Genomic DNA, 111,691 nt, shown 5'->3' with positions numbered 1-111,691 from the left:
CCTCGAATTTGTCGCGGGTGTAGAGATTATATTCCGGCTGCAGCACGTCGTAACGCGGCAGGCCGGCCTTGGCGGCGGCATCGAGCGAGGCCTGCAACTGGCCGGCGTCATAGTTCGAGCAGCCGATGGCGCGCACCTTGCCGGCCGTCTTCAGCGTCTCGAAAGCTTCGAGCGTCTCTTCGACCGGCACGTCCGGGTCGGGTTTGTGGGCGAGGTAGAGATCGACGTAATCCGTGCCGAGGCGGGTCAGCGAGGCATCGATTGCCTCTTCGATCCAGCTCCTCGAGAGGCCGGTCTTCTGCCCGCGATTGTCGAAACCGACCTTGGTGACGATCACTGCCTTGTCGCGCGAAACGGTGCCGCGTTTCAGCCAGCGGCCGATGACGTTTTCGCTTTCGCCGCCCGCATGCCCGTCCACCCAGGCGGAATAGACATCCGCCGTATCGATGCAGTTGAACCCGGCCTCGAAGAAACGGTCGAGCAGCGCAAACGAGGTCTTTTCGTCGGTCGTCCAGCCGAAGACATTGCCGCCGAAGACGACGGGGGCGATGGACAGGCCGGTGCGGCCAAGCGGGCGCAGATGCATGATGAAGACCTCGTGATGGGGCGGACAGGACAGAGGATATGGCGCGAACCTAACCCTGCGGAGCGCGATGCACCATTCAATTCGCGTGATGGGAGGATCAGGCGGATGAACGCATATGACCTGCGCGCAACAGGCTGGGCGGCTGGTCGTAATGCTGGCGCCAGATGCGGCGCAGGTGTCGCGCCGAGGCAAAGCCGGTGCGGGCCGCGACATTTTCGAGATCGAGCCTGGACTGGCTGATGAGTTCGCGTGCCAGTGTCACCCGCATCAGGTTGACGTAATCGATGATCGACAGGCCGGTATGCTCGCGAAACAGGCGCGACAGGTGCCGTTCGCTGAGATGGCCGAGGTGGGCGAGGCGCGCCACCGACCATTCGGCGGCGGGATCGGCCATGATCGCATCCTGAACGGCGTGGATCGCCGGATGCACATGGTTGCGACCGGAGAGCCAGGGCGAAATCTGCGGATCGCTGCCGCTGCGCCTCAGATAGATCACCATTTTGCGCGCAGCGGCGAGGGCGACCGGGGCAGAGGTCATCTCGGCAACGATGTGCAGCATGAGATCGATGCCGGTGGAAATGCCGGCGCTGGAAAACACCGGGCCGTCTTCGACATAAAGCCGGTTTTCCAAGACCGTCGCCGTGGGCGCGAGGCGGCGCAGATCCGCGATGCAATCGGCATGTGTCGTGCAGGTCCGGCCTTCCAGCAGTCCGGCCTCCGCCACCAGCAGCGCGCCGGAACAGATGCTGACGATGCGTGTATCGGGCCGCACCACCTGGCGCATCCAGCGGGCAAGCCGGGCGCGCTCCGCTGTGGTTTCCGCCGGGTCCGGCACCAGCGTCGTCGCGCCGGAGACGACGAGCAGCGCATTGTCCGGCAATTGTTCCGGCAGGGGGGCGAGGCCGGTCAGCGACAGGCCGATCGAGGTCGTCTGCTGCGGTTCAGCGGACACGTATCGGGTATCGAAGCGGAGCGCATCCTGGTGCTGATTGGCATAACGCAGGACCTCCATCGGCCCTGCAATATCGAGCAGCAGCGCATGCGGCGGCACCACCATCAGGACCGGGACGGTGGTGCCGGGCGTGCTCATGCGGCGAGCCTTGTCTCTCCCAACGCCTCTTCCACGGTGGCGATGCGGGCAAAACGGTTCTCTAGCACCATGGCCGTATGGCGGCGGATGTCCGCCGGCGAGTGGGTAATGCCGTCCGCATCGGTCATCGGAAAGGTCAGCGTCGCCTCGGCGACATAGGTGACCTTGAAACCGAGATCGGAGGCGTGGCGGGTGGTGGTTTCGCAGCACTGCTCGGTGCGGATGCCGGAGATGATCAGGTTGCGGATGCCGTTTGTCGTCAGCCAGACATCAAGGCCGGAGCCGACGAGGGCCGAATGGCGGCGCTTTTCGAAGATCCGGGTCGGCGCGATGCTGAGGCCCTCGAAGGTGCGCACATGGCCGCTCTCCTTGCTGAAGGGGCCGGCGTCTTCCACATGGAAGATCTGGAGGATCGGCAGATTCTGCGCGGCCGCGCCATCGATCAGCGCCTGCTGGCGTTCCAGATAACGGGCCAGATCCGCCTCGTCCCAATAAGGCCGGTGGCGGAAGGACTCTTGGACGTCGATGACGATGAGGGCAGTGTCGGACATTTTCGGCTCTCCGGTGCTTGATAGGATAACCGCAATCTAGGCTTTTATACCAGTCGCAAAAGCAGGGTTTCGGACGAAGAGCGGACGTTTCCGGCCATCGCTGTTATCCATGCGTGCTGACGCTCAGCGTCCGGCACCGGCCTGCGCCCGCTGGCTGATCCAGACGCTGGCGAGAACCACCACGACGCCGGTGATCTGGAGGGTGTCGAGTGACTGACCAAGCAGGCTCCAGCCGAGCAGGACGGCGACGAGCGGGCTCAGGAAACCGAGCGCAGACACCGCCGCCGGTTCCAGCCTGGAGAGGCCGCGGAACCAGAGGATATAGGTCAGCGCCGCGCCGATCAGGCCGAGATAGGCAAAACCGATGAGGTTTGGCAGTGTCGGCAGCGGCAAAGCGGGTTCGAGGGCCAGCGCGAAGGGTGCCAGAAGCACTCCGCCCGCCGTCAATTGCCAGGCGGTGAAGGTGAGCGGTGAGACGGGCGGTTTCCATTTGCGGCTCATCACCGTGCCGCAGGCCATGGAGACGGCGCCGCCGAGACCGGCAAGGATGCCGAGCGGATCGAGCGCTGCCTGCGGGGTGAGCACCAGCAGGGCGACGCCCGCCATACCGGCAAGGCCCCCGGCAATGGCGAGCATGCGGACCGGCGCGCCGAGCACCAGCCGGGCCAGCACAATGACGATCAGCGGCTGGATGGCACCGACGGTGGCCGCAACACCTCCGGGCAGCCGGTAGGCGGAGACGAAGAGGCAGGCCCAGAACAGCGAGAAGTTCAGGGGACCCAGCACGGCACTCTTCCACCACCAGGCGCCGAAGGGGAGGCGGCGGACGATCAGCAGCAGGAGGAGGCCAGCCGGCAGGGCGCGCAGGGCAGCAACCGTCAGCGGCAGGCCGGGCGGCAGCAATTGTGTCGTGACGATGTAGGTGGAGCCCCAGATGGCAGGGGCAAGCGCGGTCAGCGCCGTATCGGTCAGGCGGCTCATGGCAGAGTTCCATTTTATCTTGACGTCAAGATAGATCCGGAAATCTTGACGTCAAGATAAATATCCGGCATGGATCGGTCATGGATCATGTCGCCCGCATTCTGGAACAATGGCATCGGGAGCGCCCGGACCTCGACGTGGGTCCGATGGGCCTGCTCGGCCGCCTGGGGCGGTTGCATGCCCACCTGATCCGCGAGATCGAGGCGGTGCTGGCCAGCCATGACCTCAATCGCGCCAGTTTCGATGTGCTGGCGACCTTGCGCCGCGCCGGATCACCGTTCCGTCTGTCGCCGGGGGATCTTCTGGCGGCGACCATGGTGACCTCCGGCACGATGACGAACCGCATCGATCAGTTGGTGAAACAGGGCTTGGTGGCGCGCCTGCCGAACCCGGAGGACGGTCGCAGCGTGCTGATCGGCCTGACCGAGGCGGGCCTCGCGCTGGTCGACCGGGCCGTCACGGATCATGTCGCCAACCAGCATCGCCTGACGGCGATGCTGGAGCACGAGGAGTTCCGGCAGCTGGATGCGCTGCTTGCGACCTATCTGGAGCGGATCGAAGGATAGGCTCAGCAGGCCTCAAGGTGTTTTTCCGGCACCCAGCCTTCGCGGCCGGCCGCGTTGCGGGCCCAGAGCCACAAATGCCCCTCCCAGAGATCCGATTTGCCGGTCAACGTCAGCACGTCGCCCGCGCGAACGATGATCGGATCGGCATAACTCGCTTTCCAGGCTTGCAACACCCGGAAGGAGGGCATCAGAGCCGCTCCACCACGCGGCGCACGCGGACCAGATGCGACGAGAGTTTTTGCGCGGTCACGCGGTCCATGTCGTGCAGCGCCAGCATCCTGAAATCGAGATTTTTGGCGCAGAAGACCGCGATGCCGCGCTTCAGCAGGCGGCGGACGGGATCGCCCATGTAGAGTTTGACCACCCACCAGGGGGAGCCGGTGGTGGTGAAGGCGTAAAGATGCCGGATATTGCCGAGTGCCGGGCGGATGCGCCCGCCCGCCGGGTCGTGATGGAAGGCAACCCCCGGCGCAAAGATGCGATCGAAGAAGCCCTTGAGGATGGCCGGGAAGTTGAACCACCATTGCGGAAAGACGAGGATCAGCCCGTCGGCTGTCTTCAGCCGGGCAATGATCGGATCGACCGCGGCGGTATCGCAGGGCGTGTCGAAATAGGTCTGGCGCTCGCGGGCGGACAGCCTGGGGTCGAAATCCTCGCGGTAGAGGTCGAGGAGATCGACGTCATGGCCGTTCTGCCGCAGGGTTTCGACGACGGCATTGGCCACCGAAGCGGCAAAACTCTCCGGCAGCGGATGTGCGAGAACGACGAGGAACCGGAGGGCCATGGTTCAGAACAAGGTCCCCTGTTCCGGCTTTTTGTCGGAGGCGGCCGGCTTAGTCGCGCGTTTGCGGGGAGTGGCCAGTGCCGGTACGGTCGGGGCTGCCGGCGGTTCTAGGCCTTCGCCGGCTGTCGCCGCCACGCGTCCATCGGCGAACTCGATGGAAAGGGTCTGTCCGCTGGCGACCGCCGCGGCGCGCGTGAGCGGCATGTCATCCTCGCTGCGGATCACGGCAAAACCGCGTTTCAGCACGTTCTTGTAGGACAGCGACTGCAACACGCGATCCTGCGCCACAAGGGTCGCCCGGTGCCGCGCCATGGCGTGGCGGATCGCCGTTTCCGCCTGACGCGCCAGCGAGGCGGCATGCAGCCGCTCGCGGGCGATCTGGCCGGCGAGGCGCTGCGGCAGGCCGGACAGCTGCGCCTCGGCGCGCTGGATGCGGCTGCGGGCGCCGAGCAGCTGGCGCTCCAGGCAGCGATCCTGGCGCAGCACCTGTTCGCCGATATGACGGCGGCGCTCCGCAATCCGGTTGGAGAGAAGATCGAGCCTCAGGCCAGCCGTCGCCCGCTCGAACTGGCGACGTTTGGCGATCGCTGTGCGTTCCAGCCCGCGTCCGAGACCGGCGGCGGCCTCGTCGAAACGCCGGCGCGGAAGGGCGAGCAACTGATCGAGCGAGGGGAGCGCCCGCATCAGCGAACGCAGCGCCTGACGGCGATTGTCCATCTGGCGGCTGGAGGCGCCCCGCAGCCGGGCCGACAGATTGGCGAGTTGTGCCTCGAGCTCCGCCTTCACCGGCACGGCCATTTCGGCAGCACCGGTGGGCGTCGGCGCCCGCACGTCGGCGGCATGGTCGATCAACGTCCAGTCCGTCTCGTGGCCGACGGCGGAAATCAGCGGGATGGCGCTGTCGGCCGCCGCGCGCACCACGGCCTCGTCGTTGAAACTCCAGAGATCCTCAAGGCTGCCGCCGCCGCGCGCAACGATCAGCACGTCCGGCCGCCGCACGGGTCCCAGAGGATCGAGCGCGTTGAAACCGCGGATCGCATTCGCCACCTCATCGCCGGAACCTTCGCCCTGCACCTTGACCGGCCAGACGATGACATGCACCGGAAAACGATCGGAGATGCGGTGCAGGATGTCGCGGATGACGGCCCCGGTCGGCGAGGTGACGACGCCGATCACCGTCGGCAGGAAGGGCAAAGGCCGTTTGCGGGCCGGATCGAACAGACCTTCGGCGGCAAGTTTCTTCTTGCGCTCTTCGATCAGCGCCATCAGCGCACCGGCACCCGCCGGCTCCAGCGTCTCGATGACGATCTGGTATTTCGACGAGCCTGGGAATGTGGTGACCTTGCCGGTGGCAATCACCTCCATGCCCTCTTCCGGGCGGAATTTCAGCTTGGAGAACGAGCCTTTCCAGATCACCGCATCGATGCGCGCCTTGTCGTCCTTCAGCGCGAAATAGGCATGGCCGGAGGAATGCGGGCCGCGATAACCGGAAATTTCGCCGCGCACCCGCACATGGTCAAAGGCCGTCTCCACCGTCCGTTTGATCGAGCCGGAGAGTTCCGACACCGACAATTCGGCAAGGTTGGTCTGGGTCTCGCTGAAAAAGGGCCTGTTCATGGATCTGTTCTAGCCGATTCAGGAGCCCGTTTCACCCTCTGCGAACGGCAAAAACGGTGTGCAACCGAAGCCGTTTCCGTGTCGCTTCACCAGTCCTTAAGGCTGATCCGCGGTTTTGCGCTTCTCTAGGCTGGCGTGGAGTGTTTGTTCGGCTTTTGCGGCTAAGCCATAGGCACGAAATCCGGAAGAGGGGATCCCGTCGTGGTTTTCTTGACTGCCTGCCTGCTGGGAAGCGCCGCCTGTGCCCTGCGCTCGTTGTGGGCGCTGACCATTGTCGCCGTTATGATACCGGTTCTGTTTGCCGCAAGCGCGCTGGTGTCCGGGTCCGCATCGCTCTGGCTGCTGGTGGCGGCGATTGCCGGGCTGAATGCCGGGGTCATGTTGCCGCTCGGGCTGATGCTCGTGCTGCAGGGCCGGTCGCAGCGCCTTTTCTGAGCAAAGGGCGGAAACCTTGGCAGGCGCCGCTCCGCGAGGGCGGATCAGTGGTTCACCACGCGATAAAGGCGGAAGCCGTCCGGATCGGAAACCGGAAGCGGCTGCAGATAAGGCGGCACCTTTCCGTTGGACAGATCGGCGTAAAGCCCGTCCGGCTTCAGCCGCTTGAGGGCCTGGGTCTGCGGATCGGTGGCACAGAAGGCAAGCACGGTGACCTGGGCCCCCTTCAGGAAGGCTTCGGCCTCCTTGGCGCTCGCAAGACCAATATGCAGTTCCGTCAGCATGCCGCCCTGATTGCGGTGATAGGGGGCGGAGAGAACCCGGTGCGGTGTATAGCGCAGGATAGTCGTGCCGCTTTCCGACGGTGCGGCGATCACGCCCGGCGGAAGTGTTGCCAATGCCTTCATGTCGGCCCGGCTGGTGCAGGTTTCCGCCGCCCGTTTCGGGGCGCTGGCCTCGGTGAGCGCGCTGATGCTGATCGAATTGCCAATACCTTTCGTCGAGACGGCGCCCAAAAACACCCAGACGACGGGCACCGACATCAGCACCGTGATCACATAAACAAAACCGGCATTGATGTTTTCCGGCTCCGCATGCGACTGGCGGCGCAGATCGTCGATGATCAGCGACAGCGGCAGGATGGTGATGGCGTTCGCCAGGAAGGAGCCGCGCACCTGGATGAGCGAGATGATCCAGGCGGCGCCGATGATGGCGAGCAGGACGAGATGGATCTCCGTTTTTTCGCGGTCGAGCACCCGGAAGGCGCAGATGGCGATCGCAAACAGGCCCACCGCATAAAAACCGCCGACGGTCGAGGGTTCATGCCTGAGCTGCGACAGGAAGGGCTGGGCTTCGGTCACATTGTTGAGCCACAGGTCGCGCAGCATCGGGTCGAGACCGGCGAGCGGACTGCCGAGGCATTGCGGCGCAATGAGGACGGCGGCGGCGAGCATGGCGATGCCGAGACCACCGAGAGTTATAAAACGTTGTTTCTGGCTTGCGCCCTTCACCCCAAGTGCCAGCAGAAACAGGCCGGCGCCGCCAAGGGCTGTCAGCGAATAGAAACCGAGCGAGAGGTTGTCGCAGGTCACCAGACCATACTGTGCAGGAGGAACCGTTGCGACGAAAAGCCCGGTGATCGCAAGGCTCAGCGAAAGGCCAAAGGCGCGGGCGGGGGCTCCGAAGGCCTCGCCATGCCAGGCCCACTGAACGGCCACGCAGGCGCAGGCGACAGCCACGATCGGCACGGTTTCTGCGCCAATCGCAATGGCGATGGCAGCCGTGATGCCGGCCAGAACGTGGCTGATGCCACCGCGGCGCCGATCGATAAGGCAGGCGGCCAGAAACACCATCAGCACCTGCTGCAGGTTATGATGATCGATCGAGCCCGGATAAAAGCGGACCGAGGTGAAGACGAAGAGCGAGGCCAGGCCGAAGCCGATATGCATGGTGGAGACGCCGCCCATGCGCCGGCCGCCAAAACCGGCCGCGGCAATGAACAGGAGACCGAGCAGCAGCGGCCAGACGGTGAGCGCCAGCGCTTCCGCCTGTTCGGGCGAGGCGGCAAACAGCGAAAACAGCCGGATGAGCGCGCCGATCGGCAGATCGACCAGCCGCGACCAGTGCATCAGCGTGCCGCCCTCAAGGCCGAGCCGGTACTGCATCATGTCGAACCAGCTCTGGCCGGACAGCCAGTCGCGCACCTCGACAAGCCGCATCACGTCGTCATTGTCCTTGCCGACATAATCGCTGGCGCCCGGCACATGGAACACCAGAAGGGTGGTGATGACGACGACGCCATAAGCCAGCAGCGAAGGCAGGAAACGATCCCAGAGGCCCGTCGGGCGGCGGCGCTGGTCAAGGCCGGTTTCACGGTGTCGCAGGGAAGCTGTCATGTTCTGGTCCTCGGCGGCCGGGCCGGCAGGCCACATTCTCTTGGCGGAAACCTAGCCTTAACCTTCTCAAGAAATAGTAAAGCGCGCGCGGCCCGAAGACGTGGCCCGCGATGTGCCGAGTATCGGGTGGACGTCATGGACCAGGCCGCAGCAGGTGATCTTTCGATCGCCGTTCTTCTTCCCTGCTACAACGAGGCGGCCACCATCGCCTCCGTCGTGCGGGGCTTCCGGCTGGCTTTGCCGGGCGCCCGTATCTTCGTCTACGACAACAATTCGACCGATGGCACCGCGCTTGCCGCCATGCTGGCCGGCGCCGAGGTGCGTCGCGAACGCCGGCAGGGCAAGGGCCATGTGGTGCGCCGCATGTTTGCCGATATCGATGCCGACATCTACGTGATGGCCGATGGCGACGGCACCTATGCGCCAGACGATGCCGAGGAACTGATCCGCACGTTGCTGACGGAGCGGGTGGACATGGTGGTCGGCACACGGCGCGGCGTGCATGACGATGCGGGCCGCCAGGGCCATGCGGCCGGCAACCGGCTGTTCAACATTCTCTACCGGCAGATGTTCGGGCCGGATTTTTCCGACATCTTTTCCGGCTACCGCGCCTTTACCCGCCGTTACGTGAAAAGTTTCCCGGCCGTCTCGGGCGGCTTCGAGATCGAAACGGAAATGTCGGTGCACGCTTCGCGGCTGAAGCTGCCGGTGGCGGAACTGGAACTGAACTACGGCCGCCGGCCGGAGGGGTCTTTCTCGAAACTCTCCACCTTCCGCGACGGTTTTCGCATCCTGCGCATGTTTGCGATGCTGATGAAGGAAACCCGGCCGTTCATCTTCTTCGGCCTGATTGCCGCGGCCCTGTTTTTGAGCGGCAGCCTGCTCTCGATTCCGGTTCTCATCGAATATTTCGAGACGGGGCTCGTGCCGCGCATGCCGACCTGGATGCTGTCTTTGGCCTTGATCAGCCTGTCCTCGGTTGCGCTGACGGCCGGCGTGATCCTCGATTCGGTGGCGCGTGGTCGCAATGAGATGCTGAGGCTTGCTTATCTCAATCAGCCGGACCGCATGTCCGGACGCGAAAGCCTGGCAACCCCGATCGAGACGGTGAGCCCAGCAAGCGGGACACGGGCGGCGTGAAAAAGCTGATCTGGTTCGTGTTCGCCGGCGGCACCGGGTTCCTGATCGATGCCGGACTGACACAAGGCCTGATCCTGGCCGGTCTCAGCCCCTTTGCCGCCCGCATCCCGGCGATCCTCGCGGCCATGGCCTTCACCTGGTTCATCAACCGCACCTTCACCTTCGGCCGTTCGCAGCATTCGCTGGTCGCGGAAGGTTTTCGTTATTGGGCGGTGGGGGTCACCTCGGCGCTGCTGAATTACGCCTTGTATTCGCTGCTGATCCACCGGCTGCCGATGCTGCAGCCGGTGGTGGCGGTGGTCTTCGCCTCGCTGGGGGCGATGATCTATACCTATTTCGGTTATTCCCGTTTCGTCTTTCGCCACCGGCGCAAGGACAGCGAAAGCCGCTGAGGCTCAAACAGTCTCCCAGCCGTCCTTGTCGCTCGCGCGGTAAACCGCGTCGATGAAACGCTGGTTGAGGCGCGAGCTTTCCAGTGACAGCACCTCCGCATCGCCGCCCAGGGCCTTTTTCGCAAAGGCTTCCGCCTGGCGTTTGTACTGGCGGCTGTCCTGGAACCGGAAGACTTCCGAGCGGCCATGCGTCTGGTCGGTCAGTTCCACCTCTTCGGCGCCGTAGCGGTCGGCATTAAACGGCGATTTCACCTCGATGAAACCGTCCGTGCCGTGGAAGACCATCACCTGGCGATGCGCCATCTGGGTGGAGATGTAGAAGGAAAGGTCGAAATCGCCGAAATCGGCCTTCACGGACGAGTAGATGTCGGTACCGAATTCTTTGTCGCGTTCGGTCGTTGCCTGCACGCGGAGCGGCTCCTTGGCTGTGGAAAAACGTGTTGCCATCGTCGGGTAGACGCCGATATCCGGCAGGCCGCCGCCGCCGAGTTCCGGGATGTTGCGCATGTTCGAAGGATCGCGGTTGAAATAGGTGAAGGCGCCCTGCACATGGCGCAGGCGGCCGATCGCGCCCTTCGACAAGAGGTCGCGCACCTTCAGCCAGACCGGCGCATAGGTGATCATGAAGGCTTCGGCGATCAGCACCTTGTTACGGTCGCGGGCTGCGATCAGCTGGTCGATCTCAGCAGCCTTCAGCGCAATCGGCTTTTCGCAAAGCACATGTTTGCCGGCATCGGCGGCCTTGATGGTCCATTCGACATGCTGGCTGGTCGGCAGCGGAATATAGACGGCGTCGATCGTGTCGGAGGCCAGCATCTCTTCATAGGAGCCGAAGGCATGCGGCACGGAGAAACGGTCGGCCAGGGTGCGTGCGCGGGCAAGCTCGCGGCTGGCGATGGCCGTGACGACGGCGTTCTCCGCGTCCTGAATGGCCGGGATCACCGTCGTCTGGCCGATACGCGCGGTGGACAGAATTCCGAAACGCAACATGAGATCCTCCCAAGGGATGTGTAGAGCGACCATGGGCATAGTGAGCGAATGCAGGCCGCCGATTGGACGTGAAAAATGAAGGCCCTGCCGCTCCCCCGCGGCAGGGCAAAGTCAGCAGGCGCTTTCGCTCAGGCCCATTCGCCCTTGCGCATCACGGGCACTTTCGAGCCATCGGCGCGGATGCCGTCGATATCCACGAGGTTCGAGCCGATCATCCAGTCGATGTGGATCAGCGAGGAATTGCCGCCCTGCGCCTTGATCTGATCCGGCGTCAGCGAGGCGCCGTTGAGGAAGCATTTCGAATAGCACTGGCCAAGCGCGATGTGGCAGGAGGCGTTTTCATCGAACAGCGTGTTGTAGAAGAGAATGCCGGACGCCGAGATCGGCGAGGAATGCGGCACCAGCGCCACTTCGCCAAGACGACGGGCCCCCTCATCGGTATCGAGCACCTTGTTCAGCACCGATTCGCCCTTCGACGCCTTGGCCTCGACGATGCGTCCCGCCTCGAAACGCACCTGGATGTTGTCGATCAGCGTGCCCTGATGCGACAGCGGCTTCGTGGACGAGACGAACCCTTCCACCTTCAGCGCATGCGGCGTGGTGAAGACTTCTTCCGTCGGGATGTTCGGATTGCAGGTGATGCCGTTCTTGGCGGTCGAAGCGCCGCCATGCCATTCATGGCCGTCCGCCAGGCCGACGGTCAGGTCCGTGCCCGGCCCGGTGAAATGCAGGGCGGCAAACCGCTCGCCGTTCAGCCAGCTGGAGCGCTTCTTGAGGTTGGCATTATGCTCGGCCCAGGCGGCGATCGGATCGGGCGTGTTGATGCGCGAGGCGGAAAAGATCGCTTCGGCCAGCTTGTGGACGGCTTCCTCCTCCGGCAGATCCGGAAAAACCTGCCGTGCCCAGGACGGGTTCGGATAGGAGCAGATATGCCAGTTGATGTCGAAGTTGGAGATCTTTTCGAGAGCCGGCTTGTAGGCGATCGAATTCGCCTTGTTGGCGCGCGCCACCTTCTGCGGATCCTCGTTGGCCAGCATCATCGGATTATCGCCCGAGATGGCAAGGCGAGCAGCACCCCCTTCGTACGCCTTGGCCATGCCGTCATAAAGCCAGGATGCCGCCTTGTCGAAGCTCGCATCCGGCGCATGGCGATAACGTGCGAGCGTGGTTTCCTCGTCGGAATAGAAGGTGGAGACGAGACCGGCGCCGGCCATGTAGGCATGTTTGGTGATCTCGCGCACCAGCGGCAGGGCCGCGATCGGGGCGGTGATGACGAGGTCCTGGTTCGCCTTCAGCTGCAGGCCGACCTTGACGGCCACCTCTGCCAGCTTGTCGAGTTTCACCGGATCGATGGGCGTGTTGATGGTGGAGTGGATCGTCATGGGACCTCAAACCTGTCTTGTGGGACCTTCACTGTGTCACAGACATAGTCCGGCGATCAGGTCTCGGCAACAACCGAGGCGGTGATGGCCTTCAGCACATCCTTCGCATCCTGCGGCGACAGCCGTATCTGCAGGCCGCGCTGGCCACCGTTCATGTAGACGAAATCTTCGTTCATGGCGGCAAGCTCGATTACCGTCGGCACATTCTTCTTCTGGCCGAAGGGGCTGATGCCGCCGACCACGTAACCGGTCGCCTTTTCCGCGGCTGCCGGCTTCATCATGGCGGCCGACTTGCCGCCGAAGGCGGCGGCGAGTTTTTTCATCGAGACCTCGCGGTCGGATGGCACGACGGCGCAGACGGCCTTGCCATCCACCTCTGCCATCAGCGTCTTCAGCACGCGGTGCGGCGGTTCGCCAATCGCTTCGGCCGCTTGCAGGCCGATCCGTTCCGCATTCGGGTCGTAGTCATAGGTGTGCAGGCTGAAGGCGACGGAGGCTTTGCTGAGCACCTGCGTGGCGCGCGTGGTCTTGGACATGGAAAACGATCCGTGGAGGGGCCGCGTCAGCGGGAAAACAGCTTGGCATAGATCTCCGGCTTGAAACCGACGGTGATGGCGCCCTCGGCCTCCAGCACCGGACGCTTGATGAGCGAGGGCTGCGCCAGCATCAGATCGATGGCCTTGTCGCGCGAAAGGTCGGTCTTTTCTGCATCCGAGAGCTTGCGAAATGTGGTGCCGGCGCGGTTCAGCAGCGTTTCCCAACTGGTCTCGTCTGCCCAGCGTTCGAGATGGGTCCGGTCGATGCCCTCTGCCTTGTAGTCATGGAAACGATGGGTGATGCCGCGCTCTTCCAGCCAGTTGCGGGCTTTTTTCATCGTGTCACAGGTCTTGATTCCGTAGATCGTCGTCATGCTTCACCCTTTGGAAAGGGGAGACCTTAGCATCTCCCCGCGCCCGAGGAATTACCAAATGGTAAAGCTTGTGGCTACTCGCATGCGTTGGTTGCATGCCTCCTATCCGCTCTTGTGCATTGCGGAAAACAGCCGTTGATCCGATATTTAGGACAGACAAAAGGAGATGACAATGTCTACGAAAATCAACAGCATGCGCGGTGGCTTCCTGGGTCGTGCCTTCGCTGTTTTCGGTGCTGCCGCTCATGCTTCCGCCGCCGTCGAGGCAGGCCGCAAGCCGGCCAAGCGTGACCTGGTAACGCTGGGTATCGATCCCAACGCCTTCGAGCGGATGTAACCTCTTCCCGTTGCGGCTCCGGTCCTCCGGTACCGAGCCGCTTGCCGCTCTCAGACCCTGCCATTTGGGGGGTCTGAAACCTCTTGTTAACGCTAAACGTGCACGATCCTCCGAATTGGAGGAGATGTAAAATGCACGCATCGGTTTTGCAGACGTCCTTTCCCGCGGACGCAACCGATCGGAATGACGGTCTTCGCGAGGCCGTGACGCGCCTTGCTGCAGAAGCCTCGGCGCTTGGCATCCACCTGGTGGATATCGCCGGCGCGATCCAGGATACAGCGGCGCAATCCTCCGAGCAGGCCAAACTGCTGACCCGTATCACCGGCTCCGCCCAATCGATCGCAGACGCCAATCGCGAGATCGCCCGAGCACTCGGCGAGACCGACAAGCTTGCCACGAATGCACGCCAGGTCCTGACCCTTCAGGCACAACAGCTGAACGGCTCCGTTCACGCCATCGATCATATGGTCGAGGCGTCGCGTGGCATTGGCGTCGAGATCCGCTCCTTTTCATCGGCCCTTGCCGATGTGGGCAAGTTGGCCGAAGAGATTGGCACGATCGCCCGGCAGACCAATCTTCTGGCCCTGAATGCCGCGATCGAAGCGGCGCGCGCCGGGGATGCCGGCAAGGGGTTTGCCGTCGTCGCGGCCGAGGTGCGGGCGCTCTCCCTGCAGACATCGCAGACGACCTCCTCCATCCAGGAAACCCTGCTGCATCTTGGCCAGCGGATCGAAAAACTGATCGCGGCCGGCGAAGGGGCGCGCGTTTCGGCGGAAGGTGTGAAGACCACCGCGCAGGATGTGCAGGGTTCCTTCCACGAGGTGGAAGAGGTGATGTCGAAGATCCTCGACGGCGCATCGACGCTCGCCGGCACGACCGAAGCCGTGGACCGGCAGTGCACGGAGTTTGCCACCAGCATTGCGGCAACCGCGAGTGCCGTTCTGAAATCCAATGATCAATTGCAGCAGACCTCGGCCCGTGTCGCCGATATGGTGACGATTTCCGAACGGATGATCCAGGCCACGGCCAGTGCCGGTGTGCAAACCTCCGACACGCCCTATATCGAACAGGTGATGGCCGTCGCCGCGGATGTCAGCCAGTTGTTCGAAGAGGCCGTGCGGGCCGGCCGCATCGATATCAACTCACTGTTCGATCGTGATTATCGTGTCATTCCCGGCACCGATCCGCTGCAATACATGACCCGGTTCACCGAGTTCACCGATCGGGTGCTGCCGTCGATCCAGGAACAAGTGGCCGAAAGTGACGAGCGGATCGCCTTCTGCGCCGCCGTGGACAACAACGGTTACCTGCCGACACACAACAAGAAGTTCTCGATGCCGCAGCGTCCCGGCGACGTGACCTGGAACACCGCCAACTGTCGAAACCGCCGCATTTTCAACGATCGTGTCGGCCTTGCCGCCGGCCGTAGTACCGCACCTTTCCTGCTGCAGACCTATCGTCGCGACATGGGCGGCGGCCAATTCGTGCTGATGAAGGACATTTCCGCACCGGTGACCGTCAACGGACGGCATTGGGGTGGTGTACGTCTTGCGATCAAGGCCTGATCCGGCCCGTCATCGCGGCGCCATGGTCGACCAGACAGGTTCGCTGATGCTCTGCAGAAGGTCCGGCGCCACGCCATCAATGCGGGCAATCACCGCCTTGGCAAGTTCCCGCCCGGCCTGGCGCACGCTTTCATTCACCGTGTAGATTTCCGGACGAACCCAGTTGAGGAATTCCGCCGACTGTTTCGAGACCATGTCGACATCGGTGCCGAGCCTTCGACCGGCCGCTTCCAGGCCGGCGACAAGCGCGATGCTGGCGCTGCCGCTGATCGAGATGATGCCGTCTGGCGGATCGGCGGATTGCATCAGCATCTGCATCTGGCTGCGCACCTCATCCAGCGGCGCCTCGCTGGTGATGCGCCCCATCGCCACTTCGGTCGCACCGAAGGTGGCAAGCGCCCGTTCGAAACCGATGCGGGTGTGCAGGTAATAGGAGAGTTTTGCCGGCGGCGCGAGCAGCGTGATGCGTCTGCGACCGAGCGAGGCCAGCTTTTCGACCGCCTGGAAGGCGAAGGTCTCGTTGTCGAAATCGTGGAAGGGATGCACGATGTCCATATCGGTGCGGCCGTGCGTGGCAAAGGGAAAATTCCGTTCCGTCATCAGTGCCACCCGCGGATCATCCGGCGCGGTGCGGGAAATGATCATGCCGTCGGCGGAGCCGGTATCGAGGATGTAGCGGACCGGCGCCATCGGATCCTTCTGGTGCATGTGCGGCGTCAGCACGAGATGGTATTGGGTGCCGGCCAGAACCTCGGAAATCCCGAACATCATCTGGCTGGTGAAGCCCATCAGCTCCTCATCGATGCTCAGCACCAGCGCGATGACATTGGTCTTTCCGGTCCGCAGGCGCACACCCGCCCGGTTGGGCTGGTAACCGAGCTGGCTTGCCACCAGGCGCACACGCTCCTTCGTCTCCGCCCCGATATCCGGCGCATCCTTCAACGCGCGAGACACGGTGGTGATGCCGAGACCCGTCATGTAGGCAATCGTCTTCAGTGTCGGGCGCAGATTGCCGGACGCTGGCGATTGCCGCGTTTTTGTGATCGTGTTGTCGTCCATGCGTCGTCCACCCGAGTCAGGCAGGAGACTATAGATGATTTCTTTCTCGCCTGGAAACGGGATGCCTCCTCCCGATGGCAGCCTCATCCGCTTGAAAACTGAAACGTTGCAGTAAAAATGTCGAGCGTTTTTTGAGCGAGTTCTGAAGCATTGCAACTCCAGACGGTACAACGCAGACGCGGAATCATTTTTGCACCTGCGAGCGGACAGATTGGGGGAAATTCGCCAAAAATTCGGCAATTCAGGTCTTTACTAGGCCTTTGTCAGAGGTTGCCGTAAGTCCTGTTTGCGAGGGTATACGTATTCTGGGTTGTATATGGTTATTCGAAAATAAATTTTTGTCAGACCCGGTTGCGCCATACGTCTTCTTGTCATAGCTTTTTTACGGCAACGTTTCAGTGAGGGAGGAGACTCATGAATATGCGTGCAGTGAAAGCAATGGCCATGGCAAGCGTGATGCTGCCGGCTACCTACGCAGGCGCAACGGACCTTGAAGTAACCCATTGGTGGACATCCGGCGGTGAGGCCGCAGCCGTCAAGGAACTGGCAAAGGCCTTTGACGCCAGCGGCAATAAATGGGTCGACGGAGCCATTGCCGGTTCCGGCGGCACCGCCCGCCCCATCATGATCAGCCGTATCACGGGCGGCGATCCGATGGGAGCCACCCAGTTCAACCATGGTCGTCAGGCCCAGGAACTGGCGGAAGCCGGTCTCATGCGCGACCTCACCGCCGTTGCCGAAAAGGGCAAATGGCGCGAGATCATCAAGCCGGCCAGCCTGCTGGACAGCTGCACCATCGACGGCAAGATCTATTGCGCGCCGGTGAACATCCACTCCTGGCAGTGGCTGTGGTTGTCCAACGACGCCTTCAAGAAGGCGGGCGTGCCGGTGCCGAAGAACTGGAACGAGTTCGTGGCGGCCGGCCCCGCGCTGCAGAAGGCCGGCATCCAGCCGCTCGCGATGGGCGGCCAGCCCTGGCAGGCGACCGGCGCCTTCGACACGCTGATCATCTCCCTGGGTGGTCGCGACCTCTACATGAAGGTGTTCAAGGACAAGGATGCCAAGGCGGCAGGCGGTCCGGAAATGGCGGCGATCTTCAAGGCTGCCGATGAGGCCCGCAAGCTCGCCAAGGGCACCAATGTGCAGGACTGGAACCAGGCCACCAACATGGTCGTCACCGGCAAGGCCGGCGGCCAGATCATGGGCGACTGGGCCCAGGGCGAATTCCAGCTGGCCGGCAAGGTCGCCGGAACCGATTATACCTGCCTTCCGGGGCTGGGCCTCAACCAGTACCTGACGGCCGGCGGCGACGCCTTTTATTTCCCGCTCCTGAAGGATGAGGCAAAATCCAAGGCGCAGGAGAAGCTGGCCGAAGTGATCGTCGACCCGAAGACGCAGGTGGCGTTTAACCTGAAGAAGGGTTCGCTTCCGGTGCGTGGCGACGTGGATCTGTCGGCCGCCAATGACTGCATGAAGAAGGGTCTGGACGTTCTGGCCAAGGGCAACATCCTGTCCAGCACCGACCAGTTGCTGTCGCCCGATACCCAGAAACAGAAGGAAGACCTGTTCTCGCAGTTCTTCGCCAATGAATCGATGACGCCGGAGGCCGCGCAGAAACGGTTCGCCGACATCATTGCCGCCGCCGACTGACTCGCGTCCCGGTGACGGAAGCCGGCCGGTGCAAGCCCAGCACCGGCCGGTACTTTGGCAACCTCGGCCGAACCACGAGGCCTCGATGGCAGACCTGATGCGCCCCATGGGCGCAGGGTGCCCTCTGCGCTTTTATGGTCGCCGCGTTTGAGAAGGATTAGAAGATGGCGGGTCACGCGCATGCAGGCCGACCGAACCAGCTTTTCCGCAATCTGAATTCCAAGATCGCCCTCACACCGATGATCCTGATCGCGCTCGTGGTCTTCCTCGGCGGCACGATCTGGACGGTCGTTTATTCCTTTACCCGCTCCGGCCTTCTACCGCGCCTGTCCTTTGTCGGGCTGGACCAGTACGAGCGCCTGTGGGCGGCACCGCGCTGGATCATCTCGATCCAGAATCTGGCCATCTACGGCATCCTGACGCTGATTTTCAGCCTGGTCATCGGTTTTGTCCTGGCGGCGCTGATGGACCAGAAGATCCGTTTCGAAAATACCTTCCGGACGATCTTTCTTTATCCTTTCGCCCTGTCCTTCATCGTGACGGGCCTCGTCTGGCAGTGGATCCTCAATCCGGAATTCGGCATCCAGTCGATCGTCCGCTCTCTGGGCTGGACGACATTCGAGTTCGATCCGCTCTACAATGCCGACATCGTCATCTACGGCATCCTGATCGCCGGGCTCTGGCAGGGCACGGGCCTGGTGATGTGCCTGATGCTGGCCGGCCTGCGCGGCATCGACGAGGACATCTGGAAGGCGGCGCGTGTCGACGGCATCCCCATGTGGCGCACCTATATCTTCATCGTCATCCCCATGATGCGGCCGGTCTTCATCACCACGCTGGTGCTGATCGCGAGCGGCATCGTCAAGGTCTACGACCTCGTGGTGGCGCAGACGAGCGGCGGCCCGGGCATCGCGTCTGAAGTGCCGGCAAAATACGTTTACGACTACATGTTCCAGGCGCAGAACCTGGGGCAGGGTTTTGCCGCCTCCACCATGATGCTGATCACGGTTGCCATCATCATCGTCCCCTGGGCCTATCTCGAATTCGGAGGCAGGAAGCGTGGCTAATGTGACCGCTCTCAACACCACCGCGGCGAGTTTTGATGCCGTCGCACAGGACGTCTCCGGCCCCCGAGGTCGCCGGCCGCGCCGGGCGCTGTCCCGCCGCAACATCATTCTTTACGGCCTGCTGGGCCTTGCAGCACTCTATTATCTGCTGCCGCTCTACGTGATGATGGTGACCTCCATGAAGGGCATGCCGGAGATCCGGCTCGGCAACATCTTTTCTCCGCCGGTGGAGATCACCTTCGAACCCTGGGCCAAGGCCTGGGCGAGTGCCTGCACCGGGCTGAACTGCGACGGTCTTTCACGCGGTTTCTGGAATTCCGTGCGCATCCTGCTGCCATCGGTCGCCGTCTCCATCGCCGTTGCGTCGGTCAGCGGTTACGCTCTGGCCAACTGGCGGTTCAAGGGGGCCGACCTGTTCTTTTCGATCCTGGTCGTCGGCGCCTTCATTCCCTATCAGGTGATGATCTATCCGATCGTCATTTTGCTGCGGGAACTCGGCATCTATGGCACGCTGACCGGGCTTGTCATCGTGCACACCATCTTCGGTATGCCGATCCTGACGCTTCTGTTCCGCAACTATTTCACCTCGCTGCCGGAAGAGCTGTTCAAGGCGGCCCGCATCGACGGGGCGGGTTTCTGGCAGATCTATTTCCGCATCATGCTGCCGATGGCGCTGCCGATCTTCGTCGTGGCGATGATCCTGCAGGTGACCGGTATCTGGAACGACTTCCTGTTCGGGGGTCGTCTTCACCCGGCCGGACAGTTATCCGATGACCGTGCAGCTCAACAACATCGTCAATTCGGTGCAGGGCGTGAAGGAATACAATGTCAACATGGCCGCCACGCTGCTGACCGGCGCTGTTCCCCTCATCGTCTATTTCATCTCCGGCAGATTGTTTGTCCGCGGTATTGCCGCCGGCGCAGTAAAGGGCTGATTTTCATGGCCAACAGTGTTTCCATTCGTGACCTTTCGCTGTCCTTCGGTTCGGTCACGGTCCTGAAGGATCTCAACCTCGACATTCGCGATGGTGAGTTCATCGTGCTGCTCGGATCGTCCGGCTGTGGCAAATCCACGCTGTTGAACTGCATTGCCGGCCTGCTGGAGCCGACCGAGGGCCAGATCTTCATCAAGGATCGCAATGTCACCTGGGAGGAACCGAAGGATCGCGGCATCGGCATGGTGTTCCAGTCCTATGCGCTCTATCCGCAGATGACGGTGGAGAAGAACCTCTCCTTCGGCCTGCAGGTGGCCAAGGTGCCGAAGGCGGAGATCGACAAACGGGTGGCGCGCGCCGCCGAGATCTTGCAGATCGGCCCGCTCTTGAAGCGCAAACCGGCGGAACTTTCCGGCGGCCAGCGCCAGCGCGTCGCAATCGGCCGTGCCCTGGTGCGCGATGTCGATGTCTTCCTGTTCGACGAGCCGCTGTCGAACCTCGATGCCAAGTTGCGCTCCGAACTGCGCGTCGAAATCAAGCGACTGCACCAGAGCCTCAAGAACACGATGATCTACGTCACGCATGACCAGATCGAGGCGCTGACGCTGGCCGACCGTATCGCCATCATGAAAAGCGGCGTCATTCAGCAGCTGGACGATCCGATCGTCATCTATAACCGGCCGAAGAACCTGTTCGTCGCGGGTTTCATCGGTTCGCCCTCAATGAATTTCCTGCAGGGCGAAATCGCCGAGGTGGCGGGCCTCCCGGTCTTCCGCACGCATGGCGTCGATTTTTCGCTTGCAGGTTACGAAGCCGGCGAGCCGCTTCGCGCCGGCCGTAAGGTGGTGCTCGGCGTGCGTCCCGAACACATCGCCGTGGATGGCGATGTCGTGAATGGTGAGGTGCATGAGGCGATCGTCGACATCGAGGAGCCGATGGGGGCGGACAATCTTCTCTGGCTGAACCATGCCGGACACCTGATGTCGGTGCGAATCGGAGGCGCCCGCCGTTATGCGCCCGGCGCCCGCGTCCGCATGGCCTTCGACATGAGCATGGCCTCGCTGTTCGATGCCGAGACGGAAGACCGGATCTGATGACTGCATTGCGCAGACATACCCCCTCTGGCCTGCCGGCCATCTCCCCCACAAGGGGGGAGACTGCAAGCCGCTATCGTTTCGCCCCCTCTGCCGAGGTCGTGATGGTGAGACTTTCATCCGCGCTGCGCTTGTCGGTGCCTGATTGCTTTCCTTTGTCGTCTCTCCCCCCTTGTGGGGGAGATGGCGGCAGCCAGAGGGGGCTTTCGCCAAAAAGCGCCGGCCCACAGGAGTGACGTCATGACCAGCCTCGATCTTGCCGGTAACTGGCGGCTTTCATCGTTGGATGAACAGACCGTGGCACTGATGCCGGTGCCGGGTGATGTGCATACGGCGCTGAAGAATGCCGGCTTCATTCCGGACCCTTATGTCGGCCGCAACGAACTCGACCTGCGCTGGGTTGCCGAGCAGGACTGGCAGATCGAGCAGGATTTCGAGCTGAGCGAGGTGGACGGCGACTGGTATCTCGACGTGACCGACCTCGATACGGTGGCAACGATTGAGATCAACGGCGAGATCGTGCTTCAGGCCGACAACTGCTTTCGGCGCTATCGGCCCGATGTCAGCGGTGTCTTGCGGTTGGGCGACAATCGAATCCGCATCCTCTTTCATTCCAGCATTCGCGAAGGCGAAAGGCGCCAGGCGCGGCAGCCGTTCTACGTGCCTTACCATGAGGGCAACTCGCCGATTGCCAACGGCAATATGCTGCGCAAGCCGCAATGCCATTTCGGCTGGGACTGGAACATCGCCCTGGCACCCTTGGGCCTTTATGGCACGATCGCGCTGAGGAGGCTCGAGGCGGCGCGGATCGAACATGTCACGACCCAGCAGCATCATGGCGAGGGTGGTGTGGATGTGACGGTCACCGTTACTCTTCATGCCGCTGCGATGGGGGCGACGCCACTCATCCTGTCGCTCGGCGAGGAGGAGGTGCGTCTCGATGTCGGCGTTCGGCCCGGCGAGACGACCGTAAGCCATGTCTTCCACATCGATGCACCGCGCCTCTGGTGGCCAGCCGGCAGCGGCGAGCAGGCGCTTTACGCTCTGTCGGTCGAGACGGCATCGGAAACCGTCACCCGCAACATCGGCCTGCGCACGGTCGAGCTTCTGACCGATCCGGACGAGGCGGGCAGCCGTTTTGCGTTTCGTATCAACGGGCGAGAAATATTCTGCCGTGGTGCGAACTGGATTCCGGCGGACGCGCTGTTTTCGCTGACGAGCCCGGAGAAGACACGCGACCTTCTGCAGTCCGCGGTCGACGCCCACATGAACATGATCCGCGTCTGGGGCGGTGGATTCTACGAGGCCGACTGGTTCTACGATCTCTGCGACGAGATGGGCCTGATGGTCTGGCAGGATTTCCAGTTCTCCTGCAATCTCTATCCCTCCACGCCGGATTTCCTGGAGAATGTCACGGCCGAAGTCGATTACCAGGTGCGCCGGCTGATCTCGCATCCTTCGATCGTGCTGTGGTGCGGCGACAACGAACTGGTCGGCGCGCTGACCTGGTTCAAGCAATCGATCGAGAACCGCGACCGTTACCTCGTCTCCTATGACCGGCTGAACCGCACCATCGAACAGGCGCTGCTGAAAGCAGCACCGGATGCCGTCTGGTGGCCCTCAAGCCCCGCTTCCGGTTACCTCGATTATGGTGATGCCTGGCATGCGGATGGTTCCGGTGACATGCATTACTGGTCGGTCTGGCACGAGAACAAACCCTTCGAGGATTACCGCAAGGTGCGGCCGCGCTTCTGCTCTGAATTCGGCTTCCAGTCCTATACCTCGCTGCCGGTGATCCGCACCTATGCCGGCGAAGACGACATGAACATCGCCTCTCCGGTGATGGAACTGCACCAGAAGAATGTCGGCGGCAACGAACGTATCGCGGCCACCATGTTCCGTTATTTCCGGTTTCCGGAAGGTTTTGCCAATTTCGTCTATCTCAGCCAGGTACAGCAGGGTCTCGCCATCCGCACGGCGGTCGATTACTGGCGGTCCTTGAAACCGCATTGCATGGGCACGCTCTACTGGCAGCTGAACGACACCTGGCCGGTGGCCTCCTGGTCGAGCCTGGATTACGGTGGCAATTGGAAAGTGCTGCATTACATGGCGCGGCGGTTCTTCCAGCCCGTCAACGTGGCAGCCATTCCCTCCGACAACGGAACATCAATCCAGATGTCGGTTGTGAATGACACGGCTCGCGACGTGACGGTGACGCTGACCCTGTCGCTGCTGACATTGTCCGGCGAACGGCGCGACCTTCAGAGCCTCGATATTCTCTGCTCGCCGGATGCGGCGGTGGTGGCCACGACGCTGGACCTGGCCGAAATCCCGGCCGACTGCCTGCTCGCCTGGCGCTTTACCGCGAGCAACGGCATGGGCGGTGAAGGCCATCATGTCATTGGAACCTACAAGGCTCTCGACCTTCAGCCGGCGGGGCTTGGCCTTGATGTGCAGCCGGCACCGACCGGCGGTTATGACGTGACGGTGCAGGCGGCGGGGCTTGGCCTCTACATCCTGATCGAAAGCGATCGGCCGGGCCGTTTTTCCGACAACGCCTTCGATCTCGCGGCGGGCGAAAGCCGCCGGGTGACGTTTACCCCGTCTTCCGACAGCGAAGGCGAACCCACATTCACCATCTACGACCTTCACGCCTGCAGCAGGGCAGGGTGATTTCCTTGGCAATGGAGGGCCTTGTGGCCCGGGAGGATGCAATGACCGAACTCAGCTTCCAGCTTTACAGCGCCCGCAATTTTCCGCCGCTGTCGGAGGTGCTGAACAAGCTCTCGCAGGCGGGATATTCCCAGGTGGAAGGGTATGGCGGCATCTATGCCAACATGGATGAGGCGGGGCTGAACGCATTGAAGGCGGATCTCGAGCTTGCCGGGCTGACCATGCCGACCGGCCATTTCGGTCTCGACATGCTGGAGCGTGAACCGGCACGCGCCCTGCAGATTGCCAAGATCCTGGGCATGGAGGCGATCTATTGCCCCTATCTGATGCCGGACCAGCGCCCGAGCGATGCCAGCGGCTGGTTCGCCTTCGGTCAGCGGCTTGCCGAAGCCGGCAAGCGATACCAGGATGCGGGCTACGTGTTCGGCTGGCACAACCATGATTTCGAGTTCCAGACATTGGCCGACGGCTCGACACCGCAGGAACAGATCTTTGCCGGCGGGCCGGATCTTGCCTGGGAGGCAGACATTGCCTGGGTGGTGCGCGGCAAGGCCGATCCCTTTGCCTGGATCGAAAGTTACGGCAAGCGCATCCGCGCCGTGCATGTGAAGGACATTGCGCCGGCCGGCGAAAATACCGACGAGGACGGCTGGGCAGATGTCGGCCACGGAACGGTTGCCTGGAAGGATCTGATGGAGGCGCTGCGCAAGACGCCGGCGAAACATTATGTCGTCGAGCACGACAATCCGAAGGATCTCGACCGGCTGATCAGCCGCTCGTTCGCCGCCTTCGAAACCTATTGAAACAAAACTTCTCCGGAGCGCCCCATGGCCAAGGAACTTGGTGTCGGCATCATTGGATGCGGCAATATCTCCACGACCTATCTTTCCCTCGCGCCCCTGTTCAAGGGGCTGAAAATGCTCGCCTGCGCCGACCTGAATCCGAATGCGGCCCAGCTGAGGGCCGAAGAATACGGGGTAAAGGCGCAGAGCGTTGAGGACCTTCTGAAGAACGACGAACTGGACGTGATCGTCAACCTCACCATTCCCGCCACACACTTCTCCGTCTCGAAAGCGATTCTCGAAGCGGGCAAACACGTCTATTCGGAAAAACCGCTCGTGCTGTCGCTTGCGGAGGGCGAGGAACTGCGCGCACTGGCCAAGGCGAAGAACCTTTCCATCGGCTGCGCGCCGGACACCTTCCTGGGCGGCGCCCATCAGCTGGCCCGCAAGTATATCGATGAGGGCGGCATCGGCCGCGTCACTTCGGGAACGTGCCATGTGATGAGCCCCGGCATGGAGATGTGGCATCCGAATCCCGGCTTCTTTTTCCTCGCCGGCGGCGGACCGATCCTCGATCTCGGGCCTTATTACATCGCCAACCTGATCAACCTGATCGGGCCGGTGAAGCGGGTGGCGGCACTCACCTCCATGGCAAGCCCGACCCGCACCATCACCAGCCAGCCCTTGGCGGGAACGGTGATCCCCGTGGAGACACCGACCAACATTCATGCGCTTCTGGAATTCGTCAGCGGTGCAACCATAACGCTGTCTGCGAGTTGGGATGTTTGGTCACATCGCCATAACAATATGGAACTATACGGCACGGAAGGATCTATTTTCGTTCCAGATCCAAATTTCTTTGGTGGAAAGGTTGAAGCTTCAGGCAAAAACAAGGATATTCAACCGCCGGAGGAATGGGGGCATCCGTTCAGCAAGCCTAACCAGGAAAGTCCGCAAGGACCACGTGCGAATTATCGCACCGCAGGCCTGGCGGATATGGCCATGGCATTGCTTTCGGGTCGCGATCCACGTTGCTCCCTCGATCGGACGTTGCACGGCATCGATGTGATGACGAGCATCCTGAAATCCGGTCAGGACGGGTGCTTTGTGGACCTCGCCACGACCTGCACCCAACCGGCGGCGCTGGGTGTCGATGAGGCGCTGGCGCTGTTGCGTTGAGAGTGGGGAGCCGGTCGCGTCCTTCGGGAGAGGCGCGGCCGGCTTTTTTTATGCGAGCCGGAGGAGCATCCAATGATCCGAAACCCCATCCTGCCGGGGTTCAACCCCGATCCGTCCATCTGCCGTGTCGGCGAGGATTATTACATCGCCACATCCACCTTCGAATGGTATCCGGGCGTGCAGATCCACCATTCGCGCGATCTGGTGAACTGGACGCTGGTGCGCCGTCCGCTGGAGCGCAAAAGCCAGCTCGACATGCGCGGCAATCCCGACAGCTGCGGCATCTGGGCGCCCTGCCTCTCCTACGCGGACGGCCAGTTCTGGCTGGTCTACACGGACGTCAAGCGCTTCGACGGCAACTTCAAGGATGCGCACAACTACATCGTGACGGCACCGAGCATCGAGGCGGACTGGTCCGAACCGATCTACGTCAATTCCTCCGGTTTCGACCCCTCGCTCTTTCATGATGATGACGGGCGAAAATGGTTTCTCAACATGCAGTGGAACCATCGCACGGAGAGTTTTGGCGGAACGCCGAAACATCCGGCCTTCGACGGCATCCTGCTGCAGGAATGGGACGCGAAGACCCGGCAGTTGAAGGGGGAGATCCGCAACATCTTTCCCGGAAGCCCGCTCGGGCTGGTGGAAGGGCCGCATGTCTTCAAGCGCAACGGCTGGTATTACCTGACGACGGCCGAAGGCGGCACGGGGTATGACCATGCGGTGACCATGGCGCGGTCGAGACACATAGAAGGCCCTTACGAAGTGCACCCCGACACACATTTGATCACGTCCAAGGACGCGCCGGATGCCGTTCTGCAGCGTGCCGGGCACGGGCAATATGTCGAAACGCCAGAGGGCGAGCCCTATCACACGCATCTGTGCGGCCGGCCGCTTGCGCCCAAGCGTCGTTGCACGTTGGGTCGCGAGACGGCGCTCCAGAAATGCGAGTGGCGGGACGACGGCTGGCTTTATTTGGCCGGCGGCGGCGTGGTGCCGTCGGTCGAGGTGGCCGCGCCGACCGATGCCATGCCGGAGGAAAAACCGGCACGCGTGGTCTACACCTTCGACGGCGGAGACCTTCCGCAGGACTTCCAGTGGCTGCGTACGCCGGAACCGGAGCGGATCTTTTCGCTTTCCGATCGGCCCGGTCATCTTCGGCTGTACGGGCGAGAGAGCATCGGCTCCTGGTTCGAACAGGCGCTGGTGGCGCGCCGGCAGGAAGATCACAGCTTTCGCGCCGAGACGGTGGTTGAGTTCGAACCGGAAACCTATCAGCAGGTGGCCGGGCTGACGCATTATTACAACCGCCACAAGTTCCATGCGCTGGTGGTGACACTGCATGAAAAACTCGGCCGCGTGGTGACGATCTTCTCCTGCCCCGGCGATTTTCCGCATGGCCGCATGGAGTTTCCGGTCGAAGGCGGTGTGTCTATCCCCGATGGCCCGGTGCATCTGTCCGCCGAGGTGCGGGAGAACGACCTGCAGTTCTTCTGGCGCACCGAGCATGGCCAGGCGTGGCAACCGATCGGCCCGGTGCTCGATGCCGGGGTGATTTCCGACGAGGGCGGGCGCGGCGAACACGGCTCCTTCACCGGCGCCTTCATCGGCATGGTCGCCTTCGACATCACCGGCCGGGCAAAGCCGGCGGATTTCGGCCGCTTCACCTACGAGGCGCTGTAAACGCGCGTGTATCGGCTGACCAAACGCAAACGGCCGCCCGAAGGCGGCCGCGACAAAGAGGTGCCTTGCGGCGCCGTTACTCCCACTCGATGGTCAACCGAAGCAGTAAGTATTTGAAATTTATATGAATGTAATGGCAAGAAATCGACGATTACCGTCAGATATACCGTCAGATTCATACGCAATTGATTTTCCACAATAAATGTGGCGCGGTGCGCGGCGTCAATCTCTTCGTTCGTATTATATACGAAGTGCGGGAGAAATGGCCAGATCCAATCTCAAAAGTCCGCGATTGACTACAAAACATCACGCGACGACGTCTGAGCGCGACGGGTGCCCAATTCAGGCATCAGAAGGCCGCGCCGTCCGGGTCGACGATGTCCTTTTGTCCGCCCCTCTCCTCAGGGGCGCGCGCAATCTGCTTGCGCAACTTCGCGGCATACGTCCTTCCGCGTCGCGGCAACTGTTCGGAGGCCAGCGCCAGACCCAAATCATCCTTGCGGATATCGATGAGGTCCGCCAAGCGCTCGACGAGCCCCAAAACGACGAGAATGCCGGCGAGTACGCCGATGCCAACGCCAGGATCGCCTTTTTCGAGGCGAGCGATCGTGCTGGGCGAGGTGCCGGCGCGGACCGCCAGGTCGGCCACGGCGATACCTCGGCGCAGGCGCGCACCACGAACGTCGTTTCCAAGGCTTTCGAGGGCCATCCTCGCTTTTGGGGAACTCACACAATCCTCCATATATGAATGGTATAACCTTTTATTCGTCCATATATGACAAGTTATGGTGCACGTGAAGCGTGGGGGGATTTGTACGCCAGCTTAAGCCGGACTGCATCATTCACGAAGCGGATGGCGTCGTGATTATTGCTCCCAAGCTGAGCGTCAACCGTCCTGACCGGCGCTTATCGCCCGCCAACCTTCGCCGGGCTTCCAACGCTCGTTACCGTCAGCAGGCTCGATCAGGGGGAGCAGAAATTTGGTAAGGTCAGAGATGACGACAGCCAGCTCCGTCGGCGCCGCGGCCATTCGCTCTCGCCCCAAAAAGGCCTGCCACTGTCGCCCCCAGGTTTCGGCATAAGCTTCGCTGAGGCCTGTGGGCTTCGTCGCTGGAAGTGTGGTTCTGCGCCGAGCAAAGGTCTGGCGGACGGCCTCTGCAAGCGATGCCTGGTCGAATTCGAACGTCTGCGCGATCAGCCAGAGGTCATAGAAGTCCTTCAACCGGCTGTTCGCTATGCCTAGCACGACGAGTGCCTGGAATTTCTCGGCAACCACCGTCGTCACCGGATAGGCACGCAGGCGGGGCGCAGGCGCGTCGAGTAGCGACGGATATTCAATCTCGACAGGCCCAGGCGTGACGGCATCACCAAAGCCGATGTCCACTTGGATAGGAACGCGGGCGCCTGCGATCGTCGCAGAGGTGCGCACGCGGATGCCGCCGTATTCAACATCCTCCCGGATCGGAACAGCGGTGATAGCGCCGATGTCGAATACGACGCCGTCGTCATCGACCGGCTGCCCGCAGATCGCTCGAAAGGCCTCTCCGATCGCCTCCGGGCTGTTCTCGCCATAGCCGAGGAAATCGAGATCGCGTGTAGGCCGGAAAGGATCTGCCACCCAGGTCACGAACAGCATCGCACCCTTCAGGATGAAGCGGTCGCGATGAGGTGACAGGCTCAGTCGATACAGAAGCCGTTCCAGCGCATAGCGCGTCAGCAGAATCTGAAAGTCCGTGCGTTCGACACGAGACCGGTCGAGCAGGCGAGCCCGGACCGAAGCACCGACGTTTTTCCTTGGTTCATGTGCCATCGGCTACCGTCGCTTCCACATAGGGCCTCATGGTCGACCAGACCTTTCCCTTTGTCCCATAGGTCCAGAGCTGGTCGCTCGTGACTTTCCGCCGTCGAAGTCCCTCACGCAGGCCTTCCAGAGCGACATCCAGTCCGACCTTCGCCCGATAGCGAAAGCAATCGACGATCGTCCGCGCTGGATTTGTGATCGACACCTCGATGCCATCGATGGAATGCTGCTCGACACCGTCCGCCAGAGATGGGCCTGTAAATCGCACGAAGCGGATGGGCGGATAATCGATTTTGGGACGCCAGGCGGTGCGATCGATGGCCATCCAAACGGCGGATGGCATTTGCAGCGTCAGCTCATGGAATTGCAGCGCTGAGGTCAGGCAGATGACGCCTTTGGGAACGAGCACCGAAGCTTCCGCCAGAATGCGAGCCGCATCGCCCGAACTATCCGCAAGCTGATAGAGACCGCGCGCGGGGCGAACAACCGCCCCGTCCCGGACGAGACGCGCCAGCGTTTCCGGGCCGATGCCGTGGGCGGCAAAGTCCTTCAGCCGCATCATGGGGCACGTCTTCAGCAGCTTGAGTGCTTGCGTGCGTTGAGAGTCCAGGGCCGTTGCGATGTGATGTTTCCTCGGCAGATCCAAAATATAGCAGAGGTTTTATCACATTCTCAGGAAACGGCAATCCGATGCGATTGCCCCTCAAAGCGGCCGCCTGCGCGCCGGCACCGCCAAAGCGCAGGCTCTGACTTCCTGGTGCCGGCGTATGTTCGCCGCTCTCCAGGTGGCAAGGCAATTGACGGGCGGCAGCCCTCGCGAAGGAGAGCGGCTTACGTGTGATCCATCAGGTCGTCGACCGTTCTGGCCTTGATGTATCGAGCTGGGTTCGGTCCGGAGGCGAGTGCGCTGAAGTGCGCCTCCCCGCACGCGATTTTGCCGGCTTCGATGTCGCGCAAATCATCCACGAAGAGGCTGCCTTTGGTCTCTACGACGAAATAGAGACGCTCTTCGCCACTGACTTCGACCAGAACCGCCCAATCGGGATTGTAGGTGCCGAGCGGAGTCGGCACTTTGAACCACCCAGGCAGCTTGGCGTAGATCTTCACGGACTCGTTTTTTTCGAGCTGCTCTGCGAATGTCCGTTCAACACCTCCGGAATCATAGACGACGTGCTCGAAGACCGACTTCTGCGCGTCCTTGAGCATGTTGCGCAAATAGCCGGTCAGTTCCTCCTGCGCGAAAAGCTCCTGCGCGTAATAGTGCTCGTCGCCGATCCGCTGATATTTGATGCCGTCGACAATGGCCAAACGCTTGGTCCGGTTGATGACCTCGCCGGCGATCTCGATGAATGCTTGCGGATTGCGCTTGAAGTCGGTCAAGCGGCCGCACTCGGTCAGAATGCGGACGAGGCTCTTGCGGGTGAGCTGGGTCCGGTCCTGAAGATCGGTCAGCACGTCGGGCAGGACAATGTCGCCTTCCTCGATCGTGATGATCGTCCCGCTGTTCTTGTCGTGCTCCTTGGCCTCGACACCACCTTGACCGATGGAAAGGTCGGCCTTCCTGACCCGCACACGAGCCTTTGAGACCGGCGGGCCGTTGGCGATGGCCTTGGCACAATCGGCGATCAGCTTTTCATTGTCGAAGTGAACGCGATAGGTCGTCTTGTGCTTGATGCGATCCCAGAGCGCCTGGAATTCGGCGCTTTCCAGTATGGCTTGCCGTGTCTTGACGGTGACGCGCTCGTCGGCGTTCTTGATGTCGAGCTTCCCGGCGACCTTCTTCAGTACGTCGCGAACTGCGCCAAGGTGGGCGGCCAGAGCCGCTGGCAGCGCTAGCGTTCCGTCCTTCAGGGCGGTGCGGAGTGTATCCTGCACCTTGCCCTTCGTGTCGACGAAGCCTTCGGCCTTCAAGTGATCGAAGATGGCGGCAGATTCCTCGAAACCCAGCATTCCGGTCGAGCCGTCCGGATTGACCACGGGGATGGTCGCGAACTGGTGCTTTTCGACGATGCCGAACTTGATGCCGGTGTCCTTCTCGATCTCCTTCTGCAGGTTCTCGGCGAAGTCCTCATAGCTCTCGGTGGCGATGACGGTCAGCGTGTTGATGTCGAAGCCGCGCAGGCGTTCGCCATTCTGGTTCACGCACAGTCTAAGACCACGGCCGATGGTCTGCCGCCGCTCGCGCTCGGTGCCGATCTCGCGGAGCGCACAGATCTGGAAGACGTTGGGATTGTCCCAGCCCTCCTTCAGGGCCGAGTGCGAAAAGATGAACTTCAGCTTCGTCTCGAAGCTGAGCAGCTTCTCCTTGTCCTTCATGATCAGGTTGTAGGCACGCTCGGCATTGTCGCGGCCTGCCTGATTGTTGTCGGCCGTATCGGTCCAGCGCCGCGCCTTGTCGATCGAGAAATAGCCGTCGTGCACCTCCTCGGCTTCCGACGTTACGTCGACCTCCTTGAACAGGCTGACGAAATCCGGAAGCTTCGCCGCGCGGCGATACTCTTCCTCGAAGATGCGGGCATATTTGCCCTTCACGGGATTTCCATCGGCGTCGTAGGAGCGGTAGTGCTCCACCGCATCGATGAAGAACAGGCTCAGCACCTTGATGCCGAGCGGCGCCAAGCGCTTCTCCTTTACCAAATGCTCGTGGATCGTACGGCGGATCATCAGGCGCTTCAGCGCGTCGGCATCAACATCGCCGACGGCTTGGCCGGGCTGGAGAAACTCTTCACTCCCCGGCAGCTTCACCTCCAGGAACTGATTGTCGCGTCCGGCGCGGATCTCGCCGATCCGGCAATCGGCGTAAATCGCGCGCTTGGTCAGTTCCTCCAGATCGTCGCCATCCTGAACCGTCACCTCCTGGCGACGCACTTGTTTGCCATCGAGCACGTCGATCTCAACGCGCGCGGTGATGGTTCCCTTGGCGTTGCTTGCGGAGACGAAACGGACATAGGCCTTGTTGTGCCCGCCCTCCACTTCGAGCGAGGCGACTTCGATCTGCTTGACCAGCTTGCGCTCGTAGGCATCGACCGCGTCCAGGCGGAACACCATGTGATGTTTGTCGACGTGGGTCGCCGAATAGCGCAGCGTGCAAAGCGGATTCATCTCGCCGAGGGCATTCTTGCCAGCGCCAGAAAGGCCGCCGTCGACGCTCTGCGGTTCGTCCACGATCAGGATCGGTCGAGTCGCGCGGATGAGGTCGATCGGCCGCTCGCCGCCCGTCTTCTCGCTGTCCTTGTAGAGGTTGTTCACATCCTTCTTGTTGATGGCGCCGACCGTCACCACCATGATCTGGATGTTGGGACTGGTCGCGAAATTGCGCACCTGGCCGAGCTTGGTGGAGTCGTAGAGGAAATAGTCGAAAGGCTGTCCCGAATAGAGGCCCTTGAAATGCTCCTCGGTGATCTGGAGCGTCTTGTAGACGCCCTCCTTGATCGCGACCGACGGCACGACGATGACGAATTTGGTGAAGCCAAAGAGCTTGTTCAGCTCGAAAATGGTGCGGAGATAGACATAGGTCTTGCCCGTGCCTGTCTCCATTTCCACCGTGAAGTCGCCAGAGGTCAGCGCGGAGGATGGCGCCAAGCCGTTGCGGAGCTGAATATCCTTCAGATTGGCGATGATCTCGTCATCCAGCAGCGTGAGCCGATTGCCGATGCCGAGTTCGCTTTCGACCAGGCCGAGTTCGCCCTGAAGTCCGCCCGCCTCCCGCCGGGTGACGGTGAATTCGGTGCGGTTGATTTCCTGTCCACGGAACAGGTCCGCGACGGCTTCGATCGCGCGCTTCTGGTAGTCGAGATCGGGTTCGAAATGCAGCTTCATGCGCGCGCCTCGCCGATCAGCGCCATGTTCTTGTCGTGGCGAACACGGTCTGTGTCTTCGTCGGCGGCCACAGATTCGAGACCAGAAATATAGGACATCGGTAGGTCATGTTGTTTCGCCCCGGCAATTACCAAGTCGCGATACCAAGTGTAGGGACGAAGCGTGGGATCGGTGATCGACGCTTGATAGCTCTGTGCCGGCAAAGGCGAACCGCCAAAGAAGACGTTTGGCTCGATGGCATTGTAGCCTTTGTTCAGCCCTTCCTCGCGGTCGAGCGCGGCCCTTTCGTCATTCGAGATTTCATAGAGCACGCCGAAAGTCACAGCGCCGGAAACGTCGCTGGCAACAATATCGCACTTGCCTGAATGGTCCTTCGTGCTGCGCTTGTGCCAGCGCAACTCGTAACCGCGCAGTTCCGCAACGCCACGTGCGCGCGCCGAGGGGCAACGCTCCGGCGCCTGGAGGCGTGCTGCGAGCATGTTCGAACCATAGGCGAAATAAAGAAAGGTGTTGGCGCTCATCACAAGCTCCGCACGTCGGCGATGCCGGCTTGGTTCAGGATCGCGGCCATGTTGGTCTTGGCGATATCGTCGGCGAAGCCGGTATCCTTGAACACGACGCGCGTATCGACGGCCGGCGCCAGCGCCTTCCGCCATTCGACGATGCCTTTCGCGAGTTCCTCCACCACGTCCTTGGTCAGGCCGTCAGCGAGACAGACGATCAGCGTGCCACCGCCAATGGAATGAACCGTCTTGCCGGCCACCGTCTTGGTTTCGATCGGAACGCAGAGGTCAAGGCCGAGCTTGAGCAAGAGCTCATAGAGCACGTCTTGCTCCCTGCGGCCCTGAATGAGGTGCTCGGCATTCTTCAAAAGGCTGTCTTCAAGATCGGTGGCGTCGGGTTCCCATGCGCGGATGTTTGATGACGCGAGCCTAAAGACGCGAAAGCCGATATCTCCAACAAATAGCGGATTATCTGCTTTCACCTTTGCACCAGCACGTCGGAGGCGCTCCTTTGTAAGTTCGGCGATCGTCATAGGCTTTTGGATTGAACTGCAGAACTTCGCCGCGATCTTTTGCTCTTTCTTCGTAGGATCAAGCGGTTCTGGCAGTTGCACCATTATCCACCGTCTTTGACCGCCATCGCGCGCGTTAAGTCTCCAGACTGCCTCCCCAGACGTTCCGCTACCTGCGAAGAAATCTAGAAACAACGCATCGCGGTCAGAAGATGTACAATAGTCAAATAGCCGTGCTAACTCCTCGCAGTCTTTGGGATTGTTGAAGACCTTCTCCCCCATCAGAGCACGCATTTCCTTCACAGATACCTGTGATTGCTTGTAGAAGTAGGTAGACCTGACTTGGTTGGCGAACTCCTCGCTTCCCTCGCCGGAACTTTCGTCCGCATCCTCTTCAGAATCAGTTTCCAGTTCATCCGGAATAGGCCGGATATGCGCCTTTCTGAATGGAGGCTCAGTATGATCCTCGCGAAATTCGACAAGCCCGAGCTTGATTTGGCGCTGCATCTCTTCAGGTTGAGCATAGATGGGCTAATCGGCTTCGTGCCCCAGCTCATCCGCCCGGAAGAAGGAGCTGCACCGCACTGCCGATGATACAAGTGGCCGGTCGGAAACCAGGCACAACCATCTTGCAGGGAGCGCAACCATGAAACACTATGTCGGCCTCGATGTCTCGGTCAAAGAGACGAGCGTCTGTATCGTCGATGAAAACGGAAAGCTATGCCGGGAACGGAAGGTGGTCTCCCACCCTGATGACCTCGTTAGCATCCTGAGCGATCCGGCATTCAGCTTGGAGAGGGTGGGCGTTGAGGCTGGCCCTTTGTCCCAATGGCTGTTTGAAGGGTTGGCAAAAGCTGGCCTCCCGGTATTCTGCATCGAGACGCGCCATACCAAGGCATTCCTGGACGCCCTGCAGCAGAACAAAAGCGACAGGAACGATGCACGCGGCATCGCCCACATGATGCGGGTCGGCTTGTTCAAGGACGTGCATGTGAAGACGCTCACCAGCCAGAAGCGCCGCGCCTTGCTAACGGCCCGATCGTTGCTGCAGGAAAAGGCGATCGATTTGGAGAACGAGATGCGCGGGCTCCTGCGCAACTTCGGACTGAAGGTCGGTCAGGCCTCGGGCGGCATGTTCGAGAGAAGGATTCTCGAACTTGTCGAACACGACACTGAGCTGGCGGAAATCATGGAGCCACTGCTCGCCGGGCGGCGCAAGTTGCGCGAAGGTCTTGCCAAACTTGAAAAGAGGGTCCTAGCCGAAGCGAAGCAGGATGAGGTTTGCAGGCGATTGATGACGGTGCCTGGCGTTGGACCGATCGTCTCGCTCGCCTATGTCTCGACGATCGATATTCCCAGCAGGTTTCGTCATTCCCGATCGGTCGGAGCGATATTGGGCCTCACCCCTGTCCTGAAACAATCCGGCGAAGTGAGCCGTGTCGGCCACATCTCTCTACGCGGGGATGCCATGATGCGGCGACTGCTCTATGAGGCCGCCCAATCGATGATGACGCGCGTGGTGAAATGGTGCTGGCTGAAGGCATGGGCCATGAACATTGCCAAGCGGCATGGCAGCAAGAAGGCCAAGGTCGCACTGGCCCGCCGTCTCGCGGTCGTCATGCATCGCATGTGGGTGGATGGCTCGGAATTCCGCTGGACAAGGGAGGACACCGTCTCAACGGTCGCGGCATGACAGTCAGCCACAGAGGCAATCGAAAGGTTCGAATTCAAGGTTCCGCGTAGCAGCGTAGCGGCGGAAGACGTCCTTCGCGGACGATGGTGATGTGAGCTCGTGGCGGCGTTTATTCCGATGATCAGTCATCAGGATGCAGCATAGATTGGGCCACATCATCTACTGGACCCCATCATGGGAGGGCCGAGTGCCGATCCCGGAGAGAAGCGCGGGCCGCGAAAAGACGTTGAATGCCGAGAACCAGTTCGACACGGGTTGACCCTCCGCAGCCTCTGGGGCATGTATGCAGACTATGAGCAATTTGACAGCACCATCAATGAAGAAAGGCCGCATCCTGCGGAATATCTTCGTGTGCGTGTTCGGCGGACGAGGTCTTCGCGTCCAGTCGTGATGCCGCGCGTTTATGCGCGAACGACTGGACGTAAAACTTCACCTCATCCTTCAGTGGCTACCAGGAGAGTAAGCCATGCTCAGCATTCTCAACGTAAATTCGCTCGTGCATTGGGAGGAACGCGAAATCCTTCGGCGCGAGGAGTTCATCCGCCATTTCTCGGAAGAGGTCAGGGCCTTCCTTCGTTCCATCAATCCCGCCTGGGACATGCGCCGGGTCGAGGCACCAACGCTCATCCCACGCCATATGATCTCCGACGCCTATGAAAACGCGGACATATGGGTTCAGGAAAAGATCACCCTGACAGAGACCGAGCTTGTCCTCCGACCGGAGACAACGCCATCAACCTACGCATACATGAACCACCTTCTTGACGGCCACTCAGGGACGAAGCTGCCACTTTGCGTCTGGCAGGCCGGCCGCTCCTATCGTCGAGAGCAGGAGCAGACCACTGCCCACATGCGCCTGAAGGAATTCTGGCAGATGGAGTTCCAGGCAGCGTTCACCGCGGACACGGGCATGGACTATCACGCGGCATGCTTGGAACCCGTCCGAAAGATGATTGCATCGATAATCAACCTTCCAACCCGGATCGTTGAATCCGATCGGCTGCCGAGCTATTCCCAGGTCACGATGGACGTTGAGATCGACAACGGCTTCAAGTGGATGGAGGTCTGCTCGATCTCACGTAGGACAGACTTCCCCCGCAAGTTCGTCTCCCGTTCAAAAGGCGGCGTAACACGAGAGCACGATGTCCTCGTTCTTGAGATTGCTATCGGTCTCGATCGGTGCCTCCACAATTGGGCGATTGCAGCAGATCGCGCATAGGGGGACTATAGCTCAGGTCGTCTCGGCCAAGAGCTGAGGCGACCGCCGAAATATGAGATAGACGCTTGACCTAACCCCGCCGATTAGAGAAGCGCCATCCAGCTTCCGGTATCGCGCACGGTAGTTTTGTTATGGGATGAATAATCTCATACTTTGGCCCGCCACCGCCCGGCCACGAAATATCGCGATCTCTCCACGGACCGTTTCGATCAACTCGCTTATAGCGGCTCCATTTCTTGGATGGATGGCCCTTCGGAAGGTCGGAGTACCATTGCTGAAGGTCGCGTTCGATAGCGCGTTCATCAGTTTGGTGCTGCATCCTAAGCTCAAGATATTTTTCCCAAATTTCGCGAGCGCCAGGCTTTTCCTCGCGCCAAATAACGCCTGCATCGCGAAGAGACGACAACGACTTGGCAAAAATCACGAGGTACTCGTGGCCTGCCGAAAATAACTTCGCATCGTTTTTTCGACCTTTCTCCCAAGTAATATTTGCAACAAAATTCTCGATACCAAAAACCTCAGAAAGAACACTCCGAAGGTTTGCGATTTCGGCGTCATCTATGCTGACCGCAATTATCCCATCCTCGCGCAAGAGCGAACGCGCCAGCCTCAGACGGGGTAGCATCATATTGAGCCAATCGGTATGGAAACGACCGGAAGCCTCCGTGTTTGAACTGATCTTGCGGTCGCTCTCTACTTGAGCTGTTAGTTCAAGGTAATTCTTTATATTGTTCCGAAAATCATCCGGATAAACAAAGTCTTTTCCAGTGTTATAGGGCGGATCAATGTAGATCAGCTTCAATTTTCCAGCATAACTCTTCTGCAAGAGCTTCAGTACTTCTAGGTTGTCGCCCTCGATCATCAGGTTGTGCGTCGTATCCCAGTCGACGCTCTCCGTCGGGCAAGGCAGCAGCGTGCCGGTCGATGGCGTCAAAGCGATCTGCCGGGCCCGGCGTTTGCCATGCCAATTCAGACCGTACTTCTCCTCCCGACCATCGACGGCACCGCCGAGCAGAACCTTCAGCACCTCGAAGTCGATCTTCCCTTCCGTAATGGCGTCGGGGAACAGGGACTTCAGCACCTCGACGTTGCCGGAGATGATATCGGCGCTCTTGGTCTCGGGGCTCTCGGCATCAAGTTTCTTCATTTTATCCAACTCAATCAGGTGCAAACGGGGCACGGCAGCGGTCAGGCCGCTTCCAGGTGCAGAATTTCGGTTTCGACATAGGTACGGAAATCGGCCGAGGACGTGAAGCAGCGGAATCCCGCCTTGCTCGCCAGGGCGAGGATCTCCGGGCCTTCATTGAGCAGCACGGCGATCGGAGCGCTCAAGCCAGGCTGCAGACCGTCCGGCCACGCCAGATCGAACAGCGCCTTTTGCGCACCCGTGACCGGATCGGCGTAGTCGAAGCCGAGTAGGCCACGCGGCAAGCCTTGGCCGTCGACCCAATCGTTGAGGGCTTCGAGTTCGGCTTCCTCGACCTCGCTCGTAATGCCGCCCGCAGTCTGTGTCTCGGCCTCCGTCACCGGCGCTGCCGTGCCGAGCCAGTGCGTATCGCCATGGAGCAAATCTTCGAAGCGCCGGTTCGCCTCCGCGGCCAGCAACGCCTTCCGAGCTTCGAGAAAATCGAGGTAGCGCTCGATTTTCCAAAGTGCGGGATCGGTCGGTATCCACTGGGACGCCAGCGCGCCGGGGTGCCGCGCCTCGATTTCCGGGAAGTACTCCTCCGGTAGGCGATCGCTGATGTTGAGGTTCGTGTCCTTGGTCAGGAAGCAGAAATTGCCGAGCGCGTTCACGTCGGCCCTGCGGTGCTTCAGCTTGTAGAGCTGCGCCTTGGGGAAGATATGATGCACCTCCAGGCGGCTCATTTTCCCGAGCAGGCTGGCGCGCAGAGGCAACCCCGTCCCCCAATCCTGCGCCTCACCCATGCGGGTCAGCATGTAGAGCACTGGATAGAACCGCGCACCGAGGCTCCAGCCGGTGAAGTGGCCCGCCTCGACCCGCAGGCCGCCATGCCAGAGCCGGAGCTGTTCCAATAGCGTGTCCAGGCCGCCGTTCAGCCCTTCGAGGGCGGCCAGATCCTGATCGATGAAGGTTTCCGTCGACCCCGAAAAGCGCCCCCACATGCCGGCCTGTGCGAACCAGAATAGGAGTTTGTCGCGCTCCTTGGCGTCCAGCGGGGCCTTCGCCTTGTCCATGTAGCGCACCATGACGGGCACGCCGAAACGCCCGAAGAAGACTTGGTCATGATCCAGGCCCAAGCGTCCGGCGATGAAGTTCAAGCTCGCATCGATATGCTTGCCGGCGCGCTTCAAGCCGTCCTGAATGTCGAGCGCGCCCTTGTCGTGGAGATAGCTGAACTTGGCCTCGCCGGTCAGAACCGTGTTGACGGAGCGAAGCAGCCAATCGAGGTTGAACTGGTAGCCCGCGGCGGTCCACTCCTTCAGCTTGGCCTTCATGGAGTCGCGGGCTTCCGGCCATTCGGCGCAGATTTTCGCCAGCGCCAAGTCGCCCTTCGACAGCTTGGTGCCGCCGCTGTTCACCCGGTTGAAGATATCGACGACGACATCGAGGGTCTTGTCCTGACCGGTGACCTCCTCGACGTGCAGATCGATCTCGGTGACACCAAGCAGAGCGCCAAGCCGGCCGACATAAACGCCGACATTCGCCACATGTGCAGGATCGGCGGAAAGCTGAGCGATCAACGCCCCAAGCCCGGCGTTCCCCGCCTTCATCAAGGCGGTGACATCAATCCATAGCGGATCGTCCTGCATCTTGACCGGCTGGTAGAAGGCGAAGGTCTCTGTTCCGAGATGGAAACGCAAGCCGCTGAAGGCCTGGGTGTTGCCATCGAAGAATTTCGGCGGATGCCCGCGCACCACACCGTAGAGCGATGTCATGCGTTGCTGACCGTCGAGCAGGAGCTTGACGATGCCCGCCGCGATCGGACCGTCACCGCGATGTGCGGCCGTTTTGGCCTCCGTCGCCCATACAAGCAGGCCGCCGACCGGATGCCTCCGGTAGAGCGAGTCGAACAGGCCCCGGACCTGATCGCGGTTCCAGACATAACCGCGCTGAAACTCGGGCAGCGCCATGTGCCCGCTGTCGATATGGTCCAGGATCGTGGAAATCTTCATTCAACATCCCCCAGCATCAACCGCTTGGCGCGATCGATCGCGGCTTCGACCGCCTTGATCTTCTGGTTCAAATCAACCCGTTGACTAATCTGTTTGGCGCGACCCGCCTGCGCCCGCAACTGTGCGATCTCGCGCAAAAGTCGAGCGTGCTCTTCCAGCGCCGAGCGACGGCGGTCGATCCGATCGGCCTCATTGGTGAGTATGAAAAGGCCCGAGACGCGCGCCGCGTTCAGCGCCTCGATCCGAACCAGCCAACCGTCGTACACCGTCGATAGATCGCGTGCGGGTTGCTGTGCGAGTGCCAAGCTTTCCAGGAATGACCGCTCGATCGCCGACGGGGCGCCAGGATCTATCTCGTCCGCGAGCACGATGCGTTCGACCACGATCTTGTTGCCCTCGTTCTGAGCCGCCCGCTTGGGTGCGACCGACACGGCCGCGTGCGAGCCCGACAGAGTGATCAGCAGAACCGGATAGGGAATGGCACGATGAATGAGCTCCGTGAGGCGGGGCGAGCGTGCCTCCGGCCGAAGCGTCGCGGATAGGACCGCAATCTCCGAATAGTTCCGGCCTTCGTGCACGAATGCCGGTATGGCGACGGTGTTGGGCTTGAGAGCTGCGATCCACTGCATCTCTTCGATGCCGTCTTGAATGGCCCGCTTGTCGGTCGCCGTCGGCGCGCCCTGCTCAAGCAGGGCCTTCTTCGGCACGCGCATGTCAAGGCGCGCGCCCGGCGGCAAATCCAGAGCCGTTATGATCGGGTCAGTTGCCGCCACCTCCGTCATGGCGCCACGTCCGTCGTCGGAGCCAGAGCCACCAAAAACGCGACAACCTCGAAATCATTGATGCCGGCAAACTCCCCCTTCACCGCGTGGGTGCCACCCATTTGGAACAGGCTGGCAACCGCTCGCTCTTCACGTTTGCCGACAATCGTACCGACGGCGCGGGCGAGCAGCTTGCGGTAGGGCTCCATGTCGCGACCGGCGCGCGTCGTCTTGTCGAATCGCCCATAAGCCGCCTGGTCCGGCTGGTCACGGCCGAGACTGAGCTTCTTCAGGCGATCGAGCACCTGCTTCGCCTGCGTGTAGGGAAGCAGGACCTCCCCATCCTCTCCGACATGAACAACGTAATGCGGCGCCAGCGGATAGCCCGGCTCGGCGACGGAGGAAGCTGCCTCGCCAACGGCCCTCAAACAGAAGATGACACCCGGCGGAACTGGGTTCTCGCCGTCGTCGGGAGCCTCCGTGACGGCATAGGTACCGAGCGGCAACGCATCGAGCCGCTCCCGATTGGCACCCAGATAGCCCGCCAGATCGATCCGGAAATCGTTGAGTGTGAGATCCGCGATGGAAACGCCACTGGACAAGTCCTCGAGATCGATCACGGCATCCTGCAGCTTCTGAAGCTGCGCGCGACGGTATTCCAGATCGTTCATCTCGTTGCCCGCCTGGAACTCGATGACGTTCTCCTCGCCGGTAGCCGACACATCAAGGAGCATCATGCGCCCGCTGACGCGGGATTCGAGGTCGAGGTACTCGTCCAACTCCATATTTGGCCAGAAATTGACCAACTGAATCCTAGAGTTTCGGGAGCCGATCCGGTCGATGCGGCCAAATCGTTGGATGATCCGGACAGGGTTCCAATGGATATCGTAATTGACGAGGTAATCGCAGTCCTGAAGGTTCTGACCTTCCGAAATGCAGTCCGTGGCAATCAGAAGATCGATGTCTCCCTCGGCGGCAAGCTCTGCCGGCCGTTCTTTGGACCTTGGAGAGAAAGCGCTCAGAATGCTGCTCATGTCCCCGCGAACGCCCGGCAATGTGGTCTTATTCGCCCCAGCGCCGGTAACGACCGCGCTATGTAGGCCGAGCGCCGATCGCGCCCAATCGGCCAACTCGCGATAGAGATAGTCCGCCGTATCGGCGAACGCCGTAAACAGCAAAATCTTCCGGTTGTCCGGGTTTATGGGATTACGAACCTTCTCAACGACAAGCCGTTTGAGCGCAGCCAACTTGGCATCCCGCTTGGGGATAACAAGACGCGCGGCCGATAGAAGCGCCGCCAAACGTTCATGGTCCTCGACAAGATCCTGTCGCCAGCGAATACGGTCAACGTCCTGGAGAAGCACCTTGACCTTTCGGCCGACGAGCAGCGGCTCGAATGCGGGATCGTCCACATCCACGTCGTCAATCGGGATTTCCTCGATCGCGTCGTCATGGGAGTCGATTTTGGCGAGCAGAGCATCAACGTCCGCAAGTTGGCGTTCGATGGTCAGGGAGAACGACGCAACGGAACTCTCCATGCGCTTCAGGATATTCACACGCAGGAGGTGGGTGAGGCTTTCCTCGCGATCGAGCTGCCGGAAGAACTGATCGCCACCTCGAATCTTTGTACTGTACTTCTCGTCATACGCAGCCTGCTTGTGTGGCAGCACGTATCGCAGTGGCGCGTAGGCACCGAGAGTAAGGCGACGAATTTCGTTGTTGACCTCGCGAATAGGCCGAAACTCACCCGTGAGATCAACGTCCGCCTTGATGTTCACCGGCGGCAGTCGGTCAGGAAACTGCCCCGTTTCCTCGATCCCATAATAGCGTTGCACATGCTTTCGTGACCTCGCGATCGTCAACATGTCGAGCAGCTTGAAATAGTCAAAGCCGAGCATGTCCATAAGCTTAGCGGGCCGCCGTTCGCTTTCCGGAAGATCGAGCCAACGATTGAATTGGCCTTGCGCTTTCCGGATCGTCGCTTCGATGCTTGGAATGCCATTGGCCGCAAGAGCCACGTCATTCCCTTCTGTTACGAAGGCGATTTGGTTCTTGAGGTCGGCAAGACGGTTGTTGACCGGCGTTGCAGACAGCATCAGCACCTTGGTCTTCACCCCCGACAGAATGATCCGTTTCATGAGGTGGTCGTAGCGGCTGTCGCGGTCCTTATGGGTCGGCTTGTTCCTGAAGTTGTGCGACTCGTCGATGACCACGAGGTCGTAATTGCCCCAGTTTACGTGAGCAAGATCAATGTCCCCGGATACACCACCATCGCGCGACAGATCCGTGTGGTTCAAGACATCATAATTGAACCGATCTGAAGCCAGAATGTTTCGGCGGTCATTTGCCTTATAAAGGGTCCAGTTATCACGAAGGCGCTTCGGGCAAAGCACGAGAACGCGATCATTGCGAAGCTCATAGTACTTCACAACTGCGAGCGCTTCGAATGTCTTTCCGAGACCAACACTGTCAGCAATAATACAGCCGCCGATCCTCTCCAATTTGTCGATCGCACCCACCACCCCATCGCGTTGGAAGCGAAACAGCTTCTTCCACACGACGGTGTTTCGAATGCCCGTCGCCGACTTGATGATCCGCTCCTCGTCAAGCTCATCACCCAGGTCCTTGAAGACCTGATAGAGGATCTGGAAGTAGACGAGAGATGGCGCGCGCTGCGAGGCGATTTCCTCCAGTGCGTTCAGAAAGTGGGCCTTCGCCGATGGGCTCGCCTCGATGTCCTCCCAGTTCGAGCGAAACCATTCCGAAAAATCCGCGGTCTCGGCATCCGACTCGGTTGCCTGAACCAACCCCAATCGACCGCTCGGGGTGACACCCAGACCATCGGACGTGAATGAGCATGTCCCAACCATGGCCCGGCGGAAGTCGGGCTTGCCGTTGACGAGTACTAGCGACTGAGGCGGTGTCCGACGAGCGTGCCGAATCTCAACCCGCTTCCGCGCCCATTCGGCGACGAGACGGGCGAGCCAACGCCCTTGAAGTTGCCCCCGGAAGACGATGTCAGCTTCACCGCCGAGAAGGCTGGGAAGAACGGAACTGGCGTCTCCCAGCAACAGCCGGCATCGCTCAATCCGATCGAGAGCGCCTCGAAGCTCCGCAAATGCAAGCAGTGAAAAGGACGGGGAAACGATGTCTATGAGAGCGCCTTGATCCAGCCATTCGCGCAATCTGTCGATGGCACGGTCCGTCCCGCTGTTCCTAATAAGCCTCATGCCTCACCACCCTTCCGAGGGGGGTTAGACATAGACGATGGGCCACGGGCTTCGGATGAGCTTTCGATGAATTGTCGGATCGCCTGGCGGATGACCCACGAAACCGAAGCGTCCCTCGATAGCGCGATCTGGCACAGAGTCTGATAATCTTGTTCTTCCAGACTCACGGTCAGTCGCGTTGCCTTGCGCGGACGCTCGTTCATTTCCATCCTCACGGTTCCTCGTATCAACCTACCGGCTCGCGCATCAGACTTCAACAAAGTGATGCACTTTTCACCAGAAGGGTGCCCGAAGCCGTGCTGCATGGGCTGAACAAGATGGCCCGAAGCGCGAATAGAAGTGTTCGGCACTCGTATGGGGAATGCTGCAACCGGACGCGCTTTGCCTGTAAGGCACTTTATCTAAAGCTCTTTTCCGAAGCGGATGCTCCGAAATGTCGAGAATGCGTGCAAGCCGAAAGCGAGGACTGCGATGGTTCGGCGGCCCACATTATATTCTTAACGGGGGTCAGGCCTGCCCCGCCGCGCCCTCGCAAATCCTCGGTCCGTTGCCATGAACCGCTCCAGCATGGGCACGATCAGGCGAACGGGATCAGCGGCGGACTGCCCTCCTTCGCGGCCGAGGATCTCGGCATAGGCAGTGAGGTCGCGATGAAGGCTGGCGGGCAGTTCCAGCGTGACCTTTACCGGCTTGTCGTCGGCGATCGGGCCGAGTTTCAGCTTTGCCATCTCAGCCTCCGTAGGGCTCAAGCACGAGATCGCGCGTGACGATCACACGGACCGGGAAGCCCGGCCGGATGGTCAATGTCGGTGCGATGTTGAGCTGGCGCTGCACAATCTGCTGGCCGGTTTGGTTGATGCTGTCGGATGCGCCGTTGCGCAAAGCGCGGATGATGTCGCTCTCCTGACCGGATGATCCCGCCTCGGCGCCGACGCTGAGCAGCGTTGACAGCGCCGCGGCCTTGAACAGCTCGCCCCAGTGGTAATCGACGCCATCTTCGAGCCCGGCATAGCCCTCGGCGTCTGCACCTGGCTGGCGCTCCAACACGATCGAGCGGCCATTGGGGAAGATCAGCCGGTTCCAGACCAGCAGCACGCGGCGCTGACCGAAGCCGACGCCGTTGTCGTACTGACCGATGATCCGCGTGCCCTGCGGCACGAGCAGGATGTGCCCAGTCGGGCTATCATAGACGTTCTCCGTCACCTGAGCAGTGATCTGGCCGGGAAGATCTGAGCGGATTCCGGTGATGAGTGCCGCCGCGATCACCGCCCCCGCCTGAAGCACATTGGCCGACGCAGGCGCGGCGACACGATCCGGCGAGACCGTGCGCTTGTCGGGCGTCTGATTGAGGAACGCGAGCTGACGATCCTGCGCGGAAGGCGTCGCGGGCGGTGGCGCGAGCCCAAGGCTGGCAAGGTCCGTCTGCGGCGTGACCGCCGCTTGCGGCTGCGGGACAGCGGTATTGGCTGGCCGCGTCTCGGTCGAAGCAAAAAGACGGGCCGTCCGCGCTGCCTCCAGCTCCTGAATGCGGCGCTGCTCTTCCTGACTGATCCCCGGATTGGGCGTCGCGATCCCCGGTGTCGGCACGGGCTGGCCGGCATTCTGAGCGCTGAGGATCGGGCGGCCAAGATCGCCCGGCAGCGGCGGACCGAGCTTCGGGACACCGGCATAGTCCTTCGGCAAGGCCGAAAGGCCGTCGGGCGTCGTCCGGTTGTCGGTCGAATAGAGCTCCTCGTTCGTCTTGCCGCCGTGCCGGGTTTGAAGCGCGTAGATCAGGGTGCCGCCGATGCCGGTGCCGGCGAGCAGGCCAAGGGCGATCAGCACCTTTCGCGACAGACGCGTCACGCGCGGCGGTTCGGGTCGCAGCCGCATCGGGGCGACAGGCTCTCCGGTCAGCGGCCGGGCATCGGCATCCGCCTCCGGCTTCTGACGATCGGGTTCGATCTCACTCACGACGCCGGCCTCCCGTCGGTGCGGGAGATGCGAACGCGCTTCTGATCCTTCGCCGCGCCGAAGCGTAGCTCGGCGGCGGCAAACAGCCGGTCGACGATCATGTAGTTGTCGCGGACGCGATAGTTCACCAGTTCCGAGGTGTCGCCCTCCGGTCCAACGACGAAGAGCGGCGGCATTTCGCCCTGGCCGATGCCGCGCGGGAACTCGATGAAGACCTGGCGGCCGTCGTCGAAGGCGCGGAGCGGCCGCCACGGCGCGCGGTCGCCGGTCACCTCGTAGCGGAAATTGACACGCGAGAGATCGATGCCGGTCGCCACCGGCTGGACGGCTTGCGCTTCCGCGTTCTGCCGCCGTAGCGCGATAAGCTGATCCTGCGGATACTGCCAGGACACCGAGGCCATGTAGGTCTTCTCGGTCGAGCGCAGCTCCATGTGGTAGGTGCGCGCGTTGGTGTTGATGACGAGATTGGTCATCAGCTCGGGCCGGGTCGGCTTGACGAGGATATGAACCTGCTTGGTGGTGCCGGCGCCGCTCTCGGTGTCGCCGATGATCCAGCGCACCGTGTCGCCGGCGGCGACGGGACCGGAGCCGACCAGCGTTTCGCCGGGCTGCAAGGCGATGTCGGTGATCTGGCCGGGCGCGGTGTAGACTTGATAGAGCGCGCCATCGACGAAGGGGTAGACCTGGATGGCGTTGATGAAGCCGTTCCTGACCGGCTGCATCCGCGCTGCGGCATTTGCCTCATTCACACGCGCGGCAGGGTCCGGCAGCTCCGGCGTCGGCTTGCCGTCTTTGCCGACGGGCTTCAACTGGCCGGGCAACGGCAAAGGCTTCGGCAATTCCACCACCCGAACCGGCACCGGCGGATCGGCGGCCTGAACCGCAGGCATGGCATCGTCATAGGAGATTTCAGGCGGCTTCTGCGCCGTGGCGCAGCCGGCGAGCACGGATGTGAAAGCCAAGAGAAGCGGCAAGGCGGATTTACGGAAAGCCGGACTTCCCGCTTGTCCGGGGGCGGCTTTGCGGAACGTCGGCGTCATTGGGTCAGCTCCTTCGACCAGTTGATGGCGGTGACGTAGATTCCGAGCGGGTTGGCCCGGAGCTTTTCGGCGTCGCGCGGTACCTGCACGACGACGGTCAAGATGGCGGTCCAGCGCTCGGTGGAGGCGAGCGAGCCGTCCTGATAGGTCCGCTGGACCCAGGCGACGCGGAAGCTGTCGGGCGATGCGCGGATGACGCTCGAGACATCGACGGCGATCTGCGTCTTGCCGACCTTGGTGAAGGGGTCGTTGGCGCGGGCGTAGTCGTTGAGCGCCAATGCGCCGGCCTGCGTCGTGAAGTCGTAGGCCCGGAGCCAGTTCTGGCGGACGATGATCGCGTCGGCTGGGATCGAGCGGACCTCTTCGATGAAGCGCGCGAGATGGAAAGCGATCTGCGGATCGGTCGGCCGATAGTCGGCGGTTGCCGGAGCTACGGCCTGCGCTTGGCCGAGCTTGTCGACCTGCACCACCCACGGCACGACCGAGCCGCTCAACGATTGCCACACCAACGCGGCAGAGAGACCAGCCGACAAGGCCAGTGACCCGAAGGCCATCAAGCGCCAGTTCTTCGCCTGCACACGGGCTGAGCCGATGCGATCGTCCCAGACCTGGGCAGCTCGCTGATAGGGCGTCTCGGGTTCCGGCGATTTGCCGTAGTGGGTGGAGGGTCGTTTGAACATCAGCGGTCGCTTTCAGAAAGATGGACGGACGAGCCGCCGCCATGGCTGTCACCGGACCTGACCGCATGGGCGGCGGCCTGGACGCCGTGCGACATCGCTTGCGAGCGCTTCATGCGCTTGGCCCAAGCGGGCGGACCTTCGTTGGTTGCAGAGGAGGAAGCGGCGGCATCCGATGAGCGCCCTTCGTCGGTGACCGACTGGCCACCAGATCCGAAGCTCTCCTTCATCGACGCGGCGGCGCGCCTGAACGGGCTGGCGATCGCCGAGCCGAGTTTGGAGACGCCGGTGCTGGCGACATTGCCGAGGCCAGAGGCGACGCCAGAAACGCCGGTCTGTCCGGCGGCGCCAAGGCTGTAGGCGGTGGACGCGCGCCCCACGAGAGCAGCCCCACCACGCGCCGCTGCGGCAGCACCTCCCGCCAATGCGGCGCCACCGGAGGCGACGGCGCCGACCGTCGCAGCACCCGCCACCGCCATGCCGCCAGCGGCAAGGCCCGTTCCGATCGCCGCGCCCGCACCGAGCTGCGGGCCGCCGGAGACGAGGCCGTTGGCGATGCCGGGACCGAAGATGCCGAGGCCGAGCAGCGACAACGCCGCCAGCACGATCGCCATGGCGTCGTCGATGGTCGGCGTCGCGCCGTTGAAGCCAGCGGTGAACTCGGAAAACAGCGTGGAGCCGATGCCGATGATGACCGCGAGCACCATCACCTTGATCCCGGACGAGATGACGTTGCCGAGCACCCGCTCGGCCATGAAAGCGGATTTGCCAAAGAGGCCGAAGGGGATCAGCACGAAGCCGGCGAGCGTCGTCAGCTTGAACTCGATCAGGGTGACGAAGAGCTGGACCGCGAGGATGAAGAAGGCGAGCAGGATCAGCGCCCAAGCGAACAGCAGGCAGGCGATCTGGATGAAGTTCTCGAAGAACGACACCCAGCCCATCAGGTCGGAAATGGAATCGAGCAGCGGCCGACCCGCATCGAGCCCCGTCTGCGCCACCTTGCCGGGGCGCAGGAGGTCGGCGGTCGAGAACCCCGTGCCGGACGCCTTCAGGCCGAGCCCCGCGAAACTCTCGAAGACGATGCGCGCGAGGTTGTTCCAATTGCCGATGATATAGGCGAAGACGCCGACGAACAGGGTCTTCTTGATCAGCCGCGCGATGATGTCGTTGTCGGCGCCCCACGACCAGAACAGTGCGGCCAGCGTCACGTCGATGACGATCAACGTCGTGGCGATGAAGGCCACCTCGCCCTGCAACAGGCCGAAGCCGCTGTCGATGTAGCGGGTGAAGACCTCCAGAAAATGGTCGATGACGCCGGAGCCGCCCATGGTCAATGCGCCTCCGGTGAAGTAGCGCCGAGGAACCGGTCCCGGTTCTCCGCCCATGCCTTGAGGCAGGCCGCGTCACGGCTGGCGGCCTCGCCCAGGTCCCGGCAATGCCGTAGCGTGGCTCGCAGCGATCCGGGATCACTGACGTGAGGACGGCTGAGGGTACGGATCTCCGTCGCTTCGTCCTTGCGAGTCAGCTCGATCACCGAGGCGGTGATCGCCACCGCGACGAAGGCGACGGCGCCGAAGCGTGCGAGGGTCTTGCCGTCCATCGCCGTACCCTCAGTTGCTGCCGTAGAACATCTTGGCCGAACCGGGCTGGTAGCCCGTGCCCGGCGTCAGGAAGCGCCGGCGCTGTTCGCGACCCTGCTCGGCCGCGGCCGCCCGCTCGGCGTCGCTGAGCGCCTGCGCCCGGCCGTTGGCGGCGACCACCGCCGTGAGGTCGGCGAGTTGCTGCGCCTGGAGCGCGAGAAGCTGATTGCCGGCCTGTGTCGCCTGAAGCGCACCGTTCGCCGACTGGCTGGCGCCGACCAGCGCCGACATCTGCGCGCGGTTGGTGTCGATGTTGCCGACGACGCCGGCCTGCACGCGCATGGCGTCCTGCAAGCCGCCGACCGTGTTCTGCCAGCGCGAGCGGGCGTCGGCGACGAGTTGCTGGTCCGACGCCGACATCGAGGCGGCCGAATATTTCTGCTGGAAGGCCCGATCGATCTGCTGAGCGTCATAGGCGATGTTCTGCGCCTGCCCCAGAAGCTGCTGCGTGCGTTGCACGGATTGTTGAAGCTGCTGGAGCGAGGAATACGGCAGGCTCGCCAGATTGCGGGCCTGGTTGATGAGCATCTGCGCTTCGTTCTGCAGCGAGGTGATCTGGTTGGTGATCTGCTGGAGCGCGCGGGCGGCCTGAAGGACGTTCTGCGCATAGTTCGTCGGATCGAAGACGATGATGGCTTGCGCCGGCATCGGCAGCATCGGCGCGATGGCGGCGGAGGCTGAAAGCAAGGCGGCGGCGAAGCGCGCCGCGCGCGAACGGCACAGTGTCATGGGCGTGTCTCCAGATTGGTGAGGTCGGGAATGAGGTCGGCGGCCCAGCCGGAGCCGCGATGGCGCAGCCAGGCGTCGAGGAAACCATCGCGGCCGTACTCGGCGACGATCTTCGCGATCCCCGCCTGATCCGTCTTCGAGGACGCGGCGCAGAGCGCCAATGCCACCTCCGACAGGCCCAGCTCGAACAGCCGGTTGCCGCGCCGAGACTGGCAGTAATAGTCGCGCTTGGGCATGGCCCGCGCGATGATCTCGATCTGGCGGTCGTTGAGACCGAAACGGCGATAGATGGCGGTGATCTGCGGCTCGATCGCGCGCTCGTTCGGCAGCAGCAACCGGGTCTGGCAACTCTCGATGATCGCGGGCGCGATCGCCGATCCGTCAATGTCTGACAGGCTTTGTGTTGCGAAGATCACGCTGGCGTTCTTCTTGCGCAGCGTCTTCAGCCATTCGCGAAGCTGGCCGGCGAAGCCTTCGTCGTCGAGCGCCAGCCAGCCCTCATCGACGATGATGAGCGTCGGCGATCCGTCGAGCCGATCCTCGATGCGGTGGAAGAGATAGGCGAGAACGGCGGGCGCGGCTTCCGTGCCGATCAGCCCTTCGGTCTCGAACGCCTGCACGGTGGCTGTGCCGAGATGTTCGCTCTCAGCATCGAGCAACCGGCCCCAGGCCCCGCCGATACAATATGGACGCAACGCCTGCTTCAGGTCGTTCGACTGCAACAGGACGCAGAGGCCGGTGATCGTGCGTTCCTCGATCGGTGCCGAGGCGAGCGAGGTCAGCGCCGTCCAGATGTGCTCCTTGACCTCCGGTGTGATGGCGACGCCTTCGCGGATGAGGATGGCGACGATCCAGTCCCCGGCCCAGGCGCGTTCGGCGGTCTGTTCGATGCGGGCGAGCGGTTGCAGACTGACGGAGGTTTCCGATCCGTCCGTCAGGCCGCCGCCGAGATCGTGCCAGTCGCCCCGCATCGCGAGCGCGGCGGCGCGGATCGAACCACCGAAATCGAAGGCGAAGACCTGAGCCCCGGCATAACGGCGGAACTGCAAGGCCATCAGCGCCAGCAGCACCGATTTGCCGGCACCGGTCGGACCGACCACCAGCGTGTGGCCGACATCACCGACATGAAGGGAAAACCGGAACGGGGTCGAGCCTTCGGTCTTACCGAAGAGCAAGGGAGCGGCGCCGAAGTGCTCGTCCCGTTCCGGCCCCGCCCACACGGCACTGAGGGGGATCATGTGGGCGAGATTGAGCGTGGAAATCGGTGGCTGCCGGACGTTCGCATAGACATGCCCCGGCAGGCTGCCGAGCCAGGCGTCCACCGCGTTGATGGTCTCCACCATCGCGGTGAAGTCGCGGCCCTGGACAACCTTCTCGACCAGCCGCAGCTTCTCGTCGGCGACGCGCGGATCGGCGTCCCACACCGTCACGGTGGCGGTGACATAGGCGATGCCGGCATAGTCGGCGCCGAGTTCCTGAAGCGCGAGATCGGCATCTGCCGCCTTGTTCGAGGCATCCGTGTCCATCAGCACGGATTGCTCGTTGGTCATCACCTCCTTCACGATCGCGGCGATCGACTTACGCTTGGCGAACCACTGACGACGGATCTTGGTGAGCAGTCTCGTGGCATCGGTCTTGTCGAGCAGGATGGCGCGAGTGGACCAGCGATAGTGAAAGGCGAGCCGGTTCAGTTCGTCGAGCAGGCCCGGTGTCGTCGCTGTCGGAAAGCCGGTGATGGTCAGAACGCGCAGGTACTGCGCTCCCAGCCGCGGCTCCAGCCCGCCGGTGAGCGGCTGATCGGCCAAGAGCGCGTCGAGATACATCGGCGTCTCGGGAACGCGGACGCGATGCCGGTGCGTGGAGACACAGCCGTGCAGATAGGTTAGCGTCTCGCCGTCATCGAGCCAGCGGCACTCCGGCATGAAGGCTTCGATGAGATGCAGCAGCCGGTCGGTGCGGTCGGCAAAACCGGCCATCACCTCGTGCGCGTCGATGCCGGTCTTCTCGCGGCCTTCGTAGAGCCATGTCTCGGCGCGCGCGGCGTCCTCGGCCGGCGGCAGATAGGCGAAGGTCAGGAAGTAGCTGGACTCGAAGTGTGCTCCCGCTTCTTCGAAGTCGGCTTTCCGCTCGGCATCGACCAGCGCCGAGGCAGCATCGGAAAAGCGGCTCGCGGGATAGACGCCCGCTGCATGGCGTTGCGCCTCGACGAAGATCGCCCAACCGCTGCCGAGACGGCGGAAGGCATTGTTGAGGCGGCCTGCGACGGCGACCAACTCGGCGGGCACAGCCGAGTCAAGATCGGGACCACGGAAGCCTGCAGTGCGTTGGAAACTGCCGTCCTTGTTGAGCACGATGCCAGGGCCGACCAAGGCCGCCCAGGGGAGAAAATCGGCGAGACGTCGATTGCGGTTGCGATATTCGGCGAGGTTCATCATGGCCGCGCCCCTTCAGACCGAAAGGTGCGCAGGGATGCGCAGATGACGGCGACCGACCTCGACAAAGAGCGGGTCGCGCTTCGCCGCCCACACCGCCGCAAGGTGGCCGATGGCCCAGATGACGATGCCGACCAGCCAGAGACGAAGGCCGAGACCAACAGCGCCGGCGAGCGTGCCGTTCATGATGGCGATGGCACGCGGGGCGCCGCCGAGCAGGATCGGCTCGGTCAGCGCCCTGTGCACCGGCACGGTGAAACCCGGCACTTCGCCGCTCTGGTCGTCGACACCCGCCATCAGACCAGCGCTCCGCCGCCGAACGAGAAGAAGCTGAGGAAGAACGAGCTGGCGGCAAACGCGATCGACAGGCCGAAGACGATCTGGATCAGGCGGCGGAACCCGCCAGAGGTGTCGCCGAACGCGAGCGCCAAGCCCGTGGTGATGATGATGATCACGGCGATGATTTTGGCGACAGGGCCTTCGATCGACTGCAGGATCTGCTGCAGCGGCTGTTCCCACGGCATCGAAGAGCCGGAGGCATGGGCGGGCGCCGTCAGCGCCACGCTGAGCGCGACGATCGATACGGTCATGGCGAGGCGTTGGCGCGCGAGGCGTGCGACTTGGATCACGGAGTTTCTCCTTCCGGGTTGGAGCTGATCGCGTTCGATGCGCCGTCGACGGCGGGCACGACGCGGTAATCGCCGTCCGGACCAAGGCCATCGACACGGGCGAGTTCGGTGAGCCGGCGGGCGGAGCCACGGCCGGAGAGCACGGCGACGAGGTCGATCGTCTCGGCGATCAGCGCGCGCGGGATGGTGACGACGGCTTCCTGGATGAGCTGTTCCATCCGCCGCAGCGCGCCGATGGCGCTGCCGGCGTGGATCGTGCCGATGCCGCCCGGATGGCCGGTGCCCCACGCTTTCAGCAGGTCGAGTGCCTCTGCGCCGCGCACTTCGCCGATCGGGATGCGGTCGGGGCGCAAGCGAAGTGAAGAACGCACGAGATCGGAGAGCGAGGCGACGCCGTCCTTGGTCCGCATCGCTACAAGATTCGGTGCCGCGCATTGCAGCTCGCGCGTATCCTCGATGATGACGACGCGATCGGAGGTCTTCGCCACCTCCGCCAGCAGCGCATTGGCCAGCGTCGTCTTGCCGGTCGAGGTGCCGCCGGCGACGAGGATGTTGGCGCGGGTGGCGACGCCAGCCCGCAGCGCCTCGGCCTGCGCCGCCGACATGATCCCGGCGCGGACGTAATCGTCGAGCGTGAACACGGCAACCGCAGGCTTGCGGATAGCGAAGGCCGGCGCCGCGACCACCGGCGGCAACAGCCCCTCGAACCGTTCGCCGGTCTCGGGTAGTTCGGCCGAGACGCGCGGGTGACCTGCATGAACCTCGGCGCCGACGTGATGCGCGACCAGGCGCACGATGCGCTCGCCATCTGCCGGCGATAGCCGCTCGCCGGTGTCGGATAATCCTTCGGAAAGACGATCGATCCAGATGCGCCCGTCCGGGTTCAGCATCACCTCGACGACGGCGGCGTCTTCGAGAAACCGGGCGATGGCGGACCCAAGCGCCGTGCGCAGCATCCGCGCGCCACGAGCCAAGCCTTCCGTATTGTGATGCGAAACCGCCATCTGATCCCCGATCTCGCCGGGGAGAAGTCAGACGGTCCCCAGACGGGGTCGATTAAAAGGGCCGGAAATTGGGCTGATTCAACAAGGTTTTGATGACGTGCGGCCTTGGCGAAGAAAAGGCGGTGATTGGCGGGATTGGTTATTCGCTGTCGGCCGGCCGATATCGCTCAGCGCTGTGCGTTCTCGACGTAGGTCGCCACCGCCTTCTTGTTGTGCGCGTCGATCAATTGGGCTCCGTCGGCAACGAGATCGGCAAGGGTTTGCTGTTGCAGGGCAGTCCGCCAAGCCTCCTCGGCGGCGATCATGCGGGTCTTGATGAAGCAATCGGCCTTGTAGGCGCACGGGTCCTTCGCCTTGCCGGGGCCGCGCCGGCGGATTTCGCGGCAGACGAAGGCGGGCTCCCGTCCGTCGATCGCTTCGACGATGTCGAGCAACGTGATGCGCGCCGGGTCGCGCGCCAGCCGATAGCCGCCGCGCGGCCCCGGCACGGCATCAATGACGGAAGCCGCAGCGAGCGCCCGCAGGTGCTTCAGAAGATAGGTTTCCGAAACGCCGTGCAATTCGGCGAGACTCTTGCCCGGAAGCACTTTGCCCTCCCGCAATCCGGCCAGCACCAAGGCACAGTGCAGCGCCGCCTCCACCCCGTCGCTCATGCGCCGCATCGCCTTCTCCCGTTCCGTTCTTGGATTGCGTCCTAATCATGGATATATATTATCCATGATTCTCAGCCAACCCCTCTCGCTACCGGAGGCACCCATGCACCCCAGACTGAACATCGCCGCGCTGGCACCCGAACTCTATCAGGCTGTCCGCACCCTCGACGGCGCCGTGACCAAGTCGGGCCTCGACAAGCGCACGCTTCATCTCGTCAAGTTGCGCGCCTCGCAGATCAACGGTTGCGCCTACTGCGTCGACCTGCATGTGAAGGACGCTCTGGCGGACGGGATGGACGCCCAGTTGCTGCATCTCGTCGCCGTCTGGCGCGAGTCCCCGTTCTTCGATGCGCGCGACCGGGCAATTCTCGAATGGACCGAGAGCGTGACGCTCGCCGCCGAGACGGGCATTCCCGACGCTGCTTTTGAAACCGTCCGCGCCATCTTCTCGGAGACCGACATCGCCAAACTGACGATCGCCATCGGAACCATCAACATCTGGAATCGCGTCGCGGTCAGTTCCCGCATGCAGCACCCGGTCGGCACGGAAAAGAACGCGGTTGCTCCTTGATCGATTGCCTCTTGACCCTGACATTGATGTCAGGGGTTACGAGATGCAGCAGGAGGGCGGATGAAGATCGGAGACGTTGCAAAAAGGACGGGGGCGAGCGTGCGCTCCATCCGTCACTACGAGAAGGTAGGCCTGATCCGCGCCACCCGCGAGGAGAACGGCTACCGCGATTTCGACGAAGCCGACATGCTTCTGGTGCGCCGCATCGGCCGGATGATCCGGCTCGGCTTCACCACCGAGGAAATCGCAACCTTTCTCAACTGCATAGTCGACGATCCCGCCACGGTCACCGCCTGTCCGAAGGTGGCCGCTGCACATCGGTTGAAGCTTGCGGCGATCGAACGGCAGATGGCCGATCTCGAAACCCGTCGCCAGAAGCTTCTCATCACCCTGAAGGCTGCCTCCGGTCAGGACGACATCAGCGTACCGGAGACGCTTGCCCATGCCGAAACCAGCCCCATCGCCCTCGCTCATCCTCGCCACCCTGGCGCTCGCGGTCTATTTCGTCGGCGCGGTTGAGTTCATGCTCGCGCCGATGCTGACGCCGCTGGCGTCGGCCTTCGCCGAGAAACCCGCCGATATCGCCTGGCTCGTCTCTGCCTATGCGGTGTCCTACGCCGTGCTTGCCCCGCTCATCGGCCTCCTCAGCGATCGGATTGGCCGGCGGCGCCTGCTTCTCCCAGCATTGGCGCTGTTTGCCGCCGACGCGCTGGCCGTCGCTTTCGCGCCGTCGCTGACCTTCGCGATCATCGCCCGCATTCTCGGTGGCGCAGCGGGCGCAGCCCTGACGCCGACCGCCTTCGCCCTGATCGCCGAGACCGTTCCCGAAGATCGCCAAGCCGGCGCCATGGGCCTCGTCCTCTTCGGCCTGACCCTCGGCATCGCCACCGGCCCGACCTTCGCGGGGCTCCTCACCGATGCCTTCGATTGGCAGGTGCCGTTCATCGCCGTCGCCTGCGGCTGCCTCGCCGTTCTCGTGCTGGCCGCGCGCATTCTGCCTCCCTCCGTGGCGCGGCAGGGCCGACCGCTCAAAGCCTCGGCGGCCCGCCTGCTCGATGGCGCGACCTTCCGGCCCAACCTCTCCAAGGGCTTCTGGCTCGGCGCGACCATTGCCGGCTTCCTGATCTCCGGCGAGGTTCTGCGCAACCGCTATGGTCTCTCCACCAGCATGGTCGGGCTCTCGGTCACCGCCTTCGGGGTCGGTCTCGCGGCAGGCAACCTTGCCATCGGGCGCCTCGCCGCCTGGGCCGGACGGCCAGAGACCGTCCTCATTTTCGCTATCGCGCTCATCTGCGTAACGCAGAGCGCCTTCTTCGCGACCAACCCGAGCCTCGGTTTGGCAATCGGGCTACTGGCTCTCTGGGGTTTTGCATCAGGCCTCGCCGCACCGGCCAACACCGCCATTCAAGCGAGCCGGGCCGGCTCGGACGCCGGCTTCGTGCTGGCGTCGTCAGAATCGATGAACAACGGCGCGCTGCTTGTGCTGGCACCGATCGTCGCGGGGTGGGTTGGACGGGGCGACACCGTCGGCACGGCCATCCTGCTCGGCGTCTGCACGCTTGCAGCGCTCGGCGTCAATCTCGCCGACCGACGATCCCAACCGAAGGCTCTTCCATGTGAGGCGAATTAGGCCCTCGCGTTCGTCTCCTCTCGGTTCGCATCGACATCGCGGGACAGCTCCTTCAAGAACCGATCCCCTGTCGCCAGTCGCCTCCCAAGAGTTTGCACGAAGCTCTCGAAGCGCTCTGCGCCTTTCGCCCTCGCCGATGCCTGCGCGCTGTCGGGCAGCGGCGGCGTGATGGTCAGCCAGAAGCGAATGAACAGCGAGAGCGTTTCGCCGACAATGGCTATGTCTTCATCGAGTCCATCGATCTGTCGGCCGATGCGATCCATGCGGCGCGCGAACACGGCCTCAAGTCGCTCGGACGCATCCGCCGACAGGAAGGAGGCGACGGCGGCTTCAATGACGGCGGATTTGGAGATGTTGCGACGGAGCGCCAGCGCCTCGACCTTCTTCAGAAGTTCCGGGTCGAAATAGACATTCATGCGGGTCTTGGTCTGCATGGCCATCCTCACAGTTCGAGGCCATCAGCCGGGTCCATCGTTGCCTGCCGGGCATTCGATGTGACCTGCTGGCGCAAGCGGCTGGCCCGGGCGGCGTCCACATCGGGATCGTCGTCGAGAACATCGAACTCACTGAGGGGTGATCGCTCGGGTGGCGCGATCTCCTCATGTTCCGGCAATTCCGGCTCGCGGCGAATGCCGGCATTGGCCGGATCGAAGCTCACACCATTCCCGTTGTCGGATGTTGCTCCAGCCGATGCCGCCGGGATCGCCAGCGTCGACCAATCATCCGCGGACTGCGCTGCCGGCGCGGACGCTGTCGGCGCCTTCGGCGGCGGCAAGATGCGTTCCTTGAAACGAGCATCCTCGTAGTAGCGCGCCTTCTTTGCCCGCACGGGCGGCACACCTGCGACCAGCAGCAATTCGTCGGCGGGCGGGAGCTGCATCACCTCTCCGGGGGTGAGCAGCGGCCGCGCCGTCTCCTGCCGAGACACCATGAGATGGCCGAGCCAGGGCGACAGCCGGTGGCCGGCATAGTTGGTGGAATCGCGCATCTCGGTCGCGGTGCCGAGGGCGTCCGACACGCGCTTGGCGGTGCGCTCGTCGTTGGTGGCGAAGGCGACGCGCACATGGCAGTTGTCGAGCACGCTGTTGTTCGCGCCGTAAGCCTTTTCGATCTGATTGAGGCTCTGGGCAATCAGGAAGGACTTGATGCCGTAGCCCGCCATGAAGGCGAGTGCGCTCTCGAAGAAGTCGAGACGGCCGAGCGCCGGAAACTCGTCCAGCATCAATAGGAGGCGATGCCGGTTGGCGGAGGTCTTCAGGTCTTCGGTCAGACGCCGTCCGACCTGATTGAGGAGCAGGCGGATCAGCGGCTTGGTGCGGTTGATGTCGGAGGGCGGGACGACGAGATAGAGGCTGACCGGCCTCTCCCCCGTTACCAGATCGGCGATGCGCCAGTCGCAGCGCGCCGTCACCTTCGCCACCACGGGGTCGCGGTACAGGCCGAGGAACGACATTGCGGTGGAGAGCACGCCCGATCGCTCGTTGTCGGACTTGTTCAACAACTCGCGCGCCGAGGACGCGATGACCGGGTGGACACCGGCCTCGCCGAGGTGCGCCGTGTTCATCATGGCGCGCAGCGTCGCCTCGACGGGCCGCTTCGGATCGGAGAGGAAGTTGGCGACGCCGGCAAGCGTCTTGTCACGTTCCGCGTAGAGAACATGCAGGATCGCGCCGACCAGCAGCGAATGGCTGGTCTTTTCCCAATGGTTGCGCTTATCGAGGGCGCCTTCGGGATCGACGAGGATGTCGGCGATGTTTTGCACGTCGCGGACTTCCTTGTCGCCGCGACGCACCTCCAGCAGCGGATTATAGGCCGACGATGCCGGATCGGTCGGATCGAACAGCAGCACGCGGCCATGCTGGGATCGGAAACCGGCGGTCAGGCCCCAATTCTCGCCCTTGATGTCGTGAATGATCGTGCTGCCCGGCCAGGTCAGCAGCGTCGGCACGACGAGACCGACGCCTTTGCCGCTCCGCGTAGGCGCGAAGCACAGCACATGCTCCGGGCCGTCGTGGCGGAGATAGCCGCCGTCGAGCCGGCCAAGCAATACGCCATCGGGGCCGAGCAATCCGGCGGCGCGGATTTCCTCCGGTTCGGCCCATCGCGCCGAGCCGTAGGTAGCGACGTTCTTCGCCTCGCGCGCTCGGATCACCGACAAGGTGATGGCGACGATGATCGAGATGAAGCCGCCCGACACGGCGATGCAGGCGCCTTCAACGAAGATCGGCGGCGCATAGGCGTCGTAGCAATACCACCACCAGAAGAAGATGGGCGGATAGTAGATCGGGCAGCCAGCCACCTCGAACCAGGGGACGCCAAGCTGCGCCTGAAAGCCGAGACGCCACGCCGTCCATTCCGTCGCACACCAGATGGCGGTGAGCACGATCAGGAGAACGATGGCGACTTGTCCCCACAGGACGCGGCTTCCGGACATAAAGGCTCCAATCGGCAAAAGAGACGGAGCCGATCAGAGAATAGCCGTTCCAGACATAGGCAACAGGAAATCCGATGCGTCGCATCATCGGATACTATGGCGAAGAAAAAGGACGCTCAGTGCCGCGCTGATCGCGCCTCGGTCGCCGCCTGTTCCAGTATCTTGCGATAGCCGGTCTTCGTTATCCAGCGAGCACGATTGAGATGGCTTTGCCAGCAGAGGCGCGAGCGATCCCCTTCAGTCCCGGGATCACGATGCAGCACGATACGAGCCACTTCGGTCCAGTCCGCCCCATCCGTCTCCGCATCGAGCAGTCGCAGATACGTGACGAAGTGTCGTTCGTCGTAGACCGTGATCTCTGGCCCGCTGGGAGCGAGATCGTCGACATCGGGATCGAGTTCGGGGCGTATCCGCATCGGATGGCCCTCCTTTCGACAGTGCAGCGGCCCGCAAGGAATAGTTCAGAAGCTCTTCAATTTTGAGACAAACAGCTTAGCGAACCACGGCTCTTTGCGGCAGCGGGCTGGAATTCATCGTTTGGCCGAGCGGATCTATAGCATGTTTCAGCACGAATCGGAATGATCGTTCCTGGAACGATCATTCCGACGCAGGCTCTCATTTCGCCATGGATCTCAAGGAGGTTATGGCGGTCAATCTGCGTCGGCTGCGCCATGACAAGCAAATGACGCAGGAAGAGCTGGCCGATCAGTCCGGCCTGAGCGCGCGCTATATCGGCGCGATCGAGCGCGCCGACGTTTCCGCGAGCGTCACGGTTCTTGGGCAGATTGCGGAGGCGCTGGGAATTGAACCGGGCGAACTTCTGAAGGAATCAGCCAAATTGCGCTGATTTGCTCATCTCGGTTGCAAGATCGAGCAGATGCCTGAGCGCCGGACCGCGATTATGCGGCGACCAAACCGCGCTGAATCTGGCCCGGTCCGGCTCATCGGCGATAGGTCGAAAAAGGACGCCGGGAAACGGGACGTGCGACGCGGCCTCGCTCGTCAGCGTGATCCCCTCGCCATCTGCAACCATGTGCATCAGCGTGTCTCGACCGACATCGCACCGACGAATGCGGGGCGACTTCTCTCGCTCGACGAGTCTGCGAACGATATGGTCCAGGACTTGGGGACCGGCGCCGCTTTGCCGGACAAGGAAGGTGTCTGCGGCGAGGTCTTCCCACATGAGATGGTCCGCACTCGCCAATGAATGGCCCTGCGGTAGCACGGCTATCACGGCTTCGGACCAGAGCTGCCGTGAATGGCAGTCGGGCACTTCTACGGCACCAACCACGAAGGCGATGTCGAGCTTGGCTTCGCGGACCTGACGTATGATCTCGTCCGAACGCCCCTCGAAGATGTCGAGTTCGATCTCCGGATGCTCGTCGCGATACCGGCGGCGCAGATCGGCCAGGAACCCCGAACCGATCGAAGACAGGAGGCCGATCGACAGATGACCAATCGCGCCGTTCAGAACCGCCCCTGCTGTCTTGATCGCAAGATCGAGATGGCCGATCCCCGCGGCAACTTCCGTGATGAAATTGCGGCCGGCGTCGGTCAGGCGGACCCCACGGTGGCGGCGCTCGAATAGAACAACACCGAGATCCTCTTCCAGCGTCTTGATCCTGGTGCTCACGCTCGACTGGCTGACGCCGAGAGCATTCGCGGCGTGGCGAAAATTCAGATACTCGGCAACGGACAACGTCTGGATCAGTGCCACGAGCGGGATGCGGCCTCTCAACAGCGCATTCTGTTGATCAACAACCTCCTGGCCATTGTGCGCTCGTCGCCGCATTGCTCCTCCGATCCCGCTAAGCGCTCGGCGATCGAACGCAGCGAGGCGTAAGGCTCAACAGACCCATGTCGGCGAGCGCGAAGCGGCCCTGCAACGATGTCGCAAGGGCGTAGTCGGCTGCGTCTTCGCTCTTGTCACGCTCTTTGGTGCCGCCCACCCGCATGGCATCACCTCGATGCATCGAAGGCGTCGATGCCGGTGAGTTCGGCCGAAAGCGTCCAGAGCCGCTCGGCCTCAGCGGGATCGGCGGCGTAATCTCGAACGCCGACGAACGGTTCATTTGCAGTCTCGGCGCGCACGGCAATATCGCAATCCTCGCAATAGAGACCGGCACGACCGTCGAGCATCGGCGAGGTCGCGGCCCATACTTGCGTCGCCGCGCCCTGCTCAGGCGTCTTGAAGGTCGGGTCGGCTGGCGCACCGCTCGTGTCGAGCCAGCCCTCGGCGATCATCTCCGCCTGCGCCAGATGCCGCTGGAGCGGCGTGAAGATCTTTCCGGGATGAAGCGAGAAGGCCTGCACACCGGCTTCGCGCCCAAGCCGGCCGAGATGGACGGCGAAGAGCGCATTTGCCGTCTTCGACTGGCCGTAGGCGCGCCATTTGTCGTAACCTCCAATAAAATGAAGATCGTCCCAGATGATTGGCGAATTGTGGTGGCCGGCCGAAGAGACCGAGATGACACGTGCACCACCTTCGAGCAGCGGCCAAAGCGCGTTTGTCAGCGCGAAATGCCCGAGATGATTGGTGGCGAACTGCGCCTCCCAGCCTTGTCCTACCCTCGCCTCCGGGCAGGCCATGATGCCGGCATTGTTGATCAGAATATCGATGTGTTGGTTATCAGCGATGATGTGCTCGGCGAAGGCGCGCACGCTGTCGAGGTGCGACAGGTCCAACGGCTCGACCGTCACGCCGCCGATGTCCTTCGTGGCTACCGCCGCTGCCGCTGGATTGCGCGCGGCAACGATGACCTGGGCTCCTGAAGCAGCAAGCGCCCTGGTCGTTTCCAAGCCGAGCCCCGAATGTCCTCCGGTGACGATCGCGCGCTTACCGGCGAGATCGATATCGGCGAGAACATCCGTGGCGGTGCTTCTTGCCCCAAAGCCGGACCCGAGCGGTTTCTGATGGTCGATCATGGTGTCTCTCCGAGAGGTGCGGTTTCGCCCGCATGTTTGCTCTCAGAAAGGATGACCCGTGGCACTCGCACGATCCATGTCGTATAGTCTGCCTTTCCTTCTCGATCGTCTGGATTTTTGCCTTGGACCCATTGTCCGACGTTCTGTCGCTTCTGAAGCCGAAAAGTGCGATCAGCGCTGGCCTTGACGCCGGTGGTGAGTGGGCGATCAGATTTCCCCCGCATGAAGGCATCAAGTTCAACGCCGTCATGCGCGGCGCCTGTTGGGTCCAGGTCGATGGGGAGCCTGATCCGCGACGGATCGAAGCCGGCGACTGCTTCCTGCTCACGCGCGGCCGTCCGTTCCTCTTCGCAACGGACCTCGCATTGCGCCCGATCGAATCTCCCACGATCTATGATCAGGCTGTCGACGGCATCGCGACCTGCAACGGCGGCGGCGACTTCTTCCTGATCGGCGGCCGTTTTTCTTTCGAGGGCGATCATGCCGGAATGCTGTTCGGGGCCTTGTCGGCCATCGTTCATGTGCGCGACGCCTCGAACCAGGCTGCCGTTCTGCGCTGGGCGCTGGAGCAACTGGCTGCGGAACTGAAAGATCGGCCTCCAGGCGGCACGCTGATGGCGGAGCACCTCGCCCAGATCATGCTCTTGCAAGTCTTGCGGCTCTGGCTCGCCTCCGGGACGGACAAGCCCGCCGGATGGTTGTCGGCGCTGTCCGATCCCCGACTGACGAGAGCGCTCGGCGCCATGCACGCCGAACCCGCTCGCCACTGGACGCTTGCGGAACTGGGAACCATCGCCGGCATGTCGCGCAGCACTTTCGCTGCGCGCTTCCGAGAAGCGGTTGGACAACCGCCCCTGGACTATCTCATCCGCTGGCGCATGGTGCTCGCGGCTGAACGGCTCAAGCGAACGAACGACAGTGTCGGGGCGATCGGCTTTTCCATCGGCTATGAATCCGAAGCGGCCTTCAGCACAACCTTCCGGCGGGTCGTCGGCTGTGCGCCGGGAAAGTTCCGACGCGACGACGCTCCCTGAATCTTCTCTGCCGCGCGCCGCGACCACCGACCGCCCTCCGATCAACGGGTCGAAGCCGAACTTGCACGTCATCTGACCGGAAGAAGCTCCGCCTCCCGTGCCAAAGCAGCTTGGACGGACGCCCGCGCGCCGATCCGTTGCATATGGCGAGCGGTCGCCGGCCAACGGTCGAGATCGATCGAAAAACCCTTCATCCAGCCGAGCACGGTGAAGAGATAGGCGTCGGCGACCGTGAAACCGTCGCCCACCAGATAATCCCGAGATGCGAGGTTCACCTCGATGAAGTCGAGACGCCGGAACAGCCGGTCCCGGAAGATCACCAGCACCTCCTCCGGCAAGGCTCGATTGAACAGCGGGCTCGATCCGGAATGGATTTCGCTGGTGATGAAGTTGAGCCATTCCTGCAGCCGAACCCGCGCCAGCGTACCGGCGGCCGGAGCCAATCCCACCTCCGGCATCAGGTCGGCCAAATACTGAACGATGGCCGGTCCTTCGGTCAGAACCTCGCCGGTATCGAGTTCGAGCGCCGCGACATAGCCCTTCGGATTGATGGAGAGGAAGTCCTCTCCCGTGGATGTGCGTTTCGTCCGATTGTTCACACGGACGAGTTCGTAGGGCATTCCGAGTTCCTGAAGCACGATGTGCGGCGAGAGCGAACAGGTGTCGGGGGCGAAATAGAGCTTCATCGTCGGGGCCTCGCTGAGGGGGAAAATCGCCACCCACATTGGCAGGTCCCGTGATATAATAAAAATTACTCCCATATTTTTCTGACATAATCTTGACTACTATGAACCTGACCCAACTCCAGAGCCTGATCGCCGTCTCCGAGGCCGGCAGCTTCACCGCAGCCGCGGATAAGCTCGGCGTCACCCAATCGGGGATGAGCCAAGCCCTGGCCGCGCTCGAAGAGAGTCTGGGCGTGAAACTGCTCATCCGCCAGCCACGGGGTGTCGAATTGACCGCCTTCGGAGAGCGCGCGCTCGACCATGCGCGAACAGCCCTTTCGCATCTGGAGGCGATCGAAAGGGAGGCAATGGCGCTGATCGGCGAGGAGACCGGGGCCATCCGTCTGGCGGGGTTTCCAAGCGTCTTCGCTACTGTCCTTCCGCCCTTGCTTCGGCGTTTTCGCACGCTCCATCCGGGCATCGACCTCGTGCCGCTCGAAACCGACGACCTGGAAGTGGAGGCTTGGCTCGCAGCGGGATCGATCGACCTCGGCGTCGTTCTCAATCCGTCTTCGTCCAGAAATGCCGTTCCGCTCGGACGGGATGCCTGGGTTCCGATCCTGCCGGCGGCGCATCCCCTGTCACGGCGACCTTCGGTCTCGTTGGCCGAGCTGGCGGCAGCGCCCTTCGTTCTCGCCACCGGCGGGTGCCATACGAACGCCCGCTCGCTTGCCGACGCGGAAGGATTGACGCTCCAGAACGTGCAGATCGAGGTGCGCGACTGGTCGAGCGCGATTGCCCTGGTTCGGGAGGGTGCGGGTGTCAGCCTCGTGCCGGAATCCACGTTGCCGGAACAGCAACGCGGCTTCCGGGTTTCGAAGCTCGCTTCGCCGTTGCATCGCGAGTTCGGACTCGTTGCTTCGCCAATGCGGCCGCTCTCGCGGGCCGGAACCCTGTTCGTCGAGTTGGCGCGTCGCTCGGCCGCGCCAACCTCTGCATAGAGCAAGACCTGAAGGCGGGACGGCTTACGGGCTCGGACCTCATGACGCGCCATCGACATCTTTCCTCCTCCCGAAGGTGAAGAAGCTGAGTGCGGCCAGCACCCAGACACCAATGGCGCCGTAGAGCATCACCTCTCCGAAGCCGCCGGCCAGTGCGGCAGGACCGAGCACCTTCGACACTCCCGGAGCGGCGTGATCGAAAGCACCGACGTTTCCGGCGGCGACCTGTTCGGCGATGTGCCGAAGTTGCGTGGCGTCGAACGATCCGGACACCGCACTCAGGCGCTTCAGAACGCCGTCGACCAAGACAAAGCCCATCAGCGCGATGTTGATGGCGAGCGAGATCATCCGTGCGCTCATGTCGATGCCGGATGCCATGCCGGCCCTGTCGCTCGATACTGATCCGGTCGTGGTGTTGGTGACCGGCGTGTTGGTCGCCCCGAGACCGATCCCGGCCAGCAACGCGCCGATCAATGTCGTCGGCAAGGCCGCCGGACCACCGCCTGTTCCGATCTTCATGATGAAAAAGCCGAGACCGATCACGAACAATCCGGCCGGGATGACGGTGCCGGCGCCAAGACGCAGCGAAAGGCGTTCGGCATAGGGCGGCACGACCAGCGTCGGCAGGGTGTAGGCGAGCAGTGCAAGGCCAGCGGTCAGCCCGTCGAGACCGAGCCCCGCCTGAAACCAGATCGGCAGATAGATCATGAACGGCCAGAAGCTGAAATTCATGCCCATCGAGCCGAACAGAGCTCCGGAAAACGGCCGGATTCGGAACACCGAGAAATCAAACATCGGGTGCGGCGTGATCTGCTCGACAATGACGAAGGCGATGAGGCTGAGGGCGGCTGTAGCGACGATCGCCAGCGCGATCGGGCTGGTGAAACCGAGTTCGCTGCCCTGAGTAATGACGTAGGCGACGCAAAAGACGGCCAGTGACAGGGTCGCGATGCCGCCGAGATCCAGGCGCCGAGCGGCTGGATCCTTCGATTCCCGAACACCGCGCCAAGCCAGGATGACGGTCAGCACGGCGATGAAACCGTGGATCAGAAACACCCAGGCCCAGCCCATCAGGGCTGCGATCCCGCTGCCGATCACCGGACCGAAGCCGAGACCGAACCCGGTAACGATGCCCCACCAGCCGAAAGCTCGGGCTCGATCGGCCGCCGTGCTGAACTGATGCGAGAGCACTGCGATCCCACAAATCAGCATGGCGCCGCCGCTAGCTCCCTGGAGCGCGCGCCCGGCGATGAGGGTTATCATGTTGGGGGCAAGGCCGCACAGCAGGGAGGTGGCGCCGAACGCAACGATGGCGACGACGAGGAGACGCTTGCGCCCGAAGCGATCCGCCAGTGTGCCGGCAGCCATGAGGACCGTCGCCACGGCGATGGTGTAGGCGTTCATCGTCCACTGGAGTTCTTGAAAGTCGGCGTGAAGGACTTTCTCCAGCGTCGGCAGAATCGCCGGAACGCTTGATATTTCGAAGCCGAACATCAAAGCCGACAAACAGATGGCGGCCAAGGCAAGGTTACCTTGCCGCGAGGAAGCAAAGGACATGATCAGGCCTTTCAGCGCCGAGATCACTCGGCGTCTCGCACGCGGTCGTTCACCCACGGCGGCTGAGGCCGGGGTGGCACGGCAGTCTTGCGAGCGACTGTTGTTGATGGACCTGATCGTAGGCGAAACTTGACGATATAAGAATGATATGGCTGAATATTTCAGAGACAACAAATCTGGATGATCGAAATGGCATCCCTCGATGTCGAGTCGGTCCAGGCTTTCGTAGCCATCGCCGACCTTCAGAGTTTCACGCGAGCGGCGGAGGCCCTCGGCACCACGCAAGGGGCGATCAGCGTCAAGCTGCGGCGCCTGGAAGAGCGGATCGGCCAGCGGCTGATCGAGCGTACGCCGCGCCACGTCCGGCTTTCCGCACACGGCGCCGTCTTTCTCGATCCCGCTCGCGACTTTCTTGCCGCGCACGAAGCCGCGCTGTCGGCGCTCGCTTCCACGACCCCGCGCCGCTTCGGGCTCGGCATCGCCGCGCATGTGGCAGGTCCTGAGCTTCCGACCCTTTTGGCACAACTCAACGCGCACGATCCGGGCCTGCGCATCGAGGTACGCCTCGAAAACTCGCGCACGCTGCTCGACGCCTTCGATCGTGGAGAGCTGGACGCCTGTATCATTCGTCGCGAAGACGACAGACGCGATGGCGAGGTCCTCGGCCCGGAACATTTCGGATGGTTCGCCGCGCCGAATTTCGAGCATCGGCAGGGCGAGCCTCTGCGGTTGGCCGCCCTGTCGCCTTCCTGTGGCGTGCGCGATATCGCGACCCGCGCCCTGGACGAGGCTGGCATCGCCTGGACGGAAGTGTTCCTCGGCGGCGGCTCGTCGGCCGTCGCGGCAGCCGTCTCCGCCGGATTCGCCATGGCCATCTTTTCCTGTCGCCTTGCTCCGCCCGGCACCATCGAAATCGGCGAACGCTTCAGGCTGCCGCGCCTTCCGTCGTCCGAGATTGTGCTGCACTCGACGCTCACCGATCCCAAGTCGCGCGCTGCATTGCGCACATTGGCTGCGGCTTTTCGGGAGCACCGCGCGATGGCCGGATAGCGGGCGCGGGACAACCGCCCGCAGCCGGCTACGTTTGTCGGACAGCGTCGCCGGCCCCCTCATGACGTTGCCGAGGCCTGTTCCGGCGCGTGCTGATCGACCACGGTGAAGGTCAGGCCAGTCCAATACTCGCCCGCCTCGACGATCGCGATGGATCGTTCCGCCTCCTCGATCACGGCGTAGCCGTCGGACAGCAGGAAGCTCTCGACATCCTTCATCGAGGCGAAGGCCATGAGCGTCACGCCATCGATCCGGCTGGCTACGGGATGGAAGAAAGGCGCGCCCGCTGTGACGGGGCCGATGTTGTGAAGCTGGACGTAACGCTTCACAAGACGCTGCGTATCGGCCTGGCCGACCACCAACTCGGCATGATCGTGCAGCCAGCGGCGCTGGAACCTCTCGCGGTCGAGATCATCGCGCCGAATGTGCGTCTTGATCAGGATGATCGAGTCGTCACCAGCCGTGTTCGGCATGATGATGAACTGGCGGGCCAGTACCGGCCCGAGATCCCGGAAGATGGCCTGATCCTCGGGAAGGATCTTGCGACGAACACGCTCGGCACCGAGAACCGCGCCGAGATCGTCGAGCCCCGCGAAGTTGAGATACGCGACCCCGTCCCACTGCGGACGTCGGTAGGGCTCGACGTGACCGACGATGGTCTCGAACAGGCGACCGTCCGCGTCGAGCGGTGGCCGGTAAGGCGGCGGGTTCAAACTCGTCGGTCCCGACGCCACGCGGTGAATCTGATCGTAACGCAGCAGGCGACTGATCGTCGTGCGATCGTCCGCCTCGTCGGGATGGAGGAAGCGCGGGCCATGCACCTTGCGCCAATAGTCCCCCCATGTTTCGAAGCTGAGATTGGGGTCGGTTTCGGATGCGTTGGCGGCCGGATCGGCGCGCAACAAGAACGAGAACAGCACCGTCAGCGGAGCGGTTCGAGCGTCGGGCTCGGTTGATGTGGACGGTGCGATAGAGGTGGTCATCGGGCGAACTCCTTTGCAGCGAGGGGAACGGATGGCGGAAGAAGGGAGCGCAGCAGCGCGGCGAAACCGGCAATCACGCCTGTGAGGCACACGCCGGTCCAGCCGTAGCGGCTCCAGGCCCAGCCGCCGGCGAGCGCACCGATCGCCATGCCAATCATGGCAGCGGTCATCAGTAAGCCGTTCAGCCGGCTGCGCGCTGCGGGGTCGATCGTCGTGACGATGGTCTGGTGCGAAACCAGCGCGGCCATGACGCCGAGGTCGAACAGCACCGCTCCCGCGATCAGCGCTGCGATCGAATGCGGAAGTGCCAGCATCAGGGTGAAGGCAAGAGTAACCAGCAGACAGCCGAGGCGGATCGCGATGGCAGGCCCTCGGGCGTCGGCGAGGCGTCCGAACAGAGGGGCGCCGAAGGCCCCGGCGGCGCCGGCCAATCCGAAGGCGCCGGCCGCACCCGCACCGAGATAGAGCGGCGGCTCCGCCAGCATCAGCGCCAGGGTCGACCAGAAGGCACCAAGGGTTGCCGCCAGCAGGCCCTGGGTCAGGAGTGCCTTGCGCAGCACCGCATGTCGCTCGACCAAGGTGGCAAGGCTCAGGAAAAGAGCGCCATAGGAACCGTTGGCGGTCGCCGGCTGGAGCGGCAACCAGCGCCAGACCGCAACGCCGACCAGCGCCACCATGGTGGCGGCCAACGCGTAGATCGCTCGCCAACCGAAGAGATCGCCGACGACACCCCCCAAGGTGCGAGACAACAGGATGCCGCAGAGCAGGCCCGTGGTCACAAGCCCGATGGTGCGCCCCCGCTCTTCGGCCGTCGCGAGTTGCGCCGCCATGGGCACGAAGTCCTGGCCGAGGCTGCCGAGCAGTCCGACGGCGAGGCTGACGGCGAGAAGCACGGAAAAATTCGGTGCGAGAGCCGTCGCCAACAGCGCAAGCACGAGCAGGATCGACTTGGCGAGGACGAGCCGCTTGCGGTCGATGAGATCGCCGAGCGGGGCCAGCAGCAGCATTCCGAGGGCATAGCCGGCTTGGCTCACCGCCGGGACGAGGCTCGCCGGTTCCGATCCGATGCCGAATGTCTCGCGTACCAGCGGAACCACCGGTTGGATGTAATAGACATTGGCGACGCCGACGCCGGCTCCGATCGCCAGAAGCCAGATCAGAGCCGGCGGGATCGACTGCCTTCCTTCGTCTTTATGGGTGGAATGTGATGGTCCTGGCATGGCGCCGCTCCGTGGGATACGGGCCGGACGACCCTAACCGGAGCATTTTATTGGCGACTGTAGTGGCGATAAATTGCCTCTTATGGCAATATGAGTTGACTGATAGTCGTCAATAGGTCGCGATGATTTCCACCGAACACCTCAGTGGCATAACAGCCTTCGTCCAGGCCGCCGACGCGGGCGGATTCACGCTGGCGGCGGAGAGGCTCGGCCTGTCGAAATCCGGTATCGCCAAGAGCGTGGCGCGGCTCGAGGATCGGCTCGGGGTTCGATTGTTCAACCGAACAACGCGTCGCTTCGCGCTGACGACCGAAGGCCAATCTTTCTACGAGACCTGCGTGCGCGTCCTGGCCGATCTGGAAAACGCCGAGGCGGCACTGAACGCCCATCGCCTGCGGCCACGCGGGCGACTGCGGATCGATCTGCCCGTGGTGTTCGGTCGACGCTGGGTGCTGCCCGTGCTTCTCGATATCGGCGAGCACTATCCGGACCTGTCGCTGGAAGTCTCGCTGACCGATCGGCGCATTGATCCGATCGACGAAGGCATCGACCTCGTGATCCGCATCGGCGATCTCGAGGACAGCTCCACACTCGTCGCCAGAAGGCTGGGTGTGCAGCAATCGGTGCTCTGCGCCAGCCCCGATTATCTCGACAAGTACGGGAGCCCCACCTCGCTCGATGATCTGGGCGCTCATGCCTGCATCGTCTTCGGCCGGGGCGGACAGTCCTTGCCGTGGTGGTTCCTGGATGGGAAAGGCGCGCCCGTGGCGAAGCCCGTCTCCGGACGGCTCTCGTTCAACCACAGCGACGCCATCTGTGACGCGGCCCTCGCTGGCCAAGGCATCGCGCTCCTCTCGACCTGGCTGATTGCCGACCACTTGCGCGACGGACGACTTGCACAGGTGCTGCCGGAGGTGACGACGCGAGGCTTTCCGATCCACGCCCTATGGCCGCAGACCAGGCAGATGAGCCCGAAGGTGCGCGTCGTGGTCGATGAACTGGTGAACCGCTTTTTGCCCGAACCGCCGTGGGATCGCGGTAGATAACCCTTCGTTCCAGCTTTCCCGGTGTTGAGATCAGATCTCCAATCCCTTCTGCCGCCCCAATTGCCACGACACCGATCCACCACGGACGATACCCGATACCTCGTGACCAAGCTGGCGGTCGATGACCGGCCGCCAGGGGACAAGGGTGAACTCGTGAGACTTCTCGACGATCGCGAACTTGCCGCTCGATAGCTGCACCGCTCCGGTGAAGGTGCCGCTGACGGTCTCGCCATCGGCGGCGGCCCGGAACGGCAGGGCCTTCTTCGCTGCCACCTCCTCGCCGACACGGGCAACCTCGCGCTCCTGAAGCGTGGCGATCAGGTTGCGCCGATAGGCGACGTGGCCATCGGATTGACGGACAGCGTCACCGTGATCGATCAGCGCCTCGCGCCGGCGCGCCATCGCCTCGTGCACCTGGTTGCCAAATCCTGACGACGACAGATCGGACACGCCCACACCGACCAGCCGTCGGTCGAGCCACGTCGCGCCGTCCGATCCGATCTGGCGTTCGAGGTCGAAGGTAGAGAGGACGCGGATATTGACGCGGGCGTTGCTGCCCGCATCATGGGCGGCGGCGCGCGCCTCGAAATCTTCCGGGATGCGCCACTGATCGCGGTCGATCCGTTCGGCGATGCCGGCACGGCGCAACGCCTCCAGTCGGCGGACATGGGCATCGACGAACCCCTCATAGTCGCCGTTCGGCACGCGCCCCTCGAACCGAGCGTGCTCCAGATGGCGGCTCGACCGATAGATCCCGTCTTCTGCCATGCCGGCAATGGCGCGATCGGATGGGCGGCCAGTGCGGTCGGACGGCCCGATCTCGATCACGCTGCCGATGCGGGCGTCCTCGACGCGCGCCGGGTCGATGCCGGAGACATGGTGCGTGCGTCCGTCGATGCCATCGACCACCAGCGTCAGGTTCTCACCCAGTTCGTCGTAGAGATGCTTGTCGATGACACGGCCAAGGACCGGCGTCGCTGGCGCTGCATCGTGAATCTGAAAACTCATTGGGTCGCGCTCGGCGCCGTCGGCCCGGAGCGCCTTCTGCATGGTGCGGATGATGTCGCCGCGCTCGCCCATCTCACGCAGCGTCGGCTCCAGCCGCTCGCTCAATTCCCAGACGCCGGGCGCATGTTCGGTGGCAAGGCCCATGCCGCCGAGCTTGCCGAGACGGCGCAAGCGCAAGGTCCGATCGGACTGGCCGTGCAGATCGTCCGGCTCATATCGGAGGTCAAGCAAGCGGTCCTCTGCCTCGGCGATCATCGCCCGGTCGATGCGGGTCAAGCGGTCATGGTCGATCTCCGTCATCAGCTTGCGGCGCTGCTCGATCTCGGTGACGGGGCCGAGTTCCAGCGTCGCCAGTTCGCTCGCCCGCTCACGAATGCCATTGGCGAGATAGTCGCCATTGATGACGAGATCGTCGCCGAGCGCATCGCGGCCGTTGACGATAACATGCGCATGGGGATGGCCGGTGTTGTGGTGATTGACCGCGACCCAATCGAGCTTCGTGCCGAGATCGGTTTCGATCCTTCCCATCAGCTCGCGGGTGTAGCCGGTCAGGTCGGCAAGATCGGCGGCGTCCTCGGGCGAGACGATGAAGCGGAACTGGTGGCGATCGTCTTTGCCGCGATTGAGAAAGGCATCGCCGTCGGCGCGATCGTCCGTCGTGGAATAGAGTTGCCCGCGCTCGCCATCGCGCGATGTGCCGTCGCGCTGGATATAGCGCAGATGTGCGGCGGCCTTTCCGCTCTTGCCCGCGCTCCGGACAGAACGGGATTTGACGACGACGCGGCGGCTGCCGGGCTGGCGGTGGCTCCAGCCGTTCGACAGGTTGCGGGCGCGCACGAAGGACGCACCGCGACCGCGCTGCACGCCCCGGCCGGAGGCGACGATGCTCTTTCCCTTGGTGGCGCGACCGGAACCACCGCTCTTCGCCGATCGGCTTCGGCCAGAGGCTGCTTGTTGCTGGCGCGTGACCTTCCGCACCTTGCTTAGGAAGCTCTTGGCCTGTCCGACTTTCCCGACGTTGGATCGGACGCGGCCGGGCTTTGGCCGGAAATGATCGTCGTCTTCCCTCATAGCAGCCGATCCGCCAGAAGCCGGCGATTTCGGGCAGGAGTGCTGCGAACAACGCGGGAAATGTTGGCTTTGCCGCGCCTCGCGGCACCATGGCGGTCTGGCGACGGTGCCGCCCCAAACAGTGTGCAGACAAGGGCTTGCCCCAAGGATCGGACCCGTAGGGTGCCGTCCGCTTTAATCTTGCCCTCCGCCCTTTGCCCCCTTCGTGCCCCCCCTGCTGATGGATGAGACCGTTGCCAGCCCCATCCGCTGCACACTGAAGTCTCCCGCCGGGCGGACGCGATCACGAGCTTCATGGCTGTTGTCTCGCATCCGCTCGCGCAACGAACAGACCGCCCGACTGCGGCACGATGGCGGACAGGTCGCGCACGGTGATCGCCTGCGGAATGTCGTCCTTGTGCTCGTCGAACTGCACGGGAGGGACCGTCGTCTTGCTCAAAGGCTGCATGACGAAAAGCGGAGCACGGGTCCAGGAGAGCGGATCGGCGGACGCGATCATGACCGCGCCGGTGGTCTCGCCGCCGCTGATGATCGGCGCGAGGGCGGCGACATAAGCGCGGGTTTCCGGTGGAAGTGGGCGGCCCTTCAGCGCCTCCTCGTAGCGCCCGGGACCGGCGTTGTAAGCCGCTATCCACTCCGGCGAGCCATAGCGATCGAACAGCTCGCGGATATAAGCCGCGCCCGCCACGATGTTGTCGTGCTGGTCGTAAGGATCGTCACCCAGACGGTAGCGCACGCGCAGCTCGGCCCAGGTCTCAGGCATGATCTGCATCAGCCCGATCGCCCCTTTGGGCGAGGTGGCACGTGGATCACTGTCACTCTCGGCGCGCATCACCGCGAGAATCCAGGCGGCGGGAAGCTCGAAGCGCTGTGCCGCTTCGGCGATGTGATCACCATAGGGATCGCGCGCAGACGGGTGAGCGACGGGCTTCGTCTGCGCCAGCGCAATCGCCGGGATCGCAACGCCGTAAAGCAAGCCCGAGAGAAGAATGACCGCCATTCGAACAGGCGCGCCTTCTCCACTGCGGCACCAGACTGCCAGCGTGCTCGCTGCGGTCAAGGGTACGCGCATTGCGCCGATCTTCGATCGCCCTTGACCTCCGCTGCGCGCGCCGGCCGACCGGTCGTCGAGCGGGACGAAGGGATGAGACGGCTTTCCCGCGAACAAAGGGATCGCCGATCGCAAGGAGATGGCACAGGCGCGCAGGCTGACGGATCGCATGATGTCACTCCCGCTCGCCGCGCTTCGGGGCACGGTTCCAATGCAGCGACCAGGACGCGCCACCGTCGTCGTCGCGAAACAGATTGGCGCGGATCGGCTGCGGCAAGCCGGGATCATCGATGACGAGCGCGATGTAATCCCCGGCTCGTTCGCCGGTGCGCTTCCAGCCCGCGCCGATCTCCGGCCCTTCCTCGTTGCCGTTGTGGACGCGGTAGTCCGGCGCGTTGTCGGCGTCGGACGGCTCTGCCGGAACGATGGTGATCTCGCGGAAGAGCGTGAAGGTGTGGACGCGCCCGACAAAGCCGGTGGTTTCGCGCGTGAACTCGCCAATTTGCGGCATGTGGAACCTCCATGAACTGGTGGTGATTGAACTGTGGTGCGGCACTCACCGCGTCGGAGCACGCCAGACGAAGCGGCCATCACCCTCCTCGTCGGTGTAAATCGGCGTCGCCTTGCCGATGACGGCGCGTGCCGGGATCGGGCCGAAGTAGCGGCCATCCAGGCTGTCGGGCACTTCGGGGTTCATCACGAAGAGATCGCCTTGTGCGATCTTCCGGCAGCCTTGCCAGACCGGCAGAGCACGCCCCAATCGGTCGTGTTCGAGCGCTTCACCGAGCGGCACATGATCGGCCGTGATGGCGAGCCCGGTGCGACAGACCTCTTGCCCCTGCAGAGCCATGACACGCTTCAAAAGCGGCACGCCACGACCGATATAGCCGCGCTCCACCATGAAGTCGGCGAGCGGCTTGTCGGGCAGGAGCGCGACGAGATCGCCCGCCTCGAGACTCTGCGTGGGGGCGAGATCATAGAGGCCGATCGGAACACTCGCGGATGCGTTCCAGACGACGCGCAGCGGCGTGGGAATGAACGATGCGACGGCAACGCCCATCACGGAGAAGTACGTCGCCATGATGTAGCCGAACCGGGTCATGGTTCAGCCCTCTGGCGCAATAGAAACGCCTGATGCTGATCGACGGTGTAGGCACGCGGCTCGTATCCAACGGTCAAACGGTTGAGGACGTGCCGCCAGTGATCGGGCGACAACCTCGGTCGGATCAATGCCGATCACCTCGATGGCATCGATGTGCTGAAGGACGCGCTCGACCTTGGGCCAGCCCTCGATTCTGAGCAGGATGTCGCCGCCGGGACGCACGAAAGGCAGCGTCTGGAAGGGCTCACCTGGCGCCACCGCGCGCACGATGTCGATGCGCGATGTGATCGTGCCGAAGTCGTTCGATGCCCACCGCACGAAGGCAAAGACGCTGCCGGGCCTGTAGAAAAAGACACGCCGACTTCGGTCGAGCACCTGTTCGCGCGCCTTGTGGCCGAACCTGATCCAGTTCTCGATCCGCTTCTCGATGTGCGTCAGTTCGACTTGTGTGAAAGCGTCGGCGGACTGGGTGCGCGGTGCGGCACCGCCATGGGAACGGGAAGCGGTGGCGCCGGTCATGGGCGATCTCCATCGGTGGTCGGCGGAAATTCGCGCGCGAGCAGATCGCGCAGCATGTCGGCGACGGTGATGCCGCGCTGAAAGGCGACGATCTTGATGCGGCCGCGCAGGTTGGGTGTGATGTCGATGGTCAGCCGCGCGGTGAAGCGGGCCTCCTCGTCGGTACGCGGGGCGTCGGCTGCCTTGATCCAGCTTTCGGGATCAGCGGGCCGGGCCGCAAAACGGCGACGGATCGGGTGCGCGCTCATGGCAATGTCCTTCCCGTGACCAGCCGTCCGATCTCCGCAGCGAGTGCCGCGATCTCTCGCGCGGCCTGACTGTCGGGATCGATTTCGGAGGCGAGCCGACCAGACTGTGCGGCATCGGCGAAAACGACGCGCTGGCCGATGGTTGTCGACAGCACCGGCGGGTCGTGATCGGCGAGCGTCTCGGCGGTCTCGCGAGCGATGATGGTGCGTGCGCCACAGCGGTTGAGCACGAAGCGCGCCATCAAGGTCGGCCGGTAGATGCGCGCTTCGGCGACGAGCGCCAGCATCTCGGCCGAGGCCCAGCCGTCGAACGGCGATGGCTGCACCGGGATCAGCACCAGGTCGGCGGCCAGCAGTGCGGAACGCATTAGCCCGGCAATGCGTGGCGGCCCGTCGATGACGATGTGATCGGCATCGCGCGCCAGCTCCGGCGCTTCCCGGTGCAAGGTATCGCGCGCCAGGCCGACGACGCCGAACAGCCGGATGCCGTTCTCACGAGCCCGTTGCTGCGACCAATCCAGCGCCGAACCCTGCGGATCGGCGTCGATGAGGGTCACGCGCTTGCCCCTCCCGGCCCATTCACCGGCGAGATGCAGCGCCAGCGTCGTCTTGCCGACGCCGCCCTTCTGATTGAGGAGCGCGACGATCATGGCGTCCGCCTTCCGGCGGCACCGGCACCACGGCCGCGTTTCCCGCGCGCCAACAAAGAAGAGTTAGATTCTCTGTTAGAGTCTAAGTTAGTGGCCGGATTTCGTGTTTCAGGCCAGAGCGTTAACTGTGGTCCGTGCGCCCGATCTGCCGATAGGCCTGCGCCTGATGTGCCGATACCCTTTGCGCCTGATCTGCCGATGCTGTTCACAGGCTCATCCACAGGCACTGTGAATTGTTGGACGGGCCGTATGCGGAGCAGTTCACGCCGCCCCTCGCGTTCGATCGACAGGCGATATCCAGGCAAGGGCTGACGGAGAGCGATCCGGCGCAGATCGAGCGCGAAATCGGAGATGCGCGCAAGGCTGCCGGATTTGGCGTGGAGATGGGCGATCTCGAACAGCCAGCCGTGTCGCTGATGGCCGGCGTGCTTGCGCGCGACGCGATAGAGCCAGCGCTCGATACCGCCGGTCAGCCGGAAATAGTCCGGGTCGATGGTCAGCACCAGTGAGCGGTCGACGACCCCGTTGTAGAACCACTCGGGCAGGACAAATTCCATGCCCTCGACGCGGCCCTCTCGCGTCGTCATCTCTTCCCATTCGTTGATCCAGGAGAATTGTCGGCGGCGCCATTGCACGCCGTTCCGAATCGTCGTGGCGATGACGGTCGATTGCAGCCGTGCCAGCGAGGCCTTCAGGAGAAGATACTGCTGGTTTCCGGTCGGACGGCCGACACCCCGCAGGAGCTGGTAGGGCGTGAAGCGAAAGAAGCGCGAGGTACGGAGACCATGGTTCTCGGCCGCGACGATCTGCGAGGCGGCCCAGATCAGCACATCGGCGTCCCATATCGTCGCCATGCCGTGTTCGGGCATCCCCAGCACCTGCACCTCGACATCGGCGGCCTTGTAGAGGATCGGCTTGACGCGCGGCGTCTTCGACAACGAGAAGAACGGCCGTTCCATGAGATCGCGCTGATCGCGCGGGCTGGCATCGCCGGTGGCGACCACGAAGGGATCGAGCCGCTGGCGTTCGCTCCCGTGCTTGCCGTCTTGTCGAGAGGAGCCGCTCATTCAGCGCGCTCCCCGCTCGGCAGGCGTCAGAGGACGCGCCGGAAAGACCCGGCCGGCATTCTGGTCCGTGGTGGATTTGCGCGCGCCGATGGCCGTCCAGGCCTGCAGGTCCTCGAGCGCGTAGATCACGCGGCCGCCGATCTTGCGATAGGTCGGGCCGGTGCCGTAGGTGCGGTGCTTCTCCAGCGTCCTGAGCGAGATGCCGAGGAATCGCGCCGCGTCGGGCGTGCGCAGGAAACGCGGCGGCAATCCCGTCTTCGGGTCGAGCATGATCGGGCCTCCGGGGCGGTTCGGATGGCTGCCGGTGACGGCAGCGGGTCATGGCGAACCGTGGCGGAGGAACGGCGGCTTGCAGCGTGCCGAAATTAGGGGGTAGCGTTTCCGGCCCCCCGGAGGCGCGAACGAAGACGATCGAACGGCAACGTTCAGCGGGGCGGCAGACGCGCGGGATAGCGCAGCAGATCGCGATATCCGCCATGCACATAGTGGGTGCCGTCAGCAACGAGGCGGCGCGTCTGGTTCTTGCGAGGATCGCTTTCCCAATCGGCTTTGTTGCCACGAAATCCAAGCAGGGCTTCCGCGATCTTTCGATAGCTGGCGCCGTCTGTGCGACCGTCGAGGGCGCGCAAGATCAGGATGTGTCGGTCTCGGGTCTGCGCTGGAAGAGCGTGACGACGCTCGCCGATCGGCCGCCCCGTCAGCGTTCGCCAGAAGCGCGACACCGCTTCGGCGCGATGCTCCAGCGAGGCGTCGAGCGGCAGCATAACGAAATAGGCCGTCTTGGTGCCGGACGGCGGATCTGCGAGCCAGAACTGATGGTCCACTCCCGCCGACCGCCAGAGGCCATGCCACTTCCCATCCTCGGTGGCACGAGCGTCGAGACCCGGCAACGTCGGCAGGCTGATCGTCATGCTGGCGGGATCAGAGTCGACGCACGCGGACGGGCGAAGCTCAAAGGCATCAGGCAGCAGCGACGGCATCCAGAATAGCGCAGCCCGGTCGGCGGAGAGAGTCGGGTCTGTCGGGAAATCGCACCCCCCAGCGTTCCGAGAACGCCGTCTGCGCATCGCTGTCGAGGCGTGGCAATCGCCTCACGCGATGAAAGTCGCGGCGATAATCCTCATCGCGACGAAGATACTCCCAGGCAAAGCCGGCGGCAGAAATGCTCTTGGCATGTGCATAAGCGGCCGGCGAGCGCCAATCTGTACTCGGCATGGCGTCACCTCTCGTCCAGCATTTATGCGTTGCTGGAAAGAGGAACTGTTCGCGATACGAGGCTCGCGTTGAAGTCACTGTTGCCCGATATGTTGATCGCGTTGGACGATCAATATTTGAAGATAATTCGGATCGTTTTTGAGGTTCCTTCGCGAGCCGGGCCATGCCCGGCGAGCTGCGTTTCGTCTGCTCAGCGGAAACCCGCCGATCCGCAAAGACGGATCGGCGCGAAATCTGATCCACGCTTCTGCGGAAAGCCGTGAAGCCGGGTTTCCGGCTCCACGGCTTTGCGAGGGTCAGGCGGTCTTCAGCCGCTGCATTCCCTCGGCCAACGTCCACAGGGCGCGGTTCAGCCCGACATTCTGGTCGATACCGTTGATCGGCCGCGTCCGGCTGCGGCGGATGCGTCCATCCGCAGTCTGCCGTCGTCCATCCAGCCCGCCCCGAATGAGGTTTTCCTGAATGACGTTGAAGGTCTGCCACAGGTTTTGCCCGACATCCTCGCGGCGGCGCGGAGCGATGATCTGATCCGGGCGAACCGGGCTTTCCTCCTCGCCATAGCGCGCGATAAGGCTCGCCTCGGCCAACACCTGCTGCTCGTCCCGTGAGAGCCGCGTGTCCTTCATGGTCTCGGTCGCATCGATCAGGCGCGGAAAGTCCTCCGCGACGGTGTAAACGCCCTCGATGATCCGATCCTGAATGCCGCCCTTGTGGGGCACGCGGACTTCCTCGAACCGCTCTCCCGCAATCATGCTGTTGGTGCAAACGAAGCGCAGCATCCCGGCGAACATCTGATAGGCGCTGGTCCCGTCGTGGCTGTTGACGATGATGACTTCCGCCGCCTCGGGCATGCCGATCCCATCATCCCGGCGCAGGCGCAGCATGTGCTTGGCGTGACCGTGGCGGCTACCGTCGCGCGGCACCGATTGCACCGCGAAGAACGGAAACCAGCCCTCCCGGCGCAATCCTTCCACGATCTCGATGGTGGGGACGTAAACGTAACGCTCCGACCGGCTGTCATGCGCTTCGCGGGCGAACACTGAGGGGACGTGACGAAAAAGAGCTTCGTTGTCGAGGGCTTCGCGTCCGCTGATCTGGTGAGAGTTGCGGCCGAACCGGGTGGCGAGATGATGATACATGGTCTGTCTCCCTTGGGGCTGGGTTGGAGCGCAGCGCTGCGCTGCAACCCTGGCCGTCGCCGAGACCGGGGTAGCAAGGTGCAAGGGCGGCGGGGCGGGAGGGGGATCACCCGGTCTGCACGGAACGAAGTGAAGGAAGGCCGGGGACACCGGCCCGGACGAGCGCCAGCGATCCCTTGCAGCGCGCGGGGGCGGAGCCCTTAGTCAACACCCGGCATGCGCAAAGCGGTTGCCGGGCTAAAGGATTGGATCGGGATGCGCGCAGCAACAGAACCTGAAAGCCGCGCATACTGGTCTCTGCATTTCCTGAATGGCCGCCTTAATAAGCGTGACGAAGCCCCGCGTGAGAGCGGGGCTTCGGAGGTGTTCGCCCTCAGTCGCCGTTGCGGCGGGACCAGATGAGGTTGTGAGCTTCGCCGCCCTCGTCCTCGACCAGACTGGCGTAGATCGGAGCCGGGAAGCTCGGATCGTCCAGCTTGACCGAGAGATAGTCGCGGCCGGTCTCGCGGGCGGTTTTCTTCCACGCCGCGCCGAACTCGGTGGTGCCGGCGAAGATCCGATAGTCCGGGCCGCGCTCGCTGTCGCCCTCGGTGGGAACGAACTTGGCCTTGACGTTGAGGGTCAGGGTCTTGACCGTACCGGTGATGTCGCCGTTCGCGGTCTTGGTGAAGGTGCCGATGGTCGCCATTGTCGTGTCTCCGTTGCTCGGGCCGCGCCTATCGCGACCTCGATGGTGGTCGTGCGACCGGGGACGATCAGCCCGCACCTGAAAGGCTGGAACGCAGTGGAAGGCGGCCGGCGACGGCTTTTTTGTTTCGCGATGCAAAGCCGAAGGCGGCGGAAAAAAGCTGGCGACGGACGTTGCGGGAGGATGATCGAGGCAGAGCCGGTCTTCGGTCAGACCCAATCCATTCGAGGACGCCGTGGGTGCGACTCGGCGAAACGATGGAGATACGATGATGCGAGCAGTTGCCTGTCACGGGATGAGACCGGCCAATGGGATCACTGTCATGGCTGGCCCCGTTCCAGAAACGGCTGGCTGTCCCGACAGAGATGGTGAAAGTTACGGCCACCGTTCGTGGATTGTTGGTATTTCCAGACTGAGCGGCTGGACGTGCTGCTCCCGCCGGGCTTCGTTGTCGAACGAAGCTGGATGAACCGCCCCGGTACGTTCCGCGGTTCCAGAGGGTGGCCAGGCTGCGAGACCGCCACAATCAGGTCCCACTTCTATACCGACTGACGCAATACACCATCGCGCATCGGTCGAATGCGGGGCTTCATGCGCCCCGCCGCCGCTTTGCGTTAGCGATCGAAGCCGAATGGCGGAAACACGCCTCAGACGTGGTTCCGGCGCAGCCGAGAGCGCGGCCCAGGAGGGGCAACGCCGGTCATACTTGCTGGCTTATGTAGAGTTCCCGGATGATGTCGGTGACAATCTCGAACGTGGTCAGAAACATGGGCGGATTCAACACTGTATCGCTTCCGTGGGCGAACATATTGCGCAATTGGCTCAGATGTTCGATCTCTGAGGAAATCAGGTTCTGTTGCTTGGCGGACTTCAGCAACTCGTCGAGCATCGCGGGACGGGGCCGTCCGTTCTTGTGAACACGCCCGGCGAACTGGTGGCCGATCTGTTCACGCAAGGCGAGTTCAAGGCATGGAAACGTCTGGCTCGCCGCCATCGTCAGAAGGTCATAGGAAAAATAGGCGTAGATATAGGCGTGCCGAATAGCGTCATGAGATCGCCTTACAGATTCAGAAGCCGCAGCGGGAAGCTCGAATGCACACATATCACCATGAAGGTCTTCAATTGTGCTGCCGACAAAACCTGCGGTCCCGGCGAAATAGGGATCAGGCAAGTTGAGAGCGGGTAGGCTTTTGAGCATAGGCAAAACTTTCATTCGACGGCCGATTGAAACATCCATACCCTGAAACATCGAAATAATCAGTCGCTGCGGTGAATGGGCGATGCTGTTGCAGCCAACCGCATCAGAGCCGACAAGCAGGTCACGCCGCCGCCAATGACACAGAAGATCGTCCGCCAGATGTTGGACGGAACAGCCTCCCTCGTGATGCCGTGGACCATCGCATAACCTGCTACGGCGGCTGGTGCGGCAAAGAAGAACGCCACGGCGAGACGCAGGATCGGTGAGCGGACCACCATGAACAGAACGACCAGCAAGCCATAGGCGGCGGCACCCGCCACCATCCCGACCAGTCCTGCGCCTATCAGGCCGGAGCCACAGGCATAGACCCATTTCGCTGCCTCGACGCCGACCATGAACGGCAGCGCATAGACAGCGAGCATATAGGCCAGGACACAGAGACTGGCGACGAACGCAACGGCCATCAGCATGAGCACGACCATTGTAGAGTCCTCCTGCACCGATGACCGCGACGGTCATCGGATCGGTCGCGCGGGGTCGATCCCCGCGCGACCGCGATTTTTGGGATGATGAGAAAGCAGGAAGGCCGGGATCGCTTGCACGATCCCGGCCCGATCCTCACTCGGCAGCTTGCAGGTAGGCGTCGGCTTCCGGCGCAGCTTCGATATCTACGGGCCGTGCGGGGCGCAGCACGAAAGGCAGCCAGCCGGTGCCAGCGAGAAGCTGTTCGGCAGCCTGCGCCATCTCCGTCTTCTTCAAGCCCGCAATTCGCTCGGCAGCGTCATCACTGACCGCTTCCCGCACGGCTGCGAGGATATGCGCCTTGGTGACACGGCCCAGATAGGTCCGCTCGGTCGGGGTCCAATGCGCCGTCATGTCCAGCGCGACCGCGCTCGCCAGCCTTGAAGCCATCGCACGGGCATGGGGCTTCTGCTCCCACGGCACCCGAACCGCATTGACGGTCAGCGATACGCAATGGGCGAGCAAGGCCATAAGGCTCGCCTGATCCAGACCGGCGACGAAGCCCCACAGGTCCGCCACGTCGCGGGGCATGTCCGACGCCCATCCGGCATGACGATCCGCCAGCGCCTTCGCAGTGGGCGTGTCCTCGATCCCGTCCGCATAGGAGGCAAGATAGGCGCTGGTCAGCCGGATTTCGAGGCAGAACGCTTCCCCGGCTCGATAGAAGGTCTGCGCCGCCAACGCATGGACAATGGCGACAAGCGCCATATCCGGCTGCTCGCCAAGGGCGAGACGCAGACCAAGGGTGCGATGGGCCGTCAGGTCGCGGATGAGAAGGTCCGATAGCGGCTTGCCCGCGTCTTCAGTCTCCTCGTCGTCCGGCAGTGGTTCGGCGTCTTCGCCGTTTCCCTCGTCCCCGACGATTTCGCCTTCCTCGTTGACGGTCGCATCCTCCGTGCCCTCCGGTTCCGGGGCTTCGTCCTCGGCGCGGATGAAGCCGCGTTCGATGCGGGCCGTGCCGTCATGGTTCAGGATGACGAACGCGCCACCGCGCGCGATCTCGTCGGCGTCATAGGCGTGGCGCTTGGCGTCGATCCGCTCGATCTCCCCTTCAAGCTCGGCGAACCGCCGGTCCGCCTCGTCCGGCAATTCCTCATAGCCTTCATATTCCGACGACAGGCGATTGTACTCTTCTTGCGCGGCGCCATAGGCAGTGGCGTCTTCCTCCGACAGGTCCACCGGATGCGGATAGGTCCGGCGCATCCCATGCGCATGGGGGAAGTCGATGTGAACGGAAGCCCACTTCCATCCCTCGACTGCCTGTACCTCGGCGGCGATGCCTTCCAACTTGTCCATGACGAGCCGATCCAGCAGCGCGGCGTCCTCGAAATAGCCGCCCCGGTCCTCGGTGAAGAGGTCGCGGATGATGGTGCCGCCCGCCTCCGCATAGGCGTCCGTGCCGACGAAGATCGAGCGTCGGTCGGTGGCCGCGACATTCATCTTGGTGAGGTCGCGCCGGATGGTGGAAGGGTCGCGGTTCCACGACAGGTTCTCGTAGACCTGCTCCTGCCGGTCATGGTCTTCGGTGATAGCGAAGGCCATCAACTGGTCCAGCGACAAGCCGCCGTCCCGATAGACCTGCATCAGCTTCGGGCTGACGGCACCAAGGCGGAGCCGCTGTCTGACGACATGGGCGGTCACGCCGAACCGGGCGGCGATTTCTTCCGCACCCCATCCGCGATTGTCGGCAAGCTCGCGGAACCGCTCGAACTGGTCGGCGGGGTGCATCGCCTCGCGGGTGACGTTCTCGTCGAGGCTGATCTCTGTCGCATCGTTCTCGGTATCCAGAACGCAGCGGATCTGCTCGGTCTTCTTGATCTGCTTGCGCTTCACCCGCAGCACCTGCGCCAGTCTGCGGCCTTCGCCGATGGTCACGAAATAGCTGCCGGTCGGCTCGCCGTCCGCGTTCGTTTCCGGCTCCACCACCAGATTTTGCAGCATCCCCTTGGCAGCGATGCTCGCCGCCAGCGCCTCGATATGGGCTTCGCTATGCGGGGTCTTGCGGGCGTTGCGGGGCGACTTCTTCAACTTGTTCAACGGCACGAATAGCACCGCGCCGTTCTCGGCGGGGGCTTCGGAAACCGTGGCGGTCGTTTCGATGGTGTCGGTCATGATCTTGATCCTTTGGCTTGGGTTGGAGCGCAGCGCTGCGCTGCAACCCTGGCCGTCGCCGAGACCGGGGGGTGCAAGATGCAAGGGCGGCCGAGACGGAGGGGGATCACCCGGCCTGCACAAGCGGATCGAACCTATGGGCGAGGATCTGAAACACGCATCCGCGCGGAAGGCCGGGGAAACCGTCCCGGCCGAGCGTCAGCGATCCCTTGCACCGCGCCAGGGGGCAGCGCCCCCAAGCAACTGCCCGGCATGAGCGCCAGCGGGCGCCGGGCATGGGAACCGGATCAGGATGTGCAAAGCCTCCGAACCTGAAAGCCGTGCATCCTGATCGCCGTCTTTCCGTCTCCGGACGGATCATGAGCACGACGAAGCGCCCCGCCCGAAGGCGGAGCGCGGTTGCGATCGTCAGGCGGTGACGATCCTGCCGGATTGGCGGGCGCACCCGGCATACCAACTCAGCGGATGCTCGGCCTTGAAGTGGAGGTCGCGTTCGACCGGAAGCCGGAGACGTCCGCGCACCGATCGGATTTCGGCAAGACTGACGTAACCGAGTTCAGGTTCGCCAAGGCCGAGATCGCAAAGGCCGAACAGACAGTCGGGGTCTTCGGGATCGGCTTCGGTGAGAAGCCAGATGGCGCCAGCGTCCGGTGTGAAGAGCTTGACGACAGGACGCGGATCGATGTCCTCGCCGGCGGCGCTGCGAGCACCATTGGCGAGAAGCCGGGCATAGAGTTCGTTGGTGATGAGAGCTGCGGTCATGTCGGCCTCCCTTCGATGTCACCCTCCGATCGAGGGCGAGGAGGCGTTCGGCCGGCGCAATCGAGCGGCGCGGTCAGGCCCTACACGGTCCGGTGCGGGCCGGGCTTGACCGCGCCGCGGCGGCGGCCAGCGTTACCAGAGCTCGTTGAGAGGGGAAGATCGAAGGCCACAGGCATAGTACGCTCAGGAAAGAACGCGCCGGGCTTTGGGGAATAAGGGGTGAAGTGTCGCTCGCGATTGCCTCCGATTCTCGCGCGATGGCCGCCGTTTCCCGCACGCCGACGCCCGATGTCTTCAATGAACGAGCGACATGCATCACCTTGGTCGCAGTCATTCCACTGCGATCGAAGGCGATCGAAATGAAACGCGAACAGACGATTTCTCGAGAAGATCGGACCTTGGCCTCCGATACCATGCAGCCACCCGCCAACGAGCCTGCCGAGAGCGGCTCCAAGCGGTTTCAGCCGCCCGCTGCCCTGTTCAAGCGCGTGATCCGTCGCCCGGAGCTGCGCAAAATCGTGCCACTCGCCGACACGACGATCTACGAGATGGAACGGCGCGGCGAGTTTCCCAAGCGCTTCTTCCTGACGCCACGATGCGTGGTGTGGGATCTGGCCGAGGTCGAAGCTTGGCTCAACGAGAGGCGCCGAGCATCGGATGCGGACGCCATACCCAAAGCGCCGGCGCCTGATGTTCGCCAGCGGCGGACGCGGCAAGTCAGGGCTCAATCTCAGCGGGCATGAACGGCAACGACGAGACAGTCCACTTCCTGCCTGCGGTAACGGACCCGCTTGAATGCAGTCTTTCGACCTCTTCATCTTTCCACGTGTACCGCCGTATGTTGCGCCAAAACACCGCGAACAGCGCTTTTCCCTTTTCCGCAAGGGTTTTACCAAGAACTCAGTTGGTAAGACCTCGCATCAAAGGTTAACCTCATTCCCTTCCAGTTCGGATGCAGGTCACTGCAAATGAACATCAAAGGGGCTGTACGCCTCACGAAATGCGTCCAAAGCCATCTTTCGAATGTCGTCCAAGCTTGCTGCCACGGTCCGATCAATCATGAAGGTGGGGCAGCTTGGATTGCCACAGCCGCATGGCCTAATCGTTTTGTCTCGCAGACCGGCAATAAAGGTCCGGCGCAATTTGTCGACAAGTTCCGACGCTTTCCTGACTTTGGCTTTGACTTGAGGGTTCCTTAAGTGATGAAGCGAAGGTATCCGGCGGATAGTCTCACCTTCGCGTGTGCGCCAGACGCCGGTGTTGAGCGCGGCAATTGTGTCTTCGATGGCAGTCTGAAACGCAGGCAGGGAGCTTTCTTCCTGAAACCAAGTCTGAAAGACTGGTCGTTGGAATACGACTGCCATCTGCTCCAACGCATCAATATCAGTCAGGCCGGGAAAATCGCTTGCGAAATGGCAGAGTTCGTCCGGCCGATCCGGAAACGGATCGCCGTCGCAGAAACGCCGGAGGAGATCCTCTCCGATCAAACGGAGATGTTCTTCAAAATCAACTCCTGACCATATCGCTAATGACGTTATGCCCGCCTTGACCGCCGCCTCTTCGACCGCATCGCGCCTCGCTGCAGAAACAGTACCGCCCACCACAAATTTGAATGCTTTTAGATTACCACGAGATGCTGCAATGGCGCGCATCATATCTTCTTCGGCCTTCTTTTGTGTCAGCGTTTTACGATTGACGCACTGAATGACACTGGATCTATATCCCCCACTCTCGATCAGCTCTCTCCCGACGATATCGCGTCCTTCGTCACTGCCGGTCTGACCGAACCAAGCAAGATCCGTCCAACCTGCGCGCACGTGATAGGCAAAGACAAGCCGCTCGAACTCGGTACCGCCGAAATCTTCGAAATGAATACGCTGAACGAGGCGAGAGGGCATAGCTGAGGCTCAATTTCTTTTGGCGCGGACGATGACGAGTGGAATCTTCCGGTCGATCGCAAACCGCTCGGCCCGCTCGATTGCTTCGGCCATGCGCCAGTCGAATGGCCCTGATCCACCGGTGTCCTGTTCGGCGCTATCGTAGAAATATCCCTTTTCCATCCCCATGTGGTCTCGATGGACAACAACGGCGACATGCCGCTCCGGCGGGATAGGATTGTCTGGTCCGAGATGAATGATCGTTGCCATTGTTCCTCCATGTCACCAGCACATCAGTTTACACCCCGGAGAGCTTATGTTCATCGCCGATTGTTCGGTGCTCTTGATCACTCCATTGTCGATATCAGCGCTAAACGCGCGGCGTAATGCGTGCGGCCGTCCGAATGTCAGCGATCTGCGTACCGATCGCCTGAAGGCTTTGCCGCATGTCATTGAAAACGGGCTTTTCCGCTTCTGGATCGCTGATGGTTAAAATCGCCGTGAAGGGGACGCCCCCCTCTGGCATCACCTCTCCAGTGCGGGTGAGATATTCAACAAACAGCCGCCAGTTCGATGAAGGCCCAACTCCCTGAGGGAACGTCTTGGCGTGGACCTTTACGGGGCTCCATTTCAGGTCATGTTCGATTAGCTCCGCCTCGACCGCCGGCGACTCTCGTGACGACGGGAGGTAGAGCGGATCAAGGCGACCCTTCCATTTTCCCTCATCCTGCTCCTGCTGCAGGACGGCGTTCACGTTGACCCGGACGAATTCGGAACCGAACCGCGCATCCAGCGGCGGCGTCGATACAAGCGTCAACTTCGCCCGCCCTCGGCATTTGCCGCCAGGTCCGACCAAGGACGCTGGCCATGGGAAGCGGAAATTGATCTGCTGGCCGTGCTGGATACGCGAGGCGAAGACCAGGGTAATTGAATGATCGCCCGTCTCCAGAATACGTTCAGCAGACGGCGGCATCCCGAACCCGACAAGGTGCCGTGCCACCGGCGCCAGCATTTTCTGGCTCAAGGGTTCTGGAATCTCAGCGTGGTGCACGAGCAAACCGATGAGTGTCTCACGCGAAACCTCGCCCTCGATAGCATGGTCGAGGACTGCTGCCGTCTTTGCGATCAAAGGCGAGGCGTAGCTGGTCCCGCAACCGTCGATTACTGTTCCATCAGGAAGGATTGAGAAAAGTCCGTGCCCCAGTGTCGCGTGCTGCGTGCCCGCGCCTCCGATGTGGGCAAGGTCGGGTTTTCCACCGGACCGAAGCCCAGGCCCCCGACGACTGAAACGGGCTGGGGCGAACGGCAAGCAACCGCTGTGCCCCGGAGGATTCAGCGCCGCGACGGCAACATTCCTCGCGCTCTCCGCTGGCGTCAGGAGTCCATCGTTTCGCGCAAGCGCAAGGTTGGAAAGGGCAGTTGCTGCATCGACCGGCCACTCAGGGCGAAGGTCTTGCGGCTGAATGTTACCGGCCGAAATGAACACGACGGCATTGTTTTCTTCGGCAATCTGGTCGAGTCGGACCGCATGTGGGCTGTAGCGATCGGGTGCGGCGGGCTGAAGGATGTTCAGACTCATATTGAAAACACGCACGCCGTGTCGCGCCCGCGCATCTGCGACAGCCGCATCCATCTCATCGAAGAACTGCGGGAGGCCACCCGAATAGTAAGATGCAAACGCCCCAGCCTTCTGCTCATTTGGGAAGACGGCCACGTCAACCAGCTCCATTCCGTCGGGTTCGGGGCAAGTCTCCGCACCATTTATTCCTGCTCCAGCGACTGCAAGCCCGCCAATAAACGTGCCATGGGATAGATCCATATCTTCGTCGGCCAGCACGTCCCATCGATCGATAACCCAGTCAGCCAACGCTGGGCTTATGCCGCCGTCGATGATACCCATCCTTGGATGAGTTCTGCGACTATCACGAACGGGCATGACCGCTTGCGCTGGCCGAATGCGGTCCGGCGTTGCCGGGCGAGCAGAGCGCACCACGATGCCAGGTAACTCGATCCGTCGGACCAAGGGATGCGTGTCCAAGAATGCCAGCAAGCGGCTATGGTGTTGAACATTCGGGTCAAAGGGCGCGAGCTCCCGGCGTTCCTTCGATGATACGCTCGTCAGCCGTAGAACGGCACCATCTCCGGCTCGGTCCAGGCGCACGGAAAGCATAGGGAGGCGCTGCCTCCAGTTCGGCAGACGCTCCACTGACAAGCTTTGTTCAAGGGCGTTGAAGCCCGCAACAAAGGACTCGACCAGACGTCTGTGCGCGGGGTCGAGGCGATCCCATTCGGCACGCGGCGGCAGAACGTCGAACAACTCAACTTGATACCCGCTTCCCGTCATCGGATTGGCGAGCCAAGCAACGGCCTCTTCGACCGAAAAGTTGCGCTTGTCGGAAGCGCCGTAGAGTTCGATCCGCTCGATTGCTCCCGTCTCGCTCTTTTGCGCCGAGGGGTTCGGCACCTCTTTCCCCTTTTTCTCGTCGTAACGCATTCTGGTCTGCGTTTCGGCCTTGGCAATTTCGGCTTTCACCTGCGCCAAAGCCGATGGGCGGCCTTCGACAATCATAACGCCGAGATCCCCACCCCCGACTACGGGTACCCGATCGCTGCGAAAGAGCGCCCCCACGGGTCGATGGCTCTTGGCCCAAGCATCTCGTTTAAGGATGACCTTGACGTAGCCGATCGGTCCCTGCGCTTGCGCGGAAAGAACCCCGGAGATAGTGTCGATCTGCTCGATCAGAGCTGCCTTGTGGGCGCCAAACTCCCGATCGCGGTGAGCAAAGAAGTCCTTGCGGCCGCCGCCGCCGCCCGCCTCTCGGGCTTCCTCATAATTGTCCGGATTGAGGACGATCTGGATCGGACTAGCCATGATTCACCCCCGCATCGGCTTTACTCGACTGCCGTCCAAGCTGACGACTTACGGTCGATTTATCCCTCCCTGCGATTTCGCCGATGTCGGCCATTGAAAATGCGAGGATGGGGTCGTCGCGCATGGCCCGGAACAGAGTTGTGGGATCATCGAACAACAGCGTTCGACGCTCACTCTGAATGCGAGCCGCGTTGAGCGTCGCAAATTGGCGGAGCGTATCCAATAACCCACGTCGCTCGTCCTCGCGAACCGTGGTAGCCTTCTTGTACGTTCTTACCAGCGCTTCGATCTCAGCCCCAGTCGAACCTTCGGTGAACCACGCAATAAGACGGAGATGGCTGTCGGGAGCCGTTACAGGCGGCATAAACATGGCGGCGATCGCCTTTCGCACCTCAAAGTCGGGCTTAGGGATCTCAAGCTGGACCTCGAAACGGCGCCAGACTGCCGGATCAAGCAGCTTTGGGTGATTGGTGATGCCGATTGTTAATCCGATGTTTTGCCTAACATCGAGATTTTGGAGAAGCGCATTCACAACGCGCTTGATCTCGCCGACCTCCTGCGGATCGTCGCGGACCTTTGCAATCGCGTCGAATTCATCAAGCAGGAGGACACAACGATAGCGATTGGCGAACGCGAAGAGATTTCCAATATTTCGTGCTGTCGTTCCAAGAAACGAGGAAACAAGACCATCCAGCTTCACGAGAACAACGGGCAACCCCAACCTGCGAGCCACCCAGAGGGCCAGTCGTGTTTTCCCCGTGCCGGGCGCTCCGTAGATTAAACACGTCTTCGAAGGCACGATATCAACGGTCGCGAGCGCCTCGAAATCGGTCCATTCATCGACAATCGTTCCGACTGCCTGCGTCACAGTCGAATTGAAGAGCGGAGCTGCCCCCTCGACTTCAGATGGAAAAATGATCTCCGCCAAGGCGGCGGCCGTTTCACGATCGACAGGAACCGGCGTGTTGCGACCGAGTGTCTCGCCGGACAGGTTCGCTCGGGAGCGCTCGATTCGACTCGGAGCCATCTCCTTTAGACGCTCCGCAGTGGCAAGAATCCCCGCGAGCGATGCCGCCTGCTTTTCCTCACCATCTTTGGCGAGAGCATCCCTTAGCCGCTCGACTTGTTTGCGCAGTGCGGGTGTTGGTTCGCCCATTGCCGCCCGACAAAGGGCCTGAATAATTGAAAAGTGCTCCATGCGCCCCGCTCACGATCTGATGCATAATCGATGCCTTGTGATGCATATAGACCGTAAAAAGGTGCGCGTCAAAGGATTTTGTTGCATCTCGGCGGGGTCCAGATGCGCCATATCGGCATCTCGTTGCGCTTCCTCCTGAAAAATTGGCACGCGCTTCCTGATGGCTGTCGAAGGATCGAGATATGGGAGTAGCTCTCACTCGACCGTTGGAGTGATTGTCGCGAAGACTCGCCACTCACACGCCGCCGCGCCTTATGATCCGATCACTTTGTCATCGGTCGCTGCCCGCTGAAGCATTCGGCGAGCGGGACCAGTCAAGACACGTTTTCAGCGCCCATAAACGGTATCGACGGCGGCAACAGCGTCGGCACGCGCTTCTCTCCTTTCACCCAGGCGTCGATCATGTCGGCCCATTCCTGGAGCATATGCCGGCGCTGCGGTTCGTATTCCGCCTTGTTGTAGACGCCGCGCGATGAGCGCCCGTCCTCATGGGCGAGGCACTTCTCTATCCAGTCGCTGTTGAAACCCATCTCGTTCAAGAGCGTCGAGCCGGTCCGGCGCAGGTCGTGCACCGTGAACGGTTCCAGCGGCAGCCCCTCCTTCTTCGCTCGCGCCACGACGGCCGTGGTCACGCGATTGAAGGTGGCGCGCGACATGGGCGCATCGGCGTCATAACGGGACGGCAGCAGGTAGCGCGAGTTGCCGGCGCAGGTCTTGAGCGCAATCAGGATGTCGAGCGACTGTTGCGAGAGATAGACGTTGTGCGCCTTCGAGCGCTTCATACGCTCCTTCGGGATCGTCCAGACGGCGTTCTCGAAATCCACCTCGTCCCAGATGGCGTCCTGCAGTTCGCTCTTCCGCACCATGGTGAGCAGGATCAGACGCAAGCCGAGGCGGATGGTCGGCAGGGTCGGCACATGCTCGATCTGCTGCAGCATGATCTTGATCTCGGCCGGGGACAGCGCCCTGTCCTTCGGCTGGAAGGTCGCGATCGAGGCCGGCCCGACCTCGTCGGCCGGGTTCGGCACCTTTTCGCCGTGCAGGATGGCGAAGGCGAAGATCTGCTTGACGATGTCGCGGGCGTGGATGGCCGTCGCCGGCGCGCCGCGCTCCTTCACCTTGGCACAGAGCTGGCGCAGATCGTCCGGCGTCACCTCGGTCAGAAGGCGGTTCTTCCAGGCAGGGAGAATATCGCGATCGAGGATGGCCTTGCGCATCGAGCGGGTGCTTTCCGCCATGCGCGCTTCCTTGATCCATATGCCGCTCACCGCGCCGAAGCTGCGCTCCATGGCCTTGCGCCGCTTGTCACGCTGCTTCTCGTGGGCAGGGGAAAGCCCCTCCGCCACCAGCTTGCGAGCGGCGATGCAGCGTTCGCGCGCTTCGGCGAGCGTGAGGCCATCGGAGCCGTAGGGGCCGATCGTCAGCGTCTCCCGGCGGCCGTTCAGACGGTAGTCGTACCGGAAGGTGATTTGGCCTGTCGTGGCGACGGAAACGTACATACCGTCACGGTCAGCCACCTTGTACAATTTATCCTTTGGTTTCAGCCTCTTGATGGCCATGTCAGTGAGCATGGGAACGGCCTCGTTGACGATCGAAAACGCCTTTTTCGAGGTCAATTTTACCGTCAAATTCGATACCGTCAATCTATGAGAATAATCGTTATATACCAGCCAGTTAGTATTGATCCTAACGGAGTGCTTCAGTTTTTTGCCTGACGGTAGGGCAAAAATCCGGCGGACGGCGAAAAACGCATACCGTCGCACGCACCGTCAGAGCCGATCGCTTCAGGGCGATAGGCTCCGATAGTGAATGCTTGACTTTTTGTTTTATTTCAGCTAGTTATGAGGACATGGTGATAGTTCGCGAAACGCCGCGAACCACATCATTTCATTCCCACTCGATCGTGCCAGGCGGCTTGGACGTGATGTCGTAGGTCACGCGGTTGATGCCTTCGACTTCGTTGATGATGCGGGTTGCCGTTTCGCCCAGGAATTCGTGGGTGAAGGGATAATAATCCGCGGTCATGCCATCGACGGAGGTGACGGCGCGCAGCGCACAGGCGTAGTCGTAGGTGCGGCCATCGCCCATCACACCGACGGTGCGCACGGGCAGGATCGCAACGAAGGCCTGCCAGATCTCGTCGTAGAGACCGTGCTTGCGGATCTGGTCGATATAGACCGCGTCCGCCTTGCGCAGGATCTCGAGCTTCGCGCGGGTGATCTCGCCCGGGCAGCGGATCGCAAGGCCAGGACCGGGGAAGGGATGACGGCCGATGAACTTGTCCGGCAGGCCGAGTTCGCGGCCGAGTGCGCGCACCTCGTCCTTGAAGAGCTCGCGCAGCGGTTCGACCAGCTTCAGGCCCATCTTTTCCGGCAGGCCGCCGACATTGTGGTGGCTCTTGATGGTGACGGAGGGACCGCCCGAGAAGGAGACGCTTTCGATGACGTCCGGATAAAGCGTGCCCTGCGCCAAAAATTCGGCGCCGTCGATGGTGTTCGCGTGTTTCTGGAACACGTCGATGAAGAGCTTGCCGATCGTCTTGCGCTTGACTTCCGGGTCCGTCACGCCTTCGAGCGCGCCGAGGAAGAGTTCCTGCTCGTCGGCATGGATCAGCGGGATGTTGTAGTGGTCGCGGAACATGGTGACGACCTCTTCGGCCTCACCCTGGCGCAGAAGGCCGTGATCGACGAAGACGCAGGTCAGCTGTTCGCCGATCGCCTCGTGGATGAGAACGGCGGCCACCGAGCTGTCGACGCCGCCGGAGAGGCCGCAGATGACACGTTTGTCACCCACCTGGGCGCGGATCTTGGCGATCGCCTCGGCGCGGTAGGCGCCCATCGTCCAGTCGCCCTTAAAACCGGCCAGTTTGACGAAGTTCTCGTACAGCGTCTTGCCGTTCGGCGTGTGGTGCACTTCCGGGTGGAACTGCACGGCATAAAAATGCCGGGCCGGATCGGCGGTGATCGCAAACGGCGCATTCGGCGAGGTCCCATAGACCTCGAAGCCGGGTGCGATGCGGCTCACATGGTCGCCATGGCTCATCCAGACCTGCTCGCGGCCATCGGCAAACCAGCCTTCGAGGAACGGATCACTCTTGTCGGCCGGCGTTACATAGGCGCGGCCGAATTCTGCCGTGCCGCCACCGCCGGAAATTTTTCCGCCTTCGACCTGACCGCCGAGATCCTGCATCATCACCTGCTGACCATAGCAGATGCCGAGCACCGGAATACCGAGCGTATAGACCGTCTGCGGCGGGCGGGGAGAGCCTTCGCGCGTCACCGAATCCGGACCGCCGGAGAAGATCACGGCCTTCGGTTTGAAGGTCGCGAGGAACGTATCCGTGACGTTCTGGTAGGGGTGGATTTCACAATAGACGTTCAGTTCACGCAGGCGGCGCGCAATCAGCTGCGTTACCTGGGAGCCGAAATCGATGATGAGGAGGCGGTCGTGATGGGCGATCTGGGTCATGGCGAGCCTTTAATGAAGAATGCTCGTTTTGGCAACTGCGTCAGATCCGCAAATCGCCGGTTTGCAGCGCCTGCGTCAAGCGATCGATGGCGTGGGCGAGCTTCTCGTCGATGACATGCAGATATTCGGTCCAGTCGGAGACGTGGCGAAGCTCCGCCTTGCCGTCCGAGATTCCACGAAGGCCGATCAGCGGCACGCCAAAACTCTGGCAGGCGCGCAGTGCCGCAAAGGTTTCCATTTCGACGAGATCCGCATCGATCGTGTCATAGGTTTCGCCGGACACGATGTTACCGCCCGTCGAGAGCGTGGCGGAGGGCAGGCCCGGAATCTGGTGCGGCAGTGTGATGACGGCCGGATGATCGAGGAAGGGCGTGCGGCCTTTTTCGAAACCGAGCGGGGAAGCATCCATGTCGCGGTAGGAGACGGAGGCGATCTGGTAGACCTCCGTCTGTTCGAGTATGCGCGATCCGGCCGAGCCGAGGCAGACGACGAGATCGGGCAGCGCACCGTCGATGGCGAGATGGGAGAGCGCCCTCGTCAGGGAAATCGCGGCCTCCACCGGGCCGACGCCGGTCATCAGCGGTGTGAACCGGGTTTTCAGATGCGGACCATATTCGGCATCCACCGCCATGACGAAGAGCAGCCTTTTGCCGGCAACCGATTTCAGTTCGAAGCTCATCCGGTGACATCCTGTCTGCCGCGGATCACCATCATGCTGCCGGTCATCGAGGCGATCAGCTTGGCGGGGCCATCGCTGACGGCATAGGCGCGGCCATCGGCGACGATGATGGTGGAACCGGGTTTGGTAATCTCGCCACGGAACAGGAAACGGTCGCCCCGCCCCGGCGAAAGAAGATTGATCTTGAATTCGATGGTGAGGATGGAGGCCTCCGGTTCGATCACCGTATAGGCGGCATAACCGCAGGCGGAATCAAGCGCTGCGGCAATCACGCCGGCATGCAGGAAACCATGCTGCTGGGTGAGTTTGGCATCGAAGGGCATCTCGATTTCGACCAGCGCCTGTTCGACGCGCGTCAGCTCCGCGCCGATCGTGCGCATCGCCTCCTGCCGACCGAAACTGCGCCTCACCCGTTCGCGGAAATCGCCCGCATCAATCCCGTCCATGCCCGCCATCCTTTCGCGGGTGCGAAACTGGCATGCCGCAGGCCGGCTCGCAAGCCCGCCCGCAGGCCAAGGTGCGGCTCAGGGCTAATTCAGCAGGAAGAGCGAGAGATTGAGCAGCGTCGCAAAACCCACCCAGGCAAGATAGGGCAGGAAGAGGATGGCGCTCAGCCGATCCGGCGTCCAGCTCATGCGGATGAAGGCGAGGATGGACAAAAGCAGCGGCAGGATGACGAGAAGTCCGAGCACGGTGCTTTCGGCGCCGAAAAAGGCCGGCGTCCAGAGGAAGTTCAGCGCCATCTGCCCGAACCACATCTGCATGCGGGCCGACGATGGCGCCGCAAGCCAGGTGCGGGCACCGGCAATGCCGATCAGCACATAAAGCATGGTCCAGACCGGGCCAAAGATCCAGTTGGGCGGGTTGAACGGCGGTTTGGCGAGCGACCGGTACCACTCGGCCCGGCACGTTGGCGACGCCGATAAGGGCGCCGAGCCCGACAACGAGCGCGATGAACAGCAGATGGATCAGGATCTTTTTCATCGCTCAGATTTAGAGCATGGCCGGCCAATCCGCCAGAGGCATCAACCGATCCGGATCAGATGCTGGTCCCAGGCGAGATTGGAGCGGGTGCGGCAAAGTTCGCCCGTATAGGAGGAGACGGCCATACCTTCCGGCGCCGGTGCCACCCCGGCCGCATCACGGATCACCTGCTCGGCCAGAACGCGGCCATTGCCGGCATCGACGATGACGGCCGCATTGCCGATCGGCGAGGTGAGGCCGACGAGGTTTTCGGCACGGTTGACGGCGATGGCACCGACATAATTGGCGAGCAGTTCCGTCGTCTGCTGCGGCAGCTGCAGGAAGGTCAGGTCTTCGCCGGGTGCGAAATGACCGGCAAGCGGCGGCAGGTCGTTGCGAGGCCCCTCATACTGGCAGGCAAACCAGATGCGGCCCTTCGCGTCGATATCGAGGTGGCGGGTGGAGAGGCGGCTGAGGCGCGGCGGCAGCGTGTGGCGCTGGACAAGCGCGCCGGTGGCGGCGTCGAGAATGACGAGCGTCGGCTCCATGCGGTCGAGATTGAGTTTGGTGCGGCCGAAATCCGGATGCGTCTCGATGCCGCCATTGGCGATCACTAGAAGTTTTCCGTCATCGGAGACGGTCATGTCATGGGTGCCGATGCCGTGTGCGTCGAACTCGCCGATCCGGCGGAAATCGTCCGTCGCGTCATAAAGGCCGATCATGCCGCGATTGCCGTCGAAATCGTTCTCGCTGGCATAGAGAATGCGGCCGTCCGGCGAAAAATGCCCGTGGCCGTAGAAGTGCCGGTCCTCCGGCGAATGGATCACCACCGGTTCTGCCCGGCCCGCCGGATCGAAGATCATGGCAAAGGTGCCCGGCCGCCTTGCAAAGGCGACGGCGCGCCCCGTCACCTTGCAATAGGACAGCCCGTGCGCACGGGCGGGAAGGGCGATCCGGTCGATCACTTCGCCGCGCACGCTGACGGTGGCAAGGCCATAGGTGCCGTCCGGTGCGCGAAAGCCGGAGGCGAAGACGGCGTCGGCCCGCTGGAGCGCGGCAAGCTTGTGCGGGAGGAGTGATGCCAGAAAACCGATGCCGGCCGCCTTGGCAAAACTGCGTCTGTCGATCAGCCCGCTTTTCATCGCCACGGCTCAGTCACCATCGGAGAAGGAGAAACCGGCGCCGAGCCCGAGCCCGCCGCCCAGATTGTCGTTGAGGCGCAGGATCAGGTCGCGGCTGTTGAGAAGCAGGAAGTCGAGCTTCTGGCGCTGAGCATCGGTGCTCACGGCCATCTCAACATTCGGATCCATATCCTGCGACACACGGATCAGCGATTTCAGCACGAAATCGATGGACGAGATGATCGACCGCTGGTCGTCGTTCAGCAGGTCACGGATCCCGGAGCGATCAAGCAGCGCCTGCACGCCCATCAGATTTCCGGTCAGCATACGGAAGGTGAGGCCGGAGCGCCAGAACAGCGCCTGTTTGGCAAAGGTGTTGTTGTCTTCGCCCTTGTAGAAGCTTTCGATGCGCTGGTCGCGCAACGCTTCGGCGGAATGGACGAGGATGCCGAGCACACCGGTGACCGCCTCGTTCTGGTCGCGGTAGACGGCGCTGTCCGGCCCGGGGTTCTTCCAGTCCTTCTGGATGCCCTGCGGGTCATCCCAGATCTGCGACAGTTCAGTTGCCACCCGCTGCACGCTTCCGGCAACCGCCAGGCCGTAACGGCAGCGGAAGCCGTCCGCCTGGCCAAGCAGGTCCTCAGAGCCTGTGCCGTACAGCACGAATTCGAGCGCCCCGAGCCCCTGCATGGCGACGCTTTTTTCGCGCAGACCGACAGGAGAGGTGGCCGCTTCGTCCGGATTGGCGAGCAGCGCCTGCACCTGGCGAAGGCCGGTGCCCTTGCGGTCCGGATAAAACAGGATGCGTTCGAAACGGTTCTCCTCGATCACCGGGCCGACCCGCACCACTTCGATGCGCGCCCAGTCGATGGCGGTCGCTTCGAAGGCGGCGCGTGCAGCGGCGAGCGTTTCTTCCGAGGGTTTGGAGCAGAGCTCCATCATCGCATTGGTCAGCCGGCTGCTGGAGGTGGCGAAGGTGCGGTAGCCGGGGCGGATGAAATCATCCACCACATGCGCCATCAGCGTCTTCGTTTCTTCCATCGTGATCGGTTTTGGCGGCGCGAGGTTTGCATCCTGCCCGAAGGCAGAAGAGGACGAGAGCGCGGCAAGAACAAGGGCGGAGATCAGCTTGCGCATCAAAGGGACTCCAGAAACGAAATGAGCGCGGCGCGATCCATTGCGGACAGTGCAGCAAATGCATCGCGGGCGGCCTGCGCTTCGCCGCCGTGCCACAGAATGGCTTCGGTCAGGTTGCGGGCGCGCCCATCGTGCAGGAAGAAGGTGTGACCATTGACGGTCTCGGTCAGTCCTATACCCCAGAGTGGCTGGGTGCGCCACTCGCGTCCGGTTGCGATGCCGACCGCCTGACCATCGGCCAGTCCTTCGCCCATATCGTGCAGCAGAAAATCCGAATAGGGCCAGATCAGCTGGAAGGCCTGGGCCGGATTGTCCGCATCGCGGCGGGTGACGAATTTCGGCACATGACAGCTGGGGCAGCCGAGGGAATAGAAGACCTTTTTGCCGGCCAGCACATCCGGTGCCTCGACGCTCCGGCGCATCGGCACGGCGAGGTTCTTCGAATAGAAGGTGACGAGATCCATCACCGGATCGGGGGCTTCGCTGTCGCCAAGCCGTGCCTGCACGCCGGTCGGCAGCGACAAACAGGCGGTTTCGGCCGTGGTGCAATCGCCAAAGGGGTTCGGCCGGTCGGGGGTGGAGAGACCCATGTCGCCAGAGAAAGCGGCCGCGACCTGATCGCGCACGGTCGCTGTCTGCGCCTTGAAACCGAAACGGCCGAGCGCAAGCTGCCCTGTCCGGTGGTCGCGGGTGATGGCCGCGCGTCCTGAAATCCCGTCACCGTTGCGGTCGTCCGGATCGGCATGGGCGAGGATATCGGCTTGCGGGATCGCCTCGATCAGCCCCATGCCGAGCATGGGCGGGGCGATGCGCGGCGACAGCGTCGTGTCGGACCCCAACGGACCATAGGCAAACTCCGCGACCGAATAGCGGGGCTTGCGCAGCGAGACGGTGGTTCCGTCCGCCAGGATCACCGGAACCTCGCTATAGGCGATCTCCATCTCGCCTTCGGCGGCAAGGCCGGGAACGGCGAGATCCTGCAGCTGCTCGCCATAGGTCGCGTCCGGAAAGTTCAGCACCTCGTGCCGGGCGATGCGCGCTTCTTCTTCCGGCGTGCGTGCGGATCTCGCCAGCCGCAGGAACATCGAGGTCCGGTCGTTTGCCCCTTCCGGCGGATGGCCGCGACCGTCCTTCAGGTGGCAGCTCTGGCAGGCGCGGGCATTGTAGAGGGGGCCGAGACCGTCAGAGGCCTGTGTCGATGAGGGTGCCGCGACCCAGAGCTTGGTGAAAAGCGCATTGCCGAGCTTGAAGGTTTCCTGTTCGGCAAAGCGGATATTGGCAGAGAAATGCGAAAACGCATCCCCGTTGACGAGGGCCGTGGAGGTCGTGGCGCCGCCGGGCATGGCCTCGAAAGCTTCCGCCCTAGAAAAATCAGTGGCAGGCCGCGTGACGGCGACGACCCGGGCCATGTCCGTGTCGCTCAGATCCGTGCGCCGGGTGGCAGACAGGTCAAACTCATCGGCAAGCGCCGGAAGAAGCAGGCACGCACCGGCTGCCGCCGAGAGCAAGAGAGTGCGGACCCGAGACTGACGCATGGCAAACATCAGGCCGCCCGCGCAAGGCGGGCGGCCTGCTCCGTCCTGATCACTTGAACACGGCGTTCGGATTGTCGAGGCTGTCGGAGCCTTCGAGCTTGATCGCGCCAAGATCGAGCTTGGCGATGATGCGTTCGACCGTCTTCGTCTGGTCGATCAGGCCGTCGATGGCAGCCTGAACGACCGCATTGCCCTGTGCATTGCCTTCGCCGATCATCTGGTCGTAGGCTTCCACCTTCTTGGCGCGGTCGGCCATGGCGTTCATGGCGGCAAGCGTCTTGTCGAGCTTGGCCGTCATTTCCTGATCCAGCGCCGGATCCTTCTCCTTGACGAGTTCGGAGAGCGACGGGCCGGTCATCTTGGTGCCGTCGACGCGGGTATAGGTGCCGTTATAGGCAGACGCGATGCCGATCGCATCGTTCAGATGCGACGCGTAGGTATTGTCGGAGAAGCAGTCATGCTCTTCTTCCGGATCGTGCAGCAAAAGGCCGAGCTTCATCCGCTCGCCGGCGAGTTCGCCATAGGACAGCGACCCCATGCCGGTGAGGATTGCAGTGATGCCGGCCTTCGGATCGGCGGTCACGGTTTTGGTTGCCTCGCCATCCGGCGCCCAGGCCACCACCATCTCCTGAAGATCCTGCACCAGAAGCGTGGAGGCGGATTTCAGGTAATCGGCGCGGCGGTCGCAATTGCCGTGCGTGCAATTGGCCTTGTCGTAATCGGTATAAGGGCGGTTGCCGGCACCCGGTCCGGTGCCGTTCAGGTCCTGGCCCCAGAGCAGGAACTCGATCGCGTGATAACCGGTGGCGACATTGGCCTCCACTTCGCCGGCCTCGTGCAGGCTGCGGATGAACTCCGGCGTGATCTTCGAGGCGTCGATCTCCTCGCCGTTGATCGTCAGCTTCTTGTTGGCGATCACGTTGGCGGTGTAATAGGCGTTGCTGTCGCTCTCGGTGCCGTAGGACGCATCGACGTAGTCGATGAGGCCCTCATCGAGCGGCCAGGCATTAACCTTGCCTTCCCACTCATCAACGATCGGGTTGCCGAAGCGGTAGACTTCCGACTGCTGATAGGGAATGCGTGCGGCAATCCAGGCCTGGCGGGCTGCGGCCAGCGTCTCCTGCGAGGGCTTTGCGATCAACGCATCAATCGCCTTGTCGAGCGCCTTCGCGGTGGTCAGCGAATCCTCGTATTTGGCATGGGCGAGGTCCGCATAATGCTTCAGCACCGCGGCCGGTTCGGCCGCCATGGCCGGGGTCATGACGAAGGCGGCGGATGCGGCGAGCAAGCCGAAGCTTGCGTTCAAAATCGTTCTACGGATCATAATCCCTCCTGCAGCAGCGTGAAGCCGTCTGCGCTGTCATCGCGCATACGGATACTGGTGTCAAACAATCTAGATTAGAACGATTTGATGGACCGGCCACAACCTGACGATCGTCAAGCCAAGAGGCGCATTTCAGCCATTTCGTTTCATCTTGCAGAAGAAGAAGCCGTCCGTATCGGTCGAGCCGGGGGTCAGTGTCAGGCTTGTTCCGTCTGCCGAATACGGCTTTTCCGCTTCGGCGCCGAACAGAGCCGTCCAGGTGGTGAGGCTGTCGACCGGTGAGAAGTCCGGGTTCTCGGCACAGAAACGTTCGATCTGGCTGCCGTTTTCCTGCGGCAGGATGGAACAGGTGACGTAGACGAGGTGGCCGCCGGGTTTTACGTAACGTGCGGCAGAGGTCAGGGCATCACGCTGCTGCTCGAGCCGCTCCTCGATGTTCTTGTCGGTCAGACGCCATTTCGTGTCGGGCCGCCGGCGCCAGGTGCCGGTGCCGGTGCAGGGAGCATCGACCAGCACAGTATCGAGTTTTGCCTCAAGGCTGGAAAGATCACGCACATCGTCATGGACCTGAACATTGCGGGTTCCGGCGCGACGCAGCCGCTCGATGATCGGTGCCAGTCGTTTGCGGTCGGCGTCATAGGCATGCACCTGACCCTTGTTGTTCATGGCCGCCGACAACGCGAGCGTCTTGCCGCCGCCACCGGCGCAATAATCGAGCACCTGCTGACCTTCCGCGGGCTGCACGAGATCGGCGACCATCTGCGAGCCTTCGTCCTGTACCTCGAACCAGCCCTTCTGGAAGGAGAGTTCGGCCGTGACGTTCGGCAGGCGCGAGGCGCCTTCGCCGGCGGGGATGCGCACGCCATAACGGGCAAGCCGTGTGGGGACGGCGCCGGAGCGGTCGAGTGCCTTGACCACCTTGTCGCGTGTGGCCTTCAGTGTGTTGGCGCGCAGGTCGAGCGTCGGGCGGCCCGCCATGGCCACGGCTTCCGCGAGCCAGCGGTCACCGAAGGCGGTTTCGAACGAGCCGACAAGCCAGTCCGGAATATCACCCTGGACATGTGGTGGCGCGGTTGAGAGATCGCGGGTGGCAAGCGGTGCAAGGTCCGGTGCCTCTGGCGCGAATTTGTCGTCGGCCAGTTCTGCAGCCAGCGTTTCGGCCGTAAAACCCCACTGGCGCAGGAGGACCGCATAGACCAGCGCCGTTTCGCTCTCATTGTCCATCAGCCAGGCATGCGAGAGGCGCATGCGCAGCGCGTCATAGACAATGTTGCCGATCGCCGCGCGGTCGCCGGAGCCGGCGAAGCGGTGGGCAAGGCCCCAGTCCTTCAGGGCATCGGCGACGGGACGCCTGCGCGCCTCGATATCTGCCAGCACCTCGATGGCAGCCGCCATCCGTCCGCCCAGTCGCATCGTCAATCTCCTTGCTTGTCAGGCGGCGTGTAACCGCCTTCCGCCGCAAGGGCAAGGCTGTTCGGGTTTCGCCGGGCCTTTGTGCCGCTGGCTTTACGCCCATCGAGCGGCGTCGCCAGCCCGTCCGAAGCCTTAGCCGATGACCTCGTAACAGACTTGTGCCGTGCCGGATGCGACCATGCCGATGTTCTGTGCGGCGGCCTTGGAGAGATCCAGGACGCGACCGCGGATGAACGGGCCGCGATCATTGATGCGAACCACGACGCTCTTGCCGTTCCGCTTGTTGGTTACCTTCACCTTGGTGCCGAAACCCAGCGACTTGTGCGCGGCGGTCAGCTTGGAAGGGTTCATCCGTTCGCCCGAGGCCGTCTTCGAGGTCAGTGCATACCAGGAGGCATGACCACAACCTGGCGCGGCATTGGCGGAAGCGGTTCCCATGAACGAGATGGATGCGATGGCAACCGCGGCGAAGAGCGTGCGTTGTGTGAACTTCAAATCCTGTTGTCCCCTGTGGTGAGCCCAAAATTTCCTGTGCGGCGGGCTAAGGCAGGGTCAAAAAAGGCAGAAACGTGGACTCTGAGATCACGCAATGTTTCAGAGTGTAAGATTCGTGATGACAAGCCGGCTAATGATCGTCGGCGATCGAAAGGGAAAAAGTTTAAGGAAAACAGGCAAGAATTGGAAAACCGTTCCTGGTGAATCGGGGCCTGATTCCGGTTCACGAAAATGGCAGAAATTTTTTTATCAAGCTGGTCGTTTTTCTGCCGATTTCACGCAAATTTTGGCGACTTTGCCGCAAAGATGAAGAAACTGTCACTCACTCATGTGCCAAAAATGGAATTTTCACCCGAGTAAGGAGATTGCCGGCAGCTTGGCGGAAGCCCGGAAATCAGGGCTTCCAGACGGCGTCGGACCAGAGCTGCCGGAGAGAGGTCCTATAATCCGGGAACAGAAATTCAAACCCCAGGTTGCAGAGCTTGGCGTTGGAGACCCGCTTGTTTTCGCCATAGAAGGAGCGTGCCATCGGGCTGAGCTCGGCCGTTTCGAAGGCCTGTTCCGGCGGCGGTTCGACGCCCATCAGGCGGGCGGCTTCCGTCACCACGTCCTGCGGCGGCGCCGGTTCGGCATCGGTGATGTTGAAGATCCCGCCCAGCTGGCGCTCGATCAGGAACCGGCAGGCGCGGCCGATATCCTCCACCCGGATGCGGTTGAACACCTGGCCGGGTTTGACCAGCCGCCGAGCCGTGCCCTGCGCCAGATTGACGAAACCGTTGCGGCCGGGCCCGTAAATGCCGGAGAGCCGGAGGATGGCGACGGGAATGCCGGCCATTTCGGCTGCGACCTGCCAGCCTTCTTCGGCGGCGACGCGCTCCACCGACCGCTGGGAGACCGGCCGGCACGGGGTATCTTCCGTCACCCACGCGCCTCCGTGATCGCCGTACACGCCGACGGTCGACAGATAACCCGCCCATTCGAGCTTCGGAAAAAGGGAGCGCAGATCACCGTTCGTCAGAGTGAGAAGGCTGTCACCCGCGGCACCCGGCGCGATCGACTGAACGAGATGCGTGACCTCTGCCAGAGACTGGCGAAGCTCTGCGGACAGGGCCGTGCCGTCGAACAGGAAGGGCTGGATGCCCTGTTGTCTGAGGAGAGCGGATTTTTCCGGGCTGCGGGTCGTGCCGGACACCTCTGCTCCCGCCTTCAGCGCTTCCGCCGCAATGGCCTGGCCGGAATAACCGGCCCCGAAAATCATCATCCGCATCAGCACTGCTCCGTCATCTGCCATTCCGCCCGCACCTCGGCGTCCTCATCATTGCTCTTGGCCGCACGCAGCGCCGCAAAGCCTGCCTGCGGCATCAGGCGCGACAGGGCCCAGACCGCCATGGCGCGCACCACCGGCGAGCCATCGTCGAGAAGACGTTGGCACGGCGCGATCAGATCACTGCGCCCGGAATTCCCGGCTGCCATCAGCACGTTGCGGACGAACCGATCACGCCCGATGCGCTTGACCGGCGAGCCGCTGAACAGGCTGCGGAAGGCGGCATCGTCGAGGGTCAGCAGAAAGGCGATCGACGGCTCCTTCAGGTCCTCGCGCGCCTTCAGTTTCATCTCGGAGGCCTCTGCCGCGAACTTGTTCCACGGACAGGCGGCCAGACAATCGTCGCAGCCATAGATGCGGTTGCCGATCAGCGGCCGCAAGTCTGGATCGATCGGCCCCTTGTGTTCGATCGTCAGGTAGGAGATGCACCGCCGTGCATCGATCTGGTAGGGCGCCGGGAAAGCCGCGGTCGGACAGGCGTCGAGACAGGCGCGGCAGGAGCCGCAATGATCGCGTTCGGGTGTGTCGATCTCCAGCGCTTCGGTCGTAAACAGACTGCCGAGGAACAGCCAGGAGCCATGGCTGCGCGAGACGAGGTTGGTATGTTTGCCCTGCCAGCCGAGACCGGCGGCGGCGGCGAGCGGCTTTTCCATCACCGGGGCGGTATCAACGAACACCTTCACGTCGGCCCCGGCGCGCGCGGCAAACCGCGTGGCGATCTCCTTCAGCCGGCCCTTGATGACGTCGTGATAATCGCGGTTGCGGGCGTAAACGGAGATGGCGGCGCGGTCCGGCTTGTCGAGAATGGACCGGGGATCCTCCTCCGGCCCGTAATTCAGGCCGAACATGACGATGGAGCGCACCTCGCTCCACAGCGTGCGCGGATCGGCGCGTCGCTCCAGCGTCTCCTCCATCCAGGCCATGGTGCCGTGGCGGCGGGCAGCGACAAACTCGGCAAGCCGGGCCGGCGCCTCCGGAATACTGTCCGGCAGCGTGATGCGACAGAGGTCGAAACCCTGGGCAAGCGCTTCCTGACGTAGGAAGGCGGTCAGCTTGCGTTTCCGCTCCTCGGTTTTCTGCGAGGGGGCGGATGTCGGTCTGTCCTTGTCAGAAGTCGAGATCCGCATAATGAGATACCGGCGTGATGCCGCGGATGCGTTCCGCCAGAAGTGGCCGGAACGAGGGCCGCGATTTCAGCCTCTGATACCACTCCTTGGCGACCGGTGTCTCCTGCCAATCGATCTCGCCGAGATAATCGAGCACCGAGATGGAGGCGGCCGCCGCCAGATCCGCATAGCTCAGCCGGTCGCCGGCAAGCCAGGTGCGGGAGCCGGCAAGCCAGGCGAGGTATTTCATGTGCTGGCGAATATTGGCGCGTGCGGTGCGCAGCACCTTGCTGTCCGGTGCGCCGCCGCCTTGCGCCTGTGACATCTGCAGTTTGTAGACCCGCTCGCGGGTCAAAGGCTTCGTCACGTCCTGCTCCATCTTCTGCAGGAACCATTCGGTCAGCCGTCGGATTTCGGCGCGCTGGAACGGGTCTTCCGCCAGAAGCCGGCGATCCCGTTTCAGAACACCATGCGTCTCGTCCAGGAATTCCAGCAGGACATTCGGACCACAGAGCACACGCATGCTGTCATCGACATAGACGGGCAGCGAACCGGCGGGATTGAGGGCCAGAAACTCACGGCGCTTTTCCCAGGGCTGCTCCTCCACAAAATCCGTCTGGAAGCCGTATTCGGCCAGGATGAGGCGGACGAAACGCGAGGCAGAGGACATCGGGTGATGATAAAGCGTGGGCATCGATACTCGAAAATGAAGATTGTTGTGATAAGCCTGCGACGGACGCGATCACCAATGCCCGAATGTGGCTGACATAAGGCAGCCACGAAGGTTTAGTAGGCCGAAGCGCTCATTTGCCTCCCACTATAATTCCCATCTCTGTTAATAAAGGATCAAGAATGGCGGACCAATCCATCGTCAGCGCCCTGGTTCTCGGCCTGATCGAGGGGCTGACCGAGTTCATCCCCGTCTCCTCCACGGCCCATGTGCTGCTGGCCGGCCACTTTCTCGGCTTCGAATCACCCGGAAACACCTTTGCCGTTCTCATCCAGTTGGGTGCGATCCTCGCCATCCTGCTGGTCTATTTCCAGAAACTCCTCAGCGTGGCGCTGACACTGCCGACAAGCGCGCAGTCGCGGCGTTTCGTGCTGACGGTGCTGGTGGGTTTTCTGCCGGCCGCCGTGATCGGCGCGTTTGCGCATGACTTCATCAAGAGCGTGCTGTTTGAAACGCCGATGCTGATCTGCGTGATGCTGATCGTCGGCGGGTTCATCCTGCTGGCCGTCGACCGGATGAATTTCACGCCGCGTTACACCGATGCGATGGCTTATCCGCCGTCGCTCGCCTTCAAGATCGGCCTCTTCCAGTGCCTGGCGATGATTCCGGGAACCTCCCGGTCGGGAGCCACGATTGTCGGATCGCTGCTGATGGGCACGGATAAGCGTTCGGCGGCGGAATTTTCCTTCTTCCTCGCCATGCCGACCATGGTCGGGGCTTTTGTGCTGGATCTCTACAAGAACCGCGACATCTTGAGCTTCGATGATCTCGGCATCATCGCAATCGGCTTCGTGGCGGCATTCATCACCGCGCTGTTTGTCGTGAAGGGTCTGTTGAGTTTTGTCTCGAGCCGGGGCTTTGCGCCCTTCGCCTATTGGCGAATCCTCGTCGGCTTTGCCGGCCTGGCTGGCCTGCTGATCTACGGGTGATGTAGCGCGAAGAAGGGGCGGATCCTGAAACGGTCCGCCCTGTCAGCCGCGATCAGCGAGACGTGTTGCTGATCGAACCCGTGCTGCACGGATCAACGCCGTAAGCCGGGGCGCAGGTGCCCTTGTTGGCGGCAACCGTGCCCGGTGCCAGGAACGAGCCCGCAAGAATAACCAATGCCGCACACGCAAAAAACAGTGCGATCGACTTGCCCATGGAGGATTGCCTTTCGGAGGAAATAAGAGATGTCACGGCGCCAACTGATCCAGAAGCGGTTGTGCGGGTTTACGAGCCGCCACCCAGGAATTCAATAGAGCAAGTTGTTGAATCCGCGGTTAATGCCTGCTTGACGTCGAGTGCGGCATTTGTGTCACATTAGAATAACAAGAAATAGGCAGGGCGCGGGCCCTGCCTCAAATTGTGCAGTGCAAAGTACCGCTGGCGCGCCTCAGGCGGCCTTTCCGGCATTGGTGTATTGGCCGTGAATGCGGAAACGCACGAGATAGCTCGGCAGGATGCTGGAGAGCAGCGTGCCCTTGATGCCGAGACCTTCCAGCGTGCGGCCTTCCTTGATGGCCTCAGTCGAAACCACGTTGTCGGTCTTCAGCAGGGTCACCTGGTCGGCCGTCAGCGGCGGGGCAATCAGCGGCACCATCGAGGCAATGCTGCCCATCAGGGAGGCGACGCCGAACGGGATCGAGATGAAGGAGCGCTTGCGATAGGTCACGCGCAGCATTTCCTCAAGACACTGCTTGAAGGTCAGCACTTCCGGGCCGCCGAGTTCGTAGATCTTGCCGCCTTCGACCTTGCCATCTACCGAGCGGGCCACGGCTTCCGCCACATCTTCCACGAAGACCGGCTGGAACTTCGTGTGGCCACCGCCGATCAGCGGCAGGAAGGGCATGGTACGCGCCATGTCGGCGAACTTGTTGAAGAAGTTGTCTTCCTGACCGAAGACGATCGATGGACGCAGGATGACGGCATCCGGCAGCGTCTGCAGGATCGCCTCTTCGGCGCGGCCCTTGGAGCGGGCGTAGGACGATTCGGACTTGGTGTCTGCGCCGATGGCGGAGATGTGGGTGAGCTTCGCGCCGGTTGCACGGGCGGCTTCCGCCACGGCCTTGGCGCCGAATTCCTGCACCGCGTCAAAAGAGTTCTTGCCGCTTTCGAACAGGATGCCGACGCAGTTGATGACGTGATCGGCACCGGCCACGGCCTGATCGACCGAACCGCGATAGCGCAGGTTTGCCTGGACCAGCTGGATCTGGCCGACATAACCCAGCGGGCGCAGGAAGCCGGCGAGATCCGGACGGCGGACGGCGACACGGATGCGGTAACCGCGCTTGGCGAGCGCCCGAACCACATGCCTGCCGACAAAACCCGAGCCCCCGAACACGGTGACGAGCGGCGGAAGATTGGACATGGTCATGGGGATGCTCCGAAAGCCAAAAGGATCATGTAGTTTCCTCTAGCCCAAAGCGTGGCCGAGGTGAAGTGTCAAGCGCCGGTCGGAAGGACGCAAGGCGCAGCGAAATCCATGGGTGGTGAAGGAAGCCCTGCCTTAAGGGTGATCAGACGCCTTCGACGACCAGCATTTCCGCATCGGCCGCCTCCTGGCGGATTTTTGCGGCGATCTGGTATTCCGGCGAATTGTAGCAATCCACCGCATCCTGCATCGAGGCGAATTCGATCACGACATTGCGGGCGCGCGACGTACCTTCCAGCGTGGTGATGGGACCGCCGCGGGCCAGGAATGTCGCGCCGTAGCGCTCGAACGCCGGCTTGGCGGCGGCGACATAATCCTTGTAGCGTTCCGCATCGCGTACATCGACGCGGGCAATCCAGTATCCCTTCGGCATGCTTCTCTCCCTTTTCCTGACGTGTTTTTCTCAGAGCGCTTCGTTCATTTCGGCCAGGATGGCCTGGGCCGCAGCCAGCGGATCCGCCGCCTTGACGATCGGGCGGGCGACGACGAGGTGGCTGGAGCCTGCCTTGATCGCGTCGAAAGGCGTGACGACCCGTTTCTGGTCACCGGCATCGGCCCCCTTCGGGCGAATGCCGGGGGTGACCAGCGCCATGTCCGGGCCGATGATCTTGCGCACCGCCGACGATTCCTCCGCCGAGCAGACGATGCCCCCCATGCCGGCGGCGCGTGCCTGTTCGGCGCGCGTCAGCACCAGCGTGTGCGGATCGTATTCGTAGCCGGCCTCTCGCAGGTCCGCATCGTCCATGGAGGTCAGAACCGTGACGCCGAGCAGGCAGAGGTTCGAACCTTTCGCCGCCTCGACCGCCGCGCGCATCGCCTTCGGATAGGCATGCAGGGTCAGCATGGTCACGCCCATCTTGACGATGTTTTCGACGCCCTTCGCCACCGTGTTGTCGATGTCGAGCAGCTTCATGTCGAGAAAGACCTGCTTGCCATCGCGCACAAGGTCGCGGGCGAATTCCAGCCCGCCGGCAAAGGCCAACTGGTAGCCGATCTTGTAGAAGGAGACCTCGTCGCCCAGCGTGCGCACCACGGTTTCCGCTTCGCTTATGGTGGGAAGGTCGAGCCCGACGATCAAGCGGTCGCGTGCGGTCATCACATGTCTCCTTGCCAAGATTCCATCGGCGTCCAGTCGCATGCAAGGCGGCACTCGGCAAGAGAGCGGGAGAGATGGAAGGCGAAAAGATTGCCGCCGCCGCCGGGCTGGTCGCGGTCCCGCGAAATTGGCTGGCCGGCGAGATGGCATTTCAGCAGCGTTCCGACCCCGCCATGGCCGACAAAGGCGATTGGCTGCCGCGGATCGTGCCCGGCCAGCACTTCGGAAACCGCCTTCACGATTCGCGCCTGCGCGTCGACGGCCCGCTCCCAGCCGCGAAAACTCTCGTCCGGATGAGCAAAGAACCAGTCGGCTGCCTGCTCGAAGGCCGGTGGCGGCAGGAAGCCGGTGGCGGACCGGTCGTTTTCATGCATCTCCGCGTCAATTTCCGCAGCGATGCCAGCGGCGTCGGCCAGAACCATTGCCGTTTCGATCGCCTTGCGCTCCTCGCTCGACACGATGCGGCGAAGCTGTCGACCCCAGGCAAGGCCCGCCGCCTGTCGGGTTCGGGCCAATCCGGTCTCCGACAGTCCCCAATCGGGAACCGGAACCGCCGGATCGATGTTGACCTGCGGATGGGTGACGTAGAGGCCGAACATGAGGAAAAACCTCGCTCAGGGGCGGGTGTAGACCCAGAGCTGCGCCGGCGGGATGTTGCGGACGACAAAATCGAAATGTTTGATCCGGTAGCGGTCGGGTTTGGCGACGATCGGCGAGACAGGGCCATAGGTGATCTGCATCACCGGACGGCCATGCGGCATACGGTCCAGAAGATCCTCGAGCAGGGCGATTCGCCGCTCCATCGGGAAGCTCAGCATGGGGATGGCCGAGATCACTGCATCGAACTGCACGTCCTTGAAGCTGCCAAGCGTGTTCTGGAGGTCGAAGGCATCGCCATTGATGAAATGCACGCCCGGAAAGTTCCGGGTCAGGTGCTGAAAGAAGTCGGTCGAGAATTCGATCGAGACCAGGTTTTCCGGCGAAATGCCGCGTTGCAGGATGGCCTTGGTGATGATGCCGGTTCCGGGGCCGAGCTCCAGCACCGGCAGGCCCGATTTCGGCGTAATGACGCTCGCCATGCGGCGTGCGGTGATGCCGGAGGTCGGCAGGATGGCGCCGACCCGCTTCGGCCCGTCGATCCATCCCTTAAAGAAGCGGATTTCCTCGTCGAACTTGCGGCCCAGCCGCTCCTTGAAACGCAACTGCATTCTGATCTCCCGGCAGGCCCTGTCTGACTAAGTGGCTCTTGATGACGCAAAAGCAAGGAAAAATGTCGCATCTAAAAATGCGGCAAAAAAAAGGGACCGGCGAACCGATCCTCTTTTAACTCAAACGCGCATTGGCATCAGAACATACAGGGCATCATCCCCCGCCGTATCCCTGACGAGCGTCGGCGAGCCGGCGTCCGCCAGCATGAAGATCGCGTCCTCGCCGGACAGTTGCGCGGTGATGTCGAGCAGGTATTTGGCATTAAAGCCGATTTCCATCGGATCGCTTTCGTAACCGACTGCGACTTCTTCCGTCGCGCTGCCCGAATCCGGGTTGTTGACGGTCAGCAGCAGCTGGCCTTCGCTGAGCGCCAGCTTCACCGCACGGCCACGCTCCGACGAAATGGTCGAGACGCGGTCGACGGCGCGGGTAAAGCTCTGGCAATCGACGCGCATTTCCTTGTCGTTGCTGGTCGGGATGACACGCT

The 111,691-nt window shown here is 62.5% G+C and carries 111 protein-coding genes and 4 pseudogenes (2 of these 115 cut by a window edge); 28 read left to right on the top strand and 87 right to left on the bottom strand.

What is annotated here, in order from left to right:
- From OU993_RS06225 to OU993_RS06210, 4 genes are all read right to left on the bottom strand, one after another.
- Nucleotides 1-586, bottom strand: partial view of an aldo/keto reductase gene (locus tag OU993_RS06225; protein WP_268155420.1) — the 5' portion only. The gene continues 365 nt to the left of window position 1, outside the view; the window shows 586 of its 951 coding nt (coding positions 1-586); it begins with the start codon at nucleotides 584-586; its stop codon lies beyond the left edge, outside the window.
- Between the two features lie 97 nt (nucleotides 587-683).
- On the bottom strand, nucleotides 684-1,676 hold the full coding sequence (locus OU993_RS06220) for a GlxA family transcriptional regulator (RefSeq protein ID WP_268155418.1): 993 nt from the start codon (nucleotides 1,674-1,676) through the stop codon (nucleotides 684-686).
- On the bottom strand, nucleotides 1,673-2,227 hold the full coding sequence (locus tag OU993_RS06215) for an isochorismatase family protein (protein ID WP_268155416.1): 555 nt from the start codon (nucleotides 2,225-2,227) through the stop codon (nucleotides 1,673-1,675). The genes OU993_RS06220 and OU993_RS06215 overlap by 4 nt, the downstream gene beginning before the upstream one ends.
- Nucleotides 2,228-2,350: 123 nt before the next feature.
- Complete coding sequence (locus OU993_RS06210; RefSeq protein WP_268155414.1) at nucleotides 2,351-3,208, bottom strand: EamA family transporter; 858 nt, start codon at nucleotides 3,206-3,208, stop codon at nucleotides 2,351-2,353.
- 80 nt (nucleotides 3,209-3,288) lie between these two features.
- Between OU993_RS06210 and OU993_RS06205 the strand changes: the two genes are divergently transcribed.
- Nucleotides 3,289-3,774: a MarR family winged helix-turn-helix transcriptional regulator gene (locus tag OU993_RS06205; RefSeq protein ID WP_268155412.1), complete on the top strand. Its 486-nt coding sequence runs from the start codon at nucleotides 3,289-3,291 to the stop codon at nucleotides 3,772-3,774.
- Between the two features lie 2 nt (nucleotides 3,775-3,776).
- Here OU993_RS06205 and OU993_RS06200 read toward each other — a convergent pair whose 3' ends face one another.
- From OU993_RS06200 to xseA, 3 genes are read right to left on the bottom strand one after another with little or no spacing between them, the layout of a single operon-like run.
- Entirely contained in the window at nucleotides 3,777-3,962 is a 186-nt protein-coding gene (locus tag OU993_RS06200; protein WP_268155411.1) for an SH3 domain-containing protein, read from the bottom strand.
- Nucleotides 3,962-4,558, bottom strand: coding sequence for an NAD(P)H-dependent oxidoreductase (locus OU993_RS06195; RefSeq protein ID WP_268155409.1), 597 nt, complete (start codon nucleotides 4,556-4,558; stop codon nucleotides 3,962-3,964). The genes OU993_RS06200 and OU993_RS06195 overlap by 1 nt, the downstream gene beginning before the upstream one ends.
- Before the next feature lie 3 nt (nucleotides 4,559-4,561).
- Nucleotides 4,562-6,175: an exodeoxyribonuclease VII large subunit gene (gene xseA, locus OU993_RS06190; protein WP_268155408.1), complete on the bottom strand. Its 1,614-nt coding sequence runs from the start codon at nucleotides 6,173-6,175 to the stop codon at nucleotides 4,562-4,564.
- 201 nt (nucleotides 6,176-6,376) lie between these two features.
- Between xseA and OU993_RS06185 the strand changes: the two genes are divergently transcribed.
- On the top strand, nucleotides 6,377-6,610 hold the full coding sequence (locus OU993_RS06185; protein ID WP_268155406.1) for a hypothetical protein: 234 nt from the start codon (nucleotides 6,377-6,379) through the stop codon (nucleotides 6,608-6,610).
- Between the two features lie 44 nt (nucleotides 6,611-6,654).
- Here OU993_RS06185 and OU993_RS06180 read toward each other — a convergent pair whose 3' ends face one another.
- Nucleotides 6,655-8,505: a hypothetical protein gene (locus tag OU993_RS06180; protein ID WP_268155405.1), complete on the bottom strand. Its 1,851-nt coding sequence runs from the start codon at nucleotides 8,503-8,505 to the stop codon at nucleotides 6,655-6,657.
- A 135-nt stretch (nucleotides 8,506-8,640) separates the two neighbouring features.
- On the opposite strand from OU993_RS06180, the gene OU993_RS06175 reads away from it, so the two are divergent.
- Complete coding sequence (locus OU993_RS06175; RefSeq protein ID WP_268155404.1) at nucleotides 8,641-9,645, top strand: glycosyltransferase; 1,005 nt, start codon at nucleotides 8,641-8,643, stop codon at nucleotides 9,643-9,645.
- On the top strand, nucleotides 9,642-10,037 hold the full coding sequence (locus OU993_RS06170; RefSeq protein ID WP_268155403.1) for a GtrA family protein: 396 nt from the start codon (nucleotides 9,642-9,644) through the stop codon (nucleotides 10,035-10,037). The genes OU993_RS06175 and OU993_RS06170 overlap by 4 nt, the downstream gene beginning before the upstream one ends.
- A gap of 3 nt (nucleotides 10,038-10,040) precedes the next feature.
- Here the strand turns inward: OU993_RS06170 and OU993_RS06165 are convergent, their stop codons facing one another.
- The 4 genes from OU993_RS06165 to OU993_RS06150 form a co-directional block, all read right to left on the bottom strand.
- Nucleotides 10,041-11,027, bottom strand: coding sequence for a Gfo/Idh/MocA family protein (locus OU993_RS06165; RefSeq protein ID WP_268155401.1), 987 nt, complete (start codon nucleotides 11,025-11,027; stop codon nucleotides 10,041-10,043).
- Between the two features lie 128 nt (nucleotides 11,028-11,155).
- Nucleotides 11,156-12,409 carry an aminopeptidase gene (locus OU993_RS06160; protein ID WP_268155398.1) on the bottom strand — a complete coding sequence of 418 codons (1,254 nt, stop codon included), beginning with the start codon at nucleotides 12,407-12,409 and terminating at the stop codon, nucleotides 11,156-11,158.
- A gap of 56 nt (nucleotides 12,410-12,465) precedes the next feature.
- Nucleotides 12,466-12,945 (bottom strand): Cys-tRNA(Pro) deacylase, encoded by a 480-nt coding sequence (gene ybaK, locus OU993_RS06155; RefSeq protein ID WP_268155396.1) that lies wholly within the window; start codon nucleotides 12,943-12,945, stop codon nucleotides 12,466-12,468.
- Between the two features lie 26 nt (nucleotides 12,946-12,971).
- Nucleotides 12,972-13,319, bottom strand: coding sequence for an ArsC family reductase (locus tag OU993_RS06150; protein WP_268155394.1), 348 nt, complete (start codon nucleotides 13,317-13,319; stop codon nucleotides 12,972-12,974).
- A gap of 172 nt (nucleotides 13,320-13,491) precedes the next feature.
- Between OU993_RS06150 and OU993_RS06145 the strand changes: the two genes are divergently transcribed.
- The gene (locus OU993_RS06145; protein ID WP_268155391.1) at nucleotides 13,492-13,656 is read left to right on the top strand and encodes a hypothetical protein; all 165 of its coding nucleotides are present in this window, start codon (nucleotides 13,492-13,494) and stop codon (nucleotides 13,654-13,656) included.
- Nucleotides 13,657-13,787: 131 nt separating this feature from the next.
- Nucleotides 13,788-15,221: a methyl-accepting chemotaxis protein gene (locus OU993_RS06140; RefSeq protein ID WP_268155389.1), complete on the top strand. Its 1,434-nt coding sequence runs from the start codon at nucleotides 13,788-13,790 to the stop codon at nucleotides 15,219-15,221.
- A 9-nt stretch (nucleotides 15,222-15,230) separates the two neighbouring features.
- Here OU993_RS06140 and OU993_RS06135 read toward each other — a convergent pair whose 3' ends face one another.
- Complete coding sequence (locus OU993_RS06135) at nucleotides 15,231-16,280, bottom strand: LacI family transcriptional regulator (protein ID WP_268155387.1); 1,050 nt, start codon at nucleotides 16,278-16,280, stop codon at nucleotides 15,231-15,233.
- A 414-nt stretch (nucleotides 16,281-16,694) separates the two neighbouring features.
- Here OU993_RS06135 and OU993_RS06130 point away from each other — a divergent pair, with 414 nt between their 5' ends.
- The 8 genes and pseudogenes from OU993_RS06130 to OU993_RS06095 all read left to right on the top strand — a co-directional run bounded on the left by OU993_RS06130 (nucleotide 16,695) and on the right by OU993_RS06095 (nucleotide 27,343).
- Nucleotides 16,695-17,930 carry an ABC transporter substrate-binding protein gene (locus tag OU993_RS06130; protein ID WP_268155386.1) on the top strand — a complete coding sequence of 412 codons (1,236 nt, stop codon included), beginning with the start codon at nucleotides 16,695-16,697 and terminating at the stop codon, nucleotides 17,928-17,930.
- A gap of 164 nt (nucleotides 17,931-18,094) precedes the next feature.
- On the top strand, nucleotides 18,095-18,997 hold the full coding sequence (locus OU993_RS06125; protein WP_268155385.1) for a carbohydrate ABC transporter permease: 903 nt from the start codon (nucleotides 18,095-18,097) through the stop codon (nucleotides 18,995-18,997).
- Nucleotides 18,990-19,932, top strand: a pseudogene (locus OU993_RS06120) (carbohydrate ABC transporter permease). Before OU993_RS06125 ends, OU993_RS06120 begins: the two are co-directional and overlap by 8 nt.
- A 5-nt stretch (nucleotides 19,933-19,937) precedes the next feature.
- Nucleotides 19,938-21,026 carry an ABC transporter ATP-binding protein gene (locus OU993_RS06115; RefSeq protein WP_268155384.1) on the top strand — a complete coding sequence of 363 codons (1,089 nt, stop codon included), beginning with the start codon at nucleotides 19,938-19,940 and terminating at the stop codon, nucleotides 21,024-21,026.
- A 240-nt stretch (nucleotides 21,027-21,266) separates the two neighbouring features.
- On the top strand, nucleotides 21,267-23,699 hold the full coding sequence (locus OU993_RS06110) for a beta-mannosidase (RefSeq protein WP_268155382.1): 2,433 nt from the start codon (nucleotides 21,267-21,269) through the stop codon (nucleotides 23,697-23,699).
- Between the two features lie 41 nt (nucleotides 23,700-23,740).
- Entirely contained in the window at nucleotides 23,741-24,502 is a 762-nt protein-coding gene (locus OU993_RS06105; RefSeq protein WP_268155380.1) for a sugar phosphate isomerase/epimerase family protein, read from the top strand.
- 24 nt (nucleotides 24,503-24,526) lie between these two features.
- Entirely contained in the window at nucleotides 24,527-25,660 is a 1,134-nt protein-coding gene (locus OU993_RS06100) for a Gfo/Idh/MocA family protein (protein WP_268155378.1), read from the top strand.
- A 72-nt stretch (nucleotides 25,661-25,732) separates the two neighbouring features.
- Nucleotides 25,733-27,343: a glycoside hydrolase family 43 protein gene (locus OU993_RS06095; RefSeq protein ID WP_268155376.1), complete on the top strand. Its 1,611-nt coding sequence runs from the start codon at nucleotides 25,733-25,735 to the stop codon at nucleotides 27,341-27,343.
- 349 nt (nucleotides 27,344-27,692) lie between these two features.
- On the opposite strand, the gene OU993_RS06090 is transcribed toward OU993_RS06095, so the two are convergent.
- From OU993_RS06090 to OU993_RS06065, 6 genes are all read right to left on the bottom strand, one after another.
- The gene (locus tag OU993_RS06090; protein ID WP_268155374.1) at nucleotides 27,693-28,052 is read right to left on the bottom strand and encodes a helix-turn-helix domain-containing protein; all 360 of its coding nucleotides are present in this window, start codon (nucleotides 28,050-28,052) and stop codon (nucleotides 27,693-27,695) included.
- Nucleotides 28,053-28,229: 177 nt separating this feature from the next.
- On the bottom strand, nucleotides 28,230-29,153 hold the full coding sequence (locus tag OU993_RS06085; protein WP_268155372.1) for a nucleotidyl transferase AbiEii/AbiGii toxin family protein: 924 nt from the start codon (nucleotides 29,151-29,153) through the stop codon (nucleotides 28,230-28,232).
- The gene (locus tag OU993_RS06080; protein WP_268155370.1) at nucleotides 29,143-29,706 is read right to left on the bottom strand and encodes a type IV toxin-antitoxin system AbiEi family antitoxin domain-containing protein; all 564 of its coding nucleotides are present in this window, start codon (nucleotides 29,704-29,706) and stop codon (nucleotides 29,143-29,145) included. Before OU993_RS06080 ends, OU993_RS06085 begins: the two co-directional genes overlap by 11 nt.
- A gap of 269 nt (nucleotides 29,707-29,975) precedes the next feature.
- On the bottom strand, nucleotides 29,976-32,963 hold the full coding sequence (locus OU993_RS06075; RefSeq protein WP_268155368.1) for a type III restriction-modification system endonuclease: 2,988 nt from the start codon (nucleotides 32,961-32,963) through the stop codon (nucleotides 29,976-29,978).
- Nucleotides 32,960-33,484 (bottom strand): gamma-glutamylcyclotransferase family protein, encoded by a 525-nt coding sequence (locus OU993_RS06070; RefSeq protein WP_268155366.1) that lies wholly within the window; start codon nucleotides 33,482-33,484, stop codon nucleotides 32,960-32,962. Before OU993_RS06070 ends, OU993_RS06075 begins: the two co-directional genes overlap by 4 nt.
- Nucleotides 33,484-34,485 (bottom strand): hypothetical protein, encoded by a 1,002-nt coding sequence (locus tag OU993_RS06065; RefSeq protein WP_268155364.1) that lies wholly within the window; start codon nucleotides 34,483-34,485, stop codon nucleotides 33,484-33,486. The genes OU993_RS06070 and OU993_RS06065 overlap by 1 nt, the downstream gene beginning before the upstream one ends.
- A 139-nt stretch (nucleotides 34,486-34,624) precedes the next feature.
- Between OU993_RS06065 and OU993_RS06060 the strand changes: the two genes are divergently transcribed.
- Together OU993_RS06060 and OU993_RS06055 are read left to right on the top strand one after the other, a co-directional pair.
- Nucleotides 34,625-35,671: an IS110 family transposase gene (locus OU993_RS06060; protein WP_268155362.1), complete on the top strand. Its 1,047-nt coding sequence runs from the start codon at nucleotides 34,625-34,627 to the stop codon at nucleotides 35,669-35,671.
- A 466-nt stretch (nucleotides 35,672-36,137) separates the two neighbouring features.
- A complete protein-coding gene (locus OU993_RS06055) occupies nucleotides 36,138-36,890 on the top strand; it encodes an aminoacyl--tRNA ligase-related protein (protein ID WP_268155360.1) in 753 nt (250 codons plus the stop codon).
- A 70-nt stretch (nucleotides 36,891-36,960) separates the two neighbouring features.
- Here the strand turns inward: OU993_RS06055 and OU993_RS06050 are convergent, their stop codons facing one another.
- The 17 genes from OU993_RS06050 to OU993_RS05975 form a co-directional block, all read right to left on the bottom strand.
- A complete protein-coding gene (locus OU993_RS06050) occupies nucleotides 36,961-38,037 on the bottom strand; it encodes a site-specific DNA-methyltransferase (protein ID WP_268155358.1) in 1,077 nt (358 codons plus the stop codon).
- Between the two features lie 41 nt (nucleotides 38,038-38,078).
- Nucleotides 38,079-40,028, bottom strand: a complete 1,950-nt coding sequence (locus OU993_RS06045; RefSeq protein WP_268155356.1) for a GmrSD restriction endonuclease domain-containing protein — start codon at nucleotides 40,026-40,028, stop codon at nucleotides 38,079-38,081.
- Complete coding sequence (locus OU993_RS06040) at nucleotides 40,025-40,810, bottom strand: DUF4391 domain-containing protein (protein ID WP_268155354.1); 786 nt, start codon at nucleotides 40,808-40,810, stop codon at nucleotides 40,025-40,027. Before OU993_RS06040 ends, OU993_RS06045 begins: the two co-directional genes overlap by 4 nt.
- Nucleotides 40,807-44,019, bottom strand: a complete 3,213-nt coding sequence (locus OU993_RS06035) for a helicase-related protein (RefSeq protein ID WP_268155352.1) — start codon at nucleotides 44,017-44,019, stop codon at nucleotides 40,807-40,809. The genes OU993_RS06040 and OU993_RS06035 overlap by 4 nt, the downstream gene beginning before the upstream one ends.
- On the bottom strand, nucleotides 44,016-44,222 hold the full coding sequence (locus OU993_RS28845) for a ribbon-helix-helix domain-containing protein (RefSeq protein ID WP_442792935.1): 207 nt from the start codon (nucleotides 44,220-44,222) through the stop codon (nucleotides 44,016-44,018). The genes OU993_RS06035 and OU993_RS28845 overlap by 4 nt, the downstream gene beginning before the upstream one ends.
- A gap of 294 nt (nucleotides 44,223-44,516) precedes the next feature.
- Nucleotides 44,517-44,747 carry a DUF2274 domain-containing protein gene (locus tag OU993_RS06030; RefSeq protein ID WP_268155350.1) on the bottom strand — a complete coding sequence of 77 codons (231 nt, stop codon included), beginning with the start codon at nucleotides 44,745-44,747 and terminating at the stop codon, nucleotides 44,517-44,519.
- A 1-nt stretch (nucleotide 44,748) separates the two neighbouring features.
- On the bottom strand, nucleotides 44,749-45,972 hold the full coding sequence (locus OU993_RS06025) for a TrbI/VirB10 family protein (protein ID WP_268155348.1): 1,224 nt from the start codon (nucleotides 45,970-45,972) through the stop codon (nucleotides 44,749-44,751).
- Entirely contained in the window at nucleotides 45,969-47,012 is a 1,044-nt protein-coding gene (gene trbG / locus OU993_RS06020) for a P-type conjugative transfer protein TrbG (RefSeq protein WP_268155346.1), read from the bottom strand. The genes OU993_RS06025 and trbG overlap by 4 nt, the downstream gene beginning before the upstream one ends.
- Complete coding sequence (gene trbF, locus OU993_RS06015) at nucleotides 47,009-47,692, bottom strand: conjugal transfer protein TrbF (protein ID WP_237154155.1); 684 nt, start codon at nucleotides 47,690-47,692, stop codon at nucleotides 47,009-47,011. Before trbF ends, trbG begins: the two co-directional genes overlap by 4 nt.
- Nucleotides 47,692-49,017 (bottom strand): P-type conjugative transfer protein TrbL, encoded by a 1,326-nt coding sequence (trbL, locus tag OU993_RS06010; protein WP_268157533.1) that lies wholly within the window; start codon nucleotides 49,015-49,017, stop codon nucleotides 47,692-47,694. The genes trbF and trbL overlap by 1 nt, the downstream gene beginning before the upstream one ends.
- Nucleotides 49,018-49,019: 2 nt before the next feature.
- The gene (trbK-alt, locus tag OU993_RS06005; protein WP_268155345.1) at nucleotides 49,020-49,289 is read right to left on the bottom strand and encodes a putative entry exclusion protein TrbK-alt; all 270 of its coding nucleotides are present in this window, start codon (nucleotides 49,287-49,289) and stop codon (nucleotides 49,020-49,022) included.
- A 10-nt stretch (nucleotides 49,290-49,299) separates the two neighbouring features.
- Complete coding sequence (trbJ, locus tag OU993_RS06000) at nucleotides 49,300-50,058, bottom strand: P-type conjugative transfer protein TrbJ (protein ID WP_268155344.1); 759 nt, start codon at nucleotides 50,056-50,058, stop codon at nucleotides 49,300-49,302.
- A complete protein-coding gene (gene trbE, locus OU993_RS05995) occupies nucleotides 50,055-52,493 on the bottom strand; it encodes a conjugal transfer protein TrbE (protein ID WP_268155343.1) in 2,439 nt (812 codons plus the stop codon). The genes trbJ and trbE overlap by 4 nt, the downstream gene beginning before the upstream one ends.
- A gap of 12 nt (nucleotides 52,494-52,505) precedes the next feature.
- Nucleotides 52,506-52,787: a VirB3 family type IV secretion system protein gene (locus tag OU993_RS05990; RefSeq protein WP_268155342.1), complete on the bottom strand. Its 282-nt coding sequence runs from the start codon at nucleotides 52,785-52,787 to the stop codon at nucleotides 52,506-52,508.
- On the bottom strand, nucleotides 52,787-53,080 hold the full coding sequence (locus OU993_RS05985; protein WP_268157531.1) for a TrbC/VirB2 family protein: 294 nt from the start codon (nucleotides 53,078-53,080) through the stop codon (nucleotides 52,787-52,789). Before OU993_RS05985 ends, OU993_RS05990 begins: the two co-directional genes overlap by 1 nt.
- Nucleotides 53,081-53,115: 35 nt before the next feature.
- The gene (gene trbB / locus OU993_RS05980; RefSeq protein ID WP_268155341.1) at nucleotides 53,116-54,123 is read right to left on the bottom strand and encodes a P-type conjugative transfer ATPase TrbB; all 1,008 of its coding nucleotides are present in this window, start codon (nucleotides 54,121-54,123) and stop codon (nucleotides 53,116-53,118) included.
- 167 nt (nucleotides 54,124-54,290) lie between these two features.
- On the bottom strand, nucleotides 54,291-54,785 hold the full coding sequence (locus tag OU993_RS05975; protein WP_268155340.1) for an Rrf2 family transcriptional regulator: 495 nt from the start codon (nucleotides 54,783-54,785) through the stop codon (nucleotides 54,291-54,293).
- A 94-nt stretch (nucleotides 54,786-54,879) separates the two neighbouring features.
- On the opposite strand from OU993_RS05975, the gene OU993_RS05970 reads away from it, so the two are divergent.
- From OU993_RS05970 to OU993_RS05960, 4 genes and pseudogenes are all read left to right on the top strand, one after another.
- The gene (locus OU993_RS05970; protein WP_268157529.1) at nucleotides 54,880-55,347 is read left to right on the top strand and encodes a carboxymuconolactone decarboxylase family protein; all 468 of its coding nucleotides are present in this window, start codon (nucleotides 54,880-54,882) and stop codon (nucleotides 55,345-55,347) included.
- A gap of 60 nt (nucleotides 55,348-55,407) precedes the next feature.
- Nucleotides 55,408-55,545: pseudogene (locus OU993_RS28840) on the top strand (MerR family DNA-binding transcriptional regulator); the annotation flags it as partial.
- 45 nt (nucleotides 55,546-55,590) lie between these two features.
- Entirely contained in the window at nucleotides 55,591-55,866 is a 276-nt protein-coding gene (locus OU993_RS28835; RefSeq protein WP_442792934.1) for a hypothetical protein, read from the top strand.
- A complete protein-coding gene (locus OU993_RS05960; protein WP_268155337.1) occupies nucleotides 55,790-56,977 on the top strand; it encodes an MFS transporter in 1,188 nt (395 codons plus the stop codon). The genes OU993_RS28835 and OU993_RS05960 overlap by 77 nt, the downstream gene beginning before the upstream one ends.
- Here the strand turns inward: OU993_RS05960 and OU993_RS05955 are convergent.
- From OU993_RS05955 to OU993_RS05945, 3 genes are all read right to left on the bottom strand, one after another.
- Complete coding sequence (locus tag OU993_RS05955; protein WP_268155336.1) at nucleotides 56,974-57,411, bottom strand: CopG family transcriptional regulator; 438 nt, start codon at nucleotides 57,409-57,411, stop codon at nucleotides 56,974-56,976. The two genes, OU993_RS05960 and OU993_RS05955, sit on opposite strands and share 4 nt — an antisense overlap.
- A gap of 8 nt (nucleotides 57,412-57,419) precedes the next feature.
- Entirely contained in the window at nucleotides 57,420-59,411 is a 1,992-nt protein-coding gene (locus tag OU993_RS05950) for a conjugal transfer protein TraG (protein WP_268155335.1), read from the bottom strand.
- 116 nt (nucleotides 59,412-59,527) lie between these two features.
- Nucleotides 59,528-59,827 (bottom strand): DUF2285 domain-containing protein, encoded by a 300-nt coding sequence (locus OU993_RS05945; RefSeq protein ID WP_268155334.1) that lies wholly within the window; start codon nucleotides 59,825-59,827, stop codon nucleotides 59,528-59,530.
- A 209-nt stretch (nucleotides 59,828-60,036) separates the two neighbouring features.
- Here OU993_RS05945 and OU993_RS05940 point away from each other — a divergent pair, with 209 nt between their 5' ends.
- On the top strand, nucleotides 60,037-60,258 hold the full coding sequence (locus OU993_RS05940; RefSeq protein ID WP_268155333.1) for a helix-turn-helix domain-containing protein: 222 nt from the start codon (nucleotides 60,037-60,039) through the stop codon (nucleotides 60,256-60,258).
- On the opposite strand, the gene OU993_RS05935 is transcribed toward OU993_RS05940, so the two are convergent.
- Both OU993_RS05935 and OU993_RS05930 read right to left on the bottom strand, forming a co-directional pair.
- Entirely contained in the window at nucleotides 60,241-61,128 is an 888-nt protein-coding gene (locus OU993_RS05935) for a LysR family transcriptional regulator (RefSeq protein WP_268155332.1), read from the bottom strand. The two genes, OU993_RS05940 and OU993_RS05935, sit on opposite strands and share 18 nt — an antisense overlap.
- A 242-nt stretch (nucleotides 61,129-61,370) precedes the next feature.
- Entirely contained in the window at nucleotides 61,371-62,336 is a 966-nt protein-coding gene (locus OU993_RS05930) for an SDR family NAD(P)-dependent oxidoreductase (RefSeq protein WP_268155331.1), read from the bottom strand.
- 122 nt (nucleotides 62,337-62,458) lie between these two features.
- Between OU993_RS05930 and OU993_RS05925 the strand changes: the two genes are divergently transcribed.
- Nucleotides 62,459-63,370 carry an AraC family transcriptional regulator gene (locus OU993_RS05925; RefSeq protein ID WP_268155330.1) on the top strand — a complete coding sequence of 304 codons (912 nt, stop codon included), beginning with the start codon at nucleotides 62,459-62,461 and terminating at the stop codon, nucleotides 63,368-63,370.
- Between the two features lie 68 nt (nucleotides 63,371-63,438).
- Here OU993_RS05925 and gstA read toward each other — a convergent pair whose 3' ends face one another.
- The gene (gene gstA / locus OU993_RS05920) at nucleotides 63,439-64,056 is read right to left on the bottom strand and encodes a glutathione transferase GstA (protein ID WP_268155328.1); all 618 of its coding nucleotides are present in this window, start codon (nucleotides 64,054-64,056) and stop codon (nucleotides 63,439-63,441) included.
- Between the two features lie 101 nt (nucleotides 64,057-64,157).
- Between gstA and OU993_RS05915 the strand changes: the two genes are divergently transcribed.
- Entirely contained in the window at nucleotides 64,158-65,036 is an 879-nt protein-coding gene (locus OU993_RS05915) for a LysR family transcriptional regulator (protein WP_268157527.1), read from the top strand.
- Nucleotides 65,037-65,075: 39 nt separating this feature from the next.
- Here OU993_RS05915 and OU993_RS05910 read toward each other — a convergent pair whose 3' ends face one another.
- Complete coding sequence (locus OU993_RS05910; protein WP_268157525.1) at nucleotides 65,076-66,593, bottom strand: MFS transporter; 1,518 nt, start codon at nucleotides 66,591-66,593, stop codon at nucleotides 65,076-65,078.
- Nucleotides 66,594-66,782: 189 nt separating this feature from the next.
- On the opposite strand from OU993_RS05910, the gene OU993_RS05905 reads away from it, so the two are divergent.
- On the top strand, nucleotides 66,783-67,643 hold the full coding sequence (locus OU993_RS05905; protein ID WP_268155327.1) for a LysR family transcriptional regulator: 861 nt from the start codon (nucleotides 66,783-66,785) through the stop codon (nucleotides 67,641-67,643).
- A 59-nt stretch (nucleotides 67,644-67,702) separates the two neighbouring features.
- Here the strand turns inward: OU993_RS05905 and OU993_RS05900 are convergent, their stop codons facing one another.
- Both OU993_RS05900 and OU993_RS05895 read right to left on the bottom strand, forming a co-directional pair.
- Nucleotides 67,703-68,626: an EthD domain-containing protein gene (locus tag OU993_RS05900; protein ID WP_268155326.1), complete on the bottom strand. Its 924-nt coding sequence runs from the start codon at nucleotides 68,624-68,626 to the stop codon at nucleotides 67,703-67,705.
- On the bottom strand, nucleotides 68,623-69,846 hold the full coding sequence (locus OU993_RS05895; protein WP_268155325.1) for an MFS transporter: 1,224 nt from the start codon (nucleotides 69,844-69,846) through the stop codon (nucleotides 68,623-68,625). The genes OU993_RS05900 and OU993_RS05895 overlap by 4 nt, the downstream gene beginning before the upstream one ends.
- A gap of 122 nt (nucleotides 69,847-69,968) precedes the next feature.
- Between OU993_RS05895 and OU993_RS05890 the strand changes: the two genes are divergently transcribed.
- Complete coding sequence (locus OU993_RS05890; RefSeq protein WP_268155324.1) at nucleotides 69,969-70,892, top strand: LysR family transcriptional regulator; 924 nt, start codon at nucleotides 69,969-69,971, stop codon at nucleotides 70,890-70,892.
- Nucleotides 70,893-70,922: 30 nt separating this feature from the next.
- Here the strand turns inward: OU993_RS05890 and OU993_RS28830 are convergent, their stop codons facing one another.
- From OU993_RS28830 to OU993_RS05805, 17 genes and pseudogenes are all read right to left on the bottom strand, one after another.
- Nucleotides 70,923-72,155, bottom strand: coding sequence for a DUF3363 domain-containing protein (locus OU993_RS28830; protein ID WP_442792933.1), 1,233 nt, complete (start codon nucleotides 72,153-72,155; stop codon nucleotides 70,923-70,925).
- A gap of 1,108 nt (nucleotides 72,156-73,263) precedes the next feature.
- Nucleotides 73,264-74,043, bottom strand: a complete 780-nt coding sequence (locus OU993_RS05880) for a lytic transglycosylase domain-containing protein (RefSeq protein ID WP_442792878.1) — start codon at nucleotides 74,041-74,043, stop codon at nucleotides 73,264-73,266.
- Between the two features lie 154 nt (nucleotides 74,044-74,197).
- Nucleotides 74,198-74,533: a DUF736 domain-containing protein gene (locus OU993_RS05875; RefSeq protein WP_268155321.1), complete on the bottom strand. Its 336-nt coding sequence runs from the start codon at nucleotides 74,531-74,533 to the stop codon at nucleotides 74,198-74,200.
- 45 nt (nucleotides 74,534-74,578) lie between these two features.
- A complete protein-coding gene (gene traF / locus OU993_RS05870) occupies nucleotides 74,579-75,124 on the bottom strand; it encodes a conjugative transfer signal peptidase TraF (protein ID WP_268155319.1) in 546 nt (181 codons plus the stop codon).
- A pseudogene (locus OU993_RS05865) lies at nucleotides 75,121-75,643 on the bottom strand (DUF2840 domain-containing protein). Before OU993_RS05865 ends, traF begins: the two are co-directional and overlap by 4 nt.
- Complete coding sequence (locus OU993_RS05860) at nucleotides 75,640-75,891, bottom strand: hypothetical protein (protein WP_268155317.1); 252 nt, start codon at nucleotides 75,889-75,891, stop codon at nucleotides 75,640-75,642. The pseudogene OU993_RS05865 and the gene OU993_RS05860 overlap by 4 nt, the downstream one beginning before the upstream one ends.
- On the bottom strand, nucleotides 75,888-76,541 hold the full coding sequence (gene parA, locus OU993_RS05855; protein WP_268155316.1) for a ParA family partition ATPase: 654 nt from the start codon (nucleotides 76,539-76,541) through the stop codon (nucleotides 75,888-75,890). Before parA ends, OU993_RS05860 begins: the two co-directional genes overlap by 4 nt.
- Nucleotides 76,538-77,608: a replication initiator protein A gene (locus OU993_RS05850; RefSeq protein WP_268155315.1), complete on the bottom strand. Its 1,071-nt coding sequence runs from the start codon at nucleotides 77,606-77,608 to the stop codon at nucleotides 76,538-76,540. Before OU993_RS05850 ends, parA begins: the two co-directional genes overlap by 4 nt.
- Nucleotides 77,609-77,878: a helix-turn-helix transcriptional regulator gene (locus OU993_RS05845; protein ID WP_073625759.1), complete on the bottom strand. Its 270-nt coding sequence runs from the start codon at nucleotides 77,876-77,878 to the stop codon at nucleotides 77,609-77,611.
- Between the two features lie 155 nt (nucleotides 77,879-78,033).
- Entirely contained in the window at nucleotides 78,034-78,519 is a 486-nt protein-coding gene (locus OU993_RS05840; protein WP_268155313.1) for a DUF2285 domain-containing protein, read from the bottom strand.
- Nucleotides 78,520-78,568: 49 nt separating this feature from the next.
- Nucleotides 78,569-78,823, bottom strand: coding sequence for a transcriptional regulator domain-containing protein (locus OU993_RS05835; RefSeq protein ID WP_253709070.1), 255 nt, complete (start codon nucleotides 78,821-78,823; stop codon nucleotides 78,569-78,571).
- Nucleotides 78,824-79,119: 296 nt separating this feature from the next.
- Nucleotides 79,120-79,962, bottom strand: a complete 843-nt coding sequence (locus tag OU993_RS05830; protein WP_268155312.1) for a DUF932 domain-containing protein — start codon at nucleotides 79,960-79,962, stop codon at nucleotides 79,120-79,122.
- Between the two features lie 373 nt (nucleotides 79,963-80,335).
- The gene (locus tag OU993_RS05825; RefSeq protein WP_237154117.1) at nucleotides 80,336-80,650 is read right to left on the bottom strand and encodes a DUF736 domain-containing protein; all 315 of its coding nucleotides are present in this window, start codon (nucleotides 80,648-80,650) and stop codon (nucleotides 80,336-80,338) included.
- Between the two features lie 700 nt (nucleotides 80,651-81,350).
- Nucleotides 81,351-81,899 carry a hypothetical protein gene (locus tag OU993_RS05820; protein WP_268155311.1) on the bottom strand — a complete coding sequence of 183 codons (549 nt, stop codon included), beginning with the start codon at nucleotides 81,897-81,899 and terminating at the stop codon, nucleotides 81,351-81,353.
- Nucleotides 81,900-81,907: 8 nt separating this feature from the next.
- On the bottom strand, nucleotides 81,908-82,330 hold the full coding sequence (locus OU993_RS05815; protein WP_268155310.1) for a hypothetical protein: 423 nt from the start codon (nucleotides 82,328-82,330) through the stop codon (nucleotides 81,908-81,910).
- Between the two features lie 136 nt (nucleotides 82,331-82,466).
- Nucleotides 82,467-84,482 carry a ParB/RepB/Spo0J family partition protein gene (locus tag OU993_RS05810; protein ID WP_268155309.1) on the bottom strand — a complete coding sequence of 672 codons (2,016 nt, stop codon included), beginning with the start codon at nucleotides 84,480-84,482 and terminating at the stop codon, nucleotides 82,467-82,469.
- 408 nt (nucleotides 84,483-84,890) lie between these two features.
- Nucleotides 84,891-85,244, bottom strand: a complete 354-nt coding sequence (locus OU993_RS05805; protein ID WP_268155308.1) for a DUF2958 domain-containing protein — start codon at nucleotides 85,242-85,244, stop codon at nucleotides 84,891-84,893.
- A gap of 224 nt (nucleotides 85,245-85,468) precedes the next feature.
- Here OU993_RS05805 and OU993_RS28825 point away from each other — a divergent pair, with 224 nt between their 5' ends.
- Nucleotides 85,469-85,987: a helix-turn-helix transcriptional regulator gene (locus tag OU993_RS28825; RefSeq protein ID WP_442792877.1), complete on the top strand. Its 519-nt coding sequence runs from the start codon at nucleotides 85,469-85,471 to the stop codon at nucleotides 85,985-85,987.
- 216 nt (nucleotides 85,988-86,203) lie between these two features.
- On the opposite strand, the gene OU993_RS05795 is transcribed toward OU993_RS28825, so the two are convergent.
- From OU993_RS05795 to OU993_RS05725, 15 genes and pseudogenes are all read right to left on the bottom strand, one after another.
- The gene (locus tag OU993_RS05795) at nucleotides 86,204-87,142 is read right to left on the bottom strand and encodes a restriction endonuclease (RefSeq protein ID WP_268155307.1); all 939 of its coding nucleotides are present in this window, start codon (nucleotides 87,140-87,142) and stop codon (nucleotides 86,204-86,206) included.
- Nucleotides 87,143-87,151: 9 nt separating this feature from the next.
- Nucleotides 87,152-87,391 carry a hypothetical protein gene (locus tag OU993_RS05790; RefSeq protein WP_268155306.1) on the bottom strand — a complete coding sequence of 80 codons (240 nt, stop codon included), beginning with the start codon at nucleotides 87,389-87,391 and terminating at the stop codon, nucleotides 87,152-87,154.
- A 100-nt stretch (nucleotides 87,392-87,491) separates the two neighbouring features.
- Nucleotides 87,492-89,993: a S8 family peptidase gene (locus OU993_RS05785; protein ID WP_268155305.1), complete on the bottom strand. Its 2,502-nt coding sequence runs from the start codon at nucleotides 89,991-89,993 to the stop codon at nucleotides 87,492-87,494.
- Entirely contained in the window at nucleotides 89,986-91,191 is a 1,206-nt protein-coding gene (locus tag OU993_RS05780) for an AAA family ATPase (protein ID WP_268155304.1), read from the bottom strand. The genes OU993_RS05785 and OU993_RS05780 overlap by 8 nt, the downstream gene beginning before the upstream one ends.
- Nucleotides 91,192-91,505: 314 nt before the next feature.
- The gene (locus tag OU993_RS05775) at nucleotides 91,506-92,762 is read right to left on the bottom strand and encodes a tyrosine-type recombinase/integrase (RefSeq protein ID WP_268155303.1); all 1,257 of its coding nucleotides are present in this window, start codon (nucleotides 92,760-92,762) and stop codon (nucleotides 91,506-91,508) included.
- Between the two features lie 316 nt (nucleotides 92,763-93,078).
- Nucleotides 93,079-94,659: a glutamine-hydrolyzing GMP synthase gene (gene guaA / locus OU993_RS05770; RefSeq protein ID WP_268155302.1), complete on the bottom strand. Its 1,581-nt coding sequence runs from the start codon at nucleotides 94,657-94,659 to the stop codon at nucleotides 93,079-93,081.
- 40 nt (nucleotides 94,660-94,699) lie between these two features.
- Nucleotides 94,700-95,338, bottom strand: coding sequence for a 5'-methylthioadenosine/S-adenosylhomocysteine nucleosidase (locus tag OU993_RS05765; RefSeq protein ID WP_268155301.1), 639 nt, complete (start codon nucleotides 95,336-95,338; stop codon nucleotides 94,700-94,702).
- On the bottom strand, nucleotides 95,335-95,784 hold the full coding sequence (locus OU993_RS05760; RefSeq protein WP_268155300.1) for a PaaI family thioesterase: 450 nt from the start codon (nucleotides 95,782-95,784) through the stop codon (nucleotides 95,335-95,337). Before OU993_RS05760 ends, OU993_RS05765 begins: the two co-directional genes overlap by 4 nt.
- A gap of 84 nt (nucleotides 95,785-95,868) precedes the next feature.
- Nucleotides 95,869-96,322, bottom strand: a pseudogene (locus OU993_RS05755) (TspO/MBR family protein).
- 41 nt (nucleotides 96,323-96,363) lie between these two features.
- On the bottom strand, nucleotides 96,364-97,443 hold the full coding sequence (locus tag OU993_RS05750) for a DUF1513 domain-containing protein (RefSeq protein ID WP_268157522.1): 1,080 nt from the start codon (nucleotides 97,441-97,443) through the stop codon (nucleotides 96,364-96,366).
- 9 nt (nucleotides 97,444-97,452) lie between these two features.
- Complete coding sequence (locus OU993_RS05745; RefSeq protein WP_268155299.1) at nucleotides 97,453-98,559, bottom strand: imelysin family protein; 1,107 nt, start codon at nucleotides 98,557-98,559, stop codon at nucleotides 97,453-97,455.
- Complete coding sequence (locus tag OU993_RS05740) at nucleotides 98,559-100,103, bottom strand: di-heme oxidoreductase family protein (protein ID WP_442792876.1); 1,545 nt, start codon at nucleotides 100,101-100,103, stop codon at nucleotides 98,559-98,561. Before OU993_RS05740 ends, OU993_RS05745 begins: the two co-directional genes overlap by 1 nt.
- A 40-nt stretch (nucleotides 100,104-100,143) precedes the next feature.
- Nucleotides 100,144-101,418, bottom strand: coding sequence for an imelysin family protein (locus tag OU993_RS05735; protein ID WP_268155297.1), 1,275 nt, complete (start codon nucleotides 101,416-101,418; stop codon nucleotides 100,144-100,146).
- A 132-nt stretch (nucleotides 101,419-101,550) separates the two neighbouring features.
- Nucleotides 101,551-102,831 carry an RsmB/NOP family class I SAM-dependent RNA methyltransferase gene (locus OU993_RS05730; RefSeq protein WP_268155295.1) on the bottom strand — a complete coding sequence of 427 codons (1,281 nt, stop codon included), beginning with the start codon at nucleotides 102,829-102,831 and terminating at the stop codon, nucleotides 101,551-101,553.
- 132 nt (nucleotides 102,832-102,963) lie between these two features.
- Nucleotides 102,964-103,269: a septal ring lytic transglycosylase RlpA family protein gene (locus OU993_RS05725; protein ID WP_442792932.1), complete on the bottom strand. Its 306-nt coding sequence runs from the start codon at nucleotides 103,267-103,269 to the stop codon at nucleotides 102,964-102,966.
- Nucleotides 103,270-103,459: 190 nt separating this feature from the next.
- On the opposite strand from OU993_RS05725, the gene OU993_RS05720 reads away from it, so the two are divergent.
- On the top strand, nucleotides 103,460-103,636 hold the full coding sequence (locus tag OU993_RS05720) for a hypothetical protein (RefSeq protein ID WP_268155292.1): 177 nt from the start codon (nucleotides 103,460-103,462) through the stop codon (nucleotides 103,634-103,636).
- 84 nt (nucleotides 103,637-103,720) lie between these two features.
- Here the strand turns inward: OU993_RS05720 and OU993_RS05715 are convergent, their stop codons facing one another.
- Genes OU993_RS05715 through OU993_RS05705 form a run of 3 tightly spaced genes read right to left on the bottom strand, consistent with a single transcriptional unit; the run spans nucleotide 103,721 to nucleotide 106,450 of the window.
- Nucleotides 103,721-104,593 carry an SDR family oxidoreductase gene (locus OU993_RS05715; RefSeq protein ID WP_268157521.1) on the bottom strand — a complete coding sequence of 291 codons (873 nt, stop codon included), beginning with the start codon at nucleotides 104,591-104,593 and terminating at the stop codon, nucleotides 103,721-103,723.
- Nucleotides 104,593-105,777, bottom strand: a complete 1,185-nt coding sequence (queG, locus tag OU993_RS05710) for a tRNA epoxyqueuosine(34) reductase QueG (RefSeq protein WP_268155291.1) — start codon at nucleotides 105,775-105,777, stop codon at nucleotides 104,593-104,595. The genes OU993_RS05715 and queG overlap by 1 nt, the downstream gene beginning before the upstream one ends.
- The gene (locus OU993_RS05705; protein ID WP_268155290.1) at nucleotides 105,758-106,450 is read right to left on the bottom strand and encodes a glutathione S-transferase family protein; all 693 of its coding nucleotides are present in this window, start codon (nucleotides 106,448-106,450) and stop codon (nucleotides 105,758-105,760) included. Before OU993_RS05705 ends, queG begins: the two co-directional genes overlap by 20 nt.
- Before the next feature lie 158 nt (nucleotides 106,451-106,608).
- On the opposite strand from OU993_RS05705, the gene OU993_RS05700 reads away from it, so the two are divergent.
- The gene (locus OU993_RS05700; protein WP_268155289.1) at nucleotides 106,609-107,415 is read left to right on the top strand and encodes an undecaprenyl-diphosphate phosphatase; all 807 of its coding nucleotides are present in this window, start codon (nucleotides 106,609-106,611) and stop codon (nucleotides 107,413-107,415) included.
- 52 nt (nucleotides 107,416-107,467) lie between these two features.
- Here the strand turns inward: OU993_RS05700 and OU993_RS05695 are convergent, their stop codons facing one another.
- The 7 genes from OU993_RS05695 to dnaN all read right to left on the bottom strand — a co-directional run.
- Nucleotides 107,468-107,629: a hypothetical protein gene (locus OU993_RS05695; protein ID WP_268155288.1), complete on the bottom strand. Its 162-nt coding sequence runs from the start codon at nucleotides 107,627-107,629 to the stop codon at nucleotides 107,468-107,470.
- Nucleotides 107,630-107,861: 232 nt separating this feature from the next.
- The gene (locus OU993_RS05690; protein ID WP_268155287.1) at nucleotides 107,862-108,842 is read right to left on the bottom strand and encodes a complex I NDUFA9 subunit family protein; all 981 of its coding nucleotides are present in this window, start codon (nucleotides 108,840-108,842) and stop codon (nucleotides 107,862-107,864) included.
- A gap of 142 nt (nucleotides 108,843-108,984) precedes the next feature.
- Entirely contained in the window at nucleotides 108,985-109,272 is a 288-nt protein-coding gene (locus OU993_RS05685) for a DUF1330 domain-containing protein (protein ID WP_268155286.1), read from the bottom strand.
- Nucleotides 109,273-109,302: 30 nt separating this feature from the next.
- Entirely contained in the window at nucleotides 109,303-109,995 is a 693-nt protein-coding gene (pyrF, locus tag OU993_RS05680; protein ID WP_268155285.1) for an orotidine-5'-phosphate decarboxylase, read from the bottom strand.
- On the bottom strand, nucleotides 109,995-110,594 hold the full coding sequence (locus tag OU993_RS05675; protein WP_268155284.1) for a histidine phosphatase family protein: 600 nt from the start codon (nucleotides 110,592-110,594) through the stop codon (nucleotides 109,995-109,997). Before OU993_RS05675 ends, pyrF begins: the two co-directional genes overlap by 1 nt.
- A gap of 15 nt (nucleotides 110,595-110,609) precedes the next feature.
- Nucleotides 110,610-111,203 carry a phospholipid N-methyltransferase PmtA gene (gene pmtA / locus OU993_RS05670; RefSeq protein WP_268155283.1) on the bottom strand — a complete coding sequence of 198 codons (594 nt, stop codon included), beginning with the start codon at nucleotides 111,201-111,203 and terminating at the stop codon, nucleotides 110,610-110,612.
- A gap of 120 nt (nucleotides 111,204-111,323) precedes the next feature.
- Nucleotides 111,324-111,691: the final stretch of a DNA polymerase III subunit beta gene (gene dnaN, locus OU993_RS05665; protein WP_268155282.1), read on the bottom strand. Its footprint extends 751 nt past the window's final position; the window shows 368 of its 1,119 coding nt (coding positions 752-1,119); the start codon falls outside the window, past its right edge — the gene reads right to left on this strand; it ends in the stop codon at nucleotides 111,324-111,326.

Origin of the sequence: Rhizobium sp. SL86, from assembly GCF_026672545.1 — a bacterium.
Classification (GTDB): Bacteria; Pseudomonadota; Alphaproteobacteria; order Rhizobiales; family Rhizobiaceae; genus Neorhizobium.
Note: the sequence above shows the minus strand (reverse complement) of the source record. Positions and strands in the feature narration are given on the sequence as shown.

Coding starts and splice junctions, on each gene's coding strand:
- OU993_RS05765 (WP_268155301.1), bottom strand. CDS start 95,338: ATGAGCTTCGAACTGAAATCGGTTGCCGGCAAAAGGCTGCTCTTCGTC.
- OU993_RS05900 (WP_268155326.1), bottom strand. CDS start 68,626: ATGACCACCTCTATCGCACCGTCCACATCAACCGAGCCCGACGCTCGA.
- OU993_RS05985 (WP_268157531.1), bottom strand. CDS start 53,080: ATGACCGTATCGATCGTCGCGCTCAGCGTGGCGCTGACGGCGCCCGCC.
- OU993_RS05795 (WP_268155307.1), bottom strand. CDS start 87,142: ATGCCCTCTCGCCTCGTTCAGCGTATTCATTTCGAAGATTTCGGCGGT.
- OU993_RS06035 (WP_268155352.1), bottom strand. CDS start 44,019: ATGAGGCTTATTAGGAACAGCGGGACGGACCGTGCCATCGACAGATTG.
- OU993_RS05740 (WP_442792876.1), bottom strand. CDS start 100,103: ATGTTTGCCATGCGTCAGTCTCGGGTCCGCACTCTCTTGCTCTCGGCG.
- OU993_RS06095 (WP_268155376.1), top strand. CDS start 25,733: ATGATCCGAAACCCCATCCTGCCGGGGTTCAACCCCGATCCGTCCATC.
- OU993_RS05825 (WP_237154117.1), bottom strand. CDS start 80,650: ATGGCGACCATCGGCACCTTCACCAAGACCGCGAACGGCGACATCACC.
- OU993_RS06205 (WP_268155412.1), top strand. CDS start 3,289: ATGGATCATGTCGCCCGCATTCTGGAACAATGGCATCGGGAGCGCCCG.
- OU993_RS05905 (WP_268155327.1), top strand. CDS start 66,783: ATGGCATCCCTCGATGTCGAGTCGGTCCAGGCTTTCGTAGCCATCGCC.
- OU993_RS05745 (WP_268155299.1), bottom strand. CDS start 98,559: ATGCGCAAGCTGATCTCCGCCCTTGTTCTTGCCGCGCTCTCGTCCTCT.
- OU993_RS06060 (WP_268155362.1), top strand. CDS start 34,625: ATGAAACACTATGTCGGCCTCGATGTCTCGGTCAAAGAGACGAGCGTC.
- OU993_RS06150 (WP_268155394.1), bottom strand. CDS start 13,319: ATGACGACGATCTACGGAATCAAGACCTGTGACACGATGAAAAAAGCC.
- OU993_RS06090 (WP_268155374.1), bottom strand. CDS start 28,052: ATGGCCCTCGAAAGCCTTGGAAACGACGTTCGTGGTGCGCGCCTGCGC.
- trbE (WP_268155343.1), bottom strand. CDS start 52,493: ATGATGAACCTCGCCGAATATCGCAACCGCAATCGACGTCTCGCCGAT.
- OU993_RS06115 (WP_268155384.1), top strand. CDS start 19,938: ATGGCCAACAGTGTTTCCATTCGTGACCTTTCGCTGTCCTTCGGTTCG.
- OU993_RS05810 (WP_268155309.1), bottom strand. CDS start 84,482: ATGACCGACACCATCGAAACGACCGCCACGGTTTCCGAAGCCCCCGCC.
- OU993_RS05700 (WP_268155289.1), top strand. CDS start 106,609: ATGGCGGACCAATCCATCGTCAGCGCCCTGGTTCTCGGCCTGATCGAG.
- traF (WP_268155319.1), bottom strand. CDS start 75,124: ATGACCCGGTTCGGCTACATCATGGCGACGTACTTCTCCGTGATGGGC.
- xseA (WP_268155408.1), bottom strand. CDS start 6,175: ATGAACAGGCCCTTTTTCAGCGAGACCCAGACCAACCTTGCCGAATTG.
- OU993_RS06135 (WP_268155387.1), bottom strand. CDS start 16,280: ATGGACGACAACACGATCACAAAAACGCGGCAATCGCCAGCGTCCGGC.
- OU993_RS05845 (WP_073625759.1), bottom strand. CDS start 77,878: ATGCTCGACCCGAAGACGGGATTGCCGCCGCGTTTCCTGCGCACGCCC.
- OU993_RS28830 (WP_442792933.1), bottom strand. CDS start 72,155: ATGATCGCCGAGGCAGAGGACCGCTTGCTTGACCTCCGATATGAGCCG.
- OU993_RS05760 (WP_268155300.1), bottom strand. CDS start 95,784: ATGGACGGGATTGATGCGGGCGATTTCCGCGAACGGGTGAGGCGCAGT.
- OU993_RS06175 (WP_268155404.1), top strand. CDS start 8,641: ATGGACCAGGCCGCAGCAGGTGATCTTTCGATCGCCGTTCTTCTTCCC.
- OU993_RS05775 (WP_268155303.1), bottom strand. CDS start 92,762: ATGCTCACTGACATGGCCATCAAGAGGCTGAAACCAAAGGATAAATTG.
- OU993_RS06070 (WP_268155366.1), bottom strand. CDS start 33,484: ATGAGCGCCAACACCTTTCTTTATTTCGCCTATGGTTCGAACATGCTC.
- OU993_RS05695 (WP_268155288.1), bottom strand. CDS start 107,629: ATGGGCAAGTCGATCGCACTGTTTTTTGCGTGTGCGGCATTGGTTATT.
- OU993_RS05730 (WP_268155295.1), bottom strand. CDS start 102,831: ATGCGACTGGGCGGACGGATGGCGGCTGCCATCGAGGTGCTGGCAGAT.
- trbB (WP_268155341.1), bottom strand. CDS start 54,123: ATGGCGGTTTCGCATCACAATACGGAAGGCTTGGCTCGTGGCGCGCGG.
- OU993_RS05895 (WP_268155325.1), bottom strand. CDS start 69,846: ATGCCAGGACCATCACATTCCACCCATAAAGACGAAGGAAGGCAGTCG.
- OU993_RS05830 (WP_268155312.1), bottom strand. CDS start 79,962: ATGTATCATCATCTCGCCACCCGGTTCGGCCGCAACTCTCACCAGATC.
- OU993_RS05675 (WP_268155284.1), bottom strand. CDS start 110,594: ATGTTCGGCCTCTACGTCACCCATCCGCAGGTCAACATCGATCCGGCG.
- OU993_RS06040 (WP_268155354.1), bottom strand. CDS start 40,810: ATGACGGAGGTGGCGGCAACTGACCCGATCATAACGGCTCTGGATTTG.
- OU993_RS05910 (WP_268157525.1), bottom strand. CDS start 66,593: ATGTCCTTTGCTTCCTCGCGGCAAGGTAACCTTGCCTTGGCCGCCATC.
- OU993_RS06160 (WP_268155398.1), bottom strand. CDS start 12,409: ATGACGATCCACTCCACCATCAACACGCCCATCGATCCGGTGAAACTC.
- trbF (WP_237154155.1), bottom strand. CDS start 47,692: ATGTTCAAACGACCCTCCACCCACTACGGCAAATCGCCGGAACCCGAG.
- OU993_RS05815 (WP_268155310.1), bottom strand. CDS start 82,330: ATGGTCGTGCTCATGCTGATGGCCGTTGCGTTCGTCGCCAGTCTCTGT.
- OU993_RS05690 (WP_268155287.1), bottom strand. CDS start 108,842: ATGACCATGTCCAATCTTCCGCCGCTCGTCACCGTGTTCGGGGGCTCG.
- OU993_RS05880 (WP_442792878.1), bottom strand. CDS start 74,043: ATGCGCGTACCCTTGACCGCAGCGAGCACGCTGGCAGTCTGGTGCCGC.
- queG (WP_268155291.1), bottom strand. CDS start 105,777: ATGCGGATCTCGACTTCTGACAAGGACAGACCGACATCCGCCCCCTCG.
- OU993_RS06075 (WP_268155368.1), bottom strand. CDS start 32,963: ATGAAGCTGCATTTCGAACCCGATCTCGACTACCAGAAGCGCGCGATC.
- OU993_RS06140 (WP_268155389.1), top strand. CDS start 13,788: ATGCACGCATCGGTTTTGCAGACGTCCTTTCCCGCGGACGCAACCGAT.
- OU993_RS06210 (WP_268155414.1), bottom strand. CDS start 3,208: ATGAGCCGCCTGACCGATACGGCGCTGACCGCGCTTGCCCCTGCCATC.
- OU993_RS05820 (WP_268155311.1), bottom strand. CDS start 81,899: ATGTTTCAGGGTATGGATGTTTCAATCGGCCGTCGAATGAAAGTTTTG.
- OU993_RS05805 (WP_268155308.1), bottom strand. CDS start 85,244: ATGACCGCAGCTCTCATCACCAACGAACTCTATGCCCGGCTTCTCGCC.
- OU993_RS06195 (WP_268155409.1), bottom strand. CDS start 4,558: ATGGCCCTCCGGTTCCTCGTCGTTCTCGCACATCCGCTGCCGGAGAGT.
- OU993_RS05975 (WP_268155340.1), bottom strand. CDS start 54,785: ATGCGGCGCATGAGCGACGGGGTGGAGGCGGCGCTGCACTGTGCCTTG.
- OU993_RS05725 (WP_442792932.1), bottom strand. CDS start 103,269: ATGGGAACCGCTTCCGCCAATGCCGCGCCAGGTTGTGGTCATGCCTCC.
- parA (WP_268155316.1), bottom strand. CDS start 76,541: ATGATCGTCGCGCTCCTCAATCAGAAGGGCGGCGTCGGCAAGACGACG.
- OU993_RS06105 (WP_268155380.1), top strand. CDS start 23,741: ATGACCGAACTCAGCTTCCAGCTTTACAGCGCCCGCAATTTTCCGCCG.
- OU993_RS06045 (WP_268155356.1), bottom strand. CDS start 40,028: ATGAAGATTTCCACGATCCTGGACCATATCGACAGCGGGCACATGGCG.
- OU993_RS05850 (WP_268155315.1), bottom strand. CDS start 77,608: ATGAGCGGCTCCTCTCGACAAGACGGCAAGCACGGGAGCGAACGCCAG.
- OU993_RS05715 (WP_268157521.1), bottom strand. CDS start 104,593: ATGCGGATGATGATTTTCGGGGCCGGTTATTCCGGCCAGGCCATTGCG.
- OU993_RS05790 (WP_268155306.1), bottom strand. CDS start 87,391: ATGGCAACGATCATTCATCTCGGACCAGACAATCCTATCCCGCCGGAG.
- OU993_RS06110 (WP_268155382.1), top strand. CDS start 21,267: ATGACCAGCCTCGATCTTGCCGGTAACTGGCGGCTTTCATCGTTGGAT.
- guaA (WP_268155302.1), bottom strand. CDS start 94,659: ATGACCCAGATCGCCCATCACGACCGCCTCCTCATCATCGATTTCGGC.
- OU993_RS06220 (WP_268155418.1), bottom strand. CDS start 1,676: ATGAGCACGCCCGGCACCACCGTCCCGGTCCTGATGGTGGTGCCGCCG.
- OU993_RS06030 (WP_268155350.1), bottom strand. CDS start 44,747: ATGGCAAAGCTGAAACTCGGCCCGATCGCCGACGACAAGCCGGTAAAG.
- OU993_RS05950 (WP_268155335.1), bottom strand. CDS start 59,411: ATGTCCGGAAGCCGCGTCCTGTGGGGACAAGTCGCCATCGTTCTCCTG.
- OU993_RS06130 (WP_268155386.1), top strand. CDS start 16,695: ATGAATATGCGTGCAGTGAAAGCAATGGCCATGGCAAGCGTGATGCTG.
- OU993_RS05840 (WP_268155313.1), bottom strand. CDS start 78,519: ATGACGATCAGCCTGCCGACGTTGCCGGGTCTCGACGCTCGTGCCACC.
- OU993_RS05990 (WP_268155342.1), bottom strand. CDS start 52,787: ATGGCGGGTGTCGACGACCAGAGCGGCGAAGTGCCGGGTTTCACCGTG.
- OU993_RS05970 (WP_268157529.1), top strand. CDS start 54,880: ATGCACCCCAGACTGAACATCGCCGCGCTGGCACCCGAACTCTATCAG.
- OU993_RS06055 (WP_268155360.1), top strand. CDS start 36,138: ATGCTCAGCATTCTCAACGTAAATTCGCTCGTGCATTGGGAGGAACGC.
- OU993_RS05735 (WP_268155297.1), bottom strand. CDS start 101,418: ATGATCCGTAGAACGATTTTGAACGCAAGCTTCGGCTTGCTCGCCGCA.
- OU993_RS05785 (WP_268155305.1), bottom strand. CDS start 89,993: ATGGCTAGTCCGATCCAGATCGTCCTCAATCCGGACAATTATGAGGAA.
- trbL (WP_268157533.1), bottom strand. CDS start 49,017: ATGGGCGGCTCCGGCGTCATCGACCATTTTCTGGAGGTCTTCACCCGC.
- OU993_RS05685 (WP_268155286.1), bottom strand. CDS start 109,272: ATGCCGAAGGGATACTGGATTGCCCGCGTCGATGTACGCGATGCGGAA.
- OU993_RS05945 (WP_268155334.1), bottom strand. CDS start 59,827: ATGCGGATACGCCCCGAACTCGATCCCGATGTCGACGATCTCGCTCCC.
- pyrF (WP_268155285.1), bottom strand. CDS start 109,995: ATGACCGCACGCGACCGCTTGATCGTCGGGCTCGACCTTCCCACCATA.
- OU993_RS06215 (WP_268155416.1), bottom strand. CDS start 2,227: ATGTCCGACACTGCCCTCATCGTCATCGACGTCCAAGAGTCCTTCCGC.
- gstA (WP_268155328.1), bottom strand. CDS start 64,056: ATGAAGCTCTATTTCGCCCCCGACACCTGTTCGCTCTCGCCGCACATC.
- OU993_RS06080 (WP_268155370.1), bottom strand. CDS start 29,706: ATGATGCGGCTGAAGGACTTTGCCGCCCACGGCATCGGCCCGGAAACG.
- trbK-alt (WP_268155345.1), bottom strand. CDS start 49,289: ATGGACGGCAAGACCCTCGCACGCTTCGGCGCCGTCGCCTTCGTCGCG.
- OU993_RS05750 (WP_268157522.1), bottom strand. CDS start 97,443: ATGAAAAGCGGGCTGATCGACAGACGCAGTTTTGCCAAGGCGGCCGGC.
- OU993_RS05705 (WP_268155290.1), bottom strand. CDS start 106,450: ATGCCCACGCTTTATCATCACCCGATGTCCTCTGCCTCGCGTTTCGTC.
- OU993_RS06050 (WP_268155358.1), bottom strand. CDS start 38,037: ATGAAGAAACTTGATGCCGAGAGCCCCGAGACCAAGAGCGCCGATATC.
- pmtA (WP_268155283.1), bottom strand. CDS start 111,203: ATGCAGTTGCGTTTCAAGGAGCGGCTGGGCCGCAAGTTCGACGAGGAA.
- ybaK (WP_268155396.1), bottom strand. CDS start 12,945: ATGTCCAAGACCACGCGCGCCACGCAGGTGCTCAGCAAAGCCTCCGTC.
- OU993_RS28845 (WP_442792935.1), bottom strand. CDS start 44,222: ATGAACGAGCGTCCGCGCAAGGCAACGCGACTGACCGTGAGTCTGGAA.
- trbG (WP_268155346.1), bottom strand. CDS start 47,012: ATGACGCCGACGTTCCGCAAAGCCGCCCCCGGACAAGCGGGAAGTCCG.
- OU993_RS06165 (WP_268155401.1), bottom strand. CDS start 11,027: ATGTTGCGTTTCGGAATTCTGTCCACCGCGCGTATCGGCCAGACGACG.
- OU993_RS05835 (WP_253709070.1), bottom strand. CDS start 78,823: ATGCCGAGTACAGATTGGCGCTCGCCGGCCGCTTATGCACATGCCAAG.
- OU993_RS06125 (WP_268155385.1), top strand. CDS start 18,095: ATGGCGGGTCACGCGCATGCAGGCCGACCGAACCAGCTTTTCCGCAAT.
- OU993_RS05890 (WP_268155324.1), top strand. CDS start 69,969: ATGATTTCCACCGAACACCTCAGTGGCATAACAGCCTTCGTCCAGGCC.
- OU993_RS05930 (WP_268155331.1), bottom strand. CDS start 62,336: ATGATCGACCATCAGAAACCGCTCGGGTCCGGCTTTGGGGCAAGAAGC.
- OU993_RS06200 (WP_268155411.1), bottom strand. CDS start 3,962: ATGCCCTCCTTCCGGGTGTTGCAAGCCTGGAAAGCGAGTTATGCCGAT.
- OU993_RS06100 (WP_268155378.1), top strand. CDS start 24,527: ATGGCCAAGGAACTTGGTGTCGGCATCATTGGATGCGGCAATATCTCC.
- OU993_RS05955 (WP_268155336.1), bottom strand. CDS start 57,411: ATGCAGACCAAGACCCGCATGAATGTCTATTTCGACCCGGAACTTCTG.
- OU993_RS06065 (WP_268155364.1), bottom strand. CDS start 34,485: ATGCAGCGCCAAATCAAGCTCGGGCTTGTCGAATTTCGCGAGGATCAT.
- OU993_RS06145 (WP_268155391.1), top strand. CDS start 13,492: ATGTCTACGAAAATCAACAGCATGCGCGGTGGCTTCCTGGGTCGTGCC.
- OU993_RS05780 (WP_268155304.1), bottom strand. CDS start 91,191: ATGGAGCACTTTTCAATTATTCAGGCCCTTTGTCGGGCGGCAATGGGC.
- OU993_RS05720 (WP_268155292.1), top strand. CDS start 103,460: ATGATCGTCGGCGATCGAAAGGGAAAAAGTTTAAGGAAAACAGGCAAG.
- OU993_RS06180 (WP_268155405.1), bottom strand. CDS start 8,505: ATGACAGCTTCCCTGCGACACCGTGAAACCGGCCTTGACCAGCGCCGC.
- OU993_RS05875 (WP_268155321.1), bottom strand. CDS start 74,533: ATGCCGCAAATTGGCGAGTTCACGCGCGAAACCACCGGCTTTGTCGGG.
- OU993_RS05960 (WP_268155337.1), top strand. CDS start 55,790: ATGCCGAAACCAGCCCCATCGCCCTCGCTCATCCTCGCCACCCTGGCG.
- OU993_RS05940 (WP_268155333.1), top strand. CDS start 60,037: ATGGATCTCAAGGAGGTTATGGCGGTCAATCTGCGTCGGCTGCGCCAT.
- OU993_RS05860 (WP_268155317.1), bottom strand. CDS start 75,891: ATGAGCGCGCACCCGATCCGTCGCCGTTTTGCGGCCCGGCCCGCTGAT.
- OU993_RS06085 (WP_268155372.1), bottom strand. CDS start 29,153: ATGGCACATGAACCAAGGAAAAACGTCGGTGCTTCGGTCCGGGCTCGC.
- trbJ (WP_268155344.1), bottom strand. CDS start 50,058: ATGACACTGTGCCGTTCGCGCGCGGCGCGCTTCGCCGCCGCCTTGCTT.
- OU993_RS05915 (WP_268157527.1), top strand. CDS start 64,158: ATGAACCTGACCCAACTCCAGAGCCTGATCGCCGTCTCCGAGGCCGGC.